Annotated in this window: 99 protein-coding genes and 2 pseudogenes (2 of these 101 running past the window's edge); 17 read left to right on the forward strand and 84 right to left on the reverse strand. The window is 48.7% G+C overall.

The annotated features are described in order from the left end of the window. Positions 1-562 carry the 5' portion of a GerMN domain-containing protein gene (locus tag MHI06_RS23480; protein WP_047841205.1) on the reverse strand. The gene continues 494 nt to the left of window position 1, outside the view, so 562 of the gene's 1,056 nt are visible here — the first part of the coding sequence; it begins with the start codon at positions 560-562; the stop codon falls past the left edge of the window. Between the two features lie 192 nt (positions 563-754). Here MHI06_RS23480 and MHI06_RS23485 point away from each other — a divergent pair, with 192 nt between their 5' ends. Beyond that, entirely contained in the window at positions 755-1,321 is a 567-nt protein-coding gene (locus tag MHI06_RS23485) for a phosphatidylglycerophosphatase A (RefSeq protein WP_169480478.1), read from the forward strand. A 166-nt stretch (positions 1,322-1,487) separates the two neighbouring features. On the opposite strand, the gene MHI06_RS23490 is transcribed toward MHI06_RS23485, so the two are convergent. The 5 genes from MHI06_RS23490 to MHI06_RS23510 all read right to left on the reverse strand — a co-directional run bounded on the left by MHI06_RS23490 (position 1,488) and on the right by MHI06_RS23510 (position 5,581). Then, complete coding sequence (locus MHI06_RS23490) at positions 1,488-2,141, reverse strand: ferric reductase-like transmembrane domain-containing protein (protein WP_340399269.1); 654 nt, start codon at positions 2,139-2,141, stop codon at positions 1,488-1,490. A 31-nt stretch (positions 2,142-2,172) separates the two neighbouring features. Further along, positions 2,173-3,216, reverse strand: coding sequence for an FAD:protein FMN transferase (locus tag MHI06_RS23495; RefSeq protein WP_340399270.1), 1,044 nt, complete (start codon positions 3,214-3,216; stop codon positions 2,173-2,175). Continuing rightward, positions 3,213-3,629 (reverse strand): hypothetical protein, encoded by a 417-nt coding sequence (locus tag MHI06_RS23500; RefSeq protein WP_169480481.1) that lies wholly within the window; start codon positions 3,627-3,629, stop codon positions 3,213-3,215. Before MHI06_RS23500 ends, MHI06_RS23495 begins: the two co-directional genes overlap by 4 nt. Positions 3,630-3,826: 197 nt before the next feature. Further along, a complete protein-coding gene (locus tag MHI06_RS23505) occupies positions 3,827-4,810 on the reverse strand; it encodes an MBL fold metallo-hydrolase (RefSeq protein ID WP_340399271.1) in 984 nt (327 codons plus the stop codon). 27 nt (positions 4,811-4,837) lie between these two features. Further along, positions 4,838-5,581 carry a methyltransferase domain-containing protein gene (locus MHI06_RS23510; RefSeq protein WP_340399272.1) on the reverse strand — a complete coding sequence of 248 codons (744 nt, stop codon included), beginning with the start codon at positions 5,579-5,581 and terminating at the stop codon, positions 4,838-4,840. A gap of 240 nt (positions 5,582-5,821) precedes the next feature. On the opposite strand from MHI06_RS23510, the gene MHI06_RS23515 reads away from it, so the two are divergent. After that, positions 5,822-6,697 carry a DUF72 domain-containing protein gene (locus MHI06_RS23515; RefSeq protein ID WP_340399273.1) on the forward strand — a complete coding sequence of 292 codons (876 nt, stop codon included), beginning with the start codon at positions 5,822-5,824 and terminating at the stop codon, positions 6,695-6,697. Positions 6,698-6,877: 180 nt separating this feature from the next. Here the strand turns inward: MHI06_RS23515 and MHI06_RS23520 are convergent, their stop codons facing one another. The 8 genes from MHI06_RS23520 to MHI06_RS23555 all read right to left on the reverse strand — a co-directional run bounded on the left by MHI06_RS23520 (position 6,878) and on the right by MHI06_RS23555 (position 21,281). Further along, positions 6,878-9,055 carry a glycoside hydrolase family 88 protein gene (locus tag MHI06_RS23520; RefSeq protein WP_340399274.1) on the reverse strand — a complete coding sequence of 726 codons (2,178 nt, stop codon included), beginning with the start codon at positions 9,053-9,055 and terminating at the stop codon, positions 6,878-6,880. Positions 9,056-9,112: 57 nt separating this feature from the next. Beyond that, entirely contained in the window at positions 9,113-9,934 is an 822-nt protein-coding gene (locus MHI06_RS23525; protein WP_340399275.1) for a polysaccharide deacetylase family protein, read from the reverse strand. A gap of 32 nt (positions 9,935-9,966) precedes the next feature. Then, on the reverse strand, positions 9,967-11,583 hold the full coding sequence (locus tag MHI06_RS23530; protein ID WP_340399276.1) for a glycoside hydrolase 43 family protein: 1,617 nt from the start codon (positions 11,581-11,583) through the stop codon (positions 9,967-9,969). Between the two features lie 12 nt (positions 11,584-11,595). Next, entirely contained in the window at positions 11,596-14,949 is a 3,354-nt protein-coding gene (locus MHI06_RS23535) for a glycosyl hydrolase (protein WP_340399277.1), read from the reverse strand. Between the two features lie 239 nt (positions 14,950-15,188). Then, positions 15,189-16,694 (reverse strand): extracellular solute-binding protein, encoded by a 1,506-nt coding sequence (locus tag MHI06_RS23540; RefSeq protein ID WP_340399278.1) that lies wholly within the window; start codon positions 16,692-16,694, stop codon positions 15,189-15,191. Between the two features lie 18 nt (positions 16,695-16,712). Continuing rightward, complete coding sequence (locus MHI06_RS23545; RefSeq protein ID WP_169480489.1) at positions 16,713-17,600, reverse strand: carbohydrate ABC transporter permease; 888 nt, start codon at positions 17,598-17,600, stop codon at positions 16,713-16,715. A 12-nt stretch (positions 17,601-17,612) separates the two neighbouring features. Beyond that, positions 17,613-18,542, reverse strand: a complete 930-nt coding sequence (locus tag MHI06_RS23550) for a sugar ABC transporter permease (RefSeq protein ID WP_340402177.1) — start codon at positions 18,540-18,542, stop codon at positions 17,613-17,615. A 333-nt stretch (positions 18,543-18,875) separates the two neighbouring features. Continuing rightward, positions 18,876-21,281 (reverse strand): AraC family transcriptional regulator, encoded by a 2,406-nt coding sequence (locus MHI06_RS23555; protein ID WP_340399279.1) that lies wholly within the window; start codon positions 21,279-21,281, stop codon positions 18,876-18,878. A 215-nt stretch (positions 21,282-21,496) separates the two neighbouring features. Here MHI06_RS23555 and MHI06_RS23560 point away from each other — a divergent pair, with 215 nt between their 5' ends. The 3 genes from MHI06_RS23560 to MHI06_RS23570 all read left to right on the forward strand — a co-directional run bounded on the left by MHI06_RS23560 (position 21,497) and on the right by MHI06_RS23570 (position 26,262). Further along, complete coding sequence (locus MHI06_RS23560; RefSeq protein WP_340399280.1) at positions 21,497-22,852, forward strand: dipeptidase; 1,356 nt, start codon at positions 21,497-21,499, stop codon at positions 22,850-22,852. 1,093 nt (positions 22,853-23,945) lie between these two features. Further along, positions 23,946-24,521 carry a TetR/AcrR family transcriptional regulator C-terminal domain-containing protein gene (locus MHI06_RS23565; RefSeq protein WP_340399281.1) on the forward strand — a complete coding sequence of 192 codons (576 nt, stop codon included), beginning with the start codon at positions 23,946-23,948 and terminating at the stop codon, positions 24,519-24,521. A 154-nt stretch (positions 24,522-24,675) separates the two neighbouring features. Then, the gene (locus MHI06_RS23570) at positions 24,676-26,262 is read left to right on the forward strand and encodes an oleate hydratase (protein ID WP_340399282.1); all 1,587 of its coding nucleotides are present in this window, start codon (positions 24,676-24,678) and stop codon (positions 26,260-26,262) included. A gap of 525 nt (positions 26,263-26,787) precedes the next feature. Here the strand turns inward: MHI06_RS23570 and MHI06_RS23575 are convergent. From MHI06_RS23575 to MHI06_RS23600, 6 genes and pseudogenes are all read right to left on the reverse strand, one after another. Next, positions 26,788-27,642: pseudogene (locus MHI06_RS23575) on the reverse strand (IS3 family transposase); the annotation flags it as partial. Between the two features lie 20 nt (positions 27,643-27,662). Then, a complete protein-coding gene (locus MHI06_RS23580; protein ID WP_340399283.1) occupies positions 27,663-27,980 on the reverse strand; it encodes a transposase in 318 nt (105 codons plus the stop codon). A gap of 321 nt (positions 27,981-28,301) precedes the next feature. Continuing rightward, complete coding sequence (locus MHI06_RS23585; RefSeq protein WP_340399284.1) at positions 28,302-28,673, reverse strand: hypothetical protein; 372 nt, start codon at positions 28,671-28,673, stop codon at positions 28,302-28,304. Between the two features lie 164 nt (positions 28,674-28,837). After that, the gene (gene nagA / locus MHI06_RS23590; protein WP_340399285.1) at positions 28,838-30,058 is read right to left on the reverse strand and encodes an N-acetylglucosamine-6-phosphate deacetylase; all 1,221 of its coding nucleotides are present in this window, start codon (positions 30,056-30,058) and stop codon (positions 28,838-28,840) included. Next, positions 30,055-30,783 (reverse strand): glucosamine-6-phosphate deaminase, encoded by a 729-nt coding sequence (gene nagB, locus MHI06_RS23595; protein WP_340399286.1) that lies wholly within the window; start codon positions 30,781-30,783, stop codon positions 30,055-30,057. The genes nagA and nagB overlap by 4 nt, the downstream gene beginning before the upstream one ends. A 3-nt stretch (positions 30,784-30,786) precedes the next feature. Next, entirely contained in the window at positions 30,787-31,656 is an 870-nt protein-coding gene (locus MHI06_RS23600) for a MurR/RpiR family transcriptional regulator (RefSeq protein WP_340399287.1), read from the reverse strand. Between the two features lie 212 nt (positions 31,657-31,868). Here MHI06_RS23600 and MHI06_RS23605 point away from each other — a divergent pair, with 212 nt between their 5' ends. Then, positions 31,869-32,216 carry a hypothetical protein gene (locus MHI06_RS23605; RefSeq protein ID WP_340399288.1) on the forward strand — a complete coding sequence of 116 codons (348 nt, stop codon included), beginning with the start codon at positions 31,869-31,871 and terminating at the stop codon, positions 32,214-32,216. Positions 32,217-32,337: 121 nt separating this feature from the next. On the opposite strand, the gene MHI06_RS23610 is transcribed toward MHI06_RS23605, so the two are convergent. The 9 genes from MHI06_RS23610 to MHI06_RS23650 all read right to left on the reverse strand — a co-directional run bounded on the left by MHI06_RS23610 (position 32,338) and on the right by MHI06_RS23650 (position 40,303). Continuing rightward, complete coding sequence (locus MHI06_RS23610) at positions 32,338-32,868, reverse strand: DUF4303 domain-containing protein (RefSeq protein WP_340399289.1); 531 nt, start codon at positions 32,866-32,868, stop codon at positions 32,338-32,340. A gap of 333 nt (positions 32,869-33,201) precedes the next feature. Further along, positions 33,202-33,426, reverse strand: a complete 225-nt coding sequence (locus MHI06_RS23615) for a helix-turn-helix transcriptional regulator (protein WP_017692532.1) — start codon at positions 33,424-33,426, stop codon at positions 33,202-33,204. A 172-nt stretch (positions 33,427-33,598) separates the two neighbouring features. Continuing rightward, positions 33,599-33,835 (reverse strand): hypothetical protein, encoded by a 237-nt coding sequence (locus tag MHI06_RS23620; RefSeq protein WP_340399290.1) that lies wholly within the window; start codon positions 33,833-33,835, stop codon positions 33,599-33,601. Between the two features lie 3 nt (positions 33,836-33,838). After that, complete coding sequence (locus MHI06_RS23625) at positions 33,839-34,447, reverse strand: type IV toxin-antitoxin system AbiEi family antitoxin domain-containing protein (protein ID WP_340399291.1); 609 nt, start codon at positions 34,445-34,447, stop codon at positions 33,839-33,841. A gap of 403 nt (positions 34,448-34,850) precedes the next feature. After that, positions 34,851-35,840 (reverse strand): YhcN/YlaJ family sporulation lipoprotein, encoded by a 990-nt coding sequence (locus MHI06_RS23630; RefSeq protein ID WP_340399292.1) that lies wholly within the window; start codon positions 35,838-35,840, stop codon positions 34,851-34,853. Between the two features lie 288 nt (positions 35,841-36,128). Beyond that, entirely contained in the window at positions 36,129-37,067 is a 939-nt protein-coding gene (locus MHI06_RS23635; RefSeq protein ID WP_340399293.1) for a DUF4340 domain-containing protein, read from the reverse strand. After that, positions 37,064-38,458, reverse strand: coding sequence for a GldG family protein (locus MHI06_RS23640; protein ID WP_340399294.1), 1,395 nt, complete (start codon positions 38,456-38,458; stop codon positions 37,064-37,066). Before MHI06_RS23640 ends, MHI06_RS23635 begins: the two co-directional genes overlap by 4 nt. Positions 38,459-38,462: 4 nt before the next feature. Beyond that, a complete protein-coding gene (locus MHI06_RS23645; protein ID WP_062837857.1) occupies positions 38,463-39,179 on the reverse strand; it encodes an ABC transporter permease subunit in 717 nt (238 codons plus the stop codon). Next, positions 39,176-40,303 carry an ATP-binding cassette domain-containing protein gene (locus MHI06_RS23650; protein WP_340399295.1) on the reverse strand — a complete coding sequence of 376 codons (1,128 nt, stop codon included), beginning with the start codon at positions 40,301-40,303 and terminating at the stop codon, positions 39,176-39,178. Before MHI06_RS23650 ends, MHI06_RS23645 begins: the two co-directional genes overlap by 4 nt. Before the next feature lie 437 nt (positions 40,304-40,740). Between MHI06_RS23650 and MHI06_RS23655 the strand changes: the two genes are divergently transcribed. Further along, the gene (locus tag MHI06_RS23655) at positions 40,741-41,814 is read left to right on the forward strand and encodes a glycosyltransferase family 4 protein (RefSeq protein ID WP_340399296.1); all 1,074 of its coding nucleotides are present in this window, start codon (positions 40,741-40,743) and stop codon (positions 41,812-41,814) included. A gap of 278 nt (positions 41,815-42,092) precedes the next feature. Here MHI06_RS23655 and MHI06_RS23660 read toward each other — a convergent pair whose 3' ends face one another. Then, positions 42,093-43,577 carry a DHA2 family efflux MFS transporter permease subunit gene (locus MHI06_RS23660; RefSeq protein ID WP_340399297.1) on the reverse strand — a complete coding sequence of 495 codons (1,485 nt, stop codon included), beginning with the start codon at positions 43,575-43,577 and terminating at the stop codon, positions 42,093-42,095. A 261-nt stretch (positions 43,578-43,838) separates the two neighbouring features. Continuing rightward, positions 43,839-44,198, reverse strand: a complete 360-nt coding sequence (locus MHI06_RS23665; RefSeq protein ID WP_340399298.1) for a hypothetical protein — start codon at positions 44,196-44,198, stop codon at positions 43,839-43,841. A 184-nt stretch (positions 44,199-44,382) separates the two neighbouring features. Between MHI06_RS23665 and MHI06_RS23670 the strand changes: the two genes are divergently transcribed. Together MHI06_RS23670 and MHI06_RS23675 are read left to right on the forward strand one after the other, a co-directional pair. Further along, positions 44,383-45,621 (forward strand): glycosyltransferase family 4 protein, encoded by a 1,239-nt coding sequence (locus MHI06_RS23670; protein ID WP_340399299.1) that lies wholly within the window; start codon positions 44,383-44,385, stop codon positions 45,619-45,621. Then, positions 45,618-45,788: a hypothetical protein gene (locus MHI06_RS23675; protein WP_167350959.1), complete on the forward strand. Its 171-nt coding sequence runs from the start codon at positions 45,618-45,620 to the stop codon at positions 45,786-45,788. Before MHI06_RS23670 ends, MHI06_RS23675 begins: the two co-directional genes overlap by 4 nt. A gap of 277 nt (positions 45,789-46,065) precedes the next feature. Here the strand turns inward: MHI06_RS23675 and MHI06_RS23680 are convergent, their stop codons facing one another. From MHI06_RS23680 to modA, 17 genes and pseudogenes are all read right to left on the reverse strand, one after another. Next, positions 46,066-46,782, reverse strand: coding sequence for a glycosyltransferase (locus MHI06_RS23680; RefSeq protein ID WP_169480543.1), 717 nt, complete (start codon positions 46,780-46,782; stop codon positions 46,066-46,068). Between the two features lie 269 nt (positions 46,783-47,051). Then, complete coding sequence (locus tag MHI06_RS23685) at positions 47,052-47,768, reverse strand: glycosyltransferase (protein WP_340399300.1); 717 nt, start codon at positions 47,766-47,768, stop codon at positions 47,052-47,054. Then, entirely contained in the window at positions 47,765-48,706 is a 942-nt protein-coding gene (locus MHI06_RS23690; protein WP_340399301.1) for an NAD-dependent epimerase/dehydratase family protein, read from the reverse strand. Before MHI06_RS23690 ends, MHI06_RS23685 begins: the two co-directional genes overlap by 4 nt. Further along, entirely contained in the window at positions 48,688-49,515 is an 828-nt protein-coding gene (locus MHI06_RS23695; RefSeq protein WP_340399302.1) for an SDR family oxidoreductase, read from the reverse strand. Before MHI06_RS23695 ends, MHI06_RS23690 begins: the two co-directional genes overlap by 19 nt. Further along, the gene (locus MHI06_RS23700; RefSeq protein WP_062837867.1) at positions 49,512-50,498 is read right to left on the reverse strand and encodes a polysaccharide biosynthesis protein; all 987 of its coding nucleotides are present in this window, start codon (positions 50,496-50,498) and stop codon (positions 49,512-49,514) included. Before MHI06_RS23700 ends, MHI06_RS23695 begins: the two co-directional genes overlap by 4 nt. Continuing rightward, complete coding sequence (gene wecB / locus MHI06_RS23705) at positions 50,491-51,582, reverse strand: UDP-N-acetylglucosamine 2-epimerase (non-hydrolyzing) (protein WP_340399303.1); 1,092 nt, start codon at positions 51,580-51,582, stop codon at positions 50,491-50,493. The genes MHI06_RS23700 and wecB overlap by 8 nt, the downstream gene beginning before the upstream one ends. A 14-nt stretch (positions 51,583-51,596) precedes the next feature. Continuing rightward, entirely contained in the window at positions 51,597-53,219 is a 1,623-nt protein-coding gene (locus tag MHI06_RS23710; RefSeq protein ID WP_340399304.1) for a glycosyltransferase family 4 protein, read from the reverse strand. Between the two features lie 67 nt (positions 53,220-53,286). Further along, positions 53,287-54,426: a glycosyltransferase gene (locus MHI06_RS23715; RefSeq protein WP_169480548.1), complete on the reverse strand. Its 1,140-nt coding sequence runs from the start codon at positions 54,424-54,426 to the stop codon at positions 53,287-53,289. A 70-nt stretch (positions 54,427-54,496) separates the two neighbouring features. Beyond that, positions 54,497-55,591: a glycosyltransferase gene (locus MHI06_RS23720; RefSeq protein ID WP_340399305.1), complete on the reverse strand. Its 1,095-nt coding sequence runs from the start codon at positions 55,589-55,591 to the stop codon at positions 54,497-54,499. Between the two features lie 252 nt (positions 55,592-55,843). Further along, complete coding sequence (locus MHI06_RS23725) at positions 55,844-56,185, reverse strand: hypothetical protein (protein WP_264934206.1); 342 nt, start codon at positions 56,183-56,185, stop codon at positions 55,844-55,846. A gap of 1 nt (position 56,186) precedes the next feature. Next, on the reverse strand, positions 56,187-56,486 hold the full coding sequence (locus MHI06_RS23730; RefSeq protein ID WP_062837871.1) for a hypothetical protein: 300 nt from the start codon (positions 56,484-56,486) through the stop codon (positions 56,187-56,189). Beyond that, on the reverse strand, positions 56,483-56,824 hold the full coding sequence (locus MHI06_RS23735; protein ID WP_017692510.1) for a hypothetical protein: 342 nt from the start codon (positions 56,822-56,824) through the stop codon (positions 56,483-56,485). Before MHI06_RS23735 ends, MHI06_RS23730 begins: the two co-directional genes overlap by 4 nt. A 23-nt stretch (positions 56,825-56,847) precedes the next feature. Then, a complete protein-coding gene (locus MHI06_RS23740) occupies positions 56,848-57,135 on the reverse strand; it encodes a hypothetical protein (protein WP_017692509.1) in 288 nt (95 codons plus the stop codon). A gap of 121 nt (positions 57,136-57,256) precedes the next feature. Next, a pseudogene (locus tag MHI06_RS23745) lies at positions 57,257-57,490 on the reverse strand (amino acid ABC transporter ATP-binding protein); the annotation flags it as partial. Between the two features lie 110 nt (positions 57,491-57,600). Next, the gene (locus MHI06_RS23750) at positions 57,601-57,933 is read right to left on the reverse strand and encodes a hypothetical protein (protein ID WP_169480550.1); all 333 of its coding nucleotides are present in this window, start codon (positions 57,931-57,933) and stop codon (positions 57,601-57,603) included. A gap of 276 nt (positions 57,934-58,209) precedes the next feature. Then, complete coding sequence (gene modB / locus MHI06_RS23755; RefSeq protein WP_340399306.1) at positions 58,210-58,896, reverse strand: molybdate ABC transporter permease subunit; 687 nt, start codon at positions 58,894-58,896, stop codon at positions 58,210-58,212. Then, positions 58,893-59,750 (reverse strand): molybdate ABC transporter substrate-binding protein, encoded by an 858-nt coding sequence (gene modA, locus MHI06_RS23760; protein WP_340399307.1) that lies wholly within the window; start codon positions 59,748-59,750, stop codon positions 58,893-58,895. The genes modB and modA overlap by 4 nt, the downstream gene beginning before the upstream one ends. Before the next feature lie 286 nt (positions 59,751-60,036). On the opposite strand from modA, the gene MHI06_RS23765 reads away from it, so the two are divergent. Further along, positions 60,037-61,071: a helix-turn-helix transcriptional regulator gene (locus tag MHI06_RS23765; protein ID WP_340399308.1), complete on the forward strand. Its 1,035-nt coding sequence runs from the start codon at positions 60,037-60,039 to the stop codon at positions 61,069-61,071. A gap of 152 nt (positions 61,072-61,223) precedes the next feature. On the opposite strand, the gene MHI06_RS23770 is transcribed toward MHI06_RS23765, so the two are convergent. Further along, positions 61,224-63,296: a beta-galactosidase gene (locus MHI06_RS23770; RefSeq protein ID WP_340399309.1), complete on the reverse strand. Its 2,073-nt coding sequence runs from the start codon at positions 63,294-63,296 to the stop codon at positions 61,224-61,226. 176 nt (positions 63,297-63,472) lie between these two features. Between MHI06_RS23770 and MHI06_RS23775 the strand changes: the two genes are divergently transcribed. Next, positions 63,473-64,330, forward strand: a complete 858-nt coding sequence (locus MHI06_RS23775; RefSeq protein ID WP_340399310.1) for an AraC family transcriptional regulator — start codon at positions 63,473-63,475, stop codon at positions 64,328-64,330. 24 nt (positions 64,331-64,354) lie between these two features. On the opposite strand, the gene rpsN is transcribed toward MHI06_RS23775, so the two are convergent. From rpsN to MHI06_RS23915, 28 genes are all read right to left on the reverse strand, one after another. Then, positions 64,355-64,624: a 30S ribosomal protein S14 gene (gene rpsN / locus MHI06_RS23780; protein WP_036605831.1), complete on the reverse strand. Its 270-nt coding sequence runs from the start codon at positions 64,622-64,624 to the stop codon at positions 64,355-64,357. Between the two features lie 52 nt (positions 64,625-64,676). Next, entirely contained in the window at positions 64,677-65,873 is a 1,197-nt protein-coding gene (locus MHI06_RS23785) for a GTP-binding protein (RefSeq protein ID WP_340399311.1), read from the reverse strand. Between the two features lie 570 nt (positions 65,874-66,443). Beyond that, entirely contained in the window at positions 66,444-67,709 is a 1,266-nt protein-coding gene (locus tag MHI06_RS23790) for an MFS transporter (protein WP_340399312.1), read from the reverse strand. Next, positions 67,706-68,899 carry an MFS transporter gene (locus tag MHI06_RS23795; protein WP_340399313.1) on the reverse strand — a complete coding sequence of 398 codons (1,194 nt, stop codon included), beginning with the start codon at positions 68,897-68,899 and terminating at the stop codon, positions 67,706-67,708. The genes MHI06_RS23790 and MHI06_RS23795 overlap by 4 nt, the downstream gene beginning before the upstream one ends. Positions 68,900-69,000: 101 nt before the next feature. Beyond that, a complete protein-coding gene (locus MHI06_RS23800; RefSeq protein ID WP_340399314.1) occupies positions 69,001-69,783 on the reverse strand; it encodes an ABC transporter ATP-binding protein in 783 nt (260 codons plus the stop codon). Next, positions 69,784-70,593, reverse strand: a complete 810-nt coding sequence (locus tag MHI06_RS23805; RefSeq protein WP_340399315.1) for an ABC transporter ATP-binding protein — start codon at positions 70,591-70,593, stop codon at positions 69,784-69,786. Next, entirely contained in the window at positions 70,574-71,470 is an 897-nt protein-coding gene (gene opp1C, locus MHI06_RS23810; protein ID WP_340399316.1) for a nickel/cobalt ABC transporter permease, read from the reverse strand. Before opp1C ends, MHI06_RS23805 begins: the two co-directional genes overlap by 20 nt. Then, the gene (gene opp1B, locus MHI06_RS23815; protein ID WP_340399317.1) at positions 71,470-72,402 is read right to left on the reverse strand and encodes a nickel/cobalt ABC transporter permease; all 933 of its coding nucleotides are present in this window, start codon (positions 72,400-72,402) and stop codon (positions 71,470-71,472) included. Before opp1B ends, opp1C begins: the two co-directional genes overlap by 1 nt. 191 nt (positions 72,403-72,593) lie before the next feature. Then, entirely contained in the window at positions 72,594-74,108 is a 1,515-nt protein-coding gene (nikA, locus tag MHI06_RS23820) for a nickel ABC transporter substrate-binding protein (protein ID WP_340402178.1), read from the reverse strand. A gap of 400 nt (positions 74,109-74,508) precedes the next feature. Next, positions 74,509-75,795, reverse strand: a complete 1,287-nt coding sequence (locus MHI06_RS23825) for an opine metallophore biosynthesis dehydrogenase (protein WP_340399318.1) — start codon at positions 75,793-75,795, stop codon at positions 74,509-74,511. Between the two features lie 66 nt (positions 75,796-75,861). Continuing rightward, the gene (locus MHI06_RS23830; RefSeq protein ID WP_340399319.1) at positions 75,862-76,656 is read right to left on the reverse strand and encodes an SAM-dependent methyltransferase; all 795 of its coding nucleotides are present in this window, start codon (positions 76,654-76,656) and stop codon (positions 75,862-75,864) included. A 43-nt stretch (positions 76,657-76,699) separates the two neighbouring features. Continuing rightward, on the reverse strand, positions 76,700-77,560 hold the full coding sequence (locus MHI06_RS23835; RefSeq protein ID WP_169480568.1) for a diaminopimelate epimerase: 861 nt from the start codon (positions 77,558-77,560) through the stop codon (positions 76,700-76,702). 295 nt (positions 77,561-77,855) lie between these two features. After that, positions 77,856-79,082: an amidohydrolase gene (locus tag MHI06_RS23840; RefSeq protein ID WP_340399320.1), complete on the reverse strand. Its 1,227-nt coding sequence runs from the start codon at positions 79,080-79,082 to the stop codon at positions 77,856-77,858. Positions 79,083-79,121: 39 nt separating this feature from the next. Continuing rightward, positions 79,122-80,183: an LLM class flavin-dependent oxidoreductase gene (locus MHI06_RS23845; protein ID WP_340399321.1), complete on the reverse strand. Its 1,062-nt coding sequence runs from the start codon at positions 80,181-80,183 to the stop codon at positions 79,122-79,124. A 177-nt stretch (positions 80,184-80,360) separates the two neighbouring features. Further along, the gene (locus MHI06_RS23850) at positions 80,361-81,233 is read right to left on the reverse strand and encodes a LysR family transcriptional regulator (protein WP_062837890.1); all 873 of its coding nucleotides are present in this window, start codon (positions 81,231-81,233) and stop codon (positions 80,361-80,363) included. Positions 81,234-81,302: 69 nt separating this feature from the next. Continuing rightward, the gene (gene ssuE / locus MHI06_RS23855; RefSeq protein WP_340399322.1) at positions 81,303-81,851 is read right to left on the reverse strand and encodes an NADPH-dependent FMN reductase; all 549 of its coding nucleotides are present in this window, start codon (positions 81,849-81,851) and stop codon (positions 81,303-81,305) included. Positions 81,852-82,038: 187 nt separating this feature from the next. Continuing rightward, positions 82,039-82,953, reverse strand: coding sequence for an ABC transporter permease (locus tag MHI06_RS23860; protein WP_169480571.1), 915 nt, complete (start codon positions 82,951-82,953; stop codon positions 82,039-82,041). 60 nt (positions 82,954-83,013) lie between these two features. Continuing rightward, positions 83,014-83,946 carry an ABC transporter permease gene (locus MHI06_RS23865; RefSeq protein ID WP_340399323.1) on the reverse strand — a complete coding sequence of 311 codons (933 nt, stop codon included), beginning with the start codon at positions 83,944-83,946 and terminating at the stop codon, positions 83,014-83,016. 137 nt (positions 83,947-84,083) lie between these two features. Then, a complete protein-coding gene (locus MHI06_RS23870) occupies positions 84,084-85,727 on the reverse strand; it encodes an ABC transporter substrate-binding protein (RefSeq protein WP_340399324.1) in 1,644 nt (547 codons plus the stop codon). A gap of 172 nt (positions 85,728-85,899) precedes the next feature. Continuing rightward, positions 85,900-87,243 (reverse strand): LLM class flavin-dependent oxidoreductase, encoded by a 1,344-nt coding sequence (locus MHI06_RS23875; protein WP_340399325.1) that lies wholly within the window; start codon positions 87,241-87,243, stop codon positions 85,900-85,902. Between the two features lie 323 nt (positions 87,244-87,566). Then, positions 87,567-87,845, reverse strand: a complete 279-nt coding sequence (locus MHI06_RS23880) for a glutaredoxin family protein (RefSeq protein WP_036605813.1) — start codon at positions 87,843-87,845, stop codon at positions 87,567-87,569. A 225-nt stretch (positions 87,846-88,070) separates the two neighbouring features. Further along, entirely contained in the window at positions 88,071-89,024 is a 954-nt protein-coding gene (locus MHI06_RS23885; protein ID WP_340399326.1) for an aminoglycoside phosphotransferase family protein, read from the reverse strand. 187 nt (positions 89,025-89,211) lie between these two features. Further along, the gene (locus MHI06_RS23890) at positions 89,212-90,894 is read right to left on the reverse strand and encodes a glycosyltransferase family 2 protein (protein ID WP_340399327.1); all 1,683 of its coding nucleotides are present in this window, start codon (positions 90,892-90,894) and stop codon (positions 89,212-89,214) included. Between the two features lie 67 nt (positions 90,895-90,961). Further along, positions 90,962-92,500, reverse strand: a complete 1,539-nt coding sequence (locus tag MHI06_RS23895) for a GT-D fold domain-containing glycosyltransferase (protein WP_340399328.1) — start codon at positions 92,498-92,500, stop codon at positions 90,962-90,964. Between the two features lie 5 nt (positions 92,501-92,505). After that, positions 92,506-93,237 carry a sugar phosphate nucleotidyltransferase gene (locus MHI06_RS23900; RefSeq protein ID WP_169480579.1) on the reverse strand — a complete coding sequence of 244 codons (732 nt, stop codon included), beginning with the start codon at positions 93,235-93,237 and terminating at the stop codon, positions 92,506-92,508. Beyond that, positions 93,234-94,007 carry a glycosyltransferase family 2 protein gene (locus MHI06_RS23905; RefSeq protein WP_340399329.1) on the reverse strand — a complete coding sequence of 258 codons (774 nt, stop codon included), beginning with the start codon at positions 94,005-94,007 and terminating at the stop codon, positions 93,234-93,236. The genes MHI06_RS23900 and MHI06_RS23905 overlap by 4 nt, the downstream gene beginning before the upstream one ends. Next, complete coding sequence (locus tag MHI06_RS23910) at positions 94,004-95,125, reverse strand: glycosyltransferase family A protein (RefSeq protein WP_340399330.1); 1,122 nt, start codon at positions 95,123-95,125, stop codon at positions 94,004-94,006. Before MHI06_RS23910 ends, MHI06_RS23905 begins: the two co-directional genes overlap by 4 nt. 41 nt (positions 95,126-95,166) lie before the next feature. Further along, positions 95,167-96,135 (reverse strand): glycosyltransferase, encoded by a 969-nt coding sequence (locus MHI06_RS23915; protein ID WP_169480581.1) that lies wholly within the window; start codon positions 96,133-96,135, stop codon positions 95,167-95,169. 773 nt (positions 96,136-96,908) lie between these two features. On the opposite strand from MHI06_RS23915, the gene MHI06_RS23920 reads away from it, so the two are divergent. Beyond that, positions 96,909-98,474, forward strand: coding sequence for a M4 family metallopeptidase (locus tag MHI06_RS23920; RefSeq protein WP_340399331.1), 1,566 nt, complete (start codon positions 96,909-96,911; stop codon positions 98,472-98,474). Between the two features lie 173 nt (positions 98,475-98,647). On the opposite strand, the gene MHI06_RS23925 is transcribed toward MHI06_RS23920, so the two are convergent. Next, complete coding sequence (locus tag MHI06_RS23925) at positions 98,648-103,198, reverse strand: WIAG-tail domain (RefSeq protein WP_340399332.1); 4,551 nt, start codon at positions 103,196-103,198, stop codon at positions 98,648-98,650. 352 nt (positions 103,199-103,550) lie between these two features. On the opposite strand from MHI06_RS23925, the gene MHI06_RS23930 reads away from it, so the two are divergent. Continuing rightward, positions 103,551-104,681: a YheC/YheD family protein gene (locus MHI06_RS23930; RefSeq protein ID WP_340399333.1), complete on the forward strand. Its 1,131-nt coding sequence runs from the start codon at positions 103,551-103,553 to the stop codon at positions 104,679-104,681. A gap of 85 nt (positions 104,682-104,766) precedes the next feature. Then, positions 104,767-105,558 (forward strand): archaetidylserine decarboxylase, encoded by a 792-nt coding sequence (gene asd / locus MHI06_RS23935; RefSeq protein WP_169480585.1) that lies wholly within the window; start codon positions 104,767-104,769, stop codon positions 105,556-105,558. 347 nt (positions 105,559-105,905) lie between these two features. Here the strand turns inward: asd and MHI06_RS23940 are convergent, their stop codons facing one another. Next, a complete protein-coding gene (locus MHI06_RS23940) occupies positions 105,906-106,691 on the reverse strand; it encodes an AraC family transcriptional regulator (RefSeq protein WP_036605807.1) in 786 nt (261 codons plus the stop codon). Positions 106,692-106,869: 178 nt separating this feature from the next. Next, positions 106,870-108,327, reverse strand: a complete 1,458-nt coding sequence (locus MHI06_RS23945) for a PLP-dependent aminotransferase family protein (RefSeq protein WP_340399334.1) — start codon at positions 108,325-108,327, stop codon at positions 106,870-106,872. A gap of 156 nt (positions 108,328-108,483) precedes the next feature. Here MHI06_RS23945 and MHI06_RS23950 point away from each other — a divergent pair, with 156 nt between their 5' ends. From MHI06_RS23950 to MHI06_RS23960, 3 genes are all read left to right on the forward strand, one after another. Continuing rightward, positions 108,484-109,101: a pyridoxamine 5'-phosphate oxidase family protein gene (locus MHI06_RS23950; protein WP_340399335.1), complete on the forward strand. Its 618-nt coding sequence runs from the start codon at positions 108,484-108,486 to the stop codon at positions 109,099-109,101. A gap of 178 nt (positions 109,102-109,279) precedes the next feature. Then, positions 109,280-110,578, forward strand: coding sequence for an aminotransferase class I/II-fold pyridoxal phosphate-dependent enzyme (locus MHI06_RS23955; protein WP_340399336.1), 1,299 nt, complete (start codon positions 109,280-109,282; stop codon positions 110,576-110,578). A 265-nt stretch (positions 110,579-110,843) separates the two neighbouring features. Next, positions 110,844-110,972 carry a hypothetical protein gene (locus MHI06_RS23960; RefSeq protein ID WP_017692471.1) on the forward strand — a complete coding sequence of 43 codons (129 nt, stop codon included), beginning with the start codon at positions 110,844-110,846 and terminating at the stop codon, positions 110,970-110,972. A gap of 171 nt (positions 110,973-111,143) precedes the next feature. Here the strand turns inward: MHI06_RS23960 and MHI06_RS23965 are convergent, their stop codons facing one another. The 4 genes from MHI06_RS23965 to MHI06_RS23980 all read right to left on the reverse strand — a co-directional run. Then, on the reverse strand, positions 111,144-112,361 hold the full coding sequence (locus MHI06_RS23965) for an ABC transporter permease (RefSeq protein WP_340399337.1): 1,218 nt from the start codon (positions 112,359-112,361) through the stop codon (positions 111,144-111,146). A gap of 2 nt (positions 112,362-112,363) precedes the next feature. Further along, positions 112,364-113,116 carry an ABC transporter ATP-binding protein gene (locus MHI06_RS23970; protein WP_169480591.1) on the reverse strand — a complete coding sequence of 251 codons (753 nt, stop codon included), beginning with the start codon at positions 113,114-113,116 and terminating at the stop codon, positions 112,364-112,366. Positions 113,117-113,143: 27 nt separating this feature from the next. Beyond that, positions 113,144-114,517, reverse strand: a complete 1,374-nt coding sequence (locus MHI06_RS23975; protein WP_340399338.1) for a DEAD/DEAH box helicase — start codon at positions 114,515-114,517, stop codon at positions 113,144-113,146. 206 nt (positions 114,518-114,723) lie between these two features. Continuing rightward, positions 114,724-115,343, reverse strand: the 3' portion of a protein-coding gene (locus MHI06_RS23980) for an SDR family oxidoreductase (protein WP_264934118.1). The gene runs 154 nt beyond the window's last position; the window shows 620 of its 774 coding nt (coding positions 155-774); the start codon falls outside the window, past its right edge; it ends in the stop codon at positions 114,724-114,726.

Genomic DNA, 115,343 nt, shown 5'->3' on the forward strand with positions numbered 1-115,343 from the left:
ACGGCGTGCTGTTCACAGGCATTTGTGTTAACTTTTTGCCATCCACCCAGATCTGCACATTCTCCACATCAGGCGTTCCCGTCAATGTCCACGTGACAGCTTCTAGCATTTTCCGTTCTTCCTTTGCATCATACTTGGCAAAATTACCCGAGAACTCCACGACCGCCAGCTTGTCATCCGCGTGAATCGTTACATTCTGCACAACCGTTCCCTGCGGGAGAACGCCCTGGAATCCTTCAGGCAGCATACCCGCATAGGCCCCGCCTGTGACAAGTGTGTCCAGAGCTGTCTTTGGACTGCTTGCGTCTGTTCCAGAAGGAAGTGTCAGGGATACCGGAGCGAGCAGCCCCTGCTGGTCTTGCAGATATACCGTCGTTAACGGGAGCATTGCGAGTGCTCCATTCCCTTCGGCCGCTTGAATCATAGCTGCTTCCTGGATGGGCGGTGGTGGATCAACAGCTTCGGAAGACTGTGCTCCAAACATGCCGCAGCCTGACAATACCATAGGAATACTCAGCAGCGCTGCTGCCGATACCGTACGCAAAGAATGGATCTTTCTCATGATCACGTTCCCCCTCATCATTTTTACAGTTTGTACTACCATGTATACGAGCCTTTGTCCAAAAAATAACTAAAAGATAATCGCTTCGCTGAAAACTTATAAATTCTATTATCTTAAAGAAACGTAAAACAGGTTCATACGTATTAGGAAGCAAGAGTAGGGACATTGCTAACTTCAGAGGAGGAATCGCCCATGGAACATCCTGAGCAAGAAAAAATCCCTTATAGCCTGAATAGCCGCAAGGTCGCGGAAGCAACAAGGGAATGGCTGCATAAGCGGGGCGTCACGATCCCTGAGATCGCAGAACTGGTTATGTTATTGCAGCAAAAATATTATCCAGGTCTTACGATAGAAGAATGTATCGAAAATGTGGAGATGGTTCTCCGTAAACGTGAGGTACAGAACGCTGTCCTGACCGGTATTCAGCTTGATATCCTGGCAGAACAAGGTCAGCTCATATCTCCTTTGCAGGAAATGATTGAGAACGATGAAGGCCTATATGGCGTGGATGAGATTTTGGCATTCTCCATTGTTAATGTTTATGGCAGCATTGGATTCACGAATTATGGTTATGTGGACAAGCTGAAACCAGGGGTGCTTGAACGACTAAACGACAAGAGCCTGGGGCCTGTCCACACGTTCTTCGATGATATTGTCGGAGCGATTGCATCGGCAGCGAGCAGCCGCATCGCCCATCGCAAACAATCCGAGCTTGAAGAAGCGCTGGGAGAAAAACCTGTCAGCGATGACGCTGTATAACGCGTAACTTGTTTCATATCTGAAGCCATGTGGAACATTGGACATGTGTGTGGATGCTTGGTGAATGAACTGTTCTGTTTCAATAAAATACCTGTTCATGGAAAAAGCGGCCTGATGGCCGCTTCTTTTGCATGTGTACGATACGTATTGCATGATCCACATGTTATTATTTCAGATGCTTAGGTCGTACCGTACCGATCAAACCAAAACCTTCAATCCGCTTCTGCTCAGCAACTGGCTCAGATGGTGTCCATTTCGGTCCAATCGTGATTTCCGGGCCTTTGCGCTCTCGCAACATGCCACGCAGCACCGTGATACCTAGGATGCTGAGTCCGGTAAATACATACATCATCCGCATGATGATATTGCCAGAATCCGTCCCGGTAACCATGCCATGAACCAGCAGACTAATGAACACCGGATAGGACAGCATGTGGAACATGAACCACCATTTACGGCCCAGCTTGTTCCGCAGGTCACTGGATAACAGGACGATCACTAATCCGTAGAAGGCTAACGTTCCCAGACCACTGCCGATCGGATGCACAGACGCGGTAAAAGGAATCAGAAGTTCTCCCCAGGTAAACGGGCTGTAGTGATCAATATATAACGTTAACGCATGCACGAGTCCAAGTCCGAAGGCGAGCCAGGTCGTTCGTGTATGCCATTTGAACATGGCTGCTTTCGGTTTACCTTTGGCCATAGGCATCCCTTGAGCAATACCCAGGAACACACCGGCAAAGAGCAGCACATAAGCAGCAATTCCACTAATTCGAATGATATTCCACGTCGGCAGGTAATCTACAATCCATTGTGCCATAACCGGCTCCCCCATATCTGTTAGACTTGTCCTATATCAGACTGAAGCGATGATCCGGATCAAAACCGGGCCAGTGCTCAGCGAGCGTATCCGTATTCCCTCTAAAGTAAGTACTCCCATCCCGTGTCATCCACAGGACGTCATGCCGATCATAATGTCGGTTTAACCAGCCCACCGCTTCGGCGCTCCCCAAAATGCAGACCGTCTTGGCAATAATCTCGCATTGTGACGCATGCTGACCGAGAACGGTACACTGTAGCACATCCGTATCCGCCGGTTCCATCGTACGGGGGTCAATGAGGTGATGTGCAAGGCTACCATCCGTATTCTGCCATTGTCTGCGGGAAATACCTGAAGTGGCAACAGCTCCTCGCTGTAAACGGACCGCACCTGACACATTCCCCTGATCCTGCAAAGGATCAGCTACTTGCAAGGTCCACTGCGGATGGTCTGGTGTACCCCATACTTGAATATCTCCACCTGCGTTAATCAACCCCGCCGGAATATGCAATGTTCGCTGTAACCAGTCTGCGATGCGCTCCACTGCCCAGCCCTTAACGATGCCTCCCAGGTCCAGCTCAGCTCCGGGGTCCAGATGAACCATCCGACTACCTTCCCGCTGAATCCAGCTCGGACGACTGTGGTCATATCGATCTTCCATCATTCCTGAGCATTCAGGTGTTTTCGTTTGCAAAATACGTTCAAGAAACGGAAGTTGAGGCTGTCGTTGTTGTACCTTCTCGAAGCTTAGATCATATCCCGAAGCCTGAAGAGCCTGCGAGATACCCGGTTGAAAAATCCCTTCAGTCAGTCCAATATATCCATAGGCCAAACTCAAAACTTCATCCATCGCAGCGGAGATGGGCATCCATCCGATTGAACCATTCAGACGATTCAGTTCACTGTCTGCCACAAATCGGCTGAAGCGCTGCTCCTGCGTCTCAAACCAATTCTTCACCAAGGTTGCTGCATGTTCAGCTTCTTCCCTCCCAGCGGACAGTTGCACTTCAACATCCGTGTTCATCGCACGGAATTGAAACCGGAGCGGACGAGCGACTTGCTCCGTGCGGCTCATGATGCACCTGTACGTGACTGATAGTTGCCACTGCTGTACCCGGAGTCTGTACCCTGGTTATTTTGTCCATAACGCTGAGAATCTGAATAACTTCCCTTGTCACTCATGCTTTGATCCGCTCCAGCGGATTGTGTGCTATCGGTTGTTCCATTATATTGGCTATCATTATTGGCATTGTCCTGCGTATTCCAGTTGTGGCTGTCCGTTGTACTACTGATCCATTCATCCATCACATCATCACGCGTATCTACCTGGCTTGAAGCGGTAATGCTTGTATCTGTGCCATTCGCTGCTGCATAAGCCACATCAAAGGCATCCGAGGTTCTTACATATTGAAAGAGTGCAGCCACGGTCAACGTTGCTGCCGCTGAAGCTTGCCATTTTCTCCATTGATTCCGTTTTCTTCTGGTCATCGCTCTTCCCTGCTTTCTTTAGGGTGTGTCTCAAATCTCGCCCTAGCGAAGTTCATAGATGTATCATAGGCGCGCTGGCTTAAAAATAGATGAATGAACCGTTAAGAGAGGCTAAAAAGGCCCAGAACAGGTGAATTTCCTGTCCCGAGCCTCTATATAGGATCGAATTATGATTTCATATCCATATCATCATTCCGTTAGAATCGAAAATAGAACGTGCCATCCGGTCGTTGTTTTTGCTTCACTACTTCGCGTCGAATTAACTCCTGCAGATGGGCCAACGTCTCACTCATGGCAAATCGCAGTTGATGGGTCCCGAGTCGATTGCCAAACATGTGCACACAGATGTCATACGCATTCGCCGGTGACTCCTGAATTCGCTCCGTCATCTTCTGAAGGCGTTCCTCGTGATGAGCGAGCAGATGAACTGTACGTTCGCTGAACTGTGCAAAGGGATTCCGATGTCCTGGATACGCCTGCTTGACATTCAGAGCCCTGAGACGATGCAATCCCTCCATATAAGACAATAGTGGCTGAGGGTCACTGCCTGGTTGAAGACTGATATTTGGTGAAATCTGTGGCAATACGGCATCTCCGCACAGGATCTCCATCGACTCCGGAGCATAAAAAGATAAATGGCCTGGGGCATGTCCACCCGTCTCCACAGCAACCCAACGTTTCCCGCCCATATCGAGCCACTCACCGTCTTCAATGGGTGTCACCTTCGGAAGTGGTGTGATCTGTGAAGTAAATGCCTTCATATGTTCATGCATCTGCTCGGTCTTGTCTTCCGGCATTCCATGACGACCATAATAATCAGGTAATACTGTATTAATGCGTGAATCAGGTCCCCACATATAATCGGCCTCTTGGCGGGAACGTGTGGACATTCGAACGGGTGCCCCCGTCATCTGTTGCATCCAACCCGACAACCCCAGATGATCCGGGTGATGATGAGTCAACACAATTTGATGGATATTGTCAAAGGTCAGACCGAGATCTGCCAGCGCTTCGTGCCACTCCAGTTCCGTTTCCGTATTACGCGGTCCCGGATCTATAATGGTGATCGTTCCATCCGGTTCAGACAACACATAACTGTTGACCCATCGCAGGGGAAAAGACATGGTAATCTTGACCCGGTGTATGCCCTCTGTCATGGACATCTCTTCTGTTCGCTTCATCGTACTCCCCTTCCACACGCTCTCTGTTCACTCCACAGGACGATGACCTACAAAAATCATGCGTGGAGAAGCCTGCTCGTCATATTTCTCTTCATCGTAGCCGCCATGGACCTGATCTACCCGCAGTCCGGCTTCACTTAACATCTGACTCAGTTGATCCCGTGTGTACAACTTCACACGCTCCTGATATACCCGTGGTTCATCTCCGGATGTAGTATCCGTAATGCGAATTTCCTTTTGCACAAATCCATCCTCAATCTTGCGGAGCTCCTCAATCCGTTGCCCTTCATCCTCTCGAACCGAGTGCGGCACCAGATGACGCGTCACATGTGCAGTGTTCATAAAATCAATAATATAGCTGCCACCCGGGCGAAGCATGCGATGAATGGCACGTAATACTTTCAGTTGTTCTCCGTCCTCCAGGAAATAACCAAACGATGTGAACAGATTAACTACGGCGTCGAAGCCACCTTTCAGCGGCAGTTCACGCATGTCCGCGTGACACCACGATACTCGGTGTTCGTCATCCATTAGGCGGGCTTCACGCAAAAGCACATCGGACAGATCGACTCCGGTCACTCGTAACCCTGCATCAGCAAGTGCCAGTGAGTGCCGTCCCATACCGCAGCAGAGATCCAATACTTCAGCATTGGGCTTAAGCTTCAACCAATTGATCATTTTATGTACTTCCTGATAGGCACCTTGCACATCCCGGTGCTTGTATACGAGAAGATAATCTTCTCCGAAACTCTTTTCATACCATTCCGTCATCCATTCTCGCCCTCCACATGGTCACTGGCCCCACTGTCCGTCATACACTGTTGTTCAGGCCTGATCATTTCCCCTAAGCTTTAATTTATTGTAACGTCTTTATCCTGCAAACTCAAAAAATTCCAGTACATCATCTACATTGAAGAGCCAAAATGCACACGATATAATGTTAAACATACGCATACCCTGCGAATCGTTTAACTATAAGAGGTTGTCCAAAAAGCAACAGGAGGTGTTCTTATGATTCACATCGGACTTACCGGATGGGGGGATCAGGAAGATCTCTATCCCATCCGCACCAAAGCTAAAGACAAGCTCGGTCTATACGGGAAATACTTCTCCACCGTGGAGGTGGATAGTTCTTTCTACGCCGTTCAGCCGCGGGATCGAATGGCACGGTGGGCTGCCGAGACGCCCGAATCCTTTGCTTTTATCATCAAAGCCTATCAGGGAATGACCGGACATCTGCGAGGCAAACCATACTTCACCAGCACGTCGGAGATGTATAAGGCTTTTCGGGAATCACTGGAACCGGTCATTGAAGCCGGCAAGATGCAGGCAGCCTTGTTTCAATATCCGCCTTGGTTTGAGTGCAATAAAGACAACGTGAAAGAGCTTCGTGAAGTGAAACTGAGAATGGAGGGCATTCCGTGTGCCCTGGAATTCCGTCATCGTAGCTGGTATGAAGGTGACATGCGCGAGCGGACGCTTTCGTTCCTGAAAGAGCAAGGCTGGATTCACAGCGTCTGTGACGAACCTCAGGCAGGTCCAGGTTCTATCCCCATCGTGCCACAGGCGACGGATTCCGAGATGACACTGGTTCGCATGCACGGACGTAATGTGTCCGGGTGGCATCAGAATGGTGCGCCCAATTGGCGCGAGACCCGTTATTTATACCGTTACAACAAGGAAGAGTTGTTGGAGTGGAAAGAATATCTGGAGCAATTGCAGGAGCAGAGCAAGGATGTCTATGTTATTTTTAACAACAACTCCGGTGGCGATGCAGCAGCCAATGCACAGATGATGATGGATCTGCTGGACCAGCCAGTGAAGCCCTTTCCTGACCGTACTGAACCAGAACAGGAAGAAGGACCGGAGCAGCTGGAATTATTTTGATCCGTGTTCATGACGCAGTTATTCATATTATTGGGTGAAGATAAGTGTGTTATTGCTATTATGCTGATCAGATTCGGGATTGAAATCACACTAAAAGCGGCAAGCCTGAGGGCATTGCCGCTTTCTTTAGCTGTTTACCTACTTATAGAGGCTATCCACATACATCCGTTGCGTCAAACATCAGCGCTGCGCGGCTGTAACCGAAGAATCGATAGACACCTCGCGTAGCTGCTGGTTCATTTTATGTGCCTCAATGCCAGCCAACAGCACAATGCCGATTCCATGGGTATCATTCAGATTCCATCCCAGATCATCGCGATAATACAAAGCGGTAAACGAGTACCCGGAGCCCCGGCATACCCCGTATATATTGCCTTTATAGTCAATCGACAAGCGCGTTATGCCTTCCCATCCTTTGCGTACGGCCTCCAGATAAGGCTCAGGCTGTTCCAGCCAGCCTTTCCGAATACCACGGGCATAAGCGTAGATAAACATTGATGTACAGGAAGTCTCTTCATACGAATCCGGGCGATTCAGCACCTGATGCCAAAGTCCATTTTCCCCTTGCAGCGCCAGATAACCCTGACTTAAATCACGGTAGAAAGTTAGCAGTTCCGGCCGTTTAACATGATCATGTGGCAGGATGGATAACAGTTCGGTTAATGAGAATAGCACCCAGCCGTTCCCGCGTCCCCACGGAATACCTGTCGCACGACCTCGCACAAAATCATACACATGGGACATGATCTGCTGTTCGGGAAGATAGAGGTATTTACGGAACATTAGGAACTGATTAACCGCATCATCCCAATACATCCCATCGCCTGTTAACTGACCGTAACGCATCAGAAAAGGTGTACTCATGTATAAGTCATCACACCACATCGTCTCCTGACGCATCTCCCCACTGCCGCGCACCCGATAAAAGGCACCATCCTCCAGACGCTCCTGCTCATCCGTAATGTAGCCCGCAATCCGATCCGCGGTGTCTCTTCCCCCACGAATATCGCCCAACTCCATCGCAGCGAGCAGTGTAGATCCAAACGAACCGCAATCATCCAGACTGTCTATGGCAGACAGTTGATTATTAATCCCTGCCGCACCGTACCCTTCACGATCCCACAGACCGTAGCGATCAAATGAAGTGCTCAGTTCAATATGTTGTCGCACATACTGAATGTAATCATCACGTCCCAATTCTTGTCCCGTTTGGAGAAGTCCAAGCAGGGTGACACCGAGCGGATAATTCCACTTGCCGTAATGTGTATTCTCCAGATAGGGACGAACATGCGTATCGGGAAGATCTACCCGCCAATATACACCTTGGGCGCCATCATCAAATACGGTGTCTGTTCGCACGATGTCCGTGTGGGATGATTCAGAACCGGGAGCAAACACACCTGTGTACAGCCAGGGGTCAGAGCATCCCGTAACCGGATGAGGCGGTTTCAGTCTCCAGCCTGTGGAACCCGAACGCTCTGCATCTTCCAACGTGAATCCCCACGAGTCACCAGCTTCCTGGATTACACCTTTAGCGACGAGATCCGAAGAACCGTAGCGGCGCGGGAGTTCAACGCGGAAGTTACCGCTACTTCCAGCAGAGTATACTTCCGTGCCACCCACATACAGGGTCAAAGCTCCATCATGACGACCTTTTAAAATAACTGGTGATGTTCCTGGCAAGGTTACATCCAATCTGGACCATGCGTAGGCCACAGCTGATTGTTCCGTGCCGAAGATGCGGGCAAAAGAACCCACGCTCTGCTCCTCATCTGTCCACGCCTTGCGCGGATACCAGGTAAGACCTGTTTCTTCTTCTGTCATGCCGTCACGAGGAAGAGCTAATACAGGTTCATCGACGGGTTCCGAATATAACCAGCCCTCCTGTCCCTGACGATCTGCCCCAGGCGTGAGGAAGTGCAGCGGGAAATTTTTGAACGAGGCTGTTCCGTAGATACCGCCGAATCCCACTTCTGTTTTGACAAAACATAGCAACACATCATTCCAGCCATAGTTCACGGAAATCGGAATCTGGGTTCTTCGCTCGGGAAATAATTCCTGCAACAACTCAGACTTGAACACCTCTTCACCGTTCACATAGATTGTCACCGGACTATAACAGTTCAGGCCCGTATTTAACGTTGCATTATGCTCGCTCCATAACTTGCCCCATACATACACGTACTGCCCAGCACGCGCCTCTACGCATTTCTCATTCAGATTCAGGTCGTAGCGATAATCCCCTAGCCTGCGAAAACCTCCCTGATGATAGGCTCTGAACAAAAATGAATGTTTCGGATGATCACCAATATAACGCTGAGCCACCGTTGTCAATATATCCGGAATTGAATCGTACACCTTGCCTGCAATCGCCTCGTTCTCATGAAAATAACGAATGATCGTCAGCTCCCTTCCTTATACCTTGATTCGTTCGCTTAGCCGCAATGTTTCTCCACCCTGCACTTCAACAACCTGCTGATCCGCAGTGAACCAAACCGGGATGGCAGACGGATTATGGATGATGGATCGATCGGCCGAACACTCCAGTCGTTGTACGGCTTTCCAGTAGGCAATCACTTCGATGTTCGTCGCGTACCAGATGTCGTTCCTGCCGCCAATCTGCTCACCGAACTGTTCGATGATCTCCCAGTTGTCGTTGTCATTGAACTCATAACTGTGACCCCAGACGTAGAGTAATAATGGCGTACCTGTTTTGGAATGTTGGATAAAACGTTCGGCATGCGCCGCCAAATCATGGTTATGATGACAGGTCGGATGCCATTCAAGGGGACGGTCTGGCAACGTGTATCTGCCATGTGATTCAACGGTACGAGCATAATCGATGCCAAGCCACTCCAGCTTCGTACTTAACGCACGGTCGTACCCTCCATTGGGATAGGCCATGCCTCGTACTGGATAACCGACAAGCTGCTCCAATGCTTTTCGGTCCTCCATAATCTCTTCGGTCAGGAGTTCGTTCGGAACATAAGGCAGCGTAGGGTGAGTAACCGTGTGAACGGCCACTTCATGCCCCGCATACAGTTCAGCGACTTCCCCCGCCTCAATGCGGCCTGGATTACCCAGGGTACCGGAGTTCAGATTAAATGTTCCCCGCAGGCCATACCGATTACAGATTTCCACCAGTCTGCGATCATGTACCACTCCATCGTCATAACTGAGCGTCAACGCTTTCATCACACCACCTGGATAACGATCAAACTGAATACGATGTCCCATCTTGCTCCTCCTCCAGCTTCTGCTCTTGCTCCCTAATCCCGAATTTCCTTCACGTTAAAATAACGAAAAACACCCTGACCACCACGATTCGCGAACCGTGTGTTTACAGCAAAGATACCCATTTTCGCACCAACCCAGAGGGCTGTTGTGGCGTTAAACGGTGTACCGATCGGCTGAAACTCCACTCCGTCCTCACTCCAACTAAACTGGCATAAGGCAGGTTCTCTCAGGGTGAGCCGAAGATGAATAGTCCAGCCGGTTACCTGCGAACCCTGGCCCTCCCAGTCTAATCCCGTTTCCTCCCATTCATCTGCATGCAGATGGCTATCTGCACGTTTGGTTCCGCGAATCAACGATAACCGAATGGTGCCGTCTTCTGTCTGTAACAGACACAGGCTTGCATACGAATCACCAAACATGATGAGACCTGACTGATCCCCTTCCTGTCCAGGCAGGAACGTGAGCTTGGTCGTGGCTTCAAATTCAGATGCGGGCAGCTTTTGCAAGAGAAGATGAGGTGTGCCAAACAAAGACTGAATGCCCTCCGGGTATGGATGAGCAGGTAATACCAGTCCTCCTTCCGTACCTGCATCAGCCCACTCGGGACGGGAGTTCGCCTGCCATTGCCATTGCAGTCCCAGATGATCAGCCTGAAAATCATCGGATACATCAGGCACAGTGATCGGATAGGCGGCTCCTACATCCGGTTTGATGTGCACATCCACAGGTTCACCCGTTCCATGACCTTCACGGTCTATTCCAATGACAGGCCAGCCGTCTTCCGTCCACGTCATCGGCTGAAGATGAACAATGCGCCCATAGGCATCCCGATCCTGAAAATGAATAAACCAGGACTGCCCTGATTCCAGCTCCACGTATCCTCCCTGATGAGGTCCATTGACCGGTGAGGCTCCCTGATGCATGACAATTCGATCCTCATAGGGCCCAAATACCTGTTGGGAGCGCAAAACCGTCTGCCACCCCGGCTTCACGCCTCCAGCAGGAGCAAAGATATAATAATACCCCTCGCGCTTGTAGAACTTAGGCCCTTCAATGGTCGGATGATGTTCGGTTCCATCAAAGACGATCATACCTTCGTCCAGAAGCTTGCTCCCATCCGCAGCCATCCGGCACACCTGGATTTTGCTCTTGATTCCACTGCGACTATGGGCAAAAGCATGTACCAGATAGGCTTGCCCATCCTCATCCCATAAAGGACAAGGGTCAATCCAGCCCTTCACTTCATGAACCAGATGTAACGGCGACCAGTCGCCTTCAGGGTGATCCGCCGTGGTCATAAAGATGCCCTCATCCGGTGTGCTGAAGAAGATCCAGTACTTTCCATCGTGATACCGAATGCTGGGTGCCCATACGCCTTTGCCATGAAGAGGTACACCGTATCCTGGCAGATCCAGCCGTTCTATGGCATATCGGACAAGCCGCCAGTTCACCAGGTCCTTCGAATGTAAAATAGGTAGGCCCGGTGTATGCGAGAAACTGGAGGCCGTCATATAGAAGTCATCTCCTACACGAATCACATCCGGGTCCGAATAATCCGCATGCAGAATCGGATTGCGGTATGTACCGTCTCCCTGATCCGCGACCCAGACTGGGTCCAGTCTTTGTTGTTCTGATTGGGTTGTGCTCATACGTTCACTCCTTCATCTAAATTCTTCCGCAAGTACGTGACCTGCGTCCTGTAATCGATGATGTTCCGAATCAAAATAGGTGCCTTCCAGCAGGCCAATCAACGTGTTGGTAACACGAACTTCAATGTCGTTATCCCCTGAACGAAGCCAGGAGGCTTCTCCCTTCCAGCGATACGGAGACCAGCATCGCACACCAAGACTATGTCCGTTCACACGCACTTCCGTCACATCCTGCACCCGCCAATCGCTAAATTCCAGTTCAAATGAGGCAACATCTTCCCCTGACTCATCCAGCCAGAACGTGCGTTTATAACTCATTTCCCCGCCAAAATGGGGATACAGCGGCTGCGGTTCAGGTCCGATGCGAAGGGCCGTGTCCGGTTCCCGTACGAGCGAAGCCATGCCTTCATGATGGAACTCCACGCCGAATCTTCCTTGTAGATACAAGGGATCAACGATGCCATCCTCATCTTTCGTCACCTGCACAATCACCGTCATTTCGTTGAGACCGCTATGCAGCAGCTCCGTAATATTACAAGCGATGTTATTGTGGTCGGTTATTTCGATTGGATCGAATTGTTCTTTTCCAAGTGGATGCCCATTAATCTCCATGGACCAACTGCCCGAGATCGCCGTTCTGTCCATAAATAACAGGCATGCAGGCAAAGCCGTTCTCAGTTCAAATGTGGTCGTATATCGACACTCGATCGGGTAAGCAATAGATGATTTTTTCGGTGTGCCAAATACCTGATTAAACTGGACTGGCAGAGGATACTGTTCCGATAATTCTGCCGCCTGATCAATAAACGGTTTCACAGCTACATGCTGGCTTTCCAGAATTATTCCGTTAGCATTGGAAGCCTGAAGATGGAATTGTCCCATTCGCAAAATGTTAGACTGCACCGTTTCCAGTCGCCATGGCCCATCCGAAGAAACTCTGATCTTACAGGCTTGATTCGCCCCTGCCGAACCATCCGCTCCGAACGTCGAACCCGTTTTGTCTGCTCCATCCGCCTTCGTTGTTAATGTATCTTCCGTCGCAGCATGTAAAGTAAGGCGCACAGCATGTGCTTCATAAGGCGCCAGTGTTAGTGAAATACACCATTCCCCGCCGCTGCTCGTATACGGCAATGTCTGAAGCCGCCCTGTCTCCAGATCAAGTCGTTCTGCCACAATACAATCACCCTCTGTCAGCTCCGTTCCATCCCACAGCTGTCTGGCGACCAGCTTCAATTGCCCCTTCAATTCCTGACCCTCCTGATTGGTCAAGAAAACCATGTGCTCTCCAGCCGACAATTGACGGGTTTGCATCAGCAAAGAGGCACTTTCCTCCTCCATAATCCAGCAGATGGGTTCGGGCAATACCTGATCGAGCAGGAGGGAGATCAGCTCCAGCGAAAAGTCATCTCCTTGCCCTGTTCCTGCGAGTAGAAAATAGGCATTCCCCTCACCCTGATGCCACATGGTTTCACGGTTATCGTGATCTTTTGTCACGCTACGGCCCCAGTACACCTCTTGCGGCTGCTCGCCCGCACCAAAGAACTGGGCAGATTCATCTCCCTCCGGACTTCCCGGCTGAATCTCAATATGCGGAGGCATCCCAACAGAGATGACAGTTCCTCCCTGCCGAACAAATCGCTTCACCTGTTCCCAGGCCGCGGCCTCCAGATTCAGCATCGGTGGGAGAATCAGTACGTCATAACGGGCCACGCCGATCTGAATGATGCCATCCGTTAAGTCAGCGTCAGCCAACAATTCTGGATCAAGGTGGTCATAGTCCCGTCTGTTTTCGAGCAGATGGGTAGTAATCCGCATCCAGTCCTTCGTCAGGCGCTCCAGTTGCGCGCGTTCTAATTCGTCCTCGCCGCTATACTCGAATCCATGCAGCGGATTACCCATCAGACTCCAGAATGTCGTCGTTGGGTCAAGCACAGCAATTCGAATGTCTGCTACTCCGGTGCTCATGAGATAGCTCAAGCGTCCGGTGTAATCCCCCAACTGCCGGAAATGCTTCCAGTAGGGATTCTGCAAAAATTGAGACGGCGGTGCATCATGCTTGGCAAGCCCACCAATCGTATAGAAAAAGGCGTGAAAGTTATAGAAATTGGTGCCCATGGTAGCCATGCGATCAATCATCCACTTGGCATCCTGCAGCGTCATGGACCAGCCTACACTGTGAAAACATTCAATCAGATTGCGGCTTCGGCCCAATTGCCGGGCAAGCGAACTGACCATCTTGGGATTGTCACGCATCTTTTGGCCGTAGCGTTCCAGAATCCACGATAAGGACCGTCCAATTTTCTCATGTGCCGAATCACCACCTGGCATATGGCTGAACAACTGGGTGGTCATCCGTACGCCAGGCACCTCAGCCGCGTACTGGATTCCTGCTTCCTCACACCAGTCATGCACCTGTTTGTGATAGGACTCCCGGAGAAGCAGGTGAAGTGACTGGTAATAGTCATACCGAATCCGATGCGCGTCCGGAACATCACCATATAGCAGGGCCGGTAGCGAATCGATCAGACTATAACCACAACGCTCACTGAAATAACGGGGAAGCTGTGGGGACCAAGGGATACGGCCCAGCGGTGCGATCTCATCCGAGAACATGCCTTTGATCACGCTTTCAAATTGATCTCCAACCGCTGACTTATAACGCTCATGTGTCAGTTCAATAAATCGGCTCATCGCTTCCTTATGGCAAGGGTCAACAAAGTTACCGTAATATTTGAAATCGTCGATCTCTTTTTCCTGAAATATCATCAACTCCCAATCACCCGCGGGAACATCCCATAACAAGCGGAACGCTGTTCGGTAGGTGAAGAACCGCTTGCGGTTATACGATGTGAGTCCGGTCTCCTGATAGACCTGATCCGTCTGGATATTGCCAATTTTGCTGCGCAGATCGATGGACTCATGCCACAGACGTTTGCCCTGTTCATCCTTGGGAATCGCCTTGGCAACCAAGACGCGTCCCCATGGCAACTCCAGATCCACAGCTTCTCCGCCCTGAACCACCAACTGATGATGCACGAGCTGACGCTGCTTCGCTTCAGGAAAATCAAGGGTCACTTCCCCACCAGCCATCCCGCTTGGATATGGATATTCATCATATAACCATACCTGCATGCTGTGAGCAGCCGCCGCTTCCACTGCAATCCGCACCTTATCAAACCACGCTTCCGACAGATAGGGAATCTGCAGTCCCTGACGTGGACAGATGAAGAATCCACCTACACCTTGCGCCGCCATCTCAGCCACTTGCCGCTTAATCTGTTCTTCTTCCATATCCCCATTCCAGAACCAAAAGGGATGAACCCGGTACTGCGCCTCGGGATTTTCAAATGCATCCCCGTTCCACATGTTGCCTTCCTCCCTGCCTGTTCAAGAGTGTGTGGTGTCCAGCTTTACCAATAACGTTCATTTCAGTTCAAATAGGTTTGTTTTGTTTTGATTATACATCAAAAACCATATTCAGGAAGTCGTATTTTCCAGAAAGTTGGATGAAATTTGGTTCGCGAATCAAGCCATTACAGCGATAAGAAAAGCCCGGCTGTTTCCGCTACACTGAAAGCACGGCTGCCGGGCTCTGGCTTATACGACTACTTCAGTGCAGCGTACAGTTCATTAACTTCTTTGACATAATCGTCTCCGCCGTTGTTCTTCCATAGAGCAACAGCATCTTCGAATCCTTTCTCATCAATCTGACCTACGATATATTTGATCCGTGCATCGTTAATGATATTGTCCAGCTGCGGTCCTTTCTGAGCGTAAACATCCGAGATCAGCGGTTCGCCAGGATTGGCGATGACAATCTCTTCGTTGGCTTTCTGCACCTGTGTAACCTTTTCACGGACAGGTGTCTGTTGAACGCGAAGCGTTCTGTCTTCCGGAACAAACATCAAAATCTGATTTAAGCCTTGCAAGTCGCGGAGTGCAAGCTTTTCAGTGCTCGGTAAGATGTAGTCTTCTTTCTTCTCGTATTGCTTGCCTTCCAGTCCGTTGTACAACAATGCCTGCAATTCCGGTTCATTCAGCTGATCGAGGAAGCTCAGCACCTTCTTCAGGTCTTCTTCCGTTTTGACACTGCTTTTGGAGATCGCAATCAGGCCGGAGTAGCCGGACGTTGGCATATCACGCAATCCCTTTGGACCTTCCATCGCTTGCAGCACATCTACGCGTCCTGTCGCATTGGGGTCTTTATCCAGTATTTTCTGATCCATGCGCTGCGCATTATCTGCTACATCCACCATGACACCGGCTTGACCGTTTACAAATGGATCAGGCAGTTTGGTCGCATCCATCACGGCAAAATCCTTGTTTACCAGACCCTCACTATAGATTTGACGGAAAAATTTCAGGGCTTCCATGTATTCTGGTGTCTCATGCGCCGGAATCAGACCTCCGCTGCCATCATCTCCCCATTTGTTGGGTGCACCGAACCATACCTGCATGTTATCCCATGGGCCCGTGAATTTGCTGGCAACCAGACCGTACGTATCATCCTTGCCGTTACCGTCCGGATCATCCTTCGTGAACGCTTTCAATACATTGTAAAATTCATCAATCGTCTTCGGCTCTTCCAGCCCCAGATTCTCCAGCCAATCTTTGCGGATCGTGACCCCATTGCGTCCTAGGGCGCGTGCCCGGTAGATCCCATAGGTTTTGCCATCGATTGACGCATTGTTGGTGATGATTTCATTCATTTGACTCAGATTCGGATAATCTTTCAGATAAGGACCAAGCTCCCAGAATGCTCCGGTTCGGGCCGCATTGATGAAACTTGGGGACTTCCCTAACACCACCATAATCTGAGGCAGCTTTCCCGAGGCCAGTGTAATGTTGAATTTGTCTTCATACGAGCTGCTCGGCACCCACTGCAGGTTCACATCCACCTTGGTCAGTTCTTCAAGCTTCTGGATGACCGGGCTGTTCTCCGGCGGATTCTCCGCTTCAAAGTTCGGCAGCATGATTGTAATCTGATCGATGCCACCCGTAGCGGTTCCTGAACTTTCTTTGTCGGTGGAGCATGCCCCCAGAATCGTACTAAGTACCAGTGACGCAGAGAGTAGCAGTGCACCTTTTTTGAATCCCGTTTTTTGTCCCATACGTTCTCCCCCTTGGCTTTAGCCTTTGATTGAACCTAACATGACACCTTTGGCAAAATGCTTCTGCAAAAACGGATACACCAACAAAATCGGAATGGTACCTACAACGATCACCGCCATTTTGATCGACTGATCTGGTGGCTGTACAAAATTGGGGTCCATGTTCGCCATATCTCCGACACTGGCTTGCGAGAGTAATACGATCTGTCTCAACATGACTTGTAGCGGCCATTTGTCACTGTCGGAAATGTACAGCAGTGCTGAGAAAAAGTTATTCCAATGTCCCACAGCGTAGAATAACGCAAACGTGGCAATCACCGGCTTCGATAAAGGCAGAACGATTCGCCACAGCACGCCTAGATCCGAACAGCCGTCGATGCGGGCCGCTTCCTCCAGCCCGGGCGGCATTTGCTGAAAAAAGTTTTTGACAACAATTAAGTTAAAAGCGCTGATCGCGCCAGGAAGCATAAGGGCCCAGTAGGAATCAAGCAGTCCCAGTCCACGAATGACGAGATACGTTGGGATCATACCACCGCCGAATAACATCGAGAAGATCACCATATTCATCATGACATTACGGCCCCAGAAGTCACTTCTGGATAGTGGATAGGCCATCGTTAGTGTGAAGAACAGATTGACCAGTGTACCTGCCACCGTAATGAAGATGGAAACACCAATGCTGCGAAAGATCGTGGACGATGAAAAGATATACTCATACGCGCTGAAGGAAAACACCTTCGGAATAAGGAAAAAACTGCGTTCAGTGATCTCGGCTTCCGTTGCGAAAGAATTCCCTATAATATACAGGAAAGGGAGGACGGTTAATATGCCCAGAATCCCCAGCATGACGTAATTGAAGATATCAAATACCTTGCCGGCAGGGCTGTTGTATAGACGGCTGTTCATGGGCGCTCCTCCTTAATAAATTCCGGGATGACCGAATTTTTTCGCAAGTTTATTACTGCCGAGCACCAGAATGATCCCCACCACAGACTTGAATAGTCCAACAGCGGTACTGTAACTGAATGCACCTTGCGTGATCCCCACCGTGTACACATACGTATCAAATACGTCCGCGACATCCCGGTTGAGGGAGTTGGTCATCAGGTAGATCTGCTCAAATCCCGTATCCAGAAAGTTCCCCAATCTGAGAATGAGCAAAATGACTATAGTCGTACGAATGGCTGGAAGCGTGATATGCCACATTCGTCGTAATCGTCCTGCGCCATCTACAATCGAAGCTTCATACTGCTCCGTGTCCACACCTGCGAGGGCCGCCAGGAAGATAATTGTGCCCCATCCCATCTCCTTCCACATCATCTGCACAATAATGAGCGGACGAAACGAACCCGGACTGGAGAGCACATCAATAGGCTTGCCTGTAATCCAGGCGATCAGGTCGTATAACACGCCGCCTTGCGGGGTCAGGAATACGTACGTGATACTCGCGATAATTACCATGGATACAAAATGGGGTACATAGACCAGCGTTTGAATCGTTCTTTTGAAAAAAACGACCCGAATTTCATTTAATAATAAGGCGATAATGATCGGTGCCGGGAAAAAGAAGATAAGATCATACAGGGCCAGAACCAGCGTATTGCGTAATAGTCGGTAGAAGTCCGGATTGGAGAAGAAGTTCGTAAAGTTCTCTAGCCCCACCCAGTTGCTCTCCCGGATGCCCAAGAATGGCTGGTAGTCCTGAAAGGCAATGATGATCCCCCACATGGGCAAGTATTTAAAGATGACAAAGTACAGAAAGCCGGGAAGCACAAGCACATATAACCATTTGTTTCGTTTGATCTGCCTTTTCCAATTGGACTCCTGTTTTAATGGTCTTGTTCCCATATCCGCTTGAGCAGTTGCAGTGCCGTTGGTATTCCAGTCCGTCTTCCCGTTCATCATGTCTCCCCTTCCTCAACAATGTAAGCGTTATCAATATATCTGTTATTCAGACTATACAGCCACCTTGTTTCCGGCAACCTTCATTTTTTGCATCACTCCGGCACATTGGCCGAAAAGCCCGCTATAACGCCATTTTCACATGTTTTTGATCATAAGGTAGCAGGTAGAATTGCACATTTTTGCGGGTTTATCCTTCTTTGTATCACGGTAAAAAAAAGAAAAAACCGACATCCGCTAAAGCTGAATGCCGGTCTGAAATGAAAAAGATATGAACGGTTATTGTGCAAACCATTGATCGCGATATTGACTCGGCGTAACTCCCTCCTGTTTCTTGAAGATCCGATTAAAATAACTGTGCTGATATCCCACAGCTGCCGCAACATCATTAATTTTCATCGTTGTCTCACGTAGCAATTGCTTCGCCGCATCCATTCTCACACGTGTCAAATAATCAATAAAATTGATGCCCGAAACCTGTTTGAAAGCCTTGCTCAGTGCATAAGGTGTCATTTGCTCCTCGTCAGCACAGTTTTCCAGCGAAATGTCGCTGCGGTAATGTGTATCGATATACAACATCGTTCGTTCCACCACCAGTTTCAGCGGTTCCTGCGATCGTACCTCAACCTCTTGTATATAAGGCATGAATACCTCATTCATCATCCACTGCTTCATCTGCACAGGTTCACGAATACCGGATAATCGCTCATACATGTTGCTACCACCAAACAGCTTATAAGGTGTGACCCCTGTTTGCAGCATCATGTGCTGAATACTGCCGAGCAATTGAAGCATCATCTGCTGAACTTGGAATTCGGTACTCCCGGTCCGCGTAATCTCACTCATGAATTGCTCCAGCACACGTTCAGCTTCGGCTTGTTTGCCTAGCCTGACCGCCTGTAGTAACTCACGTTCCAGCCCCAATGGATAGGAAGCTGCTTCGTTTCTGCGGAAACACGCCTCATCCTCCAGATCGAGAATCTGACTTCCTTCCTCCACACTGCGATAAGCCACGGCCTGTTCCAACTCGACGAATCGTCCGGGCAGTTCCTGAAGTGAAGCTGCTGGGCGACTGACCATCAAAGTCACCTTCATTTTGAGCGTTCGTCCAATGACCTCCACCAGTTCCTGCCCCCATAACAGCGCTTGTGACTTCACAGGTTCGTCCTGAGGAGCGATCACAAGCATGGCTGAGGACAGGTCGTGAAAGTTCATGACACTGATCTGCCTGAAAACATTTTTGGCGACTTCCTGAGTGATATTCACTGCTGCAAAAGTAACCAGTCCTGTGTCTTGGCTTCCGAATCTGCCTTGCAGCTGGTCATATCCCGTAAAATACATCTGCACCAGCAAAAACTGCTGGCCCTCCAGTTCAAAGCCAAGATTACGCATCCGCTGCTGAAGATCATGCTCGTTATAGGCGTACAGATGCCCCTGCACAAGTTGTAAGACAAAACTGTCGCGCAGATGGGGAAGCTGCTCTTGCAACTGGCGATGTGCCGTTACACTGCGGGAGGTCAGTTCGTTCCACTGTTGCTCCAGCAACTCAAACTCGTCCAGCTTTGCATCGGTTGGTGTTGTTTCGTTTCGGCCAGGCGTAAGCAGATGCAGCATCCGGGCTACAGGCGAATATATACGGCGTGAAGCAAACCAGGATAACAATAATCCCAGGATGAGACTGCCTGCACTGGCAATGACGATGATTTTGGATACCAGCTTGACTGGCGAAGTGACTGATGTCAAAGGTGCAGCAGAAACATAGGTCCAGTCCGAATCAATTCGACTCAATGAGCCGTACGAGACGGAATAGGTCTGATCCTCATATCGGAACAGGAATGAACGGTTGTCCGCATGCAGGGCCACTTCTTCTTTTAGCTGCTGCTCAAAAGCAGAGTTCTCTCCCGCCGTTCCCGGATTACCGGTAACCAGTGTGTTTCCTTCCTGATCCATGAGGAACGTTAACCCTTCGTCGTATGGAGTAAGCGTTTTCAACAAACTGGCGACTTTCTCGTTATCCAACGTAATAATTAGTGCACCAAATGGATTAATGCTCTCCCCCGGAATCTTATGTACAAGAACCAGTGCATTGCCTGCATCCGTATGCAGTAGACTGTCGTTGGTCGAAGGTTTGGTATCTCTGTTGATGTTGGAAACCCAGTCTGTCCAGTACACGTGGTTGCCCATGGAGAGATAACGATCATACGCTTGTACTTTGGCATCATCTTTCAACTCGTTATAATCCCGATTAAACAAGATCGGCTTCGGTTCCTGCAAATACAGCTGTGCTGACTTGATCAGCGGGTGGGAACCTTGCAATACATATAATGTAGTGACAATCTCCTGCGTTTCATTGAAATAATATACAAAATCCAGTGTACGTAATGCATTGCCAAACCTCGGTTCAAAAGCCCAATGAGATAAGTTCATCTCCAGATAAGCCAGCTGGTCATCCACATTGCGTGCCCGGTTCTCGATCTGGTTCTGATGCATCTGATTGAACTCGGACTCCATCCGACCAACCACCTGTTGATACATAACGATACCTGTGATTAACCCGGGGATGCTGGCAATGAGTAAAATCAGCATGAGGCTGTTTCGATAAAATCGTCCTTTATGTCTTCCTGCCTTTAAATCGGATAACCGCTTAAATCTGCCAAATATTCGATTGCTCCTAATCGGTTCCATCGCTGCTCACCTGCCTGCTTGCCTCGGGTCTGACTGTCATGGAAACTTCCTCAACTCCCCTGAGAATATATGGATGAAATCCTTTTCTTGTATTATACGCACAATCTACAGGTGAATGAAACGATCTGTAACCGATCATTTTTTTAACCAATGTTTTATTAACATGGCAAAATGGATTACAATGAGATAAAGCAAACATGAAGGAGGCCTTTTTAATGAAAGAACAGACTTATTTTGAACAAAATAGAGAAAAACACCTGGCAGAACTGAATGAATGGTTGTCCATTCCGAGTATTTCCGCCATTTCAGCGCATAAAGAGGATGTTAATCGTGCAGCACAATGGGCAGCTGATGCCCTCACACGTGCGGGTATGGAAAACGTAGAGGTCATTCAAACGGCTGGACATCCGATTGTCTATGCAGATCACCTGCATGCACCGGGCAAACCGACAGCTCTGATCTATGGACACTATGATGTACAACCTGTTGATCCGCTTAACCTGTGGGAGACGCCTCCTTTCGAACCTACCGTTCGTGATGGCAAGCTGTTCGCTCGTGGTGCAACGGATGACAAAGGACAAATTTTCCTACATATCAAGGCAGTAGAAGCCATTCTCGCCGAAAACAAAGAACTTCCGGTTAACATCAAGTTCTGCATTGAAGGCGAAGAGGAAATCTCCAGCCCGAACTTGCCCATCTATCTGAATGAACATACAGACAAGCTGCGTGCAGATATGGTACTGATCTCGGATACGTCCCTGCTTGAAAAAGGTAAACCGGCGATCTCCACTGGCCTGCGCGGCCTCTGCTCGCTTCACGTAGATCTGAACACAGCCAATACCGACTTGCACTCTGGTTCATTTGGTGGTGGTGTACCTAACGCACTGCACGCACTCGTATCCCTGCTCGCTTCGTTGCATGATGAGCAAGGTCGTGTGAGTGTAGACGGTTTCTACGACGGCGTTCTGCCACTGTCTCCTGAGATGAGAGAAGAATTTGTAAAACAAGGCTTCAATGAAGAACAGCTTCGTCAAGACCTTGGGCTGGAGCAATTGTACGGCGAAGAAGGCTACTCGTTCGTGGAACGTGTTGGCGCTCGTCCAACATTGGAACTGAACGGCGTATGGGGTGGTTTCCAAGGCGAAGGTAGCAAAACGGTTATTCCGAAGGAAGCTCATGCCAAAATTACATGCCGCCTTGTTGCGGACCAAGATCCACAACATGTATTGGATCGTATCGAAGCACATCTGCGTGCTCACGTTCAACCGGGTGCAACGCTGCATGTGAAACAGATCGAAAAAGCTTTTGCTTTCAACACTGATCCTTCGAATGCAATCCTGCAAAAAGCGGCAGATGCGTATGAGCACGTGTATGGCGTTCGTGCCCTCTTTACCAAAGATGGCGGCTCCATTCCGATTGTTGAGAAACTCTCACGTGTACTCGAAATCCCTGCTGTCATGATGGGCTTCGGCTTGCCGGATGAGAACCTGCATGCTCCGAACGAGCACTTCAACTTGGAGAACTTTGATAAAGGGTTGTTGACGATTGTTCAGTTCTTGAAGAGTTTGTAATAGTTAGGGCTCATCGTGTTTAAAACCAGTTCTTGAGAGCGTGCTGAGTGGACGTTCCGGGGCCGAATCGTTCTTTTGATCGCTGTTATCCCCGGATTTCCTTGATTCCCTTTCTAAAGGGAGAAATCCGGGGATAAAGGCGAACGCTCCGCTTCTTCAGAATCGATTTCGTCCCCTTCACTATGTTGCAGCTTCTCGCATGACTGATTTTAGGATTGAGCTAACTATTGAATGGTTAGTGTAATGGGGATAACAAAGAACGGCCTTCGGGTCGTTTTTTTGTTATTTATTTTGTTTCTTTTTTTCTTTGTTTCTTTGTTTCTTTGTTTTTTGTTTCTTTGTTTTTTGTTTTTTTGTTTTTTTGTTTTTTTGTTTCTTGTTTCTTTGGTGAAATTGTAGTTTTTTTATGGCTGCTTTTTATGATGGAGACGATAGAGGCTTACTTTTAAATGGGTTAGTGTATTAGAGATAACAACATGGTGACCTTATTAGGCCGTTTCTTTGAATTTTGTATCGATCATTACGTACAGCTTGCTTTATCATGGCTGCTTTAAAGGAATGGGTCTAACTTGGATGGGTTAGTGTGATAGCTCACAGAAACGATGGGCTTCTGAACAATTTTTTTGGTTTTTCTCGATCATTTCGTTATCGTTCTTCCTATGACTGATTTTATAGACGTAGTCTCGGTTTTAATGGTTTAGTGTATGGGAGATAACATACGCGACCTTATTGTCCTTTTTTGATTCGGTCTCCTTCACTAGGTTTCAGCTTTTATAGCGGTTGCTTTATTGTGACTGGTTTTAGACGACGGCTAACTTTTAAGGAGTTGTGATAGAGATAACTCAAGCGGTGGCCCTTGGAGGTTTGTTTGAATCGATTGATATTTAGAATGCACCCTTATGGAGTATGTTACGGCAGATGGTGTTTCGAAGATAGTCAATAGATACAGGGGTTTTGTGGATGGGAGGATCTTTCGGGATTCCTGCGTTTTGACTTGTTTGTGCTTAGCGACTTCGGCGCGGAATTTTTGCCATGAGGTGTTTACCTGCTGTTATACCCCAGCAAGCTAATCCAAAATGATGAGGTGAATGTTGTGTCTGCTTCTAACCTGACCAAAAATGCGCTGGCTCACTCGCTTAAATTACTGATGGAGCATACTCCACTGAACAAGATTACGGTCAAACATCTGGTTGATCATTGCGGCGTGAACAGGCAAACTTTTTATTATCATTTTCAGGATATTTACGCGCTGCTTGGGTGGATCTATCAGACTGAAGCGGTGGAGAGTCTTACGGAGTACCGAAGCTACAGCACATGGACGGACGGTTTCTATAAAATATTTTGTTACATTGAGAACAACAAAACGTTCTGCTGCAACACACTCAACTCGCTCGGGCGTACCCACCTGGATGTATACCTCTATGAAGTAACCCACGATCTCATCATGGGTGTTATTGATGAACTCGCCTGTGGGATTAAGGTCCGCGGAGAAGACAAAGAGTTCGTCGCCAACTTCTATACCCTGGCCTTCACTGGGCTGATCATTCAATGGATGAGAGGCGATATGCAAGAACCGCCAAAACAGATAATTGAGAAGCTCAGTGAGCTAATTGAAGGCAATGTCCTGAGGGCACTGCACAGGTATGAGAATAAGCTGCCATCCACTTAAGGATGCGCGGCTTTTTCATACGTGATCTAAGCCTAGGTTTTAGACATTTTTCCAAAAGTGACCAAAAATTGGACACTCTCTTTCTTTTGATCATACCTCACGGAACCTGCAAGGTTTACATTAGAGATGTGATTACAGTAACTTTTGGAGGCGAATGATCGTGAAGAAAGAACATGGTAATAAACAGGTCTATTTTGTAGGCGGCGGCATTGCATCTTTGGCGGGTGCAGCTTATCTGGTCAGAGATTGTGACTTTCCCGGAGAACACATTCACATTATCGAAGAAATGCCGATTCTCGGCGGCAGCAATGACGGTGCTGGTAATCCCGATCAAGGTTATATCATCCGCGGCGGGCGGATGCTCAATGACGAGGCCTATGAGAATCTGTGGGAGTTGCTGGCTTCCATCCCTTCCATCGACCGTCCGGGCATATCTGTCCGACAGGAAATCACCGAATTTGACGAGGCCAATCCCACACATTCCAATGCGCGGCTCATCAACCGTGACGGCAAGGTCGAAGACGTGCTCTCCATGGGTTTTGATATGGCGGACCGGTTGGCGATGGGAAAACTGATTATTACTCCTGAAGACACGCTGGGTAAATTGCGAATCAACGACTGGTTTGGCCCTCATTTTTTCAAAACGAACTTCTGGTATATGTGGGCGACCACCTTCGCGTTTCAACCTTGGCATAGCGCCGTGGAATTCAAAAGATACATGCTCCGCTTTTTTCACGAATTCCCAAGAATTCAAACGCTGGAAGGTGTCACCCGCACACCGTTCAACCAATATGACTCGATTATCCTGCCATTGCACAACTACCTGGAGCCGTTTGGCGTAGATTTCACGCTGAAATGTACGGTTACCGATCTGGATTTCAAAGACGGCGACGGCATTACGGTAAGTCGGATGCATGTACGACGCGAAGGTACCGAGGAGATCATCGACATTCATGAAGGCGATCTCGTCATTGTCACAAATGGTTCGATGACCGAAGGGGCCGATATCGGCTCCATGACTTCCGCACCGAAACTGAACGGCAAGGGCAGCTCATGGAAGCTATGGGAGAACATTGCCGCCAAGAAACCGATGCTAGGCAATCCTTCTTCTTTTAATGATCATGTGCATGAGTCCAAATGGGAATCGTTTACGGTCACCTTCCAGGATTCGGTCTTCTTCGATCTGATGGAGAAATTTACGCGCAATCGGGCAGGCACCGGGGCTCTGGTTACTTTCAAGGATTCCAGCTGGTTCATGTCTGTCGTTCTGGCCTTTCAACCGCATTTCCGCGACCAGCCGGAGCATGTCAACGTATTCTGGGGATACGGATTATACCCGGATAACGTGGGCGATTACGTGAAGAAAAGAATGTGCGATTGTACTGGGGAAGAAATTATGCAGGAGTTGATCGGCCATCTTCATTTCCAGGAACATCAAGAGGCCATCATGGCTACCGCCAACTGCATTCCATGCATGATGCCTTACATTACAGCCCAATTCATGCCTAGACTGAACAGCGACAGACCAAAGGTTGTGCCTGAAGGTTCCACTAACCTGGCCTTCATCAGCCAATTCTGCGAAATTGCCGATGACGTGGTATTCACGGAAGAATATTCGGTACGGGCAGCACGGATCGCCGTCTACACTCTTCTCGGAGAGAACCGGCCGATTGAGCCGATCAATAAGTATCAGTATGATGTTCGGACGCTGTTCAGCAGTTTTGTGACTTCGTTTAGATGACTGCTTATATAGAGGATTCAGACATAGGATGAAGGAATGGTTGGATTGATCGGTGGATGGGGATAGATCTTTGGAGATATCTGTAGGATGCGGTGTGTAACTTTGTGATCTTTAGGAAGCTTAGTTATCTTAATTCTATTGATTGTGCCAAGTTAGTAAGATATGAGTTACTACATGAGTTAGCTTCAGAAGCTTGCATCCCCGTTGAACGAGTAAATGAGTGAATATGGTTGTTGCTGAACTGAAAAGTCGTTGTATAAAGAAAATAGAGAGAGTTCCGTCAGCTAGGACAGGACTCTCTCTTTCGTTTACTCGTTTACTATCTAAGTCCAACACATAGCTTTCATCGAGATTGCCAACAGTCGTCTAAAGACCTCACAAGCCTTATTACTTGAAATTTCGCAGGTTTGAAAATCTAACGAATCGTAGACACCTTATTTGTGCTTAAAGCATGTTTGGGTAGCAGAATATCGCTAAATTGTACTAAATAACGTGTCTGATGGACCTATGTCAAAAAAGTAGACACTACGCTGCGGATTTGTCCGTAAATTTCATCGCAAAACGAGCAGGGGAAAGATACCCTAGCGCGCCATGCATTCGCTTGCGGTTGTAATAGAACTCAATGTACTGGTAGATGGCAGTATAAGCCTCTTCCGGCGTCTTAAAACGAGGATTGCAGTAAATGAGTTCCTTCTTTAAAATACTGTGCCATGACTCAATACAGGCGTTATCATAACAGTTTCCTCGGCGGCTCATGCTTGATTCCATTCCGTATGATTTTAGTTGCTCCACGTATTCTTTTGACGTGTATTGAGAGCCGCGATCCGAGTGATGGAGTAATCCCGGAGCGGGGCGTTTGGCCTTGTAAGCTTCCTCCAGTGCACCCATCACCAAACTGGTTTCCATATGGTTATATAGACGCCAGCCTACAATTTCACGTGTGCACAAATCCAGAACGCTGGCGAGATATAGACGACCTCCTCGGCAAGGAATGTAGGTGATGTCGGTAACCCATACCGTATTCGGTTTGGACGTTTTAAATTGCTGATTCAGCGTATTTGGCGCAAGAGGATTGTCGTGTTTGGAATCCGTCGTCTGAACGCGATATTTGGGCATGACCACAGAACGTAGATTCATTTGACGCATGTATATACTGACGGTACGGGAAGAGATTCGCAACCCTTCTAAATGGAGCAGATACGTAATTTTAGGGCTTCCGCACCGCATCTGGTGGTCGTAAAAATGATAGCGAATACGCTTCATGACCTCGGCTTTTCGGTTCTGCCGCTTGCTGGTTTGGTCCATTCGCCATTTGTAATATCCGCTCCGTGATACTTGAAAGGTTCTGCACATCTTCTCCAAAGAAAACTCGGAGCGATGATCTTCTACAAACTGAAATCTTAGCTCTTTGGTTTGCTGAAGATGTGCACTGCTTTTTTTACAATCGCCAGTTCTTCTTGTGTATCCGCGAGCGTGTGCTCTTTCTCTTGAAGCAACCGGCGCATCTCTTGGAGTTCTGCTTCCAGTTGTTTCACTCGATCTACGCTGGCAACAGGCTCATGTTTTAGTTCGCGGTACTTACTCATCCATTGGTGCAACGTACTTTTTGGAATGTTGAGTTCTTCTGCCAAATCTCCAAGTGTCTTCGTCTGCTCTTGAATGAATTTGACCGTTTGTTTCTTGAATTCTTCGTTATATCGTTGCCGCTGTTCTCCCATGTGGACACCTCCGTTAGTCTCATTATCCTTCCGTCCGTTAACGGGTGTCCACTTTTTATTCTAGCTCCATGAGATTCGTTACATTTTGTATGACAGCAAAATCATTGGAATAAGGCTTCACAGATTCGTTAGAACTGAGCGCCCCTTCGGAGATGACTAATTATGAGATGCATTCGTTGTCATGTCTTGTTGTCGAGATCCTGGTCTATTCTTTCTTGAAACTTAACTTATAACTCTTCCTAGTTACTCATGTATACTCTTGTGGTGGTTGTTCTTATTATTCTAGGTGTTACTTTTCATTTTTTCATTGTTACTCATCGCTTATGTGCGGAAAGTCGTAAATTTCAACATGTGCACAAGCTTGGATAAATGTGCGATCTCCTGCTGGACTCCAGTGGTGTCCGTACCTGCCATTGCCTGATTCGCTCGCAGCGTTCTGCGGGTGTTCAGCATACCTTCGATCAGTTTCATGACCGTGTTGCGTCCACGATGATCAACAATCATATACTTTTTGCGTGCATCCAGCTCTACCCATACGATGTTGCTGAATGATGTGAACAGATGCCTGCGGTACTGCTCCATATCGGTCTCATTGTAATGCTCGCCATAAAAGGCATAATATCCGTGTATGTGCAACTTCTCCGCCAACACTGTGATGAACGGATCATGTTCGAGCATAGCGTTACGTTCCATGTTTCACGCCTCCGTTATGCGTGATCCGCAGATCCCGTCTTTTTGAGATCTATTTTAACATATTGTGCAAGGTGTTGCCTCTACACAGATAAAAGCCAAGTTTTAACTCCGAAGACTGATGCATCACAAATGAGAGTTATTAGCACGATACTAATTTCCTAAATCTAATATGACTCTCCGATCCGTCTGCCCTTCACCCACACACCCTCAATATCCAGCTCCGCATTCAGCAAAACGATATCTGCCTGCTTGCCTTGAGCAAGGGAACCTGTCCGATGATCAATGCCCAGCAGGCGTGCCGGGGTCAGACTTGCTGCACGTGATGCAGCGTTCAGACTCAAGCCCACTTCCTGTACAAGGTAACGGAAACCGCGAATCATTGTCAGTGTGCTTCCCGCCAGTGCGCCGCCGTCCTTCAGTCTGGCCTCGCCATGCTTCACGATTACGGGCAGGTCGCCGATCTTGTATTCCCCATCATCCAATCCCGCAGCAGACATGGCATCCGTGATCAACACAAGTTGATCGTTATGTTGCTTCAGCTGAGCCAGGATCGAGATCGCCGCAGGGTGCACGTGAATACCATCAGCAATCACCTCGGCACTGATACGTGGATCACTCAGTACAGCTCCGGCAGCTCCGGGTAGCCGGTGATGCAACGGTGTCATGGCATTGAATGTATGTACCGCATGATGCAGTCCTGCCTCGACTGCCCGCTCCACCTCTTCATAGGTCGCATCGGTGTGACCGAGTGCCGCTGTAATCCGCTGTTCACGTAACCACGAGATGACTTCCAGCGCGCCTTCACGTTCCGGTGCCAATGTAACTTGACGGATTAGGCTAGGATATTGCTTCTCCCACGCTTCAAGCCAAGATACATCAGGCAGAATGATGTGTTCTGGATTTTGCGCGCCAGGCCATTTCGGACTAAAAAACGGACCTTCCAGGTGCACACCCTCAAGTTGTGCATATGGCATTTCACTCGAACGATAGCGGTCGACTTCAGCAAGTACGCTGTCCAGGCGGTCTTTTGGAGCGGTCATGGAAGTCGCAAGCATCGCTGTTGTGCCCTGCGTACTATGGAAAGAAGTGATCTTGTCCAACACCTCCGGGCTTGCGTCCATAAAGTCTTCTCCGTTCCCACCATGCACATGGATATCAATGAATCCAGGCACAATGAGACCACGTTCCGGTACTGACAGCGGCAAAGCCTCGCTCCGAATCCGTTCAGGAAGACCTTCCGGTATCCCGGCATAAAGGATTTCCCCATCCCTCCAGGCTATTACACCGTCTTCCAGTATTTCATCTGCAAAGAGCAGCTTGCCCCGAAGAAGAGAAATATTTTCATCACGCTGGCCCCAGCTAACATGGCTATTCTCCTCGGTCATCTCACCAGCCTCCCTGCCGCACGGTCCAGCAATACCACCACATTTGGATGACATTGCAAAAGCGATGCAGGACAGGCCGTTGTGATTGGACCCATGAAAGCTTCACGGATAATCTCGGCTTTTTCCTCTCCACGGGCAATGAGCAGAATCTGTTTGGCTTTCAAAATGGTACCGACACCCATCGTAATCGCCTGAGCCGGAACTTCATCAATGCTGTCGAAGAAACGTGCGTTTGCCTTTCGCGTCTCGTCTTTCAGATCCACGACATGTGTTCGTCCTGTAAGTTCAGTTCCCGGTTCATTGAAGCCAATATGACCATTATGTCCGATGCCCAGCAGTTGAAGATCTACCGGTCCACGATCGTCCAGCCGCTGTTCATAGGAATTACATTCCTGTTCCAGATCTGCAGCCTGACCATCAGGCACTTGCGTTCTAGCAAGATCCATATCAATATGATGGAATAATTGTTCGTTCATGAAACTGCGGTAACTTTCGCGATGTTCTGTTGGAAGTCCAACATACTCATCGAGATTAAAAGAAGAAGCCTGTGAGAAGCTGACAAGCCCCTTCTGGTACAACGTGATAAGCTGTTTATATATGCCCACAGGAGAACTTCCTGTCGCAAGCCCCAATACAGCCCGTGGTTTGGTCTGCAACAAGCTGGCAATGAGGCCAGCACCTGTGGCGTTCAAATCTTCTTCATTTTCAAAAATGCGGATATTCATCTGTCAGGCACCTCCGTTGTGTTTGTGTTGGAATCGATAGGACTGCACGTTGTGATAGGATTGTTCCAGTCTGGGGATAAAACGGTCGAAGTCGGCACTTACCATGCCTGTGAACAAAATATCGACCACATGCAGCAGTGCAATACGTGAAGCCATATCTCCGCGCCTCATGCCTTCTTCCAGAGAAGAGGTGAACAGTGGGATATCCGATACCGTTGCGAGTGTGTTACTTCCATAGGAAGTCAGTGAAATTGTAGAAGCTCCGGCCTCTTTGGCACAATGCAGGGCATCGATGGTTTCTGGTGTTTCGCCCGAATAGGATACGGCCATCGCCACATCTCCCTCAGCGAGCGAAGATGCGGATGTAATCTGCATGTGTGAGTCGGAGAAAGCCGTACAGCTTTTGCCGATCCGCACCAGTTTCTGATAGAAATCCTGCGTAACAATCGACGAGGTAGCCACACCGTACAGATCGATGCGGCGAGCCCGGCACAATAATTGAACGGCATGCTCCAATCTACCCAAGTCCAGTAAACGGGTGGTGTCTGCAATAGATGCAAGGTGATTGGCTTCGATAGCTTCAACAATTTTGGATAACGGGTTGCCGGCGACGATATCCTGATATGCCGTTTCATCGGAAGCGTGGGATAATTCTGCGGCGAGTTTCATTTTGAAATCGGGAAATCCTTTGAAATGAAACGACTTGCAAAAGCGGGTCACCGTCGCCGCACTCGTTCCACTCCGCTCTGCCAGATGACTAATCGTCCAGCCGGGAATGTCCGATGGAGAATGCATAATGACTTCGGCAATACGTCGCTCCTGAGACGGAAGGTTATTCAATTCTTGCTGCAACGCACGTAATATGGCTGCCATGAGGACCTCACTTTATGAAAATTATTTTTATTTATTTTATATTATATAAGAAAATCATTTTTATATTTTCATTTTAATCAAGACGATCCTGCAAATCAAGAGGAATTTCACACGACTTTCGCATTCATGCTCAACGTGTGGGTAGACCCTCATCTCCTTGCTCCAAATCATGGATATCCTTTATATTGAGAATCGAGAGGGGTGCAATTCTAATGAATCGAAGACAACGGAAAAAGCTCATTCCTTCCACCTGGATTATTGCTACCAAACAAACAGAAGGACGCGCCTATTATGCCCTCTATGCTATCGACTGGAAACGCGGAGGTCGATTGAGTTGGGAAGGCTGGAATCAGCTCGAAGACCTACTGCAATTTCATATTCCGATCAAACGAAAAGCTGGAGGGCAGAAATCCACTTCCCAACCTGCCGCCAAAATTGCGAAAAGAGCGCTCCATCTTCATCTGAACGAAGCACAATTCGAGGAATTGGAGCTGCTCTTTTATCAGCCATTTTCGAAGAAAAGATGGAGAACGTTCCTTCAAATGAATAGGAATCAATAAGTGATAAAGTGATATGAATTCGGTTATTTCATTTTTTCCGCTAAAATAAAAAAGCCGCTTCCCTTCTTTGGATAAAGAAAAGGAAAGACTTTCGCGGTACAACGATTCAATTCATTTTGATTCATTCATATCGTTTTAAGAACTTACTGGCTAAGCTGGGTACAGTCATTTGATGAACCGATTGATTCTCAATCTCCTCCGCCAAATCGTCATCTGTGAGAGAAACGAAGAACGTAATGTCTGCTTTGGTTTGACCATATCGGGCAAAAACTTCATCTGATGTCTCATTCACAACTTTGGCAATGATTCGAATGATCTCATCTTTATACTTCTGGACATCTTCTGTTGCATACAACAATCGGCTGATATGGTTAAAGTGCGTATCCTCACCATATTGATATTCGGAGCAGCCCCATCTGTAATAGATCTCGTCCTCCTCACTATCACACAGCCCTTGCTCTTTCATACTCGAAATATGCTTAGCCAGAGATTCCTCTGTATTCACCGCCAAAAACAAGGTAACCCAATCACTGTCCGTTCCAAATGCACAAGCATATACTTTTTCATGCTTCACCTTAGCCAGTGTTTGTTCCAGATCGGGTAGAACCCCCGCTCGAAATTGAATTTCAAATTCACTTAAAAAGCGTTCCACTCAGCTCATCCTTTCATTTTTATTATAAGTTGAAATACCGAATAGTTACACTTGCCACTTCGCTGACAGAATAACCTTCTGGTCACTGTTATCGTTCAGACCAACGTTTCACTTTCAAGTACCTACTGCCTTATCTGCTTCATATATGTAATCATCATTATGGTGTACTAAAATAATGAAAACAAGCGATGCTACATTTCAATCCTTCCTCAATTTATTGTTAACTCCCTTAATTCATGGTCTATAACAGCAAAAAAGCCTTGCCCCATTCTTCATGATAAAGAATAGAGAAAGGCTTTCATGCTGCTACTTAATCCTAACTGCAATTCGCAACTAAATCTTCAGTTCTCCAAGCTTAATCAGCTCGACAACTGCCTGCGAACGACCCTTAACATTGAGTTTCTGCATCACATTCGAAATATGGTTACGCACCGTTTTCTCGCTGATGAATAACTGCCCTGCGATGTCACGCGTTGTTTTGTCTTGAACCAGTAATTCGAATACTTCGCGTTCACGGTGGGTCAACAAAAATTTGCTTTTATGATCGATACCCTTCAATGTTCACCCCTCCTTGCTCGGGTTGTGTTGGTGTAACAAGGTTAAGGGGATACAGTCAACTCATCTTATGTCAGGTCAAGGGCGTTGGTTCAGTTTTATAAGAAAAATGGGCAGTAATTTGCATACATCCCTCTAAAATAGTTGGTGCATAGTTCAAAAACTTATGTATTAATCAGTTATTGTTCTTCCAAGCCCTTTCGGTATAACTCCAACGCTTAAAAAACTCTTTCTCATCAATTATTGAATGATAAACAGGTTCAAGAAAAGAAACAAGAGCATCCATCACATCCTGAAATGCAAGTTGTTCTTCAACCCCTAAACGACGCAGAAAAGCCTGCCACTGTTTTGTCCGACCTTCATTTTCAGCAAATTCTTCATGAAACAGAGGCGGGAATATTTTTAATTTCACTCATCAGATCAGCACCTCTAGATACTTTTGCAAAACCGTTCGAATTCGTAGCTTATCAGCATAGGAGACAAGCCTTGTTATATTCTTGTGGGAGGATTGAAGGTAATTCCTCAGCCCTTCCTTCATCAAATCAATTCCAATCTTCTCACGATACCTCACCATATCACAAATTGTTTTCTCACGATCATAAATTTTAACTGCCGAGCCATCAATATAGACTTCATCAATTCCAATTTTGTATTGAGCATCTGCCAAATAGATTACTTTAATAGGAGGATAGTCTGGAAGCTTTGGCTTTTTACCGCCACGATGAATAGCAATCTGATATTCCCATGGATTGTAAGTTGTCAGTTCATAGAAGGAGAGCGCAGAGAGAAGACATATAACCCCTTTGGGAACAAGTTTGGATACCTCAACCATTTCATGGGGCGGTTCATTAAATTGACCAGACTGTCGGTAAATCCCCTGTTTTACCCGTTCAATTTCACCAGCGGACTCCAGTTTTTTTATGTAGTAAGGGGATACATTCGCTTCTATAAAATCTTTTGTTCGAGCAAAACCATGCTGTTCTTCAAATACTCGCATTGCAGCAACTACAATTTTCTCGTTCATACACTCACCACCATTCACATTTGCGCGTGCATTTCTTGCCTTATCTGGATCTGTTCAGAATTTTCTTTCCAAATTCATTCTAATCCATAACTATTCCACACCCTAATTTCAATCCCCTTTATTATTCACTAAAAGTTCTGCACTTAGACGTAAGAGCAGAACATAATCCTTTTAGGAGCGCAAGAATATTAGATGGTACTTCATTTCGTTAGTCTATTTAGTCTATATGGAAGACAAATATTCTGAATTTATTGAAGAAACATTCAAAGTGAATCCTGTTCTTGTAGTTGGAAGTGGTACCTCATGTAGATACATTATATATTTGAGATTATGTAAAACAAACATGCCCCTGCAGCGGATGTTGCCATCCGCGCAAAGGCACACTTGTTCATGTCTTAAAAAACTACCGATTCATTCGGTTCATGACACCACCGTTGTGATTACGATTCATCAGGCCATCGTCAAGGATACCATCACGGTGATTGGTATCTGTGCCGTTCGTCGGGAAAATGCGCTCTACCATTGATTGGAACGTATCGATCATGCCGCTGACCGGTTTACCATTACGAATATCTGTGGCATAGTTCTCGACATGTTCCACAAAATCCGGATTGGCTGATACATATACATTCTCGATATTCGGTGCAAACTGCTTGATTTTGGCTGAAATCTTACCCTTAATTTCAGCTGATGTGTTATCGTCCGAGCTATCTACACGTTGTCCTTCACTTTTCATACCATAATGTCCATCGTCCGTCCCACGTGCTTTGCCGCTGTTCGTCAGACCACGCATCATGCCAACCGCGCCTGTGCCCATCGTGCCATAAATGCCACGATCATTGCCCATATGGCTGCGATCCGTTGCAGAATTCGTGTTGAGTCCTGGAGCAATTCCGCTGGTACTGTACGGAGACATCGTGCCCGTACCGCCATTCACACGCATACCACCCATATCGTGATTCATATTTCCACCACGCATGGTATCACTGGCATGATTGCGCATCGTCCCACCCAGCATGCTCTTACGGCCATTAGACTTACTATCCAGCTTACCTGAATGACCATCTGCCAAACGAACAGCCACATAAGCATTACGATCCGTCAACATGACACGCGCGGATTGAACTTCCTTCATCTCCGTGATACGTTTTGCCAGCTCTTCACTGGATTTCAGGTCACTGACATTATGCATGCGATAACTTTTCGCACGAATGCCGTCCATGCCATTCGTTTCCACGCCATAACGGTTGATGCCGTTCGCTTGTTGACGAACACTTTGCGTATGCATATTGTTGGTATCCCGATTCGTACCACAACCTGTCAAACCGGCCATTACAAAGAGTGCAGTAGATAATGATAACGTAATAGCTGTTGCCTTTTTGACTGCTGGCATGTACTCATCCTCCAATGTTTGTTGGTTTTGGTCACAAAGATAGGATGCGCTTCTGTACGTGCCGATATGCTGAAAGGATATGGTACCTTACCCTGTAGTTTTTGATCTTTTAGTTGTGGTCTTTGCTAATAGATCTTCAGTTTTGATCCTGATAATGAGGGTTTTACCTATAAAATAAAAAAACAGTGCTGCTTGTTCGCAGCACTGTCTCCATGTAACTTGAATTCAATTCAAGTTAGTTATATTCACTTCACTTACCTTACGCCTCGTTCATTTTCCGTCTGATGCTTAAATCGAATCCGGGAATTTCTCGGCTTCCGTCAGACTCGTCGCATCCATGGCATATGCCCATTGACCATCCGGCGTAATGACCCAGATCTGATCCGGTTCGGATGGCATAGTAAGCCCCCGATACACATCTCGAACTTGTTGCCCATTGACCGTCTGTTCAACAGACAGGGTGAATCGTGGAACCGTCTCCTTCAGCTCGGACGCTTTACGCACATCATCTGGCGTAGACAAGTTTTTGATTTTGCCAATAAGAGATACAGCGTCTGTGGCTTCAATTGTTTTTCCATTCAATGTCCATGCCTGCTCTGCCGCACCGTTCTCCGATGTTGATTTTAACATCCAGGTGGCTGCTTCACCTTCCCACTCCAGAGATCCCACATTCGTCTCATCCATGTTGAAAGGTGTCGTGTCCAACAAATCACGACGAGTCAAGGCTATACTGGTAATCGCCTCTGTCTGCACGGCAACTACGGGGCCCGAATCAACACGTACATAACGTGCATCATCTGCTGGAAGCTGTCCACCAATAGCCAGTTTGATCTCCCGATTATCTTTGAGTTTGATATCCATACGTGTAGCATCTGTTCCTAATCCGTACTTATCCAGATCCGTTGGCGCTTCTTCTACCACCAGTTCCTGATTTGCACCACTCAGAGCATCCAACCAGCTGCTTACACTGTAACCGTTCAGAGGATAGGCTTTTGGCTCAACCATCTGCCAGACGCCATTCTCAAGCGCCAAAGTCGAAGATCCTGTTGCACCAGATAATTCTTCCGTAGTGTCATGCATCGTGATGGATTGGATATCCCCAGATTGAATACCGAGCAATTTGGCTTGCACTGCTTCTTCTTCCCGAAAATAATTTTGACTGGCCGCATACACCCAGCCCACAATCAGTACGATGACCACCAGGATCGTTGGGACCCATTTTCTCATACCCGTCTGCGCCTCCACCATAAGAGTACACCGAGTATAACAAAGATGAGCGGGAACGCGACAATCGCTACGAAGAAAATCGTTCTGGCCTGTTCTCCGTTCAGATATGCCATCTCATATCCGGCTTGAACCCGTGGACGAATCGTCAGTCCATCTTCTTTTTCACTCAAATAATTCACTGTATTCAAAATAAAGTCCCGATTGCCACCATTCGCAATTTCCGAATCCTGCATGAAAATCGACGAGCCCAGAATAACCGCCTTCGGTTTACCATCCGTCGTATCGGCTGCATACCCCAGTTCAACTGGACCCTGAATGTCCTCATCGGCATCATTGGTCGTTTCATTCTGCAATAAACCGCCGATATTTGTCTCCCCATAACTGTCATTCGAAGAATGAATTAACGGTGAAAGGGTATATTTATCCTGTTCTTTGCTGGTCAACGCAATCGACAGCGACAACATCGGATACAATTGGCTCGCAGCAAGTTTGTCCGTAATAGCATGTGTACCATACTCCGGCACCACCCAGAGCGGCCCCATCGTACTGGCTTGCTGGTTATCCACCATGACCGCATGCTCATCAACGACGCCATAGTCAGCCATCAGGGCATCGATGTTTTTCCAACTGGATTTCATATCTTCCACAAATCCGAGGGATAATAACAGCTTGCCTCCATTACTCAGATAGGTGCGAATAGCTTTCATTTCCGTATCACTGAGATCACGTTGTGGACCAATAATGGCGAGCACGTCTGCATCTTCGGGAACCTTACCAGCTTGATTCAGCTGCAACTCTTCCGTCTGCACATTATTTTGTTCCAAAGAGGATTGTAGCGTAGTCATCTGATCGAGACTCAGCTCTTCATGTCCAGTCAAAAAGACCATTTTATGCATCTCCGTGGATGACATATTCATGAGCGCCTGCGTTAGTTTTTCCTCACCTGTGAACTGATATGATCCGTCACTTCCGTCACCTGTCGCAGTGAACAGACTCGCAATATCAATCACTTTGTGTTGATCTCCCTGCTCCAGCACAATGGAGCTGCCTGTTATGCCATATTTGGATGCAAGCGCAGGTTCCTGCGTCAGATTGTACTGTTTTATCTTTAGCTTGCTGTTGCGTTTGGTATACTCCTCCACCATATCCGTGACCTCACGGTTCAGGACCGTGTTGTTGGCATTTTCGACGGTTAACACCAGAATGTTGACGTCGTCCTTCACGTTTTTGATCGCAGTAAGGGACTGGTCAGATAATGTGTATTGTTTGTTGGAGGTCAGATCCAGCTGGAAACCGCCAAGTGAATTCAGGAACAGTGTTAGCAAAATAAAGATGCCAATCACCGCTACGGACAGCACGGTACTGTTGGTATGACTTAACCATTTTTTCATCTTTTCACCTCCACCGCTTCCGTTCCACAATTTGAATGCTTAATAGCAGAAACACACCTGAAAGTGTGACATAGTACAATATATCCGGCCCACTAAGCACGCCTTTCATGAAGCTGTCGAACCGGTTAGTCAGAGCAAACGGGTCCAGCCACTGTTGCAAAGCAGACCCTGTATTGCCTGCGAATGAATCAAGCATCCACAAAACGAGCAAAATAATAAAACCCGCCACCGCAGACACCATCTGATGCTGGGATAACGTTGAAGCGAACAGTCCAATTGCCATCATGCTTCCACCCAGGAAGAATAACCCCAGCGCAGACATCCATACCGTCGTCATATCCAGTGTCCCATAGAACGACATGATGAATGGATACACCAGACTGCACAGGATGAGTACGACCAGAATGGCGAGAGAAGCGAGATATTTGCCGAAAATAATTTCCGACACACGTGCTGGAGAAGTCAGCAGCAATTCATCCGTTCCCTGTCTGAATTCTTCAGCGATCAAACGCATCGTCAGCAATGGTACGACAAACAGCAGCATGGACAACGTGTCCCCCAACACGAGACGATAATCGACAATGCTCGGCTGGTAATATACAAAGCTTGAATAGAACAACAGACTGGTCATCAGTACATATACAGCAAAAGCAAAATAGGACGTTGGTGACAAAAAATAAGCTTGCAGCTCTTTATTGCATACCGCCATCATTCGTCTCATTTGGAGTCCTCCCCTTTGCGAGAATGGGGCGAAGTATCGGCTGATGTACTCGCCGATGTTTCTGATATGCTCGACGAGTCGATGTCCGAAGTTACGTCCTGATCCGTCTCTGCAACCTTATCCACATCTGCCAAATTCGCGTCTGTGTCGGTTGCCTCCGTTGTCGTCAGCTTCAGGAAGATTTGCTCCAGACTCAGATTCTCCTTCTTCATCTCCAGTATCGGTAATCCAGCACCAGACAAAAGGTAGAATAACTCTTCCCGAAAATCTTCCGCGCTTTCTCCAGTGAGCAGCATTTTAACCGTATCCACTGAAGCTGAAGTCGGTGAAGTGTCTTTGGCAGTATTCGCATCCGACGTCTGAATGACTTCACTCCGCACCTTCTCCCATGGTGTCAGCACATTATGTAGTTGCTCCGCCGTGGCCTTCACTTCAATCGACACCTTGAACTGATCTCCCATTGCTGAGCCGAAATGCTGTGGTGAACCATCCAGCACGAGCTGCCCCTGATTAATGATCAACATTCGATTACAGAGCGTGCTCACTTCAGGCAAAATATGCGTACTGAGCAGTACCGTATGGTTCTCGCCCAATTCTCGGATTAGATCACGGATCTCGATAATCTGATTCGGATCAAGCCCCGATGTTGGCTCATCCAGAACCAGCAGATCCGGCTTGTGAATAATGGCTCCTGCCAGTCCAAGACGTTGCTTGTAGCCTTTGGATAAACCGCGTACCAGTTGTTTTTCGCGACCCTGAAGTCCCAGTCTGCTAACCATCTCACTGACCCGCAGCTTGACCTCACGTGCCGGTACATCTCGCAGATTCGCTACAAATCTGAGATAGGACTGCACCGTCATATCCGGATAGAGCGGCGGCGTTTCAGGCAGATACCCAATCTTGGAACGAACACGCTGACCCTGCTCATGCACCGATACCCCGTCCACCATAATCGAACCCGCGGTTGGATGCAGATAGCCCGTAATCATACGCATCGTTGTTGTTTTTCCGGCACCATTGGGCCCGAGAAACCCGACAATCTCACCACGTTCCATGGTGAAGTCCAGTTGATGCACGCCGCGCTGCCCTTCGTACACTTTGCTGACCTGTTTCACTTCGAGCACATCATTCATCCTTTCCCGTTAAAATACCCGTGCACCATCGTTCGTTATATAAATTCAACTAAAAATATTAACACTTGCACTCCGATGGCAGAATAACCTTCCGATCACTGTTATCCCCAGATTTTTTTGATTCCTTCATTTCAGAAGGAAAAATCCGCTGATAAAGGTGAACGCTTCGCTTCTTCAAGTTATTTCTGCCCTCTCCGTTATCGTGTAAATGTTACGTTGAACTTATGTAATAGATGATGGGCACGGGAAGTTCCTTGTATCTTACGTGAGCTATCCTAGCCTCAGCTTAATGTCACTTAAAAGAAAGCTTAAAAATAATTGTCTAAAATGTGAACATTCATAGCAACACCCACACCCTGAGCTTAAAGCCAACGTACCATAGAGTACAGGAGAATGTGCTCCTGACCAAAAGTCAGAGGGTGAATCGTGTGAAAGTATTATTCACGTTTTATGTTCCAAGCGGTGGCGTGGATACGTTAAATCGACTGCGCACCGCCGTTCTGAAACGTCATGGCATTGAAGCGCACCTGTTGTATCTCAACACAGGTTCGGGATTGCAGAACAACAGTGATACGCCCATTTTCACTGCGTCGGGTGACGAGGATATCCATCATTTAATTCATACCCACCATTATGATGCCATTATTGCCACCTCAGACATTGCTATGCCCGGTCGCTTGAGAGGACTTGGTTATACCGGACGAATTATTTTTGAAGCGCAGGGACTCGGCACACGCGATCAGGCTCTGGAAACCATACAGATGGCTGTCCCTTACCTTCAAGCCCATTGCGATGCTGCCGTTTTGCCTCCCACAGATCATCTGCTGGATATGTTCATTCATATCTGCCCTTGGCTGCACCGGTTTGTGATTCCCAATATGCTGGATACGGACACCTTTGCCCCCATCTTGGTGGATACCCCACCCTATCCTGTGCTGGCATGGGTAGGACGACTTGAACACAACAAAAACTGGCGTGAATATTTAACCATATCCAGTGAAATCATCAAAAAAAATCCGAAAGCCAGACTATGGTTGTTTCACGATCCCACCTTGGCTAACCCTGAAGATGAAGTTATGTTCCGGCACATGTTGGCAGAATACGGGCTCGAAGATAGGATTGGTATTTTCATCAATGTTCCCCATTCTCAGATGCCTGCGTTCTATTCTATGATCGCCGCTTCAGGGGGCATCATGTTATCCACTTCCCTGCTGGAAGGATTCGGCTATGCCGTCGCTGAAGCTATCTCTTGTGGCTGCCCGGTACTTAGTACGGACTCGGACGGTGTACGTTCATTTATCACACATAATAAGACTGGAAAGTTCTATCCGATTGGCGATATTAAGGCAGCTGTCTCCGAAGCAAAGGACCTCATGAACAACAAGAAACTGCGAGAATATATCCGCATTCAGGGCAGACAGCATATGAGCTTGTCTTTCTCACCAGATCGGTATGCCCTTTCTTTCCGTGAAATGATGACCGCCTTGCGTGTTTTCCAGTAAAATCGCAAAAAGGCAGCTCAGAGAAATTCTCTGAACTGCCTTAATAGTACGTGTTCAAAAAGTTTGGTTTTCAGTACCGTGAAGATGGAATGAAGCTAGAAATGGAGTAGCGGAGCGTAGGGAAACTACGTGAGCAACTACATTGTTTCCGAAGGAAACAACCTTCGTAAGCATTCGCTTATTTCGGCTGAATTTCAACTTCGATGCTGATGATGCCGCTAGGCATGATTCGTAATCAAAAGCGGACTTTTTGAACAACCCCTAAAAGGGTTGAAATTTTAGTGTCCCATCATCATCGCGGGATCAGGCTTGTCGCCATTTTGAAGGTCTTCTTTCGGCATTGGTTTTGGTTTGCGCAAGATCAGACTGAGCAAACATCCGAACAATGCAATACAAGCGGCCAGGAAGAACGTATCATTGAAACCACTCACCAAACCATGAACTATAGCGGCCGGCTCTGAACTCGTTGTATTGTCTGCAATTCTTGAAGTAAGGAAACCTGTAAGTCCAGCAACCGCGAAGGACACGACCACTTGCTGTGCAGCAGCCGTGAGCGGTGTAACCCGGCCAACCAACTTACGCGGTGCGGCATTCAATACATGCGTATTGAGCGGCATCATAGACAAGCCCATACCCAGACCCATCATGATCAAAGCCGTTATAATCAGACCAAGACCTGTCTCTGCCGTGATGGAGGACAGAATAAACAATGCTCCCGAGATAATTCCCAGACCCACGAAGGCCAGAGGTCTCGCACCAATTTTATCAAACAATCGACCGCCGAGCGGCATACCCACTCCAGAAGCCAAAGCTTGTGGAAGCAGAATCAATCCTGTTTCCAGTGCAGTGTACCCTTTAATTTGCTGCAAATAAAGCGGGATCAGGATCATCGCACCAAACAGCGCCACTTGTGACACCCATGCGAGAACAATCCCCCGTGAGAAATCTGATGATTTGAATACACGAAGTTCGAGCAATGGATTTTGATGACGAAGTTCTACAATAATGAACAAAATGAGCGCTACACCACCCACAATGACACCAGTGAGTGTTGTTGCAGAAGTCCAGCTCGTTCCACCCTCACTAACACCGTAAGCAAGCATAGAGAACGCAATTGGCGCCAGAATCATGCCGAGCAGATCCAGGGCAGGCGTGCGTCCACGATCCGTATCAGGCAAGAACTTGATACATAGGATGAACGCTGCAATACCGATTGGCAAGTTAATCAGGAAGATCCAGTGCCAGCTCAGTGATTCAATAAACCACCCGGACAACACCGGACCCAATGCAGGGGCAAGCAGCATGGGAATTCCGAGCATACCCATGATGGATCCTCTTCGCTCAGGAGGAGCCAGACGAAAGACCATCGCCATACCAATTGGAGCAACCATGCCTCCACCGAGACCCTGAATGATACGGTAAATGATTAATTGCTCAGGCGATTGTGCAATAGAGCATAATACAGAACCCAAAGTAAACATGGCAATCGTGAACAGAAATACTCTTTTGGCACCAAAACGGTCAGTTAACCAGCCTGCCAGAGGAATAACCGCAGACAACGCCAAGGTATAACCCGTAACCGTCCATTGAATGGTCTTCAGATCTGTCTCAAAATATTGAACCAAATTCGGAATGGCCACGTTCACCACCGTGCTGTCCAAAATGACCATAATCATTCCGACGATAATAGCCAGGAGTGGCAGTATAATCGTTTTGATTGAAAACTCTGCGGGCTCCTGGGATACTGCTGTTTGTTCTTTCACGTTCTCCACACTCTTTTCCAGCTGTCCGATCACAGGTTTATCTCTGCGTCTTGCTCAGCCTATATTTACGACCATTTTCAAACTATCGTTTTAAACCGTCGTTTTAAACTTTCGTTTAACACTGATCTAATTCTAATGAAAATACCTTTGCTGTCAAGCTATTTTTTCAAACTTTCTACTATGGATGCACCACAAAAAAATGGAACAGGTATTTCCCTGCTCCACAGTTTGGCTGATCATGCCTATCCAATTATGTTCATATCAATCTGCAAGCTTCATCATCTGATATTCTGACAGTATGCCCAATGTCTGACCGTGAATACTCCTGCAGTACATCCGAATAACCAGATGATTCGGTGAAGAACTGTTGCTGATGATCCTCAGCTCATAAGGCTCGGATGACACATCCAGATTATGAATGACCTGATTACCACCTGCTCCCCCCGAACCCGATCCGATATGAAAAAGATGTCGGTATAGCTCCCCATGGATACTAGCCCCACCAATAAATACATCTGTTCCTTCCTCGCCGCCAACATAGGCTATTTCCACGTCTATATATTTCACGGGAATAAAAGTTTGTAGCATATTCTCATGAATTTCCAGTAAGTATGCCGCCACTGTAGATCCCTCCTTCGGAGCATGAACCTTCCTGTATATAGGATATGCTGCCTCTCGTCCATTGCCATTTACATTCACCCATTTTGGAACATTTACACGAAAATGCCCGACCTTCCGGTCCTCTTTTTTCATAGAATAAAAGGATAGAAGCTCGGCCGGTGCAGGCCGTGACAAGGAGGTAGCCATGAGAGTTCTGCTCGTTACGTATTGGGAGCTTACACATATGGGAGGCATATGGACATATGTTAAACAGCTGGCCGACAGGCTGATTGCCCTTGGTGTAGAGGTTGATATCATGGGCACGAATGGTGCCAATAACGAAGTGTATATTCGTAATCTGAACCGGGCATTTTCCAAGGATAAAGTGTGGCCCATGCTGCAATCCAAGCTCAATCCGACCGATCTGCCACAATTCACAGCTGATCCTCTTCTCGCTTATTATGAATTGAACAGATATGCCTTTGAGATGGCTGCCGCTTATCTGGGAGTGGACCATTATGACGTCATCCATGCGCAAGATCCGGTAGCCGCCGTAGCCATAAAACGCATCTTGAACCGCAATGTCCCACTCGTTACCAGCTATCACGGAGCTCTTGCACGCGAAGCCTTCTACGATGCTCAAAATTCCAATCCTCAACTTACCCTATCATCATATTTGCAATCGAAACGCGGACGTTATTTTCTATCATTGGAAGAACGAAGTGCGGCACAGTCTGAGCTGATCCTGGTGTCCAGTCACTGGATCAAGAGCACGCTTACAGAGCTTGCGGTTCCCGAATCAAAGTTTCGGATAATCCCCTACGCCGTGGACCTGTCAGCCTACCGTTCATTAGCAGCTACGAAGTTCCGTCAGCGGCCACCTGCAGGCAAAAAAGTCATTGCCTTTACCGGAAGGCTTGAATACATCAAGGGCGTTCATGTGTTGATCAAGGCTTTAGCCAGTCTGAAAAGTAAACGTTCCGATTGGGTCTGCTGGATCGCAGGAGAAGGCAACCTGACCGATGAATTGCGGGCACAGGTCACGGCGGCGGGCATTGGAGCCGATGTTGTGTTCTGGGGCAAGCTGGACAACATTCCTTCCTTCCTGCGCCATGCCGACATCTATGTCCAGCCCAGCCTGCAGGACACCCAGCCGTTCTCCGTTACCGAAGCACAACTGGCGGGTGTACCCGTTATTGTCAGTGGTACGGCCGGCATGCCTGAGATGGTTGACCCTGGACGCACGGGATGGGTCGTTCCTCCGCAGGATGTCGATTCGCTCCGCGAACTTCTGCATGCACTTCTGGAGGATGACGTTACCCGTAAAAAAGTGGGTGCTGCGGCCAAAGCCTGGGCTGAACAAAACCGCTCACTGGAAGAGATGGGACTTCGTACATTACATGTCTATCAAGAAGCCATTTACAGAGGAGGACGCACGATATGACACTTCTTGTGCCCAGTGATTTGTACAATCGCTGGTTCTCGACTCCGGTTTCCACACCTCACATCGACGTGGATTACGCTGCAATGAATGAATTGATGAAGAAGCTGCCTAAAGGATATGTATTTCCCGATCCTGCATCCATGGCGATCATGAATTCAAAGGATTGAGGTTTCAATTACACGCCATGTTCATATAAAATGCCTGAATAAGAAACAAGGGTGTCCATTTGTCATATGAATGACATAGGGACACCCCTTGTTCGCTTTAATCCGCTGCCAACCTGGAATACATATTCAGATCGTTGAACGTTTCGCCTGCCCTCTCGTATGCGTCCATGAATCAAAAAAGAGAGCATCCCGTTTATAGCAAATTAATGCTATAGACGGCACTCTCTTGACATTCAACGCTATTCAATCTCCATTTAGCCCTCTTCGCCAAATCTATCTACTTCCAGTACCCACCAACATGTAGCAGATTGAGTAGCGTAGGCCGATGCTTCGCCTGAACCCGTTCCATCTCGGCAACCAGTGCCTTGAAATGACGTTTGGTTCCCATGGATTCATGCAATCGGTAGCACATCAGAGGTTCATTGTAATAAAACAGCTCATACATCGGAAACAGTCTCATCCACATCTCATAGTCATGCGTGTAGCGAAAATCAGTATCGAACAAGCCAAACCGCTCAAACGCCTCCATCTCCACCATGACGGTACAACCATTGATTGGACAACCTTCGAGCAGTACCTGTAACATCTCCAGACGACTGCCCACTTCCGGCTGCACCGTATCCAACCATTCACTCTTCTCATTCACATAATGGTAGGCACCATGACAGAAGGAAGCCTTGACCTCACGCATAAACTTCAGTTGCTTCTCCACCCGATCCAGCAGCATCACATCATCTGAACTGAGCCAGACAAAGTAATCCCCTGTCGCCTGTTTGATGCCCTCATTCAATGCTGTCGCGGTTCCACCGTTTTCTTTGCGAATATAGCGGATAGAATCCATGAATGGTTGTAGCTTCTCCACGTGCTCGGTTGACCCATCATCCACCACGATCACTTCAATATGCGGATACGTCTGGTGAATGGCGCTGTGAACAGCCTGCTCGATATAGGCACAATTGTAAAAAGGAATAACGATCGATACTTTCGGCTCCATTCGGGCCTCCCCTTCCTCCGCTTGTCTCTGCGTAGCGATTGCTTTCCTCTATTATATGAAGATCCATTCGATCGGTATCGGACATCTGCGGTGCTGCGGAAGCACATTTCCATAAGGATGCACAACAACTCAGCTTGCTACCTTGAATGCTCAGGCGTGTGATATAGGAACCGTGAATCGACTTCCCCACCCTCACCATTTCCGGCAAAATTGCTACGCAAAGAGGGCGTTAATCAGCCACCTTCCGGCCTCATAACTGCCCTCCTACGCTACCCGCCAAGCGCTGCTATACGCTGCAACAACGGTTCGCTATATCTGGACCATACCATGGATGCCTCTCTACCGATGACATCCGCATGACGTACCGACCCCATCCCACCATGCCAGCGATATGCGGTATGTGGCTCGTTCAGATACGGAAAACGATGACCGTTCAGAATAATACGCAGCCAGAGATCCAAATCATGCGTATAAGGCAACAGCTCATCGAACAGACCGACCCCGCTGAACAGATCCTTGCGAATCATGACGGTACAGCCATTCACCGGATTGCCGTTAACGAACAATCGCAACCAATCCAGATCGGCCATCGGTGCAGGTCCTGCGTTCAGCTTGGTCGCGGCAGAATGTTCATTAATATAATGAAAGTTTGTATGCGAGACAAGCACATTCTCGCGTTGCATAAACGCAAGCTGATGCCGGATTTTATCAGGGTACAGACAATCATCCGAACTAAGCCAAACCACATATTCACCTGAGGCATGGCGGATGCCATGATTAAGTGCCGAAGCGGTACCTCCATTGCTTTTGCCAAGCACATTAATATAGGGAAGATAAGGCTGAAGCAGCTCCGCATGCCGGGTAGAGCCATCGTTCACAACAATGATCTCCACTTCAGGATACGTCTGGTTTAGCGCACTCTGAATTGCCTGAGGTACATAAGGGCAGTTGTAGAACGGAATGACAATGGACACTCTTGGACTCAACTTGTCGTCCTCCCTTGCTGGGCACGAACATCACTCAGAATATCCTGTAACGATGTGGCAAATGGAATTAGCGGCTTCCAGCCAAGCTTGCGCAGCATGGATAATTCCTCCTGTTTCCCCGCACCATCCGGACCGGAAGACGCCCCATCCCAGCGAACAGGCACTTCTGCTTCTGTCATGGACAACAGCAGATCTGCAATTTCACCAAGACTACGCTCGACTCCGGACACCACTGGATATACCGTACCGCTAGCCCCCTTTACCAAGAGGGTCGCATATGCTCTGACCGCATCTCTCACATCCAGAAAGTCACGGGTACTGTCCCGTCCAGACAGACGGAATGCCTCGGTTTTGCCCGCCTGCTCACAGGCAACAACATGACGTGCAAGCAGTGAACAGATGCCAGTGGATGGACCGGCACCAATCAGATTGCCCGGCTCCGCCAGCATAATCTGTTGTCCAAAGAGCGACATCCAAGACAAAGACACCATCTCTTCCAAGGCTTTGCTGAGACTGTATGGATGCGGAGGCTGGGGAATCCGGCCGGGTTCCGGCGTATATTTTAACCTCGATCCCACAATAACAGTTCGTGCTGCCGGACAACTACGCAGCGCATCCAGCAAATACAGCACAGCCATCACATTGGTCTCCAGGACCAGTAGCGGATCTGCCCACGAATCGGGTACGGAATTCTTGCCGGCGAGATGCAGTACATAGTCTGGCTGCACCTCGTCGATCAGGTGACGCACTTGCTGTTTATCATTCAGATCACAGACATGGACTTGGGCTCCTTTACCGAATGAATACACATCCGGTCTCCGGACTACCGCTGCAACCACTGCACCCGCTTCCCGAAAATAAGACACGGCATGTCGCCCGGTAAATCCGGAGGCGCCTGTAATCAATACTTTCTTGCCTGTCAGCTCTGCTCCATCCATAATGCCAGCTCCTTCAGCATTGTAGAATAATCCGGCAGGTCTGTCTTCACATCCTCGCGAGTGGATACCAGCGTACGGTCCTGCACCATACTGTCATCACGCACAATCGTCACATCCTGCTTATCCCAGGTCTGCTTGAACAACACAAGCAGGTCATGCTTGCTGACAGGTACCGGATGCGCCAGGTGGATGAGACCACTAACGGATGAGGCCAGATAATGGTCTACCCATTTGGCCAGCTCAAGCGTGGTCACACCGTTCCAGAATACGCGGGTATACCCGCCTACTTCACCTGTGTTGGACATAAACCATTGCATCAGACCAATGCCACCCTGCCGAATTTCAGGCCCTATAATGGACGTGCGGATCGTCAGATGACCTTCGTCTTGAACTTCGCCAAGTGCTTTGGTGATGGCGTAAGCAGAGGTCCCGTCTGTGACATCATCTTCCCGATATGCTCCCCGGTCTCCGCTGAACACACAGTCTGTACTGATATGAATCAGACGTGCACCAATCTCATCCGCAACCCGCCGCAGACGATGCGGCAGGAAACCATTAATATGATATGCGGTGATTTTGTCCTCATCTGCAAAGCTGTTCAATACACCTACAGCATTAATAATCACATCCGGGTGCACTGCTTCTACCATTCGGTCGACCATGAAGCTGTCGTTCACATCCAAGAGCAGACCATTCGGGTCCGTGACATCCCGAGTTGTATAGAAGACGCTGTGTACACCTTGACGGCGGAAATAGTCGACCAGAATATGGCCGGCCATTCCGTTCCCACCAAGTATCAGCAGTTTCATGACAGGAATCCTCCGCGTTTCAGAATTTCACGAATCTCCTCTTTGGTCATCAGTTGATGTTCGGAACTGAAACTGTTGAAGGAGACCGGAGGGCAATTGTTGTAATGTTCACGCAGTCCCGGGATACCGAGAGTAGGGAGAATAACCAGATACTGCTCATCGTAGACCACAGTGGTCATACTCTCGAATTCACTCATCAGTATTTCATGAATTTTCTCCCCTGGACGAATACCACGTTCCACAATAGCCACATTCTCCACGCCGGAATCCTCAATCAACACCTCAGCAAGATCCACGATTTTACATGTCGGCATCGTCATGACAAAGATCTCTCCGCCCATACTCTCCACCGATGCTTTGAACAGCAGGGTAATGGCGTCCTTGAGGGTAAGAAAGAATCGAGTCATGCTCATGTCCGTGATGGAGACCTGCCCTTTCTGGCGGATCTGATTCTTGAACAGATGCACCACACTGCCGTTTGTTCCCAGTACATTCCCGCCCCGCACCGTAACAAACTTGGTATCACTGTGCAACAAGTTGGCATATACGATTAATTTCTCGCCGATGGCCTTTGTCATACCGTAGAAGTTGGACGGATTGGCAGCCTTGTCAGTCGAGATATAGATGACTTTTTCCACCTTGTTCTCAATAGCCGCCTCGATCACATTCTGTGTACCAATCACATTGGTTTTGAGCGCTTCGTACGGCTGGTCTTCACATACCGGAACATGCTTGAGCGCAGCCAGATGAAACACATAGTCCACATGCTGGCAGGCAGCCGTCAAGGCGTCCTTGTCACGAATATCTCCAATCCGGAAATGAAGACGCGGGTCTTCAAAATCACGACTCATGGCCACTTGGCTGGACTCGTTCCGGGAATACACAATAATTTCTTTCGGCTGCTGGGGCAGCAGTTGAGCCACAAGTTCATAACCCCATGATCCCGTACCGCCAGTCACGAGTATACGCTTATTTTCAAACATGCATTTTCCCTCCAAGCAGAAATTTAACCACTTTACTGGATACATCTGTTGCTTTGTAGCCCTGCGGACAGTCCCAATCATTAGACATCTGCGTCATGACTTTTACACAATCGGCGATGCGTGCCGCATCCAGACCGGAGACCACATTGCTGCCGCAATCCACCGTTTCCGGCCGTTCTGTCGTTCGACGCATAGTCACGGTCGGCACACCCATAATGCAGCACTCCTCCTGTACGGTACCGCTATCCGTAAGTGCACAGCGTGCATGGCGCTCCAACATCACAAAGTCGAAAAATCCAAACGGCTCGTGAAACTCCACCAACGGGTTCATCTCCAGTTGCAGATGCTCCGCAATCCGGATCGCTGTACGCGGATGAATGCTGCAGATCACACGCAACCCGTGTTCCTCTGCAACCTGGTTCAGCCCTGTCATAATCTCCAGCAAATGAGGGGCATGATCGACATTCTCGGCCCGATGAGCGGTAACCAAAAAGTATTGCCCGGACTTCAGCTTCAGCTTTTTGAGGATTTTACTGGAGTTTACCTGTGCGTCATAGTGCTGCATCACTTCATAGATGGGATTGCCCGTGAGCACGATCCTTCTGCTCGGTACCCCTTCGCTAACCAGATGTTTCTTGCTCTGTTCCGTGTAAGGCATATTGATGGTGGAGATCGCATCAATAACTCTGCGATTCTTCTCCTCAGGCACATCCAGATCGAAGCAACGATTGCCTGCTTCCATATGAATAACAGGAACCCCCATGCGCTCAGCCAGCACAGCACATAATGCGCTATTGGTATCACCGAGCAGCAGTAATTTATCGGGTTTCTCCTGCAAGATCAGATCTTCCATCTGCGTAAACATCGAGGACAGCTGCCGTCCCAGAGAGGCCGCTTCATCCTGGAGAACGTAATCCGGTGCACGCAGGCCCATTTCCTTGAAAAAGAGACCACTGAGACTTTCCGTGAAGTTCTGTCCCGTGTGTACCAGAATATGATTGGACGCGTACTGGTCCAGCTTGGAAATGATCAGGCTGAGTCGAATGATCTCAGGTCTCGTACCCAGCACCGTCATGATCTTCATCGTAATCCCTGCCTTCATCTTGTATTGGAACCTTTGCGCCTTACTCGGCTACGTCCCGCCTTGGCAGATTTACGTCTGCGACTAGCCGATTTCCCCATATGTGGACGCGGTCCCTTCGTTGTACGGGGTTTCCCCTTACGTTTGCCAGTTCCCGAAGCTTGTTTCAACCCCTCACGGTCGCGACGAGTATGTGGTGCAAGTGACTTGCGTCGACGTTTCCCCGTTCTACCACCCTGTTGAATGAGCTTTGCAACGGAGCGAGCCGCTGCACCCGGAGCATCGTGACCCAATGCAATCGGAGGTAATGAGGAAAGTGGCAACGCCTGGATGACGCTCAGTGGGAATAAGAGTGCCCGCACTGTAGCAGGTTCCAGAGCCAGTACTGTGCGTAATCCGCCCTCTCCCCATGCGTACACAGGTCCATTCGGAGGCTGGATGTAGGAAAACCATCCGGGAAAACGTAACAACCACTGTGTCACCATCGTATGCAATTTCGTTCGGTAGGTTTCAATCCCGTAGAGCCTTTCCGCTTCTGTCCGATTGCGCCACCCCGTATCCGAGGCAAGCTCGGTATCATTCAGCAAGGTTGTCGCTAATGTGACAAGTGCTTCGGTATCCCCCGGCGGGGCCAGAAAGGCATCACTGCCTACGGATTCCATCAATTCCTTCAGCCCACCTTGGGCAAAGGCGATGACCGGTTTGGCAAAATAGAGACCCTCCAGTGCGGTCATACCAAATCCTTCTTTGACCATGCTCGGAATGACCACGATATCCATGGCGGTATACGCCAGAGATACGTTCTCTTCAAATGTGGTGAAGGTGAATCGGCGCGAATACCCGGATTTCTTCACCCGTGATACACACTCGTCGTAATACTTTTTATCCGATGGAGCACCGATGATCCAGAAGCGACAACGCGAATGCGTTTCACAGATTTTCAGAGCCATATCTACAAAAGGTTTCAACCCTTTGGCATCATATATAAAGGAAGAAATATAACCGATACAGGTCTGTGATGACTTGAAGCCGAGTTCCTTACGCTTGCGCTCACGCAGATGAACCCAGCGGTCCGGTGCTGGTAGCGCAGGTTCCCAGGTCGGCGAAATGACAGTCAGTTTATCACCCATGCCGGCTTCATGAAATGGAGCCACCGCTGTCTCGGATATACCGATAATCCAGTCCGCATAACGGCCAATCATCTGGACCGCCTCGGTTGTATGTTCATTCGAGTGAATGATCTCGGTGATCTTCCAGATGACCGGAATCTGTAGCGATTTCGCCACAACAGCCGGCATCACATTGACGCAGGTGTTCGTTAGCACCATGTCAGGCGCGGTTTCCCGAATCAGGGAGACCGCCTCCTGATACGCTGGTGTATGGCGAAGATGCTCCGCATCGTCTGCAATGCCCCGGTAAGGTGTGTACACACCGTGAAGCATCGGCAGATTGCATATTTTGACCTGAATGCCGAATCTTCGTGCAAGCCCCGCAAGCTTCCCCTCCTGCGGAACTACGAGCACACAATCAAATATCGAACCGATCTCCCTCATAAAATGAAGCAGCAGCTTCTCCGCGCCCGTAATGCTGCGGGTGTTGCACACATGGGAAAACAACATCAGCTTTGGTTTCATTGCCATGGCCGCACGGACCCTGTAAGCGGACATCCCGATACAGGGTACTGTGCACACCTCCTCCCGGCCAAAATTAAGGGAATATGATGGTTAACATTTCATTAATTCTTTTGCCGTACGTGTGGTCTTTCAGTGTACGTTCGAGCCCTCGAAGTGCAATCTCACGACGTTCTTTCTCATGAGCAAGGTAATATTCCACTTTGTCGAGCAACTCCTGCGGGGAGGAATACGTCTCGATCTCCACACCTGGTTTGTAGAAACGCGCAATGTCATCCCGTGCATCAGTCAGCTGTAGCGTGGTGGATGCGGCAATTTCAAACGTTCTCGGGTTCGGTGAAGCTGGCGGGATTTTGAGGTGATTGTTATTGACCGAGTCATCTTCGTGGGACCGATGCAGGTTGATGACAATTTTGGTGCCATTGTACACATCGTTGGTCTCCTGCGGACTCATCCAGCGGCCGAGTTCAATCTTCTCGCCATAGGCGGTGTAGTCAGGCAGACGATCCCACCAGATGCCGTTAAATACGGTATTGTGTGACATCAGCTGAGCCATGATCGGGTTGAAGAAGTACACCCGGTTCCAGTAGGCCGAGCCGATAAAGCTGACATCTCTTTTTAATGGGGAAGGGGTTGTAATTGGGAAGTAATGATTGGTGAAGGCGGCAAAAGGAAGGTAGTGAACCGATGCACAACCAGTTTGGCGGTACAGTTCAACACAGTTCAGTTCCAGTGTGAAGATATGGTCAAAATGATGCACGATCTCCAGCGTCATATCTGTATAGTACGGATCATCCGTGAGCCAGATCGCTGTCTGAATGCCTGCTTGGCGAATTGCATCGATATGCTCGATGGGAATATCCATTCCGTCCAGCACAAGCACCAGATCAGGGCGCGTTTGCAGCGCAATCTCGGAAACCGGTTGACGCGGATCAGACAGGGTTACCTGAGCTACCATGCCCTGCAGTGTGGCCATAATGGCCTCATCCAGTGGAGAATATGGGAAGCCTTTACCCGAAGATACATACAGCACGTGAAGCTGCCGGAAAGGCAATGGTTCTTGTGCACAATTCACAATATAGTTGGCGCGACCGCGCAGATATCCTTCTTCCTTACCCGCGTCATATCCGGCATGTTGCCCATTTTTACGTGCTTGATCTGCCAAGCTGAGTACGGGTGCATGAACCTTTTTGGTTTTACGGTGTTTGAGAGACATACCGCCACTCCTTTATTTTTGGGATAGGATTCTCGTTGTGCTGTACTTCAGATGGGGATGAGGATTGGGATTACAAATGTTCCAGCAACTGAGCGATGCGGCGAGTGAACGTGTGCTGGTTCATCGTGGTGAGAAGTCCACGCCAAGCCATCGCCTGCCGTTCCTCTTCATGTTTCAGATAATAGTGGATTTTGTGCTGAAGCTCTGCCGCGTTGCTGAACGTCTCGATGTCATAGCCCGGCTGATAATAACGGGGCAGATCTCCACGTGCATCCGTAATCTGCATCGTGCCGCAGGCACTGATCTCATACGTCCGTGGATTAATGGAGCGGCCTTCCAGATGGTGCGTGTTGCGATTGTCTTCCCCATTCTCGCAAGTCCGGTGAATGTTAATGACGATCTTGGCGCCATTGTAATAATCCACGGTCGCTCCGGGGTCAATCCATCCTTCGTGGATGAAACGGCCAAGGACATCAAAGCGTGCCAGCCGGTTCCACTGACTACCCGCGATGAACACCTTTTTGTCCGCCAGAAAAGGGGCCAGCTCATCGAACAAAGCGATCCGGTTCCAGAACCCTGTACCGATAAAACAAATGTCGTACTGATGCTGTGGTGCCGTGCGCCGCGGTTGAAACATGCCTGGATTCACCGCGAGTGGCATATAGATGACCTGGCTCGCTCCATGTCCCAGATAGAAGGGCACCGCGGCCTCTTCATGTGTGAACACGACATCATAGTGCTGACAGAGGGTCGCTGTATCTTCGGTGAAATACGGATCATCCACAAACCATACGGCTGTTCGAATACCGAGTGCACGTATGCCGTTCACCTGCTCCAGATGATCTGCAGGGAATACATGCAGACCATTCATGACGAGCACGACATCGGGCCGATGGTGACTGGCTTCCTGCAACATTGCTGCTGGCGATCCAACAACGCATTCACGTACAGACTGCTGCAGGGCCAAGGTGACACCTTCATCGATGGCATCGAATCCTTGGGGGATATACAGCACTTTCATGTCCCGCAGGGTCGGTTGAAACATCTGCACCCGCTCCATCATGGCCTGACAGCCGCCAAATCTGCGGCCTTCTGCGTATCCGCCGCGGTAAGCCGTTTCCGCTTCGGTCAGCGGACGGTGTCTTCGTTTTGCCACATTCTTCACCCTGTCTTCCTTCAGGAGATCTCATTTCCAGACTCTCCCCGTGATTGGTCTTCCCTCTAAAGGATATGCCTCGGGGTCAGATGCATCATGGACGGGTGTCCTGCAAGGCGCAAAATTGGCGTATGCCCTCCACATCCGCCTGTACGGGCATGTCCGCTTTTGCGGCGATGCAAATAACCCGGAGGGATCTGTCCCCCCGGGCTAACTGTTAGGCAATTATCATTCCATGCAGGAATAATCGTGTCTACTCGGTTACTGTGCTTTGTACGCCAGCTGATGTCCGTCCTCGAATCCCTTGGCGAAACCCGCGTTGAATCCCTCGTTGTACGCCTCGTTGTAGCCCTGGCTGTACGCACTGTCCGGGTTCGGATCGGTAGGGGTAGCCGGGACGAATGGTTGTACGGGCTTCGGACTCCGGTGCCGCCGTACCGTACGTTTCTTTTTTTTGAGCCACGCACTGCGTCCTTTAAGCGGGCGTTTGTGAAGAACACGTTTCGCTTTGAGCGCACGCAGCTTGCGGATTTTACGGAGACGGGCTCCACGGGTTACCAAAGCTCTTTTGGTTCTCAGTCGTATTTTCTTCTTCTTTAACATGTCAACATTCCTCCTGTATGTCCCGAACGATACGAATTGCACACCCGGGGTCTTTGAGCCAGGGCAAGCCAGGCTCCCCATGCTGGATTCGGGCCAGCCTGATTCCCGTAACCATACGAGACATCTCTTCCTGATAGCGACTCAACAAACGAATGTTCTCGGCCAGACTGCGGGCAGATACTTCCGAATGAGCGGATACGCTGGCTACACTGTCCAAAATGCGTGCCAGCGCCTGCTGACTGTGTGCAATAGATTCAATAAGAGCCAGTTTCGCTTCCTGCTCACGCCGCATCAGACTCATTTTCCCATGTCTCCCAGATCCATACCGCCAAACATGCCACCGTCCATACCGCCGCCATCTTCGCTATCGTTCTGTACCATCACCGCTTTGAGATTGTTGCACAGTCCGGTTTCCATCCGGGTCAATCCTTCCAGCAATTCCACCAGCTGATCATGCATTTTGAGTGGCTCTCCGACCTGATCCCCATGCGTCAGAAAGGTATCCCCATTCAGATGATTTAGCGTCCAGTTCCGTACCTTCTCGGCCTCAATCGCTTTTGCCTCCAGGATCAGGGCAATATTCCACTGCATCTTGGCTGCTGCGTCCAGCATCAGAATGAGGCTCTGTTCTCTACTCATGTTCCTTCACCCGCCTTCCGGGCTTATTCTTCCTCTTGAACCGCGATCTCCCGCATGACTTGGGTCAGCGTTTCGGCTACAGCCTCTTCCAGATCTGCAAGGCCTCCCAAGTAAGAGATAATGCTTTTGTTGATTTGCCCCGAGCTATCCAGCAGACCGTCAACGCCATCCAGCTCCGGTTCGATATCTGGCAAATGATTAATGATTTCAGACATGCGTACAGCGACTTGGCGTTTGGCATCCAGCACACGTGCAATCTGCTGGTGAGAGTGTGCAATATGTGTGATGATTTCATCGATTTTGCTCTGCATGGTCCTCCTCCTTACCGTCACGGCCTGCTTCACCCATAGAAAAACCCGGCCTATCAGCATTTGCCTGTTACAGCATATGCCGGGCCGGGATCGTCAGTTACTACAGCTTGCGCCTATATCGTCAGATGACATAACTCCAATCAGAAGAATATCGACTGAGGAATTGGCGAGTACGTTCCTGTTTGGGATGCACAAATACCTCTTCCGGTGTTCCTTCCTCCACAACGGAGCCTCCATCCATGAAAACAACCCAATTCGCCACCTCACGGGCAAAATCCATCTCATGGGTAACCACAATCATGGTAATTCCTTCTTGAGCAATGGAGCGGATGACAGACAATACCTCACCCAATAGTACGCGAAAAAGCCATCCCCAAAACCGATTGGTGGATGACTTCTTCATGTATGAATATCATTGAATTATACTATTTTGGCGGTACACCACGTGGTGTTTTACACGACCATCTATCTGCGACTCGCCCATTTAATTTTACGTGCGACTTCCAATCGCTGTAATTGCAAGAGCCCGATCCGTTCTTCAAACTTCTTGCGTTCATCCGTGGAATGAGCGGCATGAATCTGGTGGCAAAGACCTGTCAGTTTGCTGTTGATGTAATCAAACCGTGTCCATAATTCCTCTTCAGGTGTGCGCTGCTGCTCCGTCGCCGTCTGAAATATTTTGAGTTGGTGGATAAGGGATTGCTGCCATTCCTGATCTTGAATTTGGATGGCAAAATGCAAAAGATCCAGATAGTCATCGATTTGCAACGATACGCCGCAATCAGGTTTAGTATTCATCGTCGTCTCTCCTTATTTCAGTACTTGGCTGGAATCAGTTACTTCTATCTTACAGGAACAAGCCCACTGAAAGCGAGTGCTGAACGATTAAATTTCGGGATTTTTTTTATTTTTTTATGTTAAAAAAGCTTTACATTTCTATTAGGGCTAATTCGGTTAACTATTTAATATTGGTGCATATTAAATTGGTAATAAAAACCCGCATTAAGGAAGAATCACTTTCCTTAACACGGGTTTTTCGTCATGTTTCTTTACATAATATAGGTTCTCACAAAATCAATCATTTTTGCCATCCCGCTGCTGTCTGGTCATTAGTAACATCAGAAAAGAGATGATGATAATGGAAACAGTCCACGCCCAGGCCATGGTCTGATTGCCCGAATCCACAGCGACATAGATCGCCGTCGGTACCGTTTGCGTTTTGCCTGGAATATTACCTGCAATCATCAGTGTCGCTCCAAATTCCCCGAGTGCCCGGGCAAAGCCCAGGATGAAGGCGGTCATCAATGCTCTTCCTGCAAGCGGCAAGGAAATGTAACGGAAAACCTGCCACTCATTAGCCCCAATCGAGCGTCCCGCATCTTCCAGATCCCGATCCACACCGCCGAATCCTGATTTCATGGTCTGATAGACGAGCGGAAAAGCAACAACTACCGAAGCTATCACCGCAGCCCACCAAGAGAAAATAACAGGCGCGGAGAATATCGCTTCAATCCATTGTCCTAACAGGCTCTTACGTCCCAGTATGACAAGCAACAGAAATCCGACCACCGTCGGGGGAAGTACCAGTGGCAACATAAATGCCGTTTCCAGCAGAATTTTCCCCCGGAATGAAGTGCGCGACATTTTCCAGGCTACGGCGATTCCCAGCACAGTGGCTACCACACTGGATAACAACGCAACTTGAAGTGACAGACGCACCGGTGACCAGAATACCGACCAATCTATTGCGTTGACATTCATTCGGAAATAGAGAATCCGTATTTCGTGAAGATATCCAGTACTTCAGGGGTTTGCAAGTAAGTATAGAATTGTTCGGCTTCTGTGCGGTGTTTCGTTCCTTCAATAATACCTACCGGATAATTAGCGGGTGTGTAGTTATTCTTGTCTACCTCAAAAGCAATTTTTACCTGATCCGAAGTAAGCGCATCTGTTTTGTATACAAATCCTGCATCTGCATTACCTGTCTCTACATATTGAAGAACCTGTCTAACGTCTTTCCCCTGTACAAGCTTGCTTTCCAGTTGATCCCACAGCTTGGCATTCGTCAAAGCTTCCTTGGCATAGGTTCCCGCAGGCACACTTTCCGGAATCCCAATCGCTACCGTCTTGATGGAATCGCTGGTGAGATCCGTTTCGCTGGTCACGGTATTGGTCCCATCTGCTGGCACAATCGCCACCAGTGAATTCTGTAGCAGATTCTTCTGATCGCCCGATGCAATCAGGTTCTCTTCCACCAGCGCATTCATATTTTTCGTTGCCGCCGATACAAAGATATCAGCTGGTGCACCCTGTTCAATCTGCTGTTGCAAGGCACCCGATGCGCCAAAGTTGAAATTCAGTTCTATATTGGGATTGGCTGTTTCAAAATTAGCTTCTATTTCCTTCATGGCATCGGTCAGACTGGCCGCGGCAGAGATCGTCAGATCTACCACTTCCTGCGGATCGGTGTTGCCTGCTGATGTCGCTGTCGTTGAAGTCGTTTGTTCTGCACCCGTGGATGTATCCGTAGTGCCCGTACTTGCGCCACAACCAGCCAATACAAGAGCTAGTCCCAGTGACATACTTCCTAATACATATCCGATTCTCTTTCTCATTCATTTATCCCCCAATGTTATGTTTAGTTATAACTAGTTATAATTGATTATATCTAATTATACACAAGACGAATAAAATAGGAAGGTGATTTTAATCACATTCGCTTTTTGTTGCCTGTTCTATGCGCTTCTTTCATGTTCTCAGGTTTATGGCATCCATCAATTAATGGTATAGTACAAGAAACATTCCATTACGATGAATGATCTATTCACATGAATTACATGATATTACGCTGATGTAATATAACCATAGTTGCTCTATACCTTTGAAGGAGGATCTTCACTTATGACGGAGGAGCAATCCTACACAACCGAAGAGATATCCAAACTACTCAAAATATCGAAACTGACGGTCTATGACCTGATTAAAAAGGGAGACCTCGTCGCATACCGTGTGGGTAAACAAATGCGGATTGATGCAACGGATCTGGAAGCATATAAACGTCGCTCCAAACAACTTCAATCCCCAGGTCAGCGCATCCCGACTGCGGATCAGGTCTCTGCAGCAGGAACTCAACCCGGTCATAGTAATTCCCAGGGTACTTCGGCAAATCAAGTCAGGTCTGCACCCGCGATTGCTCCAGCGATGTCGAGCCATACGATGACAGCTTCACCACGGCATTTGGTCATTACAGGTCAGGATGTCAGTCTGGATATTCTGATGCGACACATGGAGAAACACACATGGGACATTCGTCCGCTCCGCTCGTTCATGGGTAGTCTGGATGGGCTTATCTCAATGTATCGCGGCGAATCCGATCTGGTCAGTACCCATCTGCTCGACGGAGATACCGGTGAGTATAATCTGCCGTATATTCGCAAAATTTTGACGGGACGCTCCTATGTTGTGGTGAACTTGCTGTCACGTCCTGCCGGATTGTATGTACAGCGCGGTAACCCGCTTCATTTGCAGAATTGGACCGATCTGAGCAAGCCTGAACTTCGTCTGGCTAACCGGGAGAAAGGTTCTGGCGCGCGAGTATTACTGGATGAGCAACTTCGGCTGCATGGAATTCCTGCGGCAAATCTAATCGGATATGACGCCGAAGAAACCAGTCACATGGGCGTGGCTGCCAAAGTCAGTTCAGGTGAAGCCGATGTCGGAGTCGGCATTGAGAAGGCTGCGCGACTTGTGGGACAGGTTGATTTTATTCCGCTCGTTCAGGAACGCTATGATCTGGTCATGCTGAGGAAGCAAGGTAATGAAGCCTGGACCGAATCGGTACTGCGAATTCTCCAATCGCCTGAGTTCAGGCAGGAACTGCAATCATTCGAGGGATATGATGTGTCCCGAACAGGCGAAATTTTGTACGAAACATAGTCATACGAAGTACAGACCTTCATTCCAGCCATGTTAAACGTATGAAGCATATGAAGCACATGCTGCATATGCAAAACGCCTTGCAATGGCTGCAAGGCGTTTTGGTTGTTTCTTCTATATATAATCACTCATGAGATGGAAGGATAGGCTGCTCATTGCGGCAGATCAACCTCAAAGATGAATACACCATATGCAGGCATGTTGATCTCATTTTGAAGTGTTGTACCCGATAGTAACTCTTTCGCTTGCTTCTTAAGCTTGATGGGTACTTGTTGATTCGAGTAGTTGAGTAAAAATACATAAGCTTTATCCTCACCAGAACGGATACCAAGTTCAACTTCAGACGGTACCTCTACCAGGTCACCCATTGGTGAAGATAGCCCTATTTCATCTAGAATAGCATCTACGACCGGTTCGTTGTAAGCCGCCCCATAATACCATACCTGTCCCTGACCTACCGCACGTTTGGTCAATGCAGGACTACCTGCATAGTACTCGGATGTATACTCCGCTACGACCTGCACGTCCGGATGCTCCACATGAAGAACTTCGTTAAATCCAGCCGTTGGCGTTCCCTCCTGAAGTCGCTCACTCACTCCACTCCATTGCAGCTCAGCTGCGGGAACGGTTCCTTTGATTAAGGTAAAATCCTCCACGGTTACACCACACAGCTCAGCGACCGCCCCTGGGAACGGTCTCATATAACAATGTCCCTTGAGATCCTTATAACCGGTACGCGCACCGAAAAACAGAGTCCCCCCTTGATTGACATAGGCTTGCAGAAGTTCTGCTGTCTCGTCTGTCATGATGGCCGGGTGAGCATAGATGATTACCTTATATTCAGATAGCTCTTCCAGTGTTGTCGTTGGTTGCAGTGTAACCATATCCGTTGGGATATGACGATACTGGAGCTGCTTATACCAGGAGCGTACGCTCTGTTGCTGAAGCGGACCGTGCCACTCGTCCAATTCCCCGTCCCAGATGTTATCGTAATCCTGCAGGATGGCAACATCAGCTTGATATGTAGTACCCGCAATAACGCTCCCTATTCTGGCAAACTCTTCACCCACTTGTGCAACCTCGCGTACTCTTCTGTTAGGTTGATTATGGTAATCATTTATCCCATGCCAATACATCTCAGTTCCGAACGTTGCCGTCCGCCAGCGGAAGTAGACGAGCAGGTCTGTTCCGTGAAGAACGGATTGATATGACCATAATCGGATCTGCCCCGGTCTCGGAGTGCCCATGCCTATACTATCGACCCAGCCTCCTGGCCCAGACTGTTGTTCCATCACGCAGAAGTTCGGTGACATGTTGCGTACGTTGGACAGTTTCATGCTCCACGCCCGGTCTTGTAACGAGTTGTCGTCTGTCCCCGGGAATATCGTGGCAAACTGCGGATACGAATCATAAGAGAAGAAATCCAACAGATCCTCTGTCATTTCATGATTATCCAAGTGTCCGAATGTACCGTTCGTCGTGATCCAATGATCCGGATCCAGTTCCCGAATAATGCTCACCTGTAGCTTGGCAAATGAAATCGTATTGGCTGATATGAATCTCTTTTCATCTAACGCTAAATGAGGATTGGGCGATGGACTGACCATATTTCGGGTAAGGTGAACTTGCTCCCAGTCGGTATAGGTCTGACTCCAAAAAACGGTTCCCCACGCCTGGTTCAGGTTATCCAAAGACCCATAACGATTCTTGAGCCATTCACGAAAGGCGACATGATCTGCGTCAGCGTAGAACACATCCATATGACAATTGAATTCGTTATCGATCTGCCAGCCAATGAGAGCCGGATGGTCTTTATAGGCAATCACCATATTGCGCACAATTTTTTCACATTGCTGTCTGTAGATTGGGCTGCTGTAGTTGGTATGGCGTCGCATGCCATGTTGATACAATACCCCGTCTTTATTCGCATTCAATACTTCGGGATATTTGGATGTTAACCATGCTGGTGGAGTTGCAGTAGGTGTTCCCAAAATAACGCTCAAACCATATTGATGCGCCAGATCCAGTGCCTTCTGGAAAAAACTAAAATCAAACTGGTCTTCTTCCGGTTCAAAGATCGCCCATGCGAATTCAGCCATCCGAATAACGGTAATATTCATCTCTTTCATTCTACGGAAATCGTCCTCCCACAACGCTTCCGACCAATGCTCAGGGTAATAACAGACCCCCAGTTTCAATTCATCCATTTGGATTGATTTTTCCACCTTCAATTGCCCCCTTAACCTGCCATATTGCCTCCATTCTATTGGAACCTTCACAGATAATAAATGACAAGATTATGCGACTTATAATAAAATATTGTCATCGTCTAAGATTCAAACCACAGTTGACTGAATATATTTCAGTTCGATACATAAAAATATTGCGTTCAAAATGGAGGATGCACGTGAAAGAACATATCTTTCTCCCCAAGCCGGTTTTCCCCAGACATGTATGCTTTCCCGATTTTATGGGAGGGTACAGTGATTTTCCGAAGCATCGTGTGAATCGGGAATATCGAACGAAAGATATCAACTTGGATCATTGCTACAATCTTCACCTTGTACTTGACGGTAAAGGCTTCCTGGATACTGGAACTACTCGTTATGAGCTAACACGTGGACAGGGATTTCTCTATGGCCCTGGTCTCAGACAAACCTACTACTCGGATTCGGATGATCCTTGGAATATTCGTTGGATTCACTTTTACGGCGTTCGTCTCGAAGAGCTGTTAAATGGAAAAGGTGTTGACGAGCCGTGGCTGTTTCAATGTTCCAACTTCCCGGTGATTACCAAGCTGATGGACAGGTTACTGGAGCTAGGAAGAGACTATCAAGTGGAGGACGAGCACAGTGTGGCAGCAACGCTATATGAGCTTCTGACCCGATTGCAATCCGCTGCGAGCCGGATTAATGTTTCTCTCAATCACACTTCAGAACGAATTCGTGAAGCAGGGAATTATATTCGATCCCACAGTAACGAGCACATCACGCTTGACCACGTTGCCAGGATTGCCGGATACAGTACAACATACTTCAGCCGCAAGTTCAGTCAAACGTTTGGCATCTCCTTTCCGGAATTCCTGTTGGAATCCAGGTTACTGCATGCAAAACAACTGCTCGCGACAACCAACCTTTCCATTAAGCAAATTACGCTGGAAACGGGATTCTCACAGTCAAGCTACTTCATCCGATGTTTTAAAACCCAGGAAAACGTAACGCCTATGCAATTCCGTATGATGCACAATCATTCGTTATAGAAACGGCAGTATTCCTTCATCATTTTACCAACTGGATTTCGTTACCCCGGGAATCTGACCTTGATGAGCCAGTTCTCTGAACTTGATTCGAGATACCTTGAACTTGCGTAGATAACCCCGCGGGCGACCTGTTACTTCACAACGGTTCTTCAGTCTGGTCGGAGATGCATTCCGCGGCAATTTTTGCAATGCTTCGTAATCCCCTTTTTCCTTCAATTCCCGGCGCAGGTCCGCATATTTTGCCACGATCGCCTGACGTTGCTTCTCACGTACCACTTTTGATTTTTTAGCCATGAATGACAGCTCCTTATTGATTGAATTTATGTTTAGAACATCATCTTCCGAGTTATATGGCTTCCACAGGCCATGGCAGCGGGTTGTCGAAATGGCCCCAGTCAGCCAGCATTTCTTCATCACTGAGCAGGCACTGGTCCAGCTCATCTTCAATGCTCGCACGTTCCATTTCGATCCCGATCATGACAAGCTCCGTCTGACGATCTCCCCACTGGGCATCCCATTTCTCCAGAACATCCGGCTCGTTACGTAAAATCTCTTCTTTGTCCGCTTCCGGCAACGCCGCGACCCAATGTCCCGCAGGACCGAACTGAATGGATGGCCCAGCCTGACTGAGGCTTGCCGCAACATCCCCTTCAGCCGCAAGCCATACTAAGCCTTTGGCACGTACCACTTCTTCCGGCCAGTAACTCATGAATTCAGCGAGACGAGAAGGATGGAACGGCTTTCTGCGGCGATAGACGAAGGAACCAATGCCATATTCCTCGGTTTCCGGTGTATGCGACTCCTTCTCCAGCTCCTGAATCCATCCCGCGGACATGCTCACTTTCTCAAAATCAAAGCGGTCTGTATTCATAATCTCGGACGGATTCACCTGTCCATTCTCGGTCCGAATGATCTTGGCGTTAGGCTGTAACTTGCGGATGATACCTTCGAGCTTGTTCAGCTCGGTTTCATCGACCAGATCACATTTGTTGAGCAACAACACATCACACGTCTCGATCTGATCGATCAACAAGTCTACGACATCACGGGTGTCTTCATCTCCGGTAGCCTGATTACGATCCAGAAGACTCTGTCCTGATCCAAAATCATGCCAGAATCGATTGGCATCCACCACCGTTACCAGACAATCCAATCGGGCCAGGCGAGTTAGATCAATACCCGACTCCTCATCGGCGTATGTAAAGGTCTGTGCAACTGGAACAGGTTCACTGATGCCGGTGGATTCGATCAAAATATAATCATACTTGCCTTCGTTCACCAGCTTCTCAATCTCTTGCATCAGATCATCCCGCAAGGTGCAGCAGATACAGCCGTTCGACAACTCCACCAACTTCTCTTCGGTTCGAGACAAGGTTGCCTCCCCCTTGACCAGCGCAGCATCAATGTTCACCTCACTCATGTCGTTGACGATCACCGCAACTTTGAGCCCCTGTCTGTTGTTCAACACATGATTCAAAACTGTCGTTTTCCCTGAACCGAGGTAACCACTCAGTACGGTTACCGGAACTTGCTTTTGTGTCATAGAAACCTACTCCTTATATGTGCAGTCTGTGTAATCCGGACTTTAATAGTAATTATTACGATTAACAACAATGACTATAATCCTGTTGCACGGTCATTGTCAAACTATTTTTGATTTCAACCTGCAAAAAAACAAAAAAAGGCTGATGACCAGCCCTTGCACTTTCGCATCCTAAGGATACGTTTTGGCAAGAAGTGAGTCATAAACCTCCTCTGTAAATGTTCGCATTACATGCGGGATAGGCTAGACAGCGGACTATATCAATATACATTAGAAGTACGCCTGTACCGTGACATATTCAACAAAGCTATATAAATTGAACTGAACATTTACACGAAACGGAGAGGACAGAAAGAACCTGAAGAAGCGGAGCTACAAGCTTTCTGCAGGAAAGCTACTTCGAAAGCATACACTTCGCCTACAAGCTTTCTGAAAGAAAGCTACATCGGAAGCATACGCTATCCCCGGATTTAACCTTTATAAAAAGGAATCAAAAAAATCTGGGGATAACAGCGATCGGAAGGTTGTTCTGTCATTGGAGTGATCCGTGTAAATGTTCTTTAGTTCAATTTATATAGTCACCACAGATCTGGCCTTATTCCCCGCTTCCATCCGTTGCCTGAACACCAACACCAGAACCATCGCTGCAATAGAGAGCAACGTGCAGATCATAAACATGGTCGAATACGAACTCACCTGTACAATGAGCCCCATCGCCAGTCCTCCGAGAGAGAATCCGAGGTCATACGAGGACATGAAGATCCCCATGAGTACATATCTGGAATCCGCAGGCAGCACAAAAGACAGATATGTGGTTAACGTCGGGTACAACAGTGCCAGGGCAAAACCGCTGAACACCGCGGATAAATACACTAGTGGCCCGATGATCTCCATCAGACTGAGCAACTGGGTTCCCAGTGCAGCACACAGCATTAACCCTGCCATCAGCCAAGTATTCCAGCTACCATCGGACGGAATTTTTTTACGCAAAATAAACCTGCACAGGATCACAACCAATCCCTGAATCGTCAGAAATACGCCTGCACTCGCCATTCCGGTGGATACCATATACAGGGGAAGAAAGGTCGCTGTCGCACCAAAGACGCAGGACGCAAACAACATCACCACACTGCTGATCAGCAGTGGCGTACTGCGCCAGATGCCACCGAATGAACGAAACATATCGCCCAAGGTATACGATTTGTTCTGCACGGTACTCCGCGGCAGATCCACATTATATCCAATCAGAAGTGGCAAAGCAGCCAGTCCGATCATCAGGAACGTAAACGCCAGATCACTGGCATTTTCCCAGATTTGTATGGCGAGGATCGGAATGACCAGAGAAGGAACCATCGTAAACAGGGTGTACATGGACAACCCTTGGGCCCGGTCTTTGTCCTCCAGCTTTTCTACAATGCCTGCCTGCATCGTCATGGAGAAAAAAGCCGTAGCCACCCCTTGTAGGGCCCGCAACCACAGATACGTCTCCACACCAAAAACAACAAATAACAGCAGCGTGCCCGCATGTAATAGCAATAGCCATTGCATCACTCGAAGTGGCCCATGCTTACCCAAGAGCTGCGCTGCAAAAGGTCTCAAGAGCATACAGGTGAACATATATGCCCCCATCATCAGACCAATCTCAGCCTGATTCAATCCGGCGGCCTCGCTTCTCAAAGGCAGAATAATTGTCAAAGCTGAATTTGCCGCAAAAAATAAAAAGGCCAGCATATAAAACCGGATAAACGAAAAGGATACCGGATTTAATTTTCCATTGGATGTTGCCTTCATTGAAGCCTTCAAACGTTCGTCACCACTTTCTCTACTGGCAGTCAACTCACAGATGTACCTGTCACGGGTCTACGCCGTTCATAGGCAAAAACGATCATTACCGCTCCTAGGATAGCACACATCATGTACATAAATGAATAGGAAGAGAAGTCAGCGACGGGTCCCATAATCACACCACCCAGAGAGATACCCAGATCCGCCATCGCAATAAATAAACCGATCAGAACGTTCCGATTCAGCTTAGGCAACACAAAAGATAAATAGGTCGTGAGTGTCGGATACAGGATCGCCTGACCGATTCCCATGAATACAGCGCCCACATAGAAAAAGACCACCCCGCCTGTCACGGCAAAACTGACACATTGCGCAGCTACGGCGAGCAGACACATGGTGCCCATCATAAAATTAGAATGCCAACTGCCATCGGACGGAATCCTTTTTCGAAGCATAATTCGAGCCAACACCACTGTTCCTGCCTGAAGCATCAGATATACACCCGCATTCCCGTCTGGTACTTGACTCGCATACAGCGGAATAAAGGTGGTAATCGCGCCAAATACAACCGAAGCTGCGAGCATTAACACACTGCAACGAAATAAATGTGGATTCTTCACCAACTGACCAAAGGATTCCCACATGCTCACGTTCTGCTCCGAAAGATTCTCAGCAGGTTGCTCCTTGTTTGGTTCCATTTTGGCGGTATATCCGAAGACACCCGTACAGACGGCAATGCCGATCAGAACCACTGTAAAATAATCCATGCCACCCGTCTGCCAGATTCCTAATGCGATAACTGGCCCCACGATGCCTGGTATATAACTGAACAGCGAATAATACGAAATCCCCTGAGAGCGATCCTTCTCCGGAAGGGCATCAATAATGCCAATCTGCAAGGCCATGGAGAAAAACGCTGTCGATACACCTTGTAAAATACGAGCAACCAAATAACCGCCGAGTCCCGTAAAGGTATATAAAATCAGCGCAAATCCATTGATAATCAGAATCAGACGCAATATTTTGATTGGTCCGTGCTTTTGAATAATCCGACCTGCCCAGGGTCTGAAAAACATCGTTGTGAGCATATAAGCGCCCATGATCAGTCCGATTGTTGTACCGCTCGCGCCCAAGGACTCCCCTTGCAATGGGATGATCACGTTAAGAATGGCATTGGCACTGAAATATAGAAGAACCAATATGTACAAGCGCAGAAAAGGCCAAGACATCGCTCCACTCACAATGGGTGTTCCCCCTAAAATGGTATTAATCAATTTCATAACTCACTAATAATAGATTTATGTAACTAGATATAGACAAATTGAACCGTTTTGATCTATATCTAGCCTTGATTGAAGCAGCTTAAGGTATTATGAAATCGATTCAAATGCTTCAATAATCTCTTCGCATAGTCGGACTGTACGTCCTTGAGTTGCTTGGTCGGAACGATCTCTACAACCTGTCCCTCTCTGAAAATGATTACCCTGTCACAGATATAGGCTGCCGCCTGTATATCATGTGTGATAAAGACATAGCTCAGCTTGTAGATTTCCTTAAGCTCTTTCAGTAATTGCAACACCTGAATCTGAACAGACACGTCCAGTGAGCTGATCGCTTCATCGAATACGATAAGTTTTGGGGCTGTCGAGATCGCTCTGGCAATGCACACTCTCTGAGCCTCCCCGCCGGATAGTTCATGCGGATATTTGGATCTATAGGAAGAGTCCAGTCCAACTTGGTTCAGCAACAGATCTACCTTCTCTGAGTTACCCTGATCCTTTCGCAGCTTTTGCTGTGCTTGCATTGGTTCCATAATGGCAGCTTCCACGGTAAGAAACGGATTGATGGAGGACGTATAGTTTTGAAAAACGGCGCTGAGATTGCCCATCCGTACACGTCGATCCTGTACGTCTTTACCATCGAGCGAGATCGTTCCACGATCCGGGCGTTCAATGCCCAGAATCAGACGGCCCAACGTGGATTTTCCACTTCCGCTTTCACCAATGATACCGAGACATTCACCCTGCTGGCATTCAAAGGTAACCTGTTTCAACACCTGTTGTCTGTGCTTGGAGAACAATCCGCCTTGGCTATAAGATTTTTCAATACCATCGACCTTTAACATCTATAAATCCCCCTGCATCAACGCCTTAAAATGATTGCTCAGCTCCAGTCGGGTAGAGACCAGATACTGCGTATAGGCATGCTTCGGCTCTGTCAAAACAGAATGCATGCTGCCACGCTCTACGATGCTTCCGTCTTTCATGACCATCACGTCATCTGCAATCTTCTGAACGACGCCGAGATCATGGGAGATGAACATCATGGAACAGCCCATGCGTTCGCGTAATTGAATCAATTGCTCCACGACTTCATATTGAGAGATCGTATCCAGTGCCGTTGTCGGCTCATCCGCAATAATCAGATCGGGCTCCAGCACCAATGCCAGTGCAATCATGATTCGTTGCAGCATTCCACCGGACAGCTGATGTGGATATTGATTCAGAATCTCACGCGGATGTCTAAGCATGACGCTTTCCATGGCATGGATGATTTTCCGTTCACTCTCGCGGGTGTTCCAGCCAAAATGTTGCTGAAGCGTCTCCCGAATATGAACACCAATGACACAGGAAGGATCAAATGCACTCATGCCATTTTGCAAAATCATACATAGATGCTTGCCCCGCTTACGCCGCATCTCCGGTTCCGAAAGCTGGTTCAGGTCTTCGCCCTGGAATAACATCGTGCCCGATTGACGAATCCATGGCTTGTTCAGTCGCATGATAGCTCTGCACGTGACGGACTTGCCGCTACCACTTTCCCCTACGATGGCCATACAGCTTCCCTGCCTGACTTCAAATGAACTGTCATGAATGATCACTTTGTCAGTGTTGGTGTCCCATACTTTCAAATGTTCAACCTCGACTATATTCATAAGTGGTCTTTCTCACCTCACTTTCGTAAGACTTGTCAGACTTACCTTGAGAGGTCATCAATTTGGGGTCCAGAGCCACCTGAAGGGCATCCGATAGAAAATTAAAAGCAGACACGACCACCACAATGGCCAGGCCCGGTGCCAACATCAATTCAGGTCTGGAGAACATGACTTCCCTCGCCTCATTGAGCATCATGCCCCACTCCGAATGCGGAGCCTGAATGCCAAGCCCCAGAAAGGAAAGGCCGGAGATCTGCAACATCATTGAACACATGGAACCACTCGCAATGACAGCAATATCGGCAAAGGTAACCGGAACAATATGTTTGGTTATAATTCTCAGATTGGGTGTGCCGGAGGCTTTGGCGAATTTTACATAATCCATATCAGAGAATTGCATCACAGATGTGCGAATAACGCGGGCAAACCAGGCCCATTTCATGCACACAAAAGCAATCAGAATGTTCTCCAGTCCTGCACCCAAAATGCCAACCACCGCCAGTGTCATCACGTATCCCGGAAAAGACAGCATGATATCACAGACTCTCATGATCCATGCATCCACTTTCCCCTTGAAGTAACCCGCGACAAATCCAACAATAGCCCCGATCAGAACAGATAGACTGAGTGCAACCAGAACCCATAACACACTTGGACGGATCCCATAGATTAGCCGGGATAATACACATCTGCCCAGATGATCATTGCCTAATAGATACTCCCAGGACGAGGAGGCGTATCGAAGCTTCATGTTCACTTGTCCAGGATCATGCGGCGCAATAAGCGGAGCCAGTATGCCCGCCATAATCATGACGATAATCACTACCAACGAGGTCATCGCAAGCTTGTCTTTACTGAGATTTTTCAGTATTCGCATCAGAATTCCTTTCTCAACCGGGGATTCATCGCCGCATTAATGATGTCGGATAACGTATTAAACAAGACAAAGGTGACAGCCAACATCAGAACATACGCCTGAATAATCGGAAAATCCCTGCTTAAAATGGATTTCACGCTGAGCCTCCCGATCCCCGGCCAGGCAAATACATTTTCGATGACCACCGTACTGCCCAACACGATCGGGATCGCCATGCAAAAGATGGACACGGCCACCTGTAATGAATTTCTCAGAATATGCAGGGTGACTTTCTTCTCGCTCAGGCCACTTGCCCGTGCATATAACACATAGTCCTCATTCATATTGCTCAGCATGGAGCTTCGAACCGTTCGGAAATAAATGCCTGTATAACTCACCGTGATCACAATCACCGGTAGAATGTAGCTTCGATACGAGTCCATGCCACTGGTAGGCAGGAGATCCAGCTTGACGGAAAAATACCAGATCATAATAGCTGCAAGCCAGTAGGATGGCATGGCTGTGAGGAAAAAGGAAATACCTCTAACCGATCGATCCAGCAGCTTGCCTTCTCTCATGGCACAGATCACACCCAGCAGGATGGACAGCGCAATAATGAATACCGATGAAACGAGCGTTAACTTCAATGTGTTCATAAAAGCCGGCCCCATCAATGACCATACGGGTTCACCCGATACATAAGAGTTGCCGAAATCCAACTGCACAACAGCCATGATCCAGTTCGCATACTGGATCATGAACGGCTGATCGAATCCCAGCGCTTTGTTCGTTTGGGCGATCAGTTCATCCGTGATCTGCGGAACTTCCTGTGCCTGTAACACGACAACCGCCGGGTCCAAGGGAGATAGATTAATCAGGACAAACGTTATAAATGAAATAATAATCAGTAAAGGGATGGCTAACATAATCCTTTTGAAGATATAACTTCCCATATCCATCTCCGCTCTATTTAAATTGAACTAAACAATATTTACACTACACTCCGATGACAGAACAACCTTCCGATCACTGTTATCCCCAGATTTTTTTGATTCCTTTTATATAGGGAAAATCCGGGGATAAAGGCGAACGCTCCGCTTCTTCAGGTTCTTTCTGTCCTCTCCGTTTTGTGTAAATGTTTAGTTCAATTTATATATTTAAAATTCATTTGTTCAAAAGGTAGTTCATATTGGGTCTGCTTGAATGAGATTCCATCGAGATTCTCAGGTGCGACTATGGTGACACGCCCGTTGGTAATCGGGATGAAGACCGCTTCATCATGAACGATCTTCATAATGTCGGTATACAGAGATTGGCGTGAAGCCTCATCCGTGGAAACCATAACCGCATCGATTTTCTGGTACAATTCATCTGCTTCGGCAATTCCGCTTGTCGTATGCTTGTATGCCGAATCAGACGTAAATGCCGCAATGGTACTCTGTGGATCATAAGCCAGTCCCCAGGTTTGATTAAAGAGCAGATCATATTCCCCGGTGGCTCTCCGATTCGCAATGGAAGTGGATTCTTCGCCCACGATTTCAAGCTGAACACCCAGTTCTTTCATCGAATACTGGATCAATTCGGCCTGTATTTTCTGTGAAGACGAGTTGCTGTCATAGTAGAGTTTCATGGATAAAGGCTGACCGTTCTTCGTTCTCACCACTTTACCGTCTGCCAATGTCCAGCCTGCTTGGTCCAGAAGTTTTTTAGCTATTTCCGGATCATACTCCCGTTTCTTCAGGTCCACCTTGGCGTAATTGACATTGGCTGAAAATAGCGTGTCCGCTACAGTCTGCGTTCCGTTGAAAATATCTTTACTGATCGTTTCCCGGTCGATAGCATACCAAAGCGCTTCCCGAACTGCCGTTTCCTGAACTGGACTATTCTGGCGACTGCTATTGGCTACGATCATATTCGTATTCATCGCTTCACTTCGAACCACTTGATAATCACCAGATTCAGCCAATTGGTCCATGGCCTCGACATCAATACTGTCTGCCCCCCGATCATCCGTGAACACAAAGTTGATCTCTCCTTTTTGCAATGCCAGGAATGTTGTTTCACCTGCGGGAAGAACCTTGGAAGTGATTTTCTTGATTGCAGGTGCACCACCCCAATAGTCTTCATTGGCTTCAAACGTGGCGTTCTCTTCAACTTTATGAGCAGTAAGCTTGTAAGGTCCTGTACCGTGGAAACCACTTACCCCGTCTTTGGTTCCGCCATCCTTGAAATCCTTGGGTGATATGAAGACGTAAGGTCTTGTCATAGACAGTTCCACCAGAGCCGGATAATAAGCTTCCGACAGCGTCAACTCCACCGTATGCTCATCGATAACTTTCACACTCGTGATTTTGGTAGACAGCTTGATCCAGGCGTGTTTTTCAGCATTGGCCAGAACGGCATCGATATTTTGTTTGACCGCCTCTGCGTTGAACGGCTCCCCATCATGGAATTTCACATCTTGTCGCAGATGAAAGGTATAGGTCTTACCATCCTCCGAAATATCCCATGATTCAGCTAGCAATGGCTTGATTCCGTCAGGCGTGTTTTCCACCAGAGACTCGTATACCATCCCTTGTGCAGGCATGGAGCCTGTGTACAGATGGGGGTTCATATCATTAATATCTTTGGCAGAAGCATAGATGAGTTCCGTTTGCACCTGACTATTTACAGACTCCGTTTGGGTGCCCTCTTTCTCTTTTGTGTTCTGAGCGCATCCGGCGAGCAGCGCAATGGCTGACACCAGCAATAGTATAGATGTAAAAGTAAGACCCTTTTTCACAACATTTCCTCCTGATGATTAAGTTACAAGCAGACCTTGTAGGTTACATCGGATCACTCCGATTGCAGTACCATCTTCCGATCGCTGTTATCCCCAGATTTTTTTGATTCTCTTTTCCAAAGAGAAAATCCGGGGATAGCATATGCTTCCGAAGTAGCTTTCTTTCAGAAAGCTTTTAGGCGACCGCTTCGTTTCTTCAGATTGGTTCTGCACTCTCCGTTATGATGTAAACATCAGGTTCAACTTGATTAATTTGAGATGTAATTAACCCTATTACTCAAAGTCCGGTGCAGATCATGCGAATATCCTCGTCAAAGGATTGGATCACAAAGGCTTCGGACACGCGTTGATCCGGGTGTGCGTCAGCCACTTCCTGAAGCTTCGCTTCATATCTGGTGATAAATTGATCAATGGTTGGACAGCTCACATCGAGATGTCTGGCTATGCCCTGAATGATTTTGATGCGATAGTAATCTTCCTTGGGCATACGGGGGATGTCCAGCTCGCCTTCGCGATTCATGAACGTTTTGCGGAATGGGACTGCTGAAAAGTCGAAATATTTGCCTTCCGAATCGGGTTCCGAGAATGGATCAATCAATAATGAGGTGTACCGTATGTATAATAAATACTCCTGATGAATGACCTGCAGCTGATTGAAATTCTCGATATCCTGGCGTGATATACTCTCTAATCGAACCGGATAGTTGTCATCCGTCATGAATTGAAGCAGGTTCACTCCCTGAATATCAAGTCGGTCCGTAATATTCATAATCTCCTGCCACTGCGTCCGCATATCCCGTATCAAAACTTGTGTAATCGGACCTTCAGGATACATCTTGTATACGTATTTCTGAGTATCTGGAGCTCCAAAGATAGCTTCTAATGAGAAGTCGTTCATGAACAAAGGTGGATGCACGTACAACGAAATATTTCTCGTTTCCGCCTCCAATGGAGATCGCATCACTTCCAGCGCAACACCCAAACGCTCATACACTTGGCATAGCTTACTGACCTGTTCAGACGGGTAAAGAGTGGAACCGATATAAACCTTTTTCTTGACCCCTGTTGTGATCACATGATTCGACGGATGTTCGTGCATCCAACGGGTATCTCCGAGGTAGGTAGAGAAACTGATCACTTCCGGCGCTGCATTCCGCTCTCTCATATAATGGCTCACCAGTCGATTGGACCCAAACGTTGGAGAAACCAAGATGATAGATTTCAGTTGTTTTATGAATTCCTTATTCATTTGTTCCAACACATCGATATACGCATCGGTGGTAACCGCCAAAATGAGTGTATCCCATTCCCCCTCAATGGTGTCATATCCCTTGAACACATGATCAATGGAACACTCACCTGCGAGCGATTGATGTTTCTCATTTTGAATGCTGACCTGAATGCGCCCATTGCTCTGTTCGAGGGCTGCGAATACGGATGCTGAACGAACCGATGGTCTCCCCGCAATGCCTATACAGCAGTTGAGATGATCTTTGAGCGTTACCGCAAGTTGAATGGATGCAGGTCCGGTTCCGTGTATCAGGATTCGCTGAAGATTGTTCATATATGCCTCCTATATTCAAAGTTCAATCTGTAATCCATTTGGACGCACTTGGATGCACTTGCATGGCTATGCTTTTTGATACAACGCAATATCAAACACATCATCCGGGCGCAGGATCTGGTCCACCAGCTTCCACTTGCTGCTGTCCGTCTCTTTCATTGGATAATTAAACAAGGACTTCAACTGGTCACCATATCTCATGGCTACAACCACCTGTGCATTTGTCAGGGCATGCAGTTGATCGAGCAGATCATATTTAGGGGCCACGGTAGAGCTGAAAATGATATGGGTTGCTTCCTTGGTATACTCCATATTTTCCAGCAAGGTTGACTGCAAACGAATCTTCAAGCCCGCGCCCAGCGTCTCCACCACCTTCTGCCCGAGTCTAATGGATTCTTCATCAATATCGATCCCTACGACCTCTGCACCTGTTCGCTTGGCGATGAGTAATGGTGTCATGGGGAAGGAACCGGAGCCTACCAACAACACTTTCGAATCGGAGGTAACATGGAAACTGCCGAATTCTTTATCGATACACTCTTCTATATTCTTAAAATAATCGGCAATCTGTACATCCCCGTTCTCTAACTTTAATGCACGATATTTCTCCATGATCGCCACACACTGGGCGGATTTATTTCTTAACTGCCATATAAGCGAATCAAGTTCTTCCAGCTCTGAATGCTGCAACTGTTCCCAGGCTGCCTTATTCTCCTGATCGGTCACAAAGCGGGAGTAGTCATTGATCACACCCTCCAGCTCCGAACTATGCTGAATCGTATGATCATACTTGCTCGCGAGCTTATCGAATTTCTCTGCAAATTCACTCAAACATGTCTGAAAATGGACCAATGTGATCATTTCTTTTCCCCCTATACGTTGTCTCGATCATGTATCATGTACCTCATGCGTTTACAGCGCTCCATTCTGCTGGAGCATCTATGAAGGCTTTGCCCTGTGCCACAATGCCAACCGATCCCTCAATCGTAATACTCCCAAGTTCTGCGCCATTCCACTGGGCCGCCACTTTGATCGCACCACCAGGCTGCTTGATGTACTGCGTAATCTGCCGCTGTTGGCTCCACGCGAGATAGGCTCCGACGGAGGCCGTACCCGAACCACACCCTCTCTCCCAGATCAGACTATCCAGCTCAGGAACATAGATGAGTGGGGCCATTTCTTCCGAGTGCGATTGATATAACAAGATACCGATCAGCTTATCTCCCATTGTTAATCCCAGTAATCTTGCAAGGGTCTGTGCCCTCTTCTTCATGATATCGTCGAAGTCATCGACTTCGATCACGATATGGATGAACTCAGTGTAACGGATGATTACCATATCCAGCTCGATGCCTTCGTACCGGATTGTTCGCTGCTCAATCTGCTTCGGAACCGGCATGGTTACCTGGCAGTCGTATTCGTTCTGCTGCTTCTTCACATGGCACATGATCAACTGATCGGTTCCGGAAACCTCCAGCGCGATGTCCATCGATTCCTGAAGTGCCAGTCCTGCTTCCGATGCGTGGTGTGCTGCAAGTGCCATACAGGCATTGCCACAGAACTCCCCTCCGGCCATTTCCAGACGTGCCACAGCTTCCGGTCTCCTCGTTGGCTCAATGAATCCCACTTGTTCAGCGTAAACGTTATCATACGACATTAGACGCGTCGCAATATGATTGTATTGCTCGGCTACATGATCCGTTTTAACCAGAATCGTCATGTTTTGGGTGGGACTGAACTTGATAAAATCGATCTCCTGTTTCATCGCAGCGACTACTCCTGTTCTTCTTTTTATCTAATAGTAATTATTACGATTAAAAGGTCGAGAAAAATATAGCACATCTTTTTGGGGAGCGTCAACAAATATTTCCATTTCAAAAATAAAATTTCATAATACCTTTAGCTTCCCTTCCTGTAAGAAAACCCAAACAGAGCTGACACTTCTGCGCCAGCCCTAGCCATAATTACACCATCTGATAAGATTCAAAAAATACGAAAAACGGTTGCCGCAGAACGGAACCGTTTCGATCTGGATATGATTCAGGAATTCACTGTACCTATCACTCCTGATGTGCTTGCACATTGTGCAGTGCCTGTTCAGCCAGTGCAGCCAGAAGATGTGCTCCTAGCGGCAATGCCCGTTCATCCACATCAAAGCCAGGGTGATGCCACTCATTCGGGCCAGAGGTGCCCAGGAAGAGGAACAGGCCCGGAACTTCTTTTTGATAAAAAGAGAAGTCCTCTCCTGCCGGAGAAGGCAGCGGTCTGATGCTGTTCAGTCCAATCTGGCTTGCAACTTGCTCCGCCGCAGATGCCAGAGACTCATCGTTGACCACGGCAGGTGGTCCCTGAATCCAGCGAACCGTAGCCCGTGTGCCATAGGCCGCCGCAACACCGGCTACCACCTGATTGAAACGCTCGCGAATCCGTGCACGCACTTTCTCATCAAAGGTACGCACTGTGCCATCGAGGATCGCTTCATCCGGAATAACGTTCCAGGCTGTGCCGCTATGTAGCTTGGTGACGCTGATTACAGCGCTCTCCTGTGCTCCCACATTGCGACTCACAATAGCCTGTAATGCCGTAACAATATGTGCGGCAACCACGATTGGATCAATGCCGGCTTCAGGCACGGCCGCGTGTGTGCCTACACCTTCCACTTTGACAACAAAACCGTCTGCTGCTGCCATCAATGCACCTTCCCGAATGCCCACCGTACCCACCTGGAGATCAGGCTTGTTATGCAACCCGAATACGGCCCGAACATCGGACAATGCGCCGCTCTGGATCACTTGTCGTGCACCCGTTGCTTTTTCCTCCGACGGCTGGAACAACAAGCGTACTTTCCCAGGGAGCGTGGACTCGCGCTGTTTCAGTAATCGTGCAGCACCGATCAGAATCGCCGTGTGTGCGTCATGTCCGCAAGCGTGCATCTTCCCATCTACCTGGGAGGCAAAATCAAGTTTTGTCTCTTCCTGAATGGGCAGCGCATCAATATCTGCTCTTAGGGCGACCACAGGTCCGTCCCCTTGGCCTACTTCAGCGACGAGCCCTGTCCGCAGCACATATTCGTCTGCAATACGGACGCCTTCCTCTTCCAGCCAGCTGCGAATGGCAGCTGTCGTCTCCCTTTCCTCGCCGGACAATTCCGGGTTACGATGCAGGTGTCGCCGAATGGTGATTAAACGTTCCGCGAATGCTTCCGCCCGTTCACCGTGAAGCTCATGCTCGGGGCCCTGTACTAGTTGCTCAGCCTGCTGTTTGGGCTGTTCCAGATCACTTTTCATCACATGGCCTCCCATTCGTATATATTCACTGACCTACTTCTATCCGATTGCTGCTTCCTGTTCCTTGGATTCCAGTGCAAATTCACTTAATCCCTGCTCTGCTAGAATTTCACGCAACAATTCAAATGATCGAATTCGCTTGGAAAAGTCACGTGTAGCTGTAGTCACAATGAACTCTTCCACAGCAAAATCCTGCTGGAACTTCAACAGTGCCTGACCTACCGTTGCTTTCGTGCCCCGGGTTACGCTTGGTTCAAGAATTTCAATTCGGTACTTTTCGTTGGATTGACGTCCGAATTCTTCCGCTTGTTCAACAGAACCGACCGTCAGCACTTTGCCACTCTCCATGTGAATTCTCACCAGCTTATGTTCACCCGCAAGTTCTTCCGCTTCTTCCTCACTCTCCGCCACAATTAGGGATAAAGCCAGTGCAGCGTAGGGCTCCCGTTCCTGGGAACGATCGAATTGCTCACGATATACACGGATGGCTTCAAGTGCTACCTCTATATTACTGTTAATGAAAAGTGAAAAGACATAGGGGAGTCCGAGTTCCGCAGCCATGCCCGCACTATCTACACTGGCTCCAAGCACGTACAGCTCTGCTGGACTGTCGGACACAGGCGAAGCAGTGAGCCCCGCAAGTGCATGAGATGGATCTTCATGTGGTTCATTATGAATGTATCGCTTCACCTGAACAATTTTCTCTTTCAGAGATGCAGCTTCCTGAATACCTTCCTGTAACGCCTGTGTCGAACGGGGTAATCCGCCTGGTGCACGACCGATTCCCAGGTCAACTCTTCCTGGTCCGAGCGCTGCGAGTATATTGAAATTTTCGGCGACTTTATATGGGCTGTAATGCTGGAGCATCACCCCGCCAGAGCCCAGTCGAATCCGCTTCGTATGCGCAAGCAAGTGGGAAATGAGTACCTCTGGGGAGGAACCTGCAACATGCCCTGAATCATGGTGCTCCGATACCCAGAACCGATGGAATCCAAGCTGATCTGCCTGCTGTGCCAGCTCAATCGTGTGCCGAAAAGCATCCACCGCCGTTTCCCCTACATAGATGGGGGTCTGATCCAAAATGCCAACACGAATACTCATATCCTTCTCCTCCTTGATTGTGCTGAACCTCTGTTCTTGAATCACTATTAAGTTGAACTGGAGATGTTACACTTTATCACTCCGACTGCAGTACCATCTTCCGATCACGCTTCGCTTCTTCAGATTGGTTCTGCACTCTCCGTTATGGTGTAAAAGTCAGATTCAACGTTAGACGCTCTATAACTGCCGCAGCAGTTCCCCGAAGGGCTCTGCCAATGGCGAATATTCTTCTTTTAAAGTGACGACGCTGATCTGCAACGATACACCTGCCACCTCATGTACCTGAATGGGGAACAGCTCCTGATTCTGCACTTCCTTCTTCACCGTGAGTCCCGGGAGAAAGGCAATGCCTGCCCCTTGCATAACCAGTTTCTTCGCCGTCTCCGAATTATCGACATGATATGTAATATTCGGCGGATGTTCCAGCGAGTCGAAAGCCCGGTGAATGCGAAGCCAGTCCAGTGAACCACATTCGAAAAAGACCAGTTGCTCATTCCGGATCGCCTCCATGCTGACATGCCCGCTCTCAATGAATGGATGTCCTTTGTACACATAGAGCTGGATCGGATCTTCATAAAAAGCAACCGTACGGATCGCAGGATGCATGACCTTGCGCACAAAAGCAAGATCGATCTCCTGACCAAGCAGTTTGGCAATCAGCTGATCCGTCGTTGCTGTCGTCAATTTGATGTTAATTTCGGGGTAAGCATCCTTGATCTTGGGTAGAAAATCGGGAATGACATAATTGGATACCGATACTGTACTACCGAGCCGAAGAGCATCCGGTGTTGATCGCCGTTGCTGAATCTTCTGCTTGCCCTTCTGAATCACTTGCAGCACTTGCTGCGCATATGGCAGGAATTTCCGACCTTCCTCTGTCAGCACAATTTGCTTGCCAAGCCGATCAAACAACTTGCAGCCCAGCTCCCTTTCCAGTGACTGAATGCGAGCTGTGACCGAAGGTTGGGACAAGAAGAGTACTTCGGCAGCCTTATTGAAGCTTCCATAATGATTGATATATACAAATGCTTCAATGTTCTCGATATTCATGAGCGCCTCCGTATCCACGTCCGCAGACGTTTGACCTTATATACATTTAACCGATATACTTACTAGGTTTTATGATATCTTAATCCCATCCTTTTCCAGTGTCAATATCAATTCATTCAGCGAACGATCCAGACGTGTAGTAATATCCGCCGAGATTACGAACTTTCCATCATCCAATCGTTCGATTCCCTGATCCACAGCATACACGCCACCCAGGATATGTCTTCCACCAAGGGCTGCCAGAACAGGCTTCAATGCATAATCAATGGCGAGCAGATGAGCAATGGAGCCACCGATAACGAGTGGGAGTGTCAACTTACCCCGTAACCCTTCTTGCGGAATCAGATCCAGGAACAGCTTGAGCACGCCGGAGTATGATGCCTTGTATACCGGTGTAGCTACAATAACGGCATCTGCCGCTTCAACAACAGCCAGTGCATCACGAATGAATGAGCTGTCGAACCGGGCTTGCACCAGATCCTCAGCAGGCAGATCCACGACGTGAATAACTTCAACCGTAATGCCTGCCTCCGTTAATTTTTGGCTGCTGTAATCCGTCAGACCTGTCAAACGCGAACGCTTGGAAGGTGATCCGGCAATAATGACAACATGTGACATAAATTTCTCCTCCTTAGAATAGCGGTTTGGGCGTGCCTGAAAACTCCGAAGGAAGCAGATTTTACCGAATTTTCGTTCCAAGCCAGGAAGTTTTCCGCAGGCGTGCCGGGGCACGTCAAGGGAAAGTGACGCAGTATGGGGCGAAAAGGCGGTAAAAGATGCACTTCAGCGAGTTTTGAGACACGTCCTAGGCCGCTCCTTTTACTTTTGGGTCCAACCGATCGCGAATATCGTCTCCAATCAGATTAACCGCCAGTACAAACAACGTGATCGCCAGCCCTGGGAACGTACAAATCCACCAGGCAACCGTCAGATAACCTCTACCTTGCGAGAGCAATGCCCCCCAATCCGGTATTTCCTTCAACACCCCAAGTCCCAGAAAGCTGAGTCCGGAGCCCGTCAGGATCGATGTCCCTACGCCCAGCGTAGCCATGACCAGCAAGGGTGACAACGAATGGGGCAGTACATGTTTCCAGAAAATACGGGTATTGGAACCGCCCAGTGAACGTGTTGCTGTAATGAAAGGTAGACCTTTGACTGATATGACCTGCCCACGCATTACCCGTGCGTACCCCGGAATCGAGGAAACCGCAACAGCCAGTGCAATGTTCATCAGTCCTGGCCCGAGAGCAGCTGCAACAGACAACGCCAGGAGCACGCCGGGTACAGCCATCAGAATATCGACGGCACGCATGGTGATGGTATCCACAATTCCTCCGGCATAACCGGAGATAATACCAAGCGCACTGCCAACAATGCCTCCCACAAGCACCGAAGCAAATCCAATGAGCAGCGAATCCCTGCTTCCATGCACAACCACACTGAAGATATCTCTGCCAAAATAGTCCGTCCCGAACAGGTGCGCAGCAGAAGGAGCCTGCAGGATAACATCCGTCATCATCTGAGTTGGATCATAAGGAGCAATCCAGCCTGGTACAATCGCACATGCCACGGTAAACACCACCACCAGCAATGCTGCATAAAAGAATAATCGGGATACCGCGAATGAGACGCGATAGCGCCAAGGGCGGCGATTCCACAGACGTATACGTCCTACGCCCGCCCATGCTTTTTTGTCACCAGCTAAAGGTTTCATGCTCATGAGCAACAACTCCTCCTTCCATACTCCGCATCAGGACACTTCTGACTGTTCCAGCTGTCATCATGTTCGGACTGCACGCCGAACCCGGGGATCAATGTACGAATACGAGATGTCCACCAGCAAGTTCAAGACAACATAAATAATGGATGTAAAGAAGACAACGCCTTGCACCACTGGCAGATCCTTGGCCATTAGCGCATCCGCAATAATCCGGCCGATTCCTTGTCTGGAGAAGACGGTCTCCACCACAACCGTTCCCGCAAGCAGATCACCGATCAGCATGCCAATTACCGTTACAGCAGGGATCAGCGCATTACGCAGCGCATGGCCATACATGATGGCGCGCTCCGAAAGCCCTTTGGCCCGTAACGCCACGATAAACGGTTCATTGATCACTTCCAGCATGCTGTTACGCACCATCCGTACGATAAACCCTGCACCAACGAGTCCCAGCGTGGCTGCCGGAAGAACCAGTGAGCTGAATCCGTCGGAACCCATCGCCGGGAACCAGCTAAGCTGTACCGAGAATAACAGGATGAGCAGTATTCCCGTCCAGAAGGTTGGCATGGAGATGCCAAACAGTCCAACAAGCCGGGCGACGAAATCAATCACGCCATTGCGATGAATTGCAGACAATACACCGAGTGTAATTCCGATCGTAATGGCAATGATGGAGCTGAGTGCGGTCAAAGCCAGTGTGGCTGGAAAATGTTCCAGTATTTTCGGCAAAACCGGATCGGAATTAATCATCGATTTACCGAAATCGCCACGCAGCATATCACCGAAATAGTTCGCAAACTGGATGTAAAACGGCTGATCCAGTCCAAGCTGAACCCGCAGATTCTCGATCATCTCCGGGGTAGCCGAGGACGGGTCCAGCATGAGCAGAACCGGATCACCCGGCAGGAGATACATGATGCAGTACACCAGCACCGAAGCTCCGAATATAACCAGAAGCGATGTTGCGAGTCGTGACAGTATCGTATGAACCATACCGGGATATCTCCTTCCTGAATCTGGATTGGCCGTTCCTATAGTGCATGTTCAAAAAGACCAGTTTTCATATTCGATGCTGATCATGCCATTAGGCATGACTCGTAATCAAAAGTGGACTTTTTGAACAACCTCTGTTAGGGCTGAATGCGAGCATCGTTAAAGAGTGGATAACCCAGTGAATCGAACTTGATACCCTCGACCTTTTTTGATGCTGCGACGGTATACGGGAATACATAGATCGGTAGAATTACCGCTTGCTCAATCAGATATTGTTGAATCTGATTGTAGATCTCGACACGTTTATCCGCGTCACTCTCAACGGCCCCCTGCTCCAGCAGTTCATCGATCTTCGGATCAGACAAACCGGATAAGGTCGGACGCTGGCCCTCTGCACTCGTATGATAGAAGGCATACAATGCATTCGGATCGGAGTTGACCTGGCTGTTACCATAGAGATCATAATCCCAGTTCTGATAGATGACCGTTGCTACGTCTTTGGTAATTTCCACTTCAACAGCGATGCCTACCTGTTTCAGCTGTTGCTGGATAATGGCGGCAATGTCATTGCGTTTCTCCCGATTGGGCGAACCATCGACATAACGCAGGGTCAGCTTCTGGCCGTCTTTGGCACGAATACCGTCAGCGCCCTTCACCCAGCCTTGTTCGTCCAACAGCTGATTGGCTTTGTTGATGTCCGGGTTAATGCTACCTTCCAGTGATGCATCATAACCCAGGATTCCAGGAGACAGTGCGGACCACGCACGTTCGTAGTTGCCCAGATACAATGTTTTGACAATCGATTCCACATCTACAGCGGATTGTACCGCCTGCCTTACCTTCACATCATCCCAAGGCGCTTTGCGCAGATTGAAAAAGAGTGTATATGGCAATCCCACCGTATTGGCCTGTAACAGTTGCTGGTTCGGATCGTTTTTCAATGCAGCGATATTTTGCGGTGGAACGGTCTCAGCAGCGAGTACCTGACCACTTTGTACACTTCCGATGCGTGTCGCTTCTTCCGGTACAATTTTGAATGTGATCGTATCCACATGTGGTGCAGCTTTATTTTCAACCGTCTCAGGTCCCCAGTTGTAATCCTTGTTCTTGGCAACGACGATATCCGCATTTTCATCCCATTTCACAAAGGTATACGGACCTGTGCCCACCGGATTTTTACCCAGCTGGTCGCCATATTTTTGGGCAGCTGTAGGGGATATGATCCCCAGAAGCGCCTGGCTCAAGTTGCCAAGAAAGGCTTGCGATGGCGATTCCAGATTTACCTTAATGGTATATTCATCAATGACCTCGGAGGAGCTGTAGGGTCTAATCAGGGCAAGGGAATTGGCAGCTTTGGTGGCCGGATCGATCACCCGGTCCAGATTGTATTTCACGGCTTCCGCATTAAACGGTGTGCCATCGTGGAACTTCACACCTTCACGCAGCTTGAACGTATAACTCTTGCCATCCTCCGATACGCTCCATTCCGTGGCGAGCCAAGGTTTGATGGAACCGTCCGGCAACTGTACTACCAGATTGTCGTAGATCGTCCGGATGGCACGTACCGTTACGGCAAGCCCACTGCGATGAGGGTCAAGCGTGTCCGGTGAAGTCGCGAGTGCAAAAGTCAGGTTTCCTCCTTCAGCTTGCCCGGCCTGATCCCCGCCCGAAGCCTGTGCTGCACCGTTCGTGCTGCCTCCCGCCGCTCCGCAACCGGATAATACCATCACCAATACTGCTGCCAATGCCATATATTTCATCCATGAGATAGACCTGTTCATATCGCTTCCCCCTCTGTGTATACAGGTGTCATTAAATTGATGTTTATACCAATACTTGATATATCCTATGAGTTAAGTCGGTTTTAAAATAGTGCGAGACGTAGTAAGTGACTTTATTACCGGTTGGAGAAAACAGCCCGACAAAATCAGATGCTCGTTCGCTCCCCATCCGTTATGCCAAATCAGATACGACTTGCTCCTTCGCAGCCGTATAACGGTTCACCGGAATCTGCACCCCAAGGTTCCCTCGCAATGTATCGTGTTCATAGTCCGTACGATACAGGCCGCGCTCTTGCAGAATCGGAACAACCAGTTCCACAAAATCAGACAATCCACTTGGCAGCTCCGAAGCAATAATGAAGCCATCCGCCGCTTCCGTCTCGAACCATTCCTGAATCTTGTCAGCAACCTGCTCTGGTGTGCCCAGGAATTTGCTGCGCGGTGTCGCTGCTCGCAGAGCCACTTCACGCAACGTCAATCCTTGCTCCTTGGCATCCTTCTTGATCTTGTCCGTGTTACTGCGGAAACTGTTACTTCCAATGCCATTCAGCTCCGGGAAAGGCTCATCCAGTGGATATTGGGAGAAATCATGATGTTCGAAGAACCGTCCCAGGTAATCCAGTGCTTTGTCGATGGTGACCAAGCTTGCGATCTCCTGATATTTCTGTTCAGCTTCCTCTTCGGTCTGTCCAACAATGGGATTGATGCCTGGCAGAATAACAATATCCTGTGAAGAACGTCCATAGGAAGCCGCCCGCGTTTTCACATCTTTATAGAATGCCTGTGCATCTTCAATCGTATCGTGTCCGGTAAAGACAGCATCCGCTTCTTGTGCTGCCAGCGTTTTGCCATCTTCCGATGAACCTGCCTGGAAAATCACCGGCTGTCCTTGCCGTGAACGGGCAATATTGAGCGGACCTTGTACGGAGAAAAACTCTCCTTCATGATTAAGCGTGTGCAGTTTGGATGGGTCGAAGAATACACCACTCTCTTTGTCTCTTACAAAGGCATCATCTTCCCAAGAATCCCACAATCCTTTGGTTACCTGCAGATATTCCGTTGCAATACGGTAACGTTCCGGATGCGTAGGGTGATTGCTCTTACTGTAGTTCTTCGCTGTACCTTCGAGCGGAGAGGTTACTACGTTCCATCCTGCACGGCCATCACTGATCTGATCGAGGGAACCGAACTGTCTGGCTACGGTGAAGGGATCACTGTAGGATGTCGAGAGGGTACCCACCAGTCCAATCCGTGAAGTAACGGCAGCCAACGCGGACAGAATACTGATCGGTTCGAAGCGATTCAGGAAATGGGGAATGGATTTCTCGGTAATATACAGACCGTCTGCGATAAAAACTAGATCGAACTTGCCTTCTTCGGCTTTCAACGTCTGACGCTTGTAGAACTCAAAGTTAACACTGGCATCTGCCAGAACTTCCGGGTGTCTCCATGTGGTATTGCTTCCTCCAACTCCGTGTACAATAGCTCCGAATTTCAAACTGCGTTTCGCTGTCATGTGCATTCCGCCTTCCTTGGATTAAAATCTTCAAAAGAACTATCAAGGGCCACTTTGAACTGATTACGTATGCGAAACAACTTAATAGTTAACTATTCCTATGAGTTTTGTTTGTTTTAATTTCACAAATCTTATCACTGCCCCGTAAAAGGGTCAACAGCGCGACTAATAGATTTTTTCTATATGAGTATTGAAGATGTGAATTAAAACCATTTACATCTCATCAAGCGTTGAGTTATGAACGTTCCCGCTGCTGCACAAATGCGATCTTGCATCATGCATCAGCCGGAACGGCTTGCTCCAAAGGTATATATCGACTCCCGTTAGACCGCTGCCGCTTCGTCCGCTCGTGCCAGAAGTTCAGCCAGCTTCTCCAGATCAGGTTCCAGCAAGGCTTCAAACTTGCCGTCCCCTCCTACTTCAATGACAGGTACATGCCGAATGCCATATTTTGCTTCAAGTACATCTCGCAGCACGTCATTACCCTGCACTTCAATGTTCTCGAAAGGCTGGTTTCGCTCTGTCAGAAATGCTTTTACTTCCCCGCAAAAATGACAGCCTGTTTTGCTCCACAGCACGACTTTTTTGGTTGATGATGACATCGACATACCTCCTGGTTGGTTTTAAAATTAAGATCTGAGCGATGGATGACGAATGCCCTAGACCTTTAATTCCCATCTGTTAAATAAGAATTATGGAATTATGGCTATAAATGTACTCCTGCACCCTTCAGGCGTCAATGGATCTGCTAATAGAATAAACCTATAGCTAAATAGAAAGATTAAATTTTAAATTTGAAAGATGAATGATTTTACATAAATGTGCCGTTATTGGCCCCTCCAAATCTGTTCAAGAGCTTGTTTCGATAGTACAGTGTAAAACTCGATCTGATCCGGACTTCGATCTATGGCCCACCTCAGGGTATCAAAGGCTTTCAACAGCAAAACATACCTCGCTTGATTCAGTTCATGTTCCTGCACCTGCACACTTGTCCCATAACCTTCTAAAAACGCTTTCAATTCTTCGTTATCAGGACCCTCTCCCCGTAGCTGGCATTGCATGAGTTGAATGATATCCCCATACGGCGTAACGGTGACCTCCGCATTTCCCCAGTCCAGAAGGGTAATCTCACCCGTTGAACTTACGATTGTATTCTTCAAAGAGAGATCGCCATGGCATAAGCCAAAGCGGAATTTTTGCATTTTCAGTTGTTCGAATAATTGCCTTACGACCTGTGATTCCTTCATCGTCATTACACCAAGCTCGATCAGCGGGTCTTGCTCCGTCAGACTATTGATATTGTATTGCACATATCCTTGCCAACTGCCATCTGATCCTGCATGAGGGGGAGAGTAGAATCGATCCTGTACAGAATTGTGCAGATCCCTTCCGAAACCTGTAACGGGGATGGATTGCAAACGTTGAGTATACTCACCAAGTTTCCTCCAGATCACGGACGGGGATACTGTCGTGTCCAATCCGTTATCCCCTTCCACAACCGTTTGAATCATATAGGCATGTTCAGCGTTGACCCCAACGGATAATGTCTCTGGCCCAGGAATACCGGCACTCATTGCTCGTTCGATGCACCATTTTTCTTTCAAAAAGGTGGGATATGTATCTGGATTATTCATCCGTACAATCACTTTATGACTTGCCGTTTCCACCAGGCAGACCTGATTAACAAAACCTTTACCCACGATATGATGTGAGCATGTTACTTTTTCCAGCAAAAAATCACTGGCAATCTGTTCGGCTTGGTTAACTATAAAATTCTTCACCGTGCATCCTCCCTATCTCATGATCCCAAGTTACGCTTGATGATAACTGCGTTGGTCATAGTGTAAAAGGAAATGGATGATCTTTCAATTATTCGGATGCGGAATGAGTCAGAGCGATTACACAGGATACCGCTACATCTTCCATTCCGCATCATGCTGCTGATTCGCATAAACAGATCGCCTGACATTACAGATTGGGGTTCAAGAGCTGAGGTGGGGCGATAATCGGCCAGCCTTCTTCCATCGAATTCAATTGGTCCGCAGACACGCTAACGATATGCCCGGAAAGCACGCCCCAACGTTCCGCGGTATAAACGGATACAAATCGTCTGCGCTTGCCTCCGCTAATCTGATATCGAATCTCGGGTGCATCCACTGTGGCAACAATACTTCCTTCTGCCCAGCCATTAGGAGAACCTTGAACCGCTGTCGTATGCACCTGATGTGACTCCATCGGCCATCCTTGCACGTCCCCCGCTGATATCAGTGCTTCTCCGGCAGGAATGGCGAGCAGATCCGGTTTGGCAACCTGAACAGGAGATATTCCACGCGGTACAGGGATGTTCAACTTACGCCGCCGTCCGCCGGTTAAAGTATAGACATCGCCTTTGGCATCGGACAGGAACGATCCTTCCGGGTAGAATTCACTGCTGCGTCTGAACTGCAATGCTGGATCTTGGCTACCCTGCGTTGAGATTCGCTGACGCGGATCGATTGCGTTCGTATCTCTGTCCTCTTGTTGACCGGATAAGGTACCAGAGGTTTGTCGTTTCGCCAAGCGGGTGGTTTCGGCAACCAGCGCATGGGGATCTCCCCACTTTTGGCTATAAAACTGCTCGTTATCCTTGTTCACTACAGCAAAGTCCTGCTCACCCAAGGCTTTCATGCTGACACTTCCGAAGTGATGGATAAAGGCATCCCCGGCTACCGCAAGCTGGTATCCTGCCAACTTCACCCGGATGATCCAGTCGTCATCTTCAAAATTGCCCACGGCATAACCTTCATCCAGATAACCTACCCGTGAGAACAGTTCCCGTGAGAACAGCCAGCAGAATCCGACGAGTCGATCGGTCATTCGGTGTTTCTCTGCATCTGGACGATTATGTGTGCTAGCAAAAGACCACATATCCTCGACCTCACGGTATGGAACCTGAATCTGCTGATCCCCGCCAATATAGTTGGTTACCGGACCCACCACACCAATCAGCGGATCACTGGCAAGACAAGTCATCATGTTATCCAGCCAGCCCGGAGTAACCAGCGTATCGTTGTTCAGTACGATAATATGTCGTCCTCTCGCCATCATCAGCCCGTGATTGACACCTCCGGCAAACCCCCGATTCTGATCCAGGGCAGCCACCCTCACCATGCCGCCTTTGCGAAGCATCGCCTCAGCAGTTCCATCCTTGGAGGCATTATCCACGACTATGATTTCGAAGGGGGCCGGGGTATGCTTTTCGATACTGGACACACATTGCAGCACATACTCCCGCTGATTGTACGTGGGAATAATGATGCTAACTCCTTCAAAAACAAGACCAAACGAGCTCTGTCCTTGGCGGACACCTTCGTCGTAGCCTCTGTGATAACCCTGTTTGTAGAGTTTGGCGCCTTTGGCTGTGCGGTTGCTTCTACCTTTGCGTCTGGATTTCCGCGTTGAACGACTACCTGCTGCATGCAGAACTGCCATGGCAGGTCGCGAGACATCTTGCTGTGTGGCACGGCGGCTCGCTTTTTTGTCGCTGCGAGTGTTAATATCTGGCGTGATGTTATTATGGCTGTTACCATTTCGACGGGTGACGTTTTGCGCATCAGCCTTGTTGTTACGACCATGACGTCTTTCCCCACGTTGTTGATCGGGTGTACTCATGTTGCTCCCTCCATTTCCACTCGTCCGTGAGGCCAACGCGCACATGACCAGCCCCCGGACGGTCCACCTAGAGTTGAAGCTCTCCTGTTACCAGTTTGTCAGCCAAATGTCCAAAATCCAGAGAGACCTTGCCCAGTTCACCTGCAATTCGCCGACATAGGATGACCGCCGGAATGCCCGCCGCCACCAAAGCGATATCGAAAGCATGTTCTGCGGTTTGCTGCATCACCCTCGGAACATCCATAACTCCCGCCACAGAACCAATGATACCTGTGACATGAATACCCCGGCTATGCAGCAGTGCCGCAAGCTCTGCAGCCTGGCTGCCTATGAGCAGAACTCGCCGCCCTTGAAGAATGGGCAGTACCAAGCCGGACTGATGCAAACTGTAATTGATCGTGGAGCTGGTCAACCTCAGCCGGGACCAGTCGATCCCGAAGTGGCGCAATACCGGGAATAGCAGACCCTGGAACGTAGGCGCCCGCGAGATCGGGACGCCAACCCAGTCGGCGGCCTGAATGGCTTCCGCGAGCATCGCGCGGATGTCTGGGGTTGAGCATGGCACCCCTGCATAGGGCAGAAACGGTGCCAGCTCCTGCACTTCTTGGCCTGGTAGCACCGTATCGGCTGCCAAGGTGAGCAGTTCGCCATCTCCGAGGCGAACGACAGACAAGGGGCGCTGCGCATCCAGCGCCGCCATGATGTGTCCAGCCATCTCATGCGGGCTGGACAGCCGGGCCAGGCTGGGCGCATATTGGCGGAAGCCCGCCGCGATCAGATCTGCCGCCGCCACGGCAGGCAGAATGTGATCCGGCGGGATGTGCTGCGCCACCAGCGCCTCCCCGCCGGCGAATACGCCGTCGCGGTAGCCCTCGGCGTAGCCGCCGGGCACGGCCTGCGCCTGCGCTGCCTGCTCCGCAGGCGCAGCAGGCAAGCCCTTCGCGCTGCCCGCATGCGCGGTGGCAGCGCCTTCCCGCCCCGCGTGGGCGACACCCTTCGGGCGTGTCGCCTGGCGTGGGGCGGGGCCAGCACCGCTGGCAGGCATCGCCTGTGGCGTGCTGGCTTGCGGTGCTGGCATGGGCGCACGGCGCATCGCCGTGCGCTGCTTGGCGCGGGCAGTGGCACGCCGGCCCCGCGCTGGCGCAGACCTGCGCCCAGCAGTGGCCTGGCGCAGGCCGGCTTTGCCTTTGCCGGAACGGCTGGCTCTGCCCGCATTGCTCCCGCTCGCCGGACCAGCTTTGCCTGCTCTGCCCACAACACCGCCCGTGCCCGCTTTGCCCGCACCGACCTTACGCGCTGCGCCTGCAGATGTACCCGCTTTGGTCTGGGTACTCCGTTTCCCAGACTTCATACCTCTGACTCCAGCGGGCCCTGTACCCGGCCCTGCCGGAGTACCACTGCCCATGAATACTGCCGGGTGCGTGCCCCGGGGTTTACCTGACACTGAGGCCCCAGCGGACCCGGTACGTGTCGCAACTCTCACGCCATTCCCTCCTTTGGCATGCACGAGGATTGTCGCTGCGCAAAGCGCCGGAGCATCCTTCCAGCTCCGGCGCAGGGTGTTCTGCTCCCATGGGGCACCGCACAGCGGCAGCATCAGGCGCATATATTTTAGGGCAATTGTCCTTTCATGCGGACAGCTGCTTCTTGGAGCGAATCAAATGTACCTGCATCACTCCAGTATTTCTGCAAAATATCATATTCCAGTCCACCAGCAGACGCGTAGTGATTATTTACATCCGTGATTTCAAGCTCTCCACGCGCAGACGGCGCGATGTTTTGAATCAGGTTAAATACATGATCGTCATACATGTATATGCCCGTTACACAATAAGAGGTCTTCGGCTGGCTTGGCTTCTCCTCAATGTACGAGATTCGCTCTGGATGCGTTGGATCAAAGACCGGCACCCCATAACGTCGAGCATCATCCACCTCTTTGAGCAGAACTCGCGCTGTACCAGCAGGTTGCTGCATGTAGCGGTCCACATAAGGCTTCAAATCGTCGCTGAAGAGATTATCCCCCAGAAGCACAACGAATTTTTCGCCAGGAAGGATAAAGGTAGTCGCCAGATCCAATGCTTCCGCAATCCCGCCTGCCTTTTCCTGAATGCGGTACGTCAGCTTGACCCCATGATCTGCTCCGCCACCAAGATACTCTGTATATAACCCGGCGGAATGTTTGTTAATGACAATCAATAGTTCATCAATGCCTGCCTGGCGGAGCCTGTCGATGCCATACATAATCATCGGATGTTTACCGACTGGAAGCAGATGTTTGTTAATGAGCCGGGTCAGAGGATACAGTCTAGTTCCTGTTCCGCCGGCAAGAATTACACCTTTCATTCCACATTCCCTCCTTCATCGGATATGTCCATATATTCAAGCGGATCGACATGCCATTTGCTCATAAAAATCGAACGATTACGCTCAAGCAGCTGTTTCCACGCCACCGGATCTGTCTTCTGGAAGCTTGCACTTCCCTGATGATGCACGAGAACATCCCCGCATACCAGCAAGCGATATCCTTGCAATCTTGCTCTATAACAATAATCGTCATCCTCATAGTGTCCCGGAGAGTACGCCTCGTCAAGCAGTCCAACTGATTCCACTACACTTCGTTTCATCAGCATACACAGACCGACAATCCGGCGCACGTCCCTCCACCTTGAAGAATCCGCAACATTGTTGGAATCAGCCAGCTCCTGAAAATGTTCCATGTTCCGAAACGCCAGTTCAATCTGCTGAATGCCGCTTGCATAATTCGTGACAGGACCCGTGATCCCAATACTTGGATCACTGTATAGAGCCGTTCGCAGATTCTCCAGCCAACGAGGTGTGACCGTAACATCATTGTTCAGCAGCAACAGCTCATCCCCGCAGGCTGCACGGAGTCCAGCGTTACACGCTGCCGGAAATCCCCGATTGTCCGGAAACCTGACAAAACGAATTCGCTCCAGTGCACAATATTCAGCCGTTCCATCCGTCGAACCGTTATCCACAACGATTACTTCGTATGACGCAGGATCGCCCGAGTATTGTCTGATAGCATCGATGCAGGGCCTGATTAGATCCAGCCCGTTGTACGTTGGGATAATCATACTCGTCAGTGTCATCTGGCGTTCCTCCTGTAAGCCACTTCAGCACGGGAGAGCGTATGTGCCTGGACTGTATTCCAGCCCGTATCCAGCCAGGTAGCCAGCGCCTCCAGATGATCTCCGATGATCAATCTGGCGACATCATTCCCACTCCCCGTGTTACCGGGACGTAATCGATTGGAACGAATAACATCCACCTGACTTGGTGCCGATACGCTCAGCCCATGCTGAATGGCGAGGCTTTGTGCCTTTGGTGGAACGGCCAGTGATGCTGGCTTCACGGTCTGAATCATACGACGAGACAAGGCGTGGGGCACAGCTGTCATGGAATTGGAACCGAGATCTGCCCTGCCTAATGTTCGGTTTAGATATGCTTTGATCCGGCTTACCTCATCCTGCCCTGCGAACGGAGGAAGCAAGGACGTCAGATTATTCAACGCCACATCCTGTCCCCGATCTACCGCGAACAGAAATGGTGCAAGTTGTTCCGCCGCCACGACCATATCCCCATCCACGAAGAGGACCGTCTCCGCATCCGTCATCTTGGCTCCCAGTGAACGGCCCACATCATGTCCTGCCCGATCCGGTTCATATACGAGCGTAATTCCCGGCTGCTTTAATACCTGTTTCAAACTGTCATCCGTCGTTCCATTCAGTACCACAATGATATCCGTCAGAGGCAAACGCTTGAGTTGCAACAGCACCTGCCCCAGAGTGCGTTCCTCATTGCAGGCACAGACAACGGCAGCAGCCGAATGCCGAAGGGGTAAGGGTACGATCTGGAATGAATGTCCAGAAGTATGAGCATATCCTTGCAAAAATGCCTTACCTGCGTTCAGGGCAACTTCGTGGTTGCTTAGCTCCGCAACGTTGGCCGCATATACATTCCATGCGTGGCGCGCGTGTTTTTCTGACGCTGTGTTGTCCGCCTTCGCCTCGCTTCCTGCAAGTTGCCCTGCTTTCCACATCAAGCGCAGATCTATTAGGCCAGATTTCGACCCGGTTCTTCTCTTTTTTGAGGTGATCAACTGCTTCTTGTTCCCATGACGCTTGTTAATACGGGTGCTTCCTGTCGTCGTACGTCTTCGTCTATTTATTGTCCGCCTGCGGTGGACAACCCCTGAACGTCCCTTCATTTCCTCACCTCCAGCATGCTGCATCATCCGATGCGGCATGCTTACCTCGCCAGGCTGCGAACACGTTGCAGATCGGTATGACCTCCACGGGGACCGAGCGTGTCCGTAATCCACCTGATTGCTGCCAGATGATCATTCAGCACCACATGACTGAGCGGATCAGGCCCACTTCGTTTCTTGATCCGAACTGCATTCAATCTGCCCACAGGTACGTGATGAACAGCGCGTACCCGGAGACCGCCAATCACTGCCTTCGCTTGTGCGAGCGGCGGAACTTCCAGTGATGTTATTCCGATCACCTCAAGTCCATGACGGCTTAATGCATGCGGAATAGCTGTCATCGAAGCCCCACGGAGATCGGATCTGGCGAGTATGCTGTTCAACATGTGTTTCGCCTCCACTACCGGATGAATGGGGCTGCGAGTGACCGGTCCATGGTAGTCGTTAAGTGCCACATCCGTTCCCTTCAGCACAGCCTGCACATAAGGTGCAAGGTGCTCGGCAGGGATTGCAATATCTGCATCAGTGAACAGCAATACCTGACCGCGGGCCGCCGCTGCACCTACTTTTCGTCCTCCATCATGCCCCAGTGCTTCGGCATAAGTGAGTACTCGTGCTCCTGCACGTTTAGCTGCATTAGCTGTACCGTCTGTTGAACCATTCACAACGACAAGCACTTCAGCGTCACGGCATATCCGCAGCGCTTCCCGAACGACGGCACCAATCGTTTTCTCCTCATTCATGGCAGGGATAATGACCGAGAGCATCGGCCGCTGAGAATCGTCCCCATGCGGAGAAGCATCTCTTATGCCATTTTCAATCCCATTTTCGGCTTCATTCTTGGCCCCATCCTTTGCCTGTGGCATCTGCGGCCTGGGTGGAATAACGAACACATAGGCCTTTGTACCCTTTTTCTGTCCAGACTTCAAACTTCGTTTCTTCAGTACTGTTTTTCTGCCTGTCACTTTCGATTGCGTTGCAAAACGTGCTTTAGTACGGGTTTTACGCAACACTTTCACCTCCCGCATTCAATCATGAGCATGCCAAGGGAGTACACGTTATTCTATGTATTCGTGGAGCAGTGGAAACGGCGTATGTCCTTGTACCAAGCAGGTTCTCTCTGTGAATCAAGGGGTACAAGCCTTCCTTTTAGACAAAATACGTCAAAATATGCGAAAAACGCTACCTCTCCCCTACTTCAGACACAATTTTAGAAAAAAACCAAATTTGCATCTTTTCCAAAGTTTTACACTGTGATAATATACGATCCAAGCAGTTTTATTTACAAAAATAACCTTGTAAGGAACACAAGTTCCCAAACATCTTATTTTACTATTTATTGACCTTAGGTTAGTTATTGATGATGCCATTCACGAAGCATGTTTAGTTGATTGCATTTCTGATCTTGAGAGGAGTGATGCTGTTCAACACACACTGCCATTGTCATTTACGTAAACCCGGAATGAACAACCCAGTTTTCCGTGAACACACCTTCTACCTGCGCAATTGGACACCCCCCGGCTTCTGAAAGAGGAACACAATGGACGATTAAGCCTTCGGGCTGAACTGAATAAACGGTAATCCTTTGGGTTGTGTTGAACACTTCCCGAGCCAAGGTCCAGCCGATTTTGTTCCTATCGTTTCTTGTCTCATTCCACGCTTCAGGTTCAGCCCCACGCTCCGCGCTGCCCAAGTTGCAGACGGAATCCCAACCGAGATTGGCATGATTATGAAATTGATTCATTTTTCCAAAAAAATAAGTTTGAGAATGGGAGAGTTTACTATGAAATTTGCCAAAGTTATGCCAACAATTCTTGGAGGAGCTCTTTTGCTCGCTTCCGTATCCTCTGCTACTGCAGCTCCATTGTCTGATCAATCCATTCCACTTCAGGCCCCTTATGCCGCTGAGGAGGGTATTCCATTGAATAGTGGAACAGATGAAACCATCTTCGATTACCTTGGACAACAGGAACAATTCCTGAATTCCGATGTGAAATCCCAGCTCAAAATTGTCAAAAGAAACACCGATACGGCTGGCGTAAGACACTTCCGCCTGAAACAATATATTAAAGGTATCCCGGTCTATGGTGCAGAACAGACGATCCATTTGGACAAAACCGGAGCCGTGAGTTCCGCGCTTGGCGACCTTCCACCGATTGAAGAGCAAGCTATTCCGAATGATGGTGTAGCCGAGATCAGCAGTGAAGACGCGATCCGTATTGCAACCGAGGAAGCAACCTCTCGCATTGGAGAGCTTGGTGCAGCGGAAATCACACCTCAAGCTGAATTGAACATCTATCATCATGAAGAAGACGGACAGACTTATCTCGTTTACATTACGGAAGTTAACGTGCTTGAACCTGCTCCTCTACGGACGAAGTATTTCGTAAATGCAGTGGATGGCAGTATCGTATCCCAATTTGACCTCATTAACTTCGCTACTGGAACAGGTACAGGAGTGCTTGGTGATACCAAAACCCTGACAACCACTCAATCCGGAAGCACCTACCAACTGAGAGATACCACTCGCGGCAATGGCATCCAAACGTACACGGCGAACAATGGCTCCTCGCTGCCAGGTACCCTGCTTACGGATTCGGATAATGTATGGACCGATCGCGCAGGCGTAGATGCTCATGCTTATGCTGCTGCCACGTATGATTTCTACAAAAACAAATTCAACCGTAACGGTATTAATGGTAACGGATTGTTGATCAGATCCACAGTTCATTATGGCTCCAATTACAATAATGCCTTCTGGAACGGGGCACAGATTGTCTTTGGTGATGGAGACGGAACGACGTTCCGATCCCTGTCTGGTGATCTGGATGTTGTGGGTCATGAATTGACACATGGTGTTATTGAATACACAGCCAATCTGGAATATCGTAATGAACCAGGTGCCCTCAACGAAGCCTTTGCTGATATTTTCGGTAATACGATCCAAAGTAAAAACTGGCTGCTCGGTGATGATATCTACACACCTAACATTCCAGGAGACGCGCTGCGCTCCCTGTCCAACCCTACATTGTATGGTCAACCTGACAAATACAGTGATCGCTACACAGGTACACAGGATAACGGTGGTGTGCATATCAACAGTGGTATCATTAACAAAGCCTATTTCCTTGCAGCTCAAGGCGGAACACACAATGGTGTGACTGTCACTGGAATCGGCCGGGATAAAGCAATCCAGATTTTCTACAGCACACTGGTGAACTACCTGACGCCAACGTCCAAATTTGCCGCTGCCAAGACAGCTACCATTCAAGCTGCCAAAGATCTGTACGGAGCAACTTCCGCTGAAGCTACAGCCATTACCAAAGCATATCAAGCTGTAGGCCTGTAAAATTACTTTAATTCATGTAGTTGAACTTATAATAAACTCATTTTAAATTGTAACGAAACGTTCAGACACCCCTCACCGTCCGAACGGATCAAGCTTATCTCATGCAAAAGCGGTGTCCCGGACAACTCTGGGCACCGCTTTTGTCATTTGTCTATTATTGATATAAGGCCGCATTATGCTTGCGAAGGTCCTGCTGCAATCCACGACAACAATCCGTACGTATGCTTGCAATCTGCAGTTCGCGACACTTCAAGTACCGCTTCATCCTCACTCTGCGAGAGAAGAGATACCTGAAATCCCCGATCATTGCTCATGGCTACAATCACATAATGTTCGGAAGCAAATGACTCTTCAAACACAACGGTTACCTCTGTGCATGCTTCACTCTCTGGCAGTACAAAAGCTTCCATTCCGAATTGTTGTACAACCGGTTGCTTGCTTACGCTGCGAACAGGTTGAAATGCCAAATGTTTGGCCTGAACTGCACCCGATTGCAGCTGGTTGCTGCCCACGGCATCATCACACAGATGCTCCTGTGTAATGGATTGAGGGTCCGGTGTATACTCCACCTGAACAGCAGATCCTGACGACGTTTCGACTGAATCACCAGTAGATTGAAAGTTATCATCCGTTACAGGTTCTGCAATTTCTTCTGTCCATCCTGTCGAGGATTCAGTTCCAGCTTGCGGCTCTTGCTGATCATACTGATTTTCCAGTTCAGGCTGTGTCTGTTGATCCTGCAGTTCAAGTAAACCAGCCAGCGCATTCGTGGCTGTCTCCGTACCAATATCCAGTCCGAACAATGCGTCATTGTCCAGACCTACCGTCTGCATAAGCTGCTGGACCTCCAGCATTGCTTCCTGCCTTTTCAGCTCTGCCAATTGCTCCAGCGTGTCTGAACTCACCTGACGAATGGCATTCCAGATCTCTTCACTTAGATGTGCCGTACCCACAATACCTGCATTCAGATGACTGGAAGTTATACTTTGATCACTTAATTTGCTGCCATCAATCGCTCGGTCAGCCAGATGCACAGCGGATATCGCGCCTGTGGACAATTTGCTGCCATCTACACTGCCGTCAGCCAGTTTGGAACCTGTAACTGCTCCTTCTTGCAGATTAACCGTGCCTACTGCTTCCTCTTCCAGATGGAGCGCACCAATACTTCCCTCTTGGATGTGATCCGCACGAATTGTCCCGTCTTGGATATGAGCAGATTGCACACTTTCGCCAGCGAGATGGGCACTTGATATTGCACCCTCGGCTAATTTGCTGCCATCGATCGCACGGTCAGCCAAATGCACAGAGGCTATCGCGCCTGTAGCTAATTTACTGCCATCCACACTACCATCTGCCAACTTGGAACCTGTAACTGCTCCTTCTTGCAGATTAACCGTGCCTACTGCTTCCTCTTCCAGATGGAGTGCACCAATACTTCCCTCTTGAATGTGATCCGCACGAATGGCCCCGTCTTGGATATGGGCGAAATGTACACTTTCGTATGCAATGTGGTTACTCGATACCGCACCTTCCACTAGCTTACTGCCGTCTACACTGCTATCAGCCAATTTGGAACCCGCTACTGCTCCATTCTGGAGATTAGCAGTACCTACTGATTCCCCTTCCAGATGAAGCGTACCAATACTTCCCTCTTGGATATGATCCGCACGGATAGCTCCTTCTTCAATATGAATGGATTGCACACTTTCCTCTGCAAGGTGAACACTCGATACCGCACCCTCGACTAATTTATCCCCGTCTACAACGCCATCAGCCAGTTTGGAACCCGTTACTGCTCCATCCTGCAGATGAATCGTACTTACTGCATCTTCTTCCAGATGAAGCGCAGTAATGATTCCCTCCTGAATGTGATCCCCTCGGATCGCGCCTTCTTCGATATGAATCGATTGCACACTTTCATATGCCAGATGTCTGCTCGATATCGCACCCGCAGCTACTTTCGTTCCGTCTACACCGCCAGTGGCCAGTTTGGATCGGGTCACGGATTCTTCCTGCAAAATAATCGTACTCACCGATTCTTCTTCCAGATGAGAAGTACCAATGCTCCGCTCCTGGATATGGTGAGGAAGGATCGCCCCATCCTGTACATGGCGAGATTGTACCGCTCCTTGCTGAAGATGATTTGCACCAAGCGCCTCCGCCTGAAGATGCAGTCCACTGATCAGACCTGGTTGCAGATGTGCTTCCGTCACGGATAAAGGCGCCAGATGTTCTGTTTGTACAGAGGATGGCGTGAGATGTTGCGATGTTATTGCCTGCCCTACGATATGATCTCCATAAATAATGTCTTCTTTCAGATGCTGGGAGTTCACGACCTGAGCAGCCAAATGATTAGATGTTACACTGCCTCCAGCCAGATGAATCGAATCGACCGAACCAGGCTGAAGATGCTCACTGCTTACCGCACCATGCTGTAATTCCGCTCCAGATACCGAATCTGCTGCCAGATGTTCTGAAGACAACGTACCTTGCCGCAGTTTGTTGCCTGTAATACTGCCATCTGCAAACAACTCCGGCGACCGGATCTCATCAGCCAGATGTTCCAGAGAAACGGCATGTTGCTTCAGGTGATAACCACGAATCGTTCCAGCAGGAATGTGCTTGGCAACGATACTTTCGGCCAATATTTTGGAAGAAGTAACACTGCCGTCGGCCAGTTTGGCTGATGTAACTGCCAAGTCAGCCAGTTTGTCAGTTGAGACACTCTCCGGTGAAAGTTTAGGAGAGGTAACCGCATGATCCGTCAGATGAGGTGGGAAAATGGACCCTCCAGCCAATTGGGCTGAGGTAACACTGCCCGGGGCCATTTTATCCGTCGTGATTGCTCCGCGAGACATCGCCTCCGTATGAACACTGCCCGGTTGAAGATGGGGTGTGCTCACCGAGTGTTCCGTAAGGTGCTCGGACTTCACAGAATAAGGTCTCAGTGCCTCAGAACCTACACTGCCTTGAGCAAGATGCGCACCTGTAACGCCTCCATTCGCGAGATGGGTCGATGTTACACTGCCCGGAGCCAGCGCCTTGCTGATAACAGAGGCAGGCCCCAGTTTCTCAGCTGTAACACTGGTATCCGCGAGCTTCGCACTTGTTACCGCTCCGTCCTGCAATTCAAATGTACCTACGGATGACTCGGCCAAGTGCTTCTCCAGTACAACACCTTCGCCCAAAGCCTCAGCAGACACACTCCCCGTGGAGAAATGGGACGCTTCAATGCTTCCACTAGCAATATGAATCGAGTGAATGGCTGAATTATCCACATGCACAGGGGTTATGCCCCGATTCGCGATATGCTCTGCACGAATGGACCCTTTAGCTAGATGTTTACCTTGTACGGCTTCATCTGCAATTTTGGAAGCAATGATGCTCTGGTCTGCGATCTTGGAAGCCGTAATCGCCTGTTCCAGCAATTTCGCTGTTCCGACAGACTGGTCTGCCAGCTTGCTGCTATTTACCGCACTGTCCACCAGATGCTCACTGCTTATTTCTCCATGCCCAATCTGCTCGCTGCCTATAGCGAGCGCTCGAATCTGAGCGGAGCTGATGGAACCATCCACCAGATGCCTTCCGCTTAATGAATTCTCGGCAATGTGTCTGGTCTGGATCGCTCCGTCCTCAATCTGCTCACTTCCAATACTGCTGGCAGACAATTGGGAACGTCCAACAATCCCTTCCGCCAAATGTGCCTGTTTAACTGCACCGGACTGAATGTGGTGTGACTCGATGGATTGCTCTTCAATTTTGCTACCCGTCACTGCACCTTCACGAATTTTAGCGGATGTCACCGCATCATCAGCCAGCTTCGATGTATGAATGACTCCACCCGATAAGTGGCGGGTCTCGATCCCACTGATGGCAATCTTGTCACCGGTGACCGCGTGATTTTTGATCAATTCTTCGGTAACCAGCAAGCGACTAAGATGCCTTGTATTGATGGAACCGTCGGCAATTTTGGCAGAATCAATGACTTGATTGCCGAGCTTCTGGGAAGTGATGCTGCCATCCCTGATTTTATCCCCGCCAATGGACGCATTCCGGATTTTATGACCCGACACGGAGCCATCAATCAGATGTTCTTCCGATACAGATGCTTCTGCCAGTTTTGCAGATACAACTGCACCATCTGCGATGTGAATGCTGGTCACTGCATAATCCTGTAAAGCTTCACTTCCAACAGCACCCGGTTTCAGCTTGGATGCATCCACCGAGAAGGGAGCCAGTCGACTCTCCGTAACAGCGAACTCACTGAGATCATCCGTGTAGATGTAGTGTCCGGTATGTCCAGGCATCTGATTCTGATTCAGGATCTCCAGCCGATCCTTGCTCTTTGTCTCCTTCTTGCCACTCTGTTCTTCCAGGGAAAGAGGAGCAATACTACTTACCTGAATTTCCTTCTCCACGACCACTGGAGTACTCACTTCCTGATTCACTGACTCTACAGATTCAGGCTTCGGGGTGTCAGCCAATTTTTCTTGCACAGGCTCGTTTGTCGTTGAACGAACTTCTGTACTTTCGGGAGAAGCTTCGGCCGAATCTTGAGTGCTCTTGGGAGCAGGTACATCTGTATTCAGGCGTTCTCCCCTATTCGGTATCAGCCCTGATTTTGTTGGTTCCACTCGGCGATCAGTCAGTTCCAATTCCTTGAATTTCGGGCTCACATGCCGCAGTTTCGGCGTCAGAACCCTCTTTTTGCCATTTTTACTCATGCAGCTTGCTCCTTCCTCTAACGTTCGTCTCCGGCATCATATGCTTCCATATGGGCATCTGCCACTTCATTTATGACTTTTGCAGATTCCAGAGCACGGGTGTACAGGCGTCAAGACAGGAAGGTTCGATGATCTTCGTGGAAATAGGCGTGTCAGGGTGGTAGTGGAAAGGCGGCTGTCCACGCCCCCGTCCCATTCATGTCATAGGATATTATGTCTGATCAAACACTGGTGCATGGCTATGCATCTACACACCGGTCTGCGTTATCGCGATGTCAGAGCCATGCGGTGACAGGCCGGCATTCCATGAATGGACGATTCATGTCGCGATAACATCGAAGGAGGAACGGTCATGCTCCAAGAAACGATCGGCATTATGTTCGATTCACGCATGTACCGGGGGATACCGGCCGGAAGGACCGGTCAGGAATCACTCGCGAATTATGAACAGGCAGCGGCCAGTTATGGATTAACTCCCTGCTTTTTGCGGCTGGAAGATATTGATTCGGATCGGAAGACATGTCTTGCTTATGTAAAAAAGGAAGGTAAATATGTTCGTGAGCGCATGCCATTGCCCTCCGTCATTCATAACCGATCACTCCAGCTTCGCCGGGCGGAACAGCATCAGATCACCAAGCTGATGTTGCAAGGTATTCAGGTATTCAACGTTCGCAATCGGTACCGTAAAGATCATATTCATGACATGCTTCATCAGGACCTGGGCTTGCGAGAACACCTGCCCCGTGCAGTTAAAGCTACGCCAGAGTCTCTGGCCTATATGATGGAACATTACGATGATCTCGTCATCAAACCCTGCAGCGGCAGTATCGGTCATGGCATTATGCGCGTCTTTCAGCGAGATGGACAGTGGAAGCTGACCTGTGAGACGAAGGCCGCACGCAAAGGATGGGCTACATTCCGATTGAGCAAAGGACAGCTTCCTTCCTCCACCCTTCGGCGCATCTTTCGCCATGCCTATCTCATTGAAGAGCGTATCCCGCTGGTGCGTTATGAGGGCAGGCCGGTAGATCTGCGGGTATCCGTACAGCGTGGTAGCGATGGTCTGTGGGGAATTACAGGCATGTTTGCCAAAGCCGCTCCTGCTCATACGTTTGTCACCAACATCGCCCAGGGCGGTAAAGTCATGAAGCTCGCCGAGGCCCTTGGGGCAGCAGAATCCGACTTCGATTTGGCTCGACTGGAGCACAGGATCGGAGTTGTTGCACTCCGAATTGCCCAGAACCTGGCCGCCAGTCTGCCACACCTGGCTGATCTGGGCCTTGATCTCGGAATAACGCGCAGCGGCCAGATCTATTTTATTGAATGTAATGGACGGGATCAGCGCTACGGTTTTCGTAAAGCTGGAATGTCGGAACACTGGAAGACCACATACAGCAAACCGATGTCCTATGGCCGTCTGTTGCTGGAGCAGAATTCGAGGATTCCGAGACAACCACAGACATACGATAGGGGATTATATTGATTTCGTGTGCATTCTGTGTCAATATTATGCAGAACGGCCGGTCATGCCGGCCTTGAAGTTCGCATTAACCCTAAGGGGGATATTCATGGCAAAAACGCTGTTGCGATTAATGACCGAACTTTCTTCGCGCAAATGGATCTCCCGGACTGTGGGAGCCTTCTCCAAAAGCCGGGGAAGTAAGGCATTTATCCCTTATTTTGTCCGGACCTACGACATCCCTGTTCAGGAGGCCGAGAAAGACTGGAAGGAATACCGTTCACTGAACGATTTCTTTACCCGCAAATTAAAACCGGGCATGCGCCCGTTGGAACTTTCAGAGCATGCACTGATCAGCCCGGTCGATGCCAAGATTACGGCAGCCGGTCCGATATCTGCAGGCACACTCCTGAATGTTAAGGGACAAAATTATACACTTGCTGAATTATTAAACCATTCTCCCCATCTGGAGAAGTACAAGCACGGGTACGGGTTCGTCCTCTATCTCAGCCCTCGCGACTATCACCGCATTCATGCACCTGTCAGCGGCCGCAAAATAGAGAGCGAGCACATCAAGGGCAAAGTTTATCCCGTGAATGATTTTGGCCTGACCCATATGAGATCCGTACTTAGTCGAAACGAACGGCTCATCACGTATATCGCACACGATTACGGTGAAGTGGCGGTTGTCAAAGTGGGTGCGATGAACGTGAGTAGCATACAATATGCGGACACGGACACAAGTACCTGGGCACAAGGCGATGATCTGGCCTATTTTGAATTCGGTTCCACTGTTGTTCTGTTGACGCAGAGTGGTACATTCGAACCGGAACCTGGCTTACAGCCAGGAGATTCGGTCAAAATGGGCGCATTGCTTGGTCGTTTGAAACCGAAGAACTAATGAGTCCATACGCAAATAAAGAGGATGGCGCAGCACCTGTAACCAGGTATTGTGCCATCCTCTTTATGCATTCATATTCATCCATGTATACATGCAATACGAAGCTTCGCTCCGTCGTTATTGGTCTGCTGAATTTTCCTCAAAACCACACATCTTGCAAGTCCTCTGCCGGTTTGAAGCGGCGCAGACGGTTTCGGAAAATATTGCATCCTTTTGTAGAGCATCCCCGGTTGCGGACCCGACGTTTTCCGTTCATCACAAGTTCCCCCTTTTGGTCATCTGGAATGCTAGATAATTACCCTCGCGTTCCAGACTTGAAACGTTGTCATGTTTTTCCAACCAGAATTCTAACGAATCTCGGACGGGCTTTTGCCTGTATACTGCTTGAATTGACGACTAAAGAAGAAGATATCCCGGTACCCCAAGGCATCCGCCACCTCGGTCACATTCATGCCGGTATGTACCAGCAGATGTTCTGCCCGCTCAATACGCATACGGATAATATAAGATTGCACCGATGATCCGACCAGTTCCTTGAACTTGATCGAGAAGTATCGGGGCGATAAGCCAGCCCGTGCAGCCAAATCTTCCACCCGATGCGTAATCCCTGGATGCTGACGGACATAATTGGCGACTTCCTGGATCACATCGGACAACTGATTGCTTACCTTTTTCTCCACAGGTTCTTCCGTATCGGCGCGAAGCAAATGAATCATCAGCTGCTTTAGAATCAATCGACTCTCTTCATCACGTCCGTACACATCCGATAAGAACAGTCTTACATAACGTGCCAACAAATGCTCAAATTCCACGGTCTCCTGTACTTCACGATAAGACTGAGGAACATCAGCAACAGGTACGTCCACATCAAAGTGAATATACGTAAGTACCAACGGTTTTTGCTTATTATGTGTTGCAGTAGGATGATCGCCTGGCCTAAACAAAAAACAACTACCCTTGCCAACTTCATACGACTGGTCATTCAATACAAGCGTTCCTTCACCACTCCATACATAAAATAAATCATAGTTTTGCATCGGTTTTTCCCGCTTCTGCCACTTCCAGCCCGGTTCACAGACAATTTTGGCGACAGCGGGCAAAATAACAAATGATGACGGCGATGCCTGCAGCATGTCGCCACTCCCCCTTGATAGTTAATCTCTCTGCATATGGCATCATTCTGATCTGAATCTCACTTCTTCAATCAAGGCCATATGTATTTCGGTATGTTGAATCACTCAAACCAACTTGCTCATATATGATCTCTGCTCCTACAGGAGAGAAATGTCTTATCCCATTATACAGCGGAATTCACCGAAACGAAAATGTGCACTTCTCCCAGGCTAGCCGCATTCGCCGGATTCCCTCTGTAATCTCTACTTTCTCCAGATGTGCAAAAGCAAAACAGGCCGCCGGATGACCTGAAGTCAGCCGATATCGCTCTGCATCACGGAACAGTATGCCATCCTCCTGAGCCAGCTTTTTAAACTGCTGGTAACTATCCACATCGCCATTCCAGGTAGCGTAGATATGCAATCCAGCATCACCCAGATGCATCGTGAATGCCTCCGGCAACTGCAGTTCCATCTCTCGCACAAAAAAATCATGCCGTTCCCCGTATAAACGGGTTAACCTCCGTAAGTGCCTCAGATAACCTCCTCGGGTCATAAACTTCGCCAGTGCGCGCTGCTCCAGCAGTGCCGGAGGTACCGGTTCATACAACGCCTTGGCGGCAAGCAGCGGTTCTACCAGACCAGGTGGCAGGACGGCGTAGCCAAGTCGAAACGAAGCAACCATCGTTTGTGAGAATGAACCAACGTAGATGACGCGCTGTTCACGATCAAGCACTTTGAGGGGCTCAATCGGTCTTCCGCCCCACCGGAATTCGCTGTCGTAATCATCTTCAATAATGACCGCATTCCGCTTCGAGGCCCACGCGAGCAAAGAACGTCTTCTGTCCAACCCCAGCACAGCTCCTGTTGGAAACTGCCGGGTAGGGGTGACAAATAACGTCTGTGCCTCCCAAGGCTGAGGAATAATGCCTGCGGTATCCACATCTGCGGGGATGATTTTCCCACCACAGGACTTAACGGCATGGGCAATGCCCGGATACCCCGGGTTCTCCAATACAACCGCTGCCCCCTCTGCGATCAGCAGCTGGGATAGAAGGGTGATGCCTTGCATTGAACCGCTGAACAAGACAATCTGTGATGCATCAGCCTGAATGCCACGTGTCCATCTGAGATGGGAGGCGATGGCCTCACGCAGCTCCGGATCACCGGCTGCACCGCTAGGTTCTCGCCAACCACTGCGATGAACAGCAGCGAGTGCACTCTTCCACTCCGCCAGCGGGAAATGTTCTGCAGGCATGCGCTGCATTTGGAAATTAATGATCGACGGCTTGGGTGAAGGCATCTGGGCCCGCGGGACATCATGTTGCGTATTCAACATCTGGACTCGTTCGCCCCAGGGAGACAGCCTGAGAACAGCTTCCTGTTTCTCATTTTCCTGTGTGGATAATGTTTCGGTTACGAACGTACCTCTTCCCCGATGTGCATGGACATAACCATCCGCAAGCAGCATGTCGTACACCTGAGCTACCGAACCACGTGACATCTCATATTGCCTTGCCAGTTCGCGCGTCGAAGGAAGCCTCGTGCCTCCCTTCAGTGTGCCTGCATGAATCGCATCACGTAACGCATGGTACAATGCCTCATACTTGTAACGATGCTGAAGTTCATACGTATCCATCGGCAGCCACAATTCCATCGTGCACCTCTCTCCATCCGTCTTCATTCCTGATCTCTGACCAATTGGCCTACTAAAGTGAATGTAAATTGGATCTATTTCATTGTCAATGTATGAACTAATGTTATCCATAGGATATGGCGTTCTATTATACATTTTATTAATGGGGGAATACACATGAGACGGAAAGAATTCACAGTAGATGAAGAACAGGAGATTACCGCATTTCTGGATCAGTGCTCCTTCGGGTTTCTGGGAACGGTCAGTCCAGATGGACAACCACGGGTTACACCACTGAATTTCGTCTATATGGACGGTCACTTTTATTTTCACGGCAGTCTGGCTGGAGAGAAGATGAAACAGATCAAACAGGATTCGTCGGTCAGTTTCACGGTGGCTGAAGAGTTCTCCCTGATTCCGTCCTTTTTCAGTGATCCCGAGCTTGCTTGTCCAGCGACTTCTTTCTTTAAAAGTGTCATGGCCTTCGGTCAGGCAGAACCAGTTAAGGATCTGGACATCAAAGGCAAGGTACTGCAACGCTTCATGGAGAAACTCCAGCCACAAGGCGGATATGTGCCCATTGATGCTACTGATTCGCGTTACACAGGCAACCTCAAAGCTGTAGCCGTTGTAAGAATTATCCCGGAACGAGTCACTGCCAAATTTAAATTCGGTCAAAATTGGTCCAGCGAACGCTTGGATTATATCAGTGGTCAACTGGAACAGCGCAATGAGGGACGAGATGCCGAAACCGCTGAGATGATGCGGAAATATTGTCCATTTCATCAGCAATAAGATTCATTTTCAGAGGATTCATCCAAGGATAAATTCAGCTAATTCCCACCTTAAAACCCTCTGCAACAACGCGGTAAAGCGATATAACTGTCATGTTGCGTAATTTCCGTGACGGGGGGATGTCAAGGTGTTATAATGTTAGGCAGTTGAATCCCAAAGACTTGGAAGGATGAAAAGAATGAATCCACTGGCTGAACAGTTGAACGAAAGTATTCAGGCAGGCAGCAGTCACGTCTACTCCATGCTGTCACAGCTCGGCAAAGAAATTTATTTTCCTAAAGAAGGTATCTTGAGTCAATCTGCTGAAGCAGCAAGCTTGGCCAAAACCTATAATGCAACGATTGGTATCGCTCTGGAGGGCGGTGTGCCGATGCATCTTCCGGTTATTCAGGAGAAGCTCTCTGCATTCCAGCCGAAAGATCTGTACCCTTACGCTCCGCCTGCAGGCAAGCCTGAATTGCGGACCGTCTGGAGAGACAAGATGCTGAAGGAAACGCCTTCGCTTGAAGGCAAGACGTTCGGCAACCCGATTGTAACCAATGCATTAACCCATGGACTAAGTATCGTAGCCGACCTGTTCGTTGATGAAGAGGACGCTGTCATATATCCGGATAAAAACTGGGAAAATTACGAACTGACCTTCGGAATTCGTCGTCATGGCCAGTTGGTTCATTATCCCCTGTTCGATGATCAATTGAACTTCAACAGTGAAGGTCTGCTTCAGGCCCTGCTTGATCAGAAGGACAAAGGTAAAGCGATCGTACTGCTCAACTTCCCGAATAACCCAACAGGTTATACGCCTGGAGCGGAAGAAGCAGATGCGATTGTGAACACGATTCTTCAGGCAGCTGAAGCAGGCGTTAACGTGGTTGCTGTAACAGATGATGCTTACTTCGGACTGTTCTTCGAAGATTCCATTCATGAATCCCTGTTTGGCAAACTTGCCAACATTCATCCACGTGTGTTGACTGTAAAAGTGGATGGTGCAACCAAGGAAGAATTCGTATGGGGCTTCCGCGTTGGATTCATTACGTATGCCCATGAAGATGCAGCCGTTCTGCATGCATTGGAACAGAAGACACTCGGTATTATCCGGGCGACTATCTCCAGTGGCCCGCATCCTTCCCAGACTTTTGTATTGGATGCGCTCAAAGCACCGGAGTTTGAAGCACAGAAACAGGAGAAGTTCGAGATTATGAAAGGCCGTGCCAACAAGGTGAAGGCCATTCTCGATAGCGGCAAGTATGAAGATGCATGGGATTATTATCCCTTTAACTCCGGTTACTTCATGTGCCTGAAGCTGAAAGAAGTTGGCGCTGAAGAACTTCGAAGCCATTTGCTGCACCAATACGGCGTCGGTACAATCGCGCTGGGTGAATCGGATCTGCGAATCGCCTTCTCTTGTATTGAGGAATCCGGATTGGAAGATCTGTATGAAACCATCTATCGTGGAGTTCAGGATCTGCAGAAGACCTAGTTAACACAACGTAACGAAGTTACAACAATCTCAATAGATCAGGGGACACAGGATCATTTCTGTACCCTGCATGATATAAGAACCCTTTGTATACCGGCGACGTTTCATGTCTCCGGATATACAAAGGGTTCTTTTGTGTTTCATCTGCCCAAAAGCTTCAATTTCTGACTTTACCGGGCATCGGCCCAATCAGCCTACCCCCAAGGCACATAGTATACGATGTACGCAAGGGCGTGCCAAACAACCACTTGAAAGGGGAATGACCATGTCTGGAGTTGAAGATACAAGAGGCGGTTATGGATGCGGCGGTTACGGCGGAGGATTTACAAACACAGGTGCCATTCTCGTTCTGTTCATCTTGCTCGTGATTATCACTAAATCGTTCCTCTGTTAGTACCAATACACACACTTGCGCGAGAACCAAGTGATCTGACTGCATGATTCCATTACAGCACAAAGAAGGGTATACCGGGATACAGCCCGGCATACCCTTCTTTTGTTATATTTTGTACCGCTCATTGTTAAACCCAATCTAATAATCCGAGCTGGTCAAGTGTCCCATCGTTTACTCGTCCTCTTCTTCCTTCAACCACTTGTTCCCTTGCGAACGCCGCATGATTACAATGACCAGTAAGCCCAATACAAACGCCACTCCGGTGATGCTTAGTCCGCTCACTCCAGCAGCTAGCATAGGCAGCCACATGAGCAATGCAGCCAATGCGTGCAGATGGAATATGAATCCTAACACCTGAGAACGACGACTTTCTCCCGAGATCGGATAGATCATAATCCAGAACGATTCACTATGACTGCGACGCAGCGCACCAAGCTGTACACCTGCAAGCAACAGGAAGAACAGATACACACCTACACCAAAGTAGCTGCCTGCTGTCCACCAGGATAGTAACATGCCCAGCACAACTAGGCGTAACACGATTGAGAACACTTCGGTTCGAATAAACGTTTTGGTAATCAGATATCGGTAAGCTTTCCCCGCATTCCAGGGAAGACCGCTTCCCAATTTGCTAAGCCAGCGACGCGAACTTACTTTCTGTCCGGATGAAGGTACATCCACGAACCAGCCGAGCGTGCGCATAACCCTGCCAGCCTGCCCCTGCTCCACCTGAATCAGTCGTTCCCACGCTACCCGATGTTTCATCGGTACACGCAAGGCAACGATGTAGACGACAGCTAGCAGCAGCAGGAACCAGACGCTACGCTGCGGTGGCTGCCACAACCATGCGCCAACCGCCAGCACTGCCAGAGCCCATCGCAAGAGACGATATCCTCTTGCTGCCCCAACCTGAACCATTCTTAGCTCTTGCCACGCTCCGTAACTGGACAACCCTTTCCACAGCAGCAGGAATACGATGAACCAGCCAAATGGCCGTGCATCCAGATCTGCTCTGACGTAGAGGGGCCACAGTGTAACAAATACAAGCAGTAAGCCCAGACTTTTATAGATGATGCCCCGGGCAAAGCTGTTCTTCAAATATTCCTGCATCCGGTATTCCTGTGGTCGCAGGAACACGATATCTGCCGGAAGCAGATATGTACGATAACTGCTAAACAGCACTAGTGGTGCCAGCAGCAACAATGCAATCCAGCGAATCGGAAATTCCGCGGGAATGTTCTGGACAAACGATGTATACCAGGCGGAGAACGCAATGACGAGAAATAAAAAGACCATAGCTACACCGCTCTGGATCACATAACCCAGATAAGGAAGAATTCCGTTCCAGAATCCTGTGCGTCTTTGCTTCCATAGCAGCTTGAGATCCATGCTCAATCCCTGCCTTGTACGAGGGAATAGAACATGTGCTCCAGCGTGGCATCCGATTCCCCGAATTGAAGGCGCAATTCATTCAGCGTCCCTTGAGCAATGACCTGTCCACGGTGCAGAACGATAAAACGATCACAGTAATTTTCAATCGTGGACAGAATGTGTGAACTGAGCAAGATGGATGATCCCGAAGCTTTCATCTCCAGCATAAAATCAAGCAAAGAGCGAATACCTAGCGGGTCCAGTCCCAGGAAAGGCTCATCAATGATGTACAGTGGTGGTCCGGCCACAAAAGCACACATGATCATGACCTTTTGCCGCATCCCCTTGGACAGGTGAGTCGACAGACTTGTACTTTTCTCATTCATGCGGAACAATGCCAGCAATTTCTCCGTACGTTGTTTGAAGTCAGCCTCCGACACATTGTACGCTCTTGCCGTAAACTCCAGATGCTCCATCACCGTCATCTCATCATACAGTTCGGGTGATTCCGGTACGAATGCCATGGCTGATTGGTAGATCTGCGCATCCTCGTCCCGCTTCTTGCCCATCACTCTCACTTCACCCTGTTGAGGGGTCATCAAGCCGAGGATATGTTTCATGGTTGTGCTTTTGCCAGCACCATTTAATCCGATTAGTCCAACCATCTCTCCACGTCCGACTTCCAGATCGATGCCGTGAAGGACCGGCCGTTTGGCACTATAACCTCCGCTTAGCCCACTGATTTGCAGAACAGGCGATTGAACGTTTTCCATCTATCCCTGCACCCCTTTCGTCAGATTCTATTCTTCGGAGCGTGGCGTTTTGTCTTTACTCCACTTGGGTGCTCCCTTGTTTTTACGATCCTGATCGCGCTCCGTGCGGCCAGTATTGCCAGCTGGTTTGCTACCTACTGGACGCGAATTGGAGATTGTAGCTCGGGTACCGCCATTGCGGCTGCCCTGACCTGGTTTGCGATCTCTGGATTGTCCTGGTTTTCTGGAGAACGAATGTCCCTCAGGACGTGTATCCGGACGTGGATCAGCCTCCAGTACTTTACCGCCAAAGAGTACACGTTCTGGCAGTTCAATCCCGAGTTCGCGTGCGAATTTACGCATAATAAAGATCTGTGTTTCGTCCACAATGGACAGAACAATACCTGAACGTCCCATCCGGCCTGTACGACCTGCACGGTGAACATAGTGCTCCGAGTCAAATGCAGGGTCATAGTTAATGACCATTGGCAATCCTTCGATATCCAGTCCTCTGGCAGCGACTTCGCTGGCGATCAACAGTTGCAGTTTACCATTACGGAAGGCAGACAATACGTTACTGCGGGTCACTTTGTCAGCATCCCCATACAGCGCAGCAGCGGACAAGCCCAGATGATTCATTTTCGCTTCCACTTCACCAATATCTTCAGTTGCATTCACAAATACGATCGCCCGATCCGGATTGTACTGTCTAACCAGACGACGCAGCATGTCAATTTTGTTGCGGTTTTCTTCTACAAAATAAAAATGCTCAAGGCCCGCAGCCGTAGCGCGGTCCGGTTCAATTCCGATATGAACAGGCTCTTTCATCTCACGCTTCGCGAGCCCAGCCGTATGCTCATCAATGGTTGCTGATAGGAAAATCAACTGACGGTCCCGCAATGCGCTCTTGAGTACAAAGTTCACGTCACTTACGCCGCCAAGCTGGAATACCTGATCCGCTTCATCAATGACAATGGTGGAAACGTTGTGCATTTTCAGTTTTTTGAGTGTAATCAATTCTTTAAGCCGTCCCGGTGTACCTACAACCAATTGCGGATGCTCACGCAGCTTCTCGATCTGACGTTTAGCTGCTGCGCCACCAATCAGACCCAATACGCCGATCTTGCGTTCTTCCGCATAACGCTGCGCTTCACGTACAATTTGCATTGCCAGCTCTTGCGTAGGTGCAATAATAAGTTTCTGCGTACCTTTGATATCCATTTTGATGGATTGTAACAGGGGCAACAAATACGCCAACGTTTTTCCAGTTCCCGTCTGGGATTTGGATACGACATCTCGGCCTTCCAAAATAACCGGGATCGTCTGAGCCTGTACAGGTGAAGGTTCGTTAATGCCATGTTTCGCCAAAACGGCCTCCAGATCCTGTTCCACGCCAATTGAAGCAAATGTTTGATTCGTCATGTATGTCCATCCTTTTAATTTATTCATTTTGATGCTAGCCTTGCTTGTATAAAACCGAAGCCTGTCATCACATTACCTTTCATTATATGCGAAAAAAGCCCGTGGACCAAATCTTATTCAGGAATTATCCATTTGCACACAAAAAAAAAGAAAAGCCCCTCGGCGGAGCCTTTCTTTCATCCCGTATATGATGCCCAATATTGCATTTACTTCTGATTCATTACACCGTGTGACAATCGGTCTGCAAGACGTGGAAATAGCTGGTACAGCCATATGCCAGCAGAAGCAAGTCTTGGCAGATTCACTTCTTCCTTGCGCTTCTTCATCGCCCGAATCATATGACCCGCAACGTCTTCCGGTTTCAACATCATCCAGCGTACATTATTCACATAATTGCCAGATGGGTCAGCCCGATGGAAAAATGGTGTATCAATCGGACCCGGGTTAATGGTTGTCACCAGGACTCCTGTCTTGCGAAGCTCCTGACGCAGCGCGTTACTAAATCCGAGTACAGCGTGTTTCGTAGCTGTATAGGAAGCGGATTTGGCCGTACCGATTTTGCCAGCCATGGAAGCCACATTCACAATCTGTCCTCTACCCCGTTCCAGCATCTGTGGAAGTACTGCTTTGGTGCAGCGGACAATGCCCATGTAATTAACGTCCATCATCTCATCGAATTCCTGTACAGACATGTCCGTCATGGCTGCGAATTTACCATAACCTGCGTTATTCAGCAAAATGTCAATTCGTCCGTATTTATGCAATATCGCATCCACAGCTGCCTGAACCTGCTCACTGTCCGTAACATCAAGCGTAAGCAATTCAT

Origin of the sequence: Paenibacillus sp. FSL H8-0079, from assembly GCF_037991315.1 — a bacterium.
Classification (GTDB): domain Bacteria; phylum Bacillota; class Bacilli; order Paenibacillales; family Paenibacillaceae; genus Paenibacillus.

Bases quoted from the DNA above. Each gene is read 5' to 3' on its own strand.
- MHI06_RS23840 (WP_340399320.1), bottom strand. From the start codon at position 79,082: ATGAAAAGTGATCTGGAACAGCCCAAACAGCAGGCTGAGCAACTAGTA.
- MHI06_RS23740 (WP_017692509.1), bottom strand. From the start codon at position 57,135: ATGCAGAGCAAAATCGATGAAATCATCACACATATTGCACACTCTCAC.
- MHI06_RS23570 (WP_340399282.1), top strand. From the start codon at position 24,676: ATGATCGTGAAGAAAGAACATGGTAATAAACAGGTCTATTTTGTAGGC.
- MHI06_RS23680 (WP_169480543.1), bottom strand. From the start codon at position 46,782: ATGGAGCCGAAAGTATCGATCGTTATTCCTTTTTACAATTGTGCCTAT.
- MHI06_RS23850 (WP_062837890.1), bottom strand. From the start codon at position 81,233: ATGAATATCGAGAACATTGAAGCATTTGTATATATCAATCATTATGGA.
- MHI06_RS23710 (WP_340399304.1), bottom strand. From the start codon at position 53,219: ATGGCAATGAAACCAAAGCTGATGTTGTTTTCCCATGTGTGCAACACC.
- MHI06_RS23690 (WP_340399301.1), bottom strand. From the start codon at position 48,706: ATGGATGGAGCAGAGCTGACAGGCAAGAAAGTATTGATTACAGGCGCC.
- MHI06_RS23510 (WP_340399272.1), bottom strand. From the start codon at position 5,581: ATGACGGAATGGTATGAAAAGAGTTTCGGAGAAGATTATCTTCTCGTA.
- MHI06_RS23865 (WP_340399323.1), bottom strand. From the start codon at position 83,946: ATGGTTCATACGATACTGTCACGACTCGCAACATCGCTTCTGGTTATA.
- modB (WP_340399306.1), bottom strand. From the start codon at position 58,896: ATGAATGTCAACGCAATAGATTGGTCGGTATTCTGGTCACCGGTGCGT.
- MHI06_RS23910 (WP_340399330.1), bottom strand. From the start codon at position 95,125: ATGAAGGGACGTTCAGGGGTTGTCCACCGCAGGCGGACAATAAATAGA.
- ssuE (WP_340399322.1), bottom strand. From the start codon at position 81,851: ATGTCACATGTTGTCATTATTGCCGGATCACCTTCCAAGCGTTCGCGT.
- MHI06_RS23670 (WP_340399299.1), top strand. From the start codon at position 44,383: ATGAGAGTTCTGCTCGTTACGTATTGGGAGCTTACACATATGGGAGGC.
- MHI06_RS23870 (WP_340399324.1), bottom strand. From the start codon at position 85,727: ATGAACAGGTCTATCTCATGGATGAAATATATGGCATTGGCAGCAGTA.
- MHI06_RS23930 (WP_340399333.1), top strand. From the start codon at position 103,551: ATGCTCCAAGAAACGATCGGCATTATGTTCGATTCACGCATGTACCGG.
- MHI06_RS23605 (WP_340399288.1), top strand. From the start codon at position 31,869: ATGAATCGAAGACAACGGAAAAAGCTCATTCCTTCCACCTGGATTATT.
- MHI06_RS23965 (WP_340399337.1), bottom strand. From the start codon at position 112,361: ATGGATCTCAAGCTGCTATGGAAGCAAAGACGCACAGGATTCTGGAAC.
- MHI06_RS23735 (WP_017692510.1), bottom strand. From the start codon at position 56,824: ATGAGTAGAGAACAGAGCCTCATTCTGATGCTGGACGCAGCAGCCAAG.
- MHI06_RS23950 (WP_340399335.1), top strand. From the start codon at position 108,484: ATGAGACGGAAAGAATTCACAGTAGATGAAGAACAGGAGATTACCGCA.
- MHI06_RS23645 (WP_062837857.1), bottom strand. From the start codon at position 39,179: ATGAGACGAATGATGGCGGTATGCAATAAAGAGCTGCAAGCTTATTTT.
- MHI06_RS23785 (WP_340399311.1), bottom strand. From the start codon at position 65,873: ATGACACAAAAGCAAGTTCCGGTAACCGTACTGAGTGGTTACCTCGGT.
- opp1B (WP_340399317.1), bottom strand. From the start codon at position 72,402: ATGGGAAGTTATATCTTCAAAAGGATTATGTTAGCCATCCCTTTACTG.
- MHI06_RS23750 (WP_169480550.1), bottom strand. From the start codon at position 57,933: ATGAATACTAAACCTGATTGCGGCGTATCGTTGCAAATCGATGACTAT.
- MHI06_RS23485 (WP_169480478.1), top strand. From the start codon at position 755: ATGGAACATCCTGAGCAAGAAAAAATCCCTTATAGCCTGAATAGCCGC.
- MHI06_RS23890 (WP_340399327.1), bottom strand. From the start codon at position 90,894: ATGAGTACACCCGATCAACAACGTGGGGAAAGACGTCATGGTCGTAAC.
- MHI06_RS23925 (WP_340399332.1), bottom strand. From the start codon at position 103,198: ATGAGTAAAAATGGCAAAAAGAGGGTTCTGACGCCGAAACTGCGGCAT.
- nagA (WP_340399285.1), bottom strand. From the start codon at position 30,058: ATGACCGAGGAGAATAGCCATGTTAGCTGGGGCCAGCGTGATGAAAAT.
- MHI06_RS23635 (WP_340399293.1), bottom strand. From the start codon at position 37,067: ATGAGAAAATGGGTCCCAACGATCCTGGTGGTCATCGTACTGATTGTG.
- MHI06_RS23490 (WP_340399269.1), bottom strand. From the start codon at position 2,141: ATGGCACAATGGATTGTAGATTACCTGCCGACGTGGAATATCATTCGA.
- MHI06_RS23505 (WP_340399271.1), bottom strand. From the start codon at position 4,810: ATGAAGCGAACAGAAGAGATGTCCATGACAGAGGGCATACACCGGGTC.
- wecB (WP_340399303.1), bottom strand. From the start codon at position 51,582: ATGAAGATCATGACGGTGCTGGGTACGAGACCTGAGATCATTCGACTC.
- MHI06_RS23550 (WP_340402177.1), bottom strand. From the start codon at position 18,542: ATGGGAACAAGACCATTAAAACAGGAGTCCAATTGGAAAAGGCAGATC.
- MHI06_RS23830 (WP_340399319.1), bottom strand. From the start codon at position 76,656: ATGATCACATTGGTCCATTTTCAGACATGTTTGAGTGAATTTGCAGAG.
- MHI06_RS23630 (WP_340399292.1), bottom strand. From the start codon at position 35,840: ATGCCAGCAGTCAAAAAGGCAACAGCTATTACGTTATCATTATCTACT.
- modA (WP_340399307.1), bottom strand. From the start codon at position 59,750: ATGAGAAAGAGAATCGGATATGTATTAGGAAGTATGTCACTGGGACTA.
- MHI06_RS23725 (WP_264934206.1), bottom strand. From the start codon at position 56,185: ATGTTAAAGAAGAAGAAAATACGACTGAGAACCAAAAGAGCTTTGGTA.
- MHI06_RS23585 (WP_340399284.1), bottom strand. From the start codon at position 28,673: ATGGAACGTAACGCTATGCTCGAACATGATCCGTTCATCACAGTGTTG.
- MHI06_RS23800 (WP_340399314.1), bottom strand. From the start codon at position 69,783: ATGTTAAAGGTCGATGGTATTGAAAAATCTTATAGCCAAGGCGGATTG.
- MHI06_RS23805 (WP_340399315.1), bottom strand. From the start codon at position 70,593: ATGAATATAGTCGAGGTTGAACATTTGAAAGTATGGGACACCAACACT.
- MHI06_RS23535 (WP_340399277.1), bottom strand. From the start codon at position 14,949: ATGTGGAACGGGGATGCATTTGAAAATCCCGAGGCGCAGTACCGGGTT.
- MHI06_RS23530 (WP_340399276.1), bottom strand. From the start codon at position 11,583: ATGAGCACAACCCAATCAGAACAACAAAGACTGGACCCAGTCTGGGTC.
- MHI06_RS23765 (WP_340399308.1), top strand. From the start codon at position 60,037: ATGACGGAGGAGCAATCCTACACAACCGAAGAGATATCCAAACTACTC.
- MHI06_RS23955 (WP_340399336.1), top strand. From the start codon at position 109,280: ATGAATCCACTGGCTGAACAGTTGAACGAAAGTATTCAGGCAGGCAGC.
- MHI06_RS23540 (WP_340399278.1), bottom strand. From the start codon at position 16,694: ATGGGACAAAAAACGGGATTCAAAAAAGGTGCACTGCTACTCTCTGCG.
- MHI06_RS23860 (WP_169480571.1), bottom strand. From the start codon at position 82,953: ATGAGCATGAAACCTTTAGCTGGTGACAAAAAAGCATGGGCGGGCGTA.
- MHI06_RS23960 (WP_017692471.1), top strand. From the start codon at position 110,844: ATGTCTGGAGTTGAAGATACAAGAGGCGGTTATGGATGCGGCGGTTAC.
- MHI06_RS23500 (WP_169480481.1), bottom strand. From the start codon at position 3,629: ATGACCAGAAGAAAACGGAATCAATGGAGAAAATGGCAAGCTTCAGCG.
- MHI06_RS23900 (WP_169480579.1), bottom strand. From the start codon at position 93,237: ATGAAAGGTGTAATTCTTGCCGGCGGAACAGGAACTAGACTGTATCCT.
- MHI06_RS23905 (WP_340399329.1), bottom strand. From the start codon at position 94,007: ATGACACTGACGAGTATGATTATCCCAACGTACAACGGGCTGGATCTA.
- MHI06_RS23700 (WP_062837867.1), bottom strand. From the start codon at position 50,498: ATGTTTGAAAATAAGCGTATACTCGTGACTGGCGGTACGGGATCATGG.
- MHI06_RS23675 (WP_167350959.1), top strand. From the start codon at position 45,618: ATGACACTTCTTGTGCCCAGTGATTTGTACAATCGCTGGTTCTCGACT.
- MHI06_RS23625 (WP_340399291.1), bottom strand. From the start codon at position 34,447: ATGAACGAGAAAATTGTAGTTGCTGCAATGCGAGTATTTGAAGAACAG.
- opp1C (WP_340399316.1), bottom strand. From the start codon at position 71,470: ATGCGAATACTGAAAAATCTCAGTAAAGACAAGCTTGCGATGACCTCG.
- MHI06_RS23695 (WP_340399302.1), bottom strand. From the start codon at position 49,515: ATGAAACTGCTGATACTTGGTGGGAACGGAATGGCCGGCCATATTCTG.
- MHI06_RS23945 (WP_340399334.1), bottom strand. From the start codon at position 108,327: ATGGAATTGTGGCTGCCGATGGATACGTATGAACTTCAGCATCGTTAC.
- MHI06_RS23560 (WP_340399280.1), top strand. From the start codon at position 21,497: ATGAAAGAACAGACTTATTTTGAACAAAATAGAGAAAAACACCTGGCA.
- MHI06_RS23640 (WP_340399294.1), bottom strand. From the start codon at position 38,458: ATGAAAAAATGGTTAAGTCATACCAACAGTACCGTGCTGTCCGTAGCG.
- MHI06_RS23825 (WP_340399318.1), bottom strand. From the start codon at position 75,795: ATGAACAATCTTCAGCGAATCCTGATACACGGAACCGGACCTGCATCC.
- rpsN (WP_036605831.1), bottom strand. From the start codon at position 64,624: ATGGCTAAAAAATCAAAAGTGGTACGTGAGAAGCAACGTCAGGCGATC.
- MHI06_RS23775 (WP_340399310.1), top strand. From the start codon at position 63,473: ATGCACGTGAAAGAACATATCTTTCTCCCCAAGCCGGTTTTCCCCAGA.
- MHI06_RS23555 (WP_340399279.1), bottom strand. From the start codon at position 21,281: ATGGAACCGATTAGGAGCAATCGAATATTTGGCAGATTTAAGCGGTTA.
- MHI06_RS23580 (WP_340399283.1), bottom strand. From the start codon at position 27,980: ATGGGAGAACAGCGGCAACGATATAACGAAGAATTCAAGAAACAAACG.
- MHI06_RS23940 (WP_036605807.1), bottom strand. From the start codon at position 106,691: ATGCTGCAGGCATCGCCGTCATCATTTGTTATTTTGCCCGCTGTCGCC.
- MHI06_RS23525 (WP_340399275.1), bottom strand. From the start codon at position 9,934: ATGGGACATCGTATTCAGTTTGATCGTTATCCAGGTGGTGTGATGAAA.
- MHI06_RS23880 (WP_036605813.1), bottom strand. From the start codon at position 87,845: ATGTCATCATCAACCAAAAAAGTCGTGCTGTGGAGCAAAACAGGCTGT.
- MHI06_RS23495 (WP_340399270.1), bottom strand. From the start codon at position 3,216: ATGAGCCGCACGGAGCAAGTCGCTCGTCCGCTCCGGTTTCAATTCCGT.
- MHI06_RS23970 (WP_169480591.1), bottom strand. From the start codon at position 113,116: ATGGAAAACGTTCAATCGCCTGTTCTGCAAATCAGTGGGCTAAGCGGA.
- MHI06_RS23875 (WP_340399325.1), bottom strand. From the start codon at position 87,243: ATGACAGCGAAACGCAGTTTGAAATTCGGAGCTATTGTACACGGAGTT.
- MHI06_RS23515 (WP_340399273.1), top strand. From the start codon at position 5,822: ATGATTCACATCGGACTTACCGGATGGGGGGATCAGGAAGATCTCTAT.
- MHI06_RS23920 (WP_340399331.1), top strand. From the start codon at position 96,909: ATGAAATTTGCCAAAGTTATGCCAACAATTCTTGGAGGAGCTCTTTTG.
- MHI06_RS23975 (WP_340399338.1), bottom strand. From the start codon at position 114,517: ATGACGAATCAAACATTTGCTTCAATTGGCGTGGAACAGGATCTGGAG.
- asd (WP_169480585.1), top strand. From the start codon at position 104,767: ATGGCAAAAACGCTGTTGCGATTAATGACCGAACTTTCTTCGCGCAAA.
- MHI06_RS23600 (WP_340399287.1), bottom strand. From the start codon at position 31,656: ATGGCAGCCATATTACGTGCGTTGCAGCAAGAATTGAATAACCTTCCG.
- MHI06_RS23545 (WP_169480489.1), bottom strand. From the start codon at position 17,600: ATGAACAGCCGTCTATACAACAGCCCTGCCGGCAAGGTATTTGATATC.
- MHI06_RS23730 (WP_062837871.1), bottom strand. From the start codon at position 56,486: ATGAGTCTGATGCGGCGTGAGCAGGAAGCGAAACTGGCTCTTATTGAA.
- MHI06_RS23715 (WP_169480548.1), bottom strand. From the start codon at position 54,426: ATGTCTCTCAAACACCGTAAAACCAAAAAGGTTCATGCACCCGTACTC.
- MHI06_RS23895 (WP_340399328.1), bottom strand. From the start codon at position 92,500: ATGCGCCTGATGCTGCCGCTGTGCGGTGCCCCATGGGAGCAGAACACC.
- MHI06_RS23845 (WP_340399321.1), bottom strand. From the start codon at position 80,183: ATGAGTATTCGTGTTGGCATTTTGGATCAGACCCCCATCTATGTAGGG.
- nagB (WP_340399286.1), bottom strand. From the start codon at position 30,783: ATGAATATCCGCATTTTTGAAAATGAAGAAGATTTGAACGCCACAGGT.
- MHI06_RS23835 (WP_169480568.1), bottom strand. From the start codon at position 77,560: ATGAAACAGGAGATCGATTTTATCAAGTTCAGTCCCACCCAAAACATG.